86 protein-coding genes and 1 pseudogene (2 of these 87 running past the window's edge) are annotated in these 115,343 nt (G+C 62.9%); 28 read left to right on the top strand and 59 right to left on the bottom strand.

Annotation, left to right across the window (positions count from 1 at the left end; genetic code table 11):
- From D7S86_RS07820 to D7S86_RS07800, 6 genes and pseudogenes are all read right to left on the bottom strand, one after another.
- Positions 1–402: the 5' portion of a TIGR03032 family protein gene (locus D7S86_RS07820; RefSeq protein WP_240648037.1), read on the bottom strand. Its footprint begins 816 nt before the window's first position; only the first 402 of its 1,218 coding nucleotides appear in the window; its start codon is at positions 400–402; its stop codon lies off the left edge, out of view.
- 584 nt (positions 403–986) lie between these two features.
- Positions 987–13,697 carry a filamentous haemagglutinin family protein gene (locus tag D7S86_RS07815; RefSeq protein ID WP_240648036.1) on the bottom strand — a complete coding sequence of 4,237 codons (12,711 nt, stop codon included), beginning with the start codon at positions 13,695–13,697 and terminating at the stop codon, positions 987–989.
- Positions 13,698–14,128: 431 nt separating this feature from the next.
- The gene (locus D7S86_RS07810; protein ID WP_240648035.1) at positions 14,129–14,779 is read right to left on the bottom strand and encodes a FecR family protein; all 651 of its coding nucleotides are present in this window, start codon (positions 14,777–14,779) and stop codon (positions 14,129–14,131) included.
- Positions 14,780–14,953: 174 nt separating this feature from the next.
- Positions 14,954–15,115, bottom strand: a pseudogene (locus D7S86_RS30620) (FecR/PupR family sigma factor regulator); the annotation flags it as partial.
- 112 nt (positions 15,116–15,227) lie between these two features.
- Positions 15,228–15,743 (bottom strand): RNA polymerase sigma factor, encoded by a 516-nt coding sequence (locus D7S86_RS07805; RefSeq protein WP_240648034.1) that lies wholly within the window; start codon positions 15,741–15,743, stop codon positions 15,228–15,230.
- A gap of 24 nt (positions 15,744–15,767) precedes the next feature.
- Entirely contained in the window at positions 15,768–16,472 is a 705-nt protein-coding gene (locus tag D7S86_RS07800) for a TonB C-terminal domain-containing protein (RefSeq protein WP_121085172.1), read from the bottom strand.
- 482 nt (positions 16,473–16,954) lie between these two features.
- On the opposite strand from D7S86_RS07800, the gene D7S86_RS07795 reads away from it, so the two are divergent.
- The gene (locus D7S86_RS07795; protein ID WP_147432253.1) at positions 16,955–18,796 is read left to right on the top strand and encodes a phospholipase D-like domain-containing protein; all 1,842 of its coding nucleotides are present in this window, start codon (positions 16,955–16,957) and stop codon (positions 18,794–18,796) included.
- A 346-nt stretch (positions 18,797–19,142) separates the two neighbouring features.
- Here D7S86_RS07795 and D7S86_RS07790 read toward each other — a convergent pair whose 3' ends face one another.
- The 5 genes from D7S86_RS07790 to D7S86_RS07770 form a co-directional block, all read right to left on the bottom strand.
- On the bottom strand, positions 19,143–19,874 hold the full coding sequence (locus tag D7S86_RS07790) for an SDR family NAD(P)-dependent oxidoreductase (RefSeq protein WP_240648033.1): 732 nt from the start codon (positions 19,872–19,874) through the stop codon (positions 19,143–19,145).
- Positions 19,871–20,632 (bottom strand): SDR family NAD(P)-dependent oxidoreductase, encoded by a 762-nt coding sequence (locus D7S86_RS07785; protein WP_121085166.1) that lies wholly within the window; start codon positions 20,630–20,632, stop codon positions 19,871–19,873. Before D7S86_RS07785 ends, D7S86_RS07790 begins: the two co-directional genes overlap by 4 nt.
- A 103-nt stretch (positions 20,633–20,735) precedes the next feature.
- Positions 20,736–21,578: a polysaccharide deacetylase family protein gene (locus D7S86_RS07780; RefSeq protein ID WP_121085164.1), complete on the bottom strand. Its 843-nt coding sequence runs from the start codon at positions 21,576–21,578 to the stop codon at positions 20,736–20,738.
- Positions 21,579–21,650: 72 nt separating this feature from the next.
- Positions 21,651–22,952 carry an MFS transporter gene (locus tag D7S86_RS07775; RefSeq protein WP_121085162.1) on the bottom strand — a complete coding sequence of 434 codons (1,302 nt, stop codon included), beginning with the start codon at positions 22,950–22,952 and terminating at the stop codon, positions 21,651–21,653.
- Between the two features lie 14 nt (positions 22,953–22,966).
- Positions 22,967–24,436, bottom strand: coding sequence for an amidase (locus D7S86_RS07770; RefSeq protein WP_121085160.1), 1,470 nt, complete (start codon positions 24,434–24,436; stop codon positions 22,967–22,969).
- A gap of 183 nt (positions 24,437–24,619) precedes the next feature.
- Between D7S86_RS07770 and D7S86_RS07765 the strand changes: the two genes are divergently transcribed.
- Complete coding sequence (locus D7S86_RS07765) at positions 24,620–25,381, top strand: IclR family transcriptional regulator (protein ID WP_121085158.1); 762 nt, start codon at positions 24,620–24,622, stop codon at positions 25,379–25,381.
- Between the two features lie 67 nt (positions 25,382–25,448).
- On the opposite strand, the gene D7S86_RS07760 is transcribed toward D7S86_RS07765, so the two are convergent.
- Both D7S86_RS07760 and pdxR read right to left on the bottom strand, forming a co-directional pair.
- Positions 25,449–25,913: a GNAT family N-acetyltransferase gene (locus D7S86_RS07760; RefSeq protein ID WP_121085156.1), complete on the bottom strand. Its 465-nt coding sequence runs from the start codon at positions 25,911–25,913 to the stop codon at positions 25,449–25,451.
- A gap of 93 nt (positions 25,914–26,006) precedes the next feature.
- Positions 26,007–27,530: a MocR-like pyridoxine biosynthesis transcription factor PdxR gene (pdxR, locus tag D7S86_RS07755; RefSeq protein WP_420813211.1), complete on the bottom strand. Its 1,524-nt coding sequence runs from the start codon at positions 27,528–27,530 to the stop codon at positions 26,007–26,009.
- A 122-nt stretch (positions 27,531–27,652) separates the two neighbouring features.
- Here pdxR and gabT point away from each other — a divergent pair, with 122 nt between their 5' ends.
- The 6 genes from gabT to D7S86_RS07725 all read left to right on the top strand — a co-directional run bounded on the left by gabT (position 27,653) and on the right by D7S86_RS07725 (position 35,388).
- A complete protein-coding gene (gene gabT, locus D7S86_RS07750) occupies positions 27,653–28,939 on the top strand; it encodes a 4-aminobutyrate--2-oxoglutarate transaminase (protein WP_121085154.1) in 1,287 nt (428 codons plus the stop codon).
- A gap of 16 nt (positions 28,940–28,955) precedes the next feature.
- Positions 28,956–30,407: an NAD-dependent succinate-semialdehyde dehydrogenase gene (locus D7S86_RS07745; RefSeq protein WP_121085152.1), complete on the top strand. Its 1,452-nt coding sequence runs from the start codon at positions 28,956–28,958 to the stop codon at positions 30,405–30,407.
- Positions 30,408–30,854: 447 nt separating this feature from the next.
- A complete protein-coding gene (locus tag D7S86_RS07740; protein WP_121085150.1) occupies positions 30,855–31,631 on the top strand; it encodes a sterol desaturase family protein in 777 nt (258 codons plus the stop codon).
- Complete coding sequence (locus D7S86_RS07735; RefSeq protein ID WP_121085148.1) at positions 31,618–32,523, top strand: fatty acid desaturase family protein; 906 nt, start codon at positions 31,618–31,620, stop codon at positions 32,521–32,523. The genes D7S86_RS07740 and D7S86_RS07735 overlap by 14 nt, the downstream gene beginning before the upstream one ends.
- 34 nt (positions 32,524–32,557) lie before the next feature.
- Positions 32,558–34,489 (top strand): StlD/DarB family beta-ketosynthase, encoded by a 1,932-nt coding sequence (locus D7S86_RS07730; RefSeq protein ID WP_121085146.1) that lies wholly within the window; start codon positions 32,558–32,560, stop codon positions 34,487–34,489.
- 2 nt (positions 34,490–34,491) lie between these two features.
- Positions 34,492–35,388, top strand: coding sequence for a DUF6999 family protein (locus tag D7S86_RS07725; RefSeq protein ID WP_121085280.1), 897 nt, complete (start codon positions 34,492–34,494; stop codon positions 35,386–35,388).
- 157 nt (positions 35,389–35,545) lie between these two features.
- On the opposite strand, the gene D7S86_RS07720 is transcribed toward D7S86_RS07725, so the two are convergent.
- Both D7S86_RS07720 and D7S86_RS07715 read right to left on the bottom strand, forming a co-directional pair.
- Positions 35,546–36,133, bottom strand: a complete 588-nt coding sequence (locus D7S86_RS07720; protein WP_121085144.1) for a cyclase family protein — start codon at positions 36,131–36,133, stop codon at positions 35,546–35,548.
- A 92-nt stretch (positions 36,134–36,225) separates the two neighbouring features.
- Positions 36,226–37,041, bottom strand: coding sequence for an AraC family transcriptional regulator (locus D7S86_RS07715; protein WP_121085142.1), 816 nt, complete (start codon positions 37,039–37,041; stop codon positions 36,226–36,228).
- Positions 37,042–37,298: 257 nt separating this feature from the next.
- Between D7S86_RS07715 and D7S86_RS07710 the strand changes: the two genes are divergently transcribed.
- Entirely contained in the window at positions 37,299–38,657 is a 1,359-nt protein-coding gene (locus D7S86_RS07710) for a solute carrier family 23 protein (RefSeq protein ID WP_121085140.1), read from the top strand.
- A gap of 91 nt (positions 38,658–38,748) precedes the next feature.
- Here D7S86_RS07710 and D7S86_RS07705 read toward each other — a convergent pair whose 3' ends face one another.
- Positions 38,749–39,549, bottom strand: coding sequence for an AraC family transcriptional regulator (locus D7S86_RS07705; protein ID WP_121085138.1), 801 nt, complete (start codon positions 39,547–39,549; stop codon positions 38,749–38,751).
- Between the two features lie 158 nt (positions 39,550–39,707).
- Here D7S86_RS07705 and rutR point away from each other — a divergent pair, with 158 nt between their 5' ends.
- The gene (gene rutR / locus D7S86_RS07700; protein ID WP_121085136.1) at positions 39,708–40,403 is read left to right on the top strand and encodes an HTH-type transcriptional regulator RutR; all 696 of its coding nucleotides are present in this window, start codon (positions 39,708–39,710) and stop codon (positions 40,401–40,403) included.
- Positions 40,404–40,411: 8 nt separating this feature from the next.
- Here the strand turns inward: rutR and rutF are convergent, their stop codons facing one another.
- The 5 genes from rutF to rutA all read right to left on the bottom strand — a co-directional run bounded on the left by rutF (position 40,412) and on the right by rutA (position 44,076).
- The gene (gene rutF, locus D7S86_RS07695; RefSeq protein WP_121085279.1) at positions 40,412–40,912 is read right to left on the bottom strand and encodes an NADH-dependent FMN reductase RutF; all 501 of its coding nucleotides are present in this window, start codon (positions 40,910–40,912) and stop codon (positions 40,412–40,414) included.
- Between the two features lie 62 nt (positions 40,913–40,974).
- Positions 40,975–41,787 carry a pyrimidine utilization protein D gene (gene rutD, locus D7S86_RS07690; protein WP_121085134.1) on the bottom strand — a complete coding sequence of 271 codons (813 nt, stop codon included), beginning with the start codon at positions 41,785–41,787 and terminating at the stop codon, positions 40,975–40,977.
- Between the two features lie 3 nt (positions 41,788–41,790).
- Positions 41,791–42,180 (bottom strand): pyrimidine utilization protein C, encoded by a 390-nt coding sequence (gene rutC / locus D7S86_RS07685; protein WP_121085132.1) that lies wholly within the window; start codon positions 42,178–42,180, stop codon positions 41,791–41,793.
- 53 nt (positions 42,181–42,233) lie between these two features.
- Positions 42,234–42,962, bottom strand: a complete 729-nt coding sequence (gene rutB, locus D7S86_RS07680) for a pyrimidine utilization protein B (RefSeq protein ID WP_121085130.1) — start codon at positions 42,960–42,962, stop codon at positions 42,234–42,236.
- A 19-nt stretch (positions 42,963–42,981) separates the two neighbouring features.
- Positions 42,982–44,076, bottom strand: a complete 1,095-nt coding sequence (gene rutA / locus D7S86_RS07675; RefSeq protein WP_121085128.1) for a pyrimidine utilization protein A — start codon at positions 44,074–44,076, stop codon at positions 42,982–42,984.
- A 697-nt stretch (positions 44,077–44,773) separates the two neighbouring features.
- Between rutA and D7S86_RS07670 the strand changes: the two genes are divergently transcribed.
- Together D7S86_RS07670 and pstS are read left to right on the top strand one after the other, a co-directional pair.
- Positions 44,774–46,261, top strand: a complete 1,488-nt coding sequence (locus tag D7S86_RS07670) for an MFS transporter (protein ID WP_205962766.1) — start codon at positions 44,774–44,776, stop codon at positions 46,259–46,261.
- A 68-nt stretch (positions 46,262–46,329) separates the two neighbouring features.
- Positions 46,330–47,427 carry a phosphate ABC transporter substrate-binding protein PstS gene (gene pstS / locus D7S86_RS07665; RefSeq protein WP_121085126.1) on the top strand — a complete coding sequence of 366 codons (1,098 nt, stop codon included), beginning with the start codon at positions 46,330–46,332 and terminating at the stop codon, positions 47,425–47,427.
- A 92-nt stretch (positions 47,428–47,519) separates the two neighbouring features.
- Here pstS and D7S86_RS07660 read toward each other — a convergent pair whose 3' ends face one another.
- The 7 genes from D7S86_RS07660 to D7S86_RS07630 form a co-directional block, all read right to left on the bottom strand.
- Positions 47,520–48,245: a DUF3005 domain-containing protein gene (locus D7S86_RS07660; RefSeq protein ID WP_121085124.1), complete on the bottom strand. Its 726-nt coding sequence runs from the start codon at positions 48,243–48,245 to the stop codon at positions 47,520–47,522.
- Positions 48,246–48,489: 244 nt separating this feature from the next.
- Positions 48,490–51,246 (bottom strand): MGH1-like glycoside hydrolase domain-containing protein, encoded by a 2,757-nt coding sequence (locus D7S86_RS07655; protein WP_121085122.1) that lies wholly within the window; start codon positions 51,244–51,246, stop codon positions 48,490–48,492.
- Positions 51,247–51,610: 364 nt separating this feature from the next.
- A complete protein-coding gene (locus tag D7S86_RS07650; RefSeq protein ID WP_240648030.1) occupies positions 51,611–53,167 on the bottom strand; it encodes a DUF1254 domain-containing protein in 1,557 nt (518 codons plus the stop codon).
- Positions 53,164–54,444 (bottom strand): DUF1254 domain-containing protein, encoded by a 1,281-nt coding sequence (locus D7S86_RS07645; protein WP_240648029.1) that lies wholly within the window; start codon positions 54,442–54,444, stop codon positions 53,164–53,166. The genes D7S86_RS07650 and D7S86_RS07645 overlap by 4 nt, the downstream gene beginning before the upstream one ends.
- Before the next feature lie 501 nt (positions 54,445–54,945).
- On the bottom strand, positions 54,946–56,649 hold the full coding sequence (locus D7S86_RS07640; protein WP_121085119.1) for a ShlB/FhaC/HecB family hemolysin secretion/activation protein: 1,704 nt from the start codon (positions 56,647–56,649) through the stop codon (positions 54,946–54,948).
- Between the two features lie 111 nt (positions 56,650–56,760).
- Positions 56,761–66,333 carry a YDG domain-containing protein gene (locus D7S86_RS07635; protein WP_158601891.1) on the bottom strand — a complete coding sequence of 3,191 codons (9,573 nt, stop codon included), beginning with the start codon at positions 66,331–66,333 and terminating at the stop codon, positions 56,761–56,763.
- A 913-nt stretch (positions 66,334–67,246) separates the two neighbouring features.
- A complete protein-coding gene (locus D7S86_RS07630; RefSeq protein ID WP_121085117.1) occupies positions 67,247–67,684 on the bottom strand; it encodes a hypothetical protein in 438 nt (145 codons plus the stop codon).
- Positions 67,685–67,806: 122 nt separating this feature from the next.
- On the opposite strand from D7S86_RS07630, the gene D7S86_RS07625 reads away from it, so the two are divergent.
- The 6 genes from D7S86_RS07625 to D7S86_RS07600 all read left to right on the top strand — a co-directional run bounded on the left by D7S86_RS07625 (position 67,807) and on the right by D7S86_RS07600 (position 75,038).
- Positions 67,807–68,004: a hypothetical protein gene (locus D7S86_RS07625; RefSeq protein WP_121085115.1), complete on the top strand. Its 198-nt coding sequence runs from the start codon at positions 67,807–67,809 to the stop codon at positions 68,002–68,004.
- A gap of 253 nt (positions 68,005–68,257) precedes the next feature.
- Positions 68,258–69,415, top strand: a complete 1,158-nt coding sequence (locus tag D7S86_RS07620) for a cysteine desulfurase family protein (protein ID WP_121085113.1) — start codon at positions 68,258–68,260, stop codon at positions 69,413–69,415.
- Between the two features lie 30 nt (positions 69,416–69,445).
- Positions 69,446–70,291, top strand: a complete 846-nt coding sequence (locus tag D7S86_RS07615; RefSeq protein ID WP_121085111.1) for a sulfite exporter TauE/SafE family protein — start codon at positions 69,446–69,448, stop codon at positions 70,289–70,291.
- A 54-nt stretch (positions 70,292–70,345) separates the two neighbouring features.
- Positions 70,346–71,530 carry an efflux RND transporter periplasmic adaptor subunit gene (locus D7S86_RS07610; protein WP_121085109.1) on the top strand — a complete coding sequence of 395 codons (1,185 nt, stop codon included), beginning with the start codon at positions 70,346–70,348 and terminating at the stop codon, positions 71,528–71,530.
- A 5-nt stretch (positions 71,531–71,535) separates the two neighbouring features.
- Complete coding sequence (locus D7S86_RS07605; RefSeq protein ID WP_121085275.1) at positions 71,536–73,530, top strand: MacB family efflux pump subunit; 1,995 nt, start codon at positions 71,536–71,538, stop codon at positions 73,528–73,530.
- Positions 73,527–75,038 (top strand): efflux transporter outer membrane subunit, encoded by a 1,512-nt coding sequence (locus tag D7S86_RS07600; RefSeq protein ID WP_121085107.1) that lies wholly within the window; start codon positions 73,527–73,529, stop codon positions 75,036–75,038. Before D7S86_RS07605 ends, D7S86_RS07600 begins: the two co-directional genes overlap by 4 nt.
- A gap of 93 nt (positions 75,039–75,131) precedes the next feature.
- Here D7S86_RS07600 and D7S86_RS07595 read toward each other — a convergent pair whose 3' ends face one another.
- The 18 genes from D7S86_RS07595 to D7S86_RS07510 form a co-directional block, all read right to left on the bottom strand.
- A complete protein-coding gene (locus D7S86_RS07595; RefSeq protein ID WP_147432251.1) occupies positions 75,132–76,139 on the bottom strand; it encodes a hypothetical protein in 1,008 nt (335 codons plus the stop codon).
- Positions 76,140–76,209: 70 nt separating this feature from the next.
- The gene (locus D7S86_RS07590) at positions 76,210–78,048 is read right to left on the bottom strand and encodes an enoyl-CoA hydratase/isomerase family protein (protein WP_121085103.1); all 1,839 of its coding nucleotides are present in this window, start codon (positions 78,046–78,048) and stop codon (positions 76,210–76,212) included.
- Positions 78,035–78,391 carry a thioredoxin gene (gene trxA / locus D7S86_RS07585; protein ID WP_121085101.1) on the bottom strand — a complete coding sequence of 119 codons (357 nt, stop codon included), beginning with the start codon at positions 78,389–78,391 and terminating at the stop codon, positions 78,035–78,037. Before trxA ends, D7S86_RS07590 begins: the two co-directional genes overlap by 14 nt.
- Positions 78,392–78,412: 21 nt before the next feature.
- The gene (locus D7S86_RS07580) at positions 78,413–80,251 is read right to left on the bottom strand and encodes an ABC transporter ATP-binding protein/permease (protein ID WP_121085099.1); all 1,839 of its coding nucleotides are present in this window, start codon (positions 80,249–80,251) and stop codon (positions 78,413–78,415) included.
- A 1-nt stretch (position 80,252) separates the two neighbouring features.
- On the bottom strand, positions 80,253–80,702 hold the full coding sequence (locus D7S86_RS07575) for an ExbD/TolR family protein (RefSeq protein WP_121085097.1): 450 nt from the start codon (positions 80,700–80,702) through the stop codon (positions 80,253–80,255).
- Between the two features lie 18 nt (positions 80,703–80,720).
- Entirely contained in the window at positions 80,721–81,539 is an 819-nt protein-coding gene (locus D7S86_RS07570; protein WP_121085095.1) for a MotA/TolQ/ExbB proton channel family protein, read from the bottom strand.
- 85 nt (positions 81,540–81,624) lie between these two features.
- A complete protein-coding gene (locus D7S86_RS07565; protein WP_121085093.1) occupies positions 81,625–82,401 on the bottom strand; it encodes an energy transducer TonB in 777 nt (258 codons plus the stop codon).
- A gap of 12 nt (positions 82,402–82,413) precedes the next feature.
- Entirely contained in the window at positions 82,414–84,834 is a 2,421-nt protein-coding gene (locus tag D7S86_RS07560; RefSeq protein WP_121085091.1) for a TonB-dependent siderophore receptor, read from the bottom strand.
- A 252-nt stretch (positions 84,835–85,086) separates the two neighbouring features.
- Entirely contained in the window at positions 85,087–85,581 is a 495-nt protein-coding gene (locus tag D7S86_RS07555; RefSeq protein WP_121085089.1) for an Lrp/AsnC family transcriptional regulator, read from the bottom strand.
- 162 nt (positions 85,582–85,743) lie between these two features.
- Positions 85,744–86,712 (bottom strand): FecR family protein, encoded by a 969-nt coding sequence (locus D7S86_RS07550; protein WP_158601890.1) that lies wholly within the window; start codon positions 86,710–86,712, stop codon positions 85,744–85,746.
- On the bottom strand, positions 86,709–87,257 hold the full coding sequence (locus D7S86_RS07545; RefSeq protein WP_121085085.1) for a sigma-70 family RNA polymerase sigma factor: 549 nt from the start codon (positions 87,255–87,257) through the stop codon (positions 86,709–86,711). The genes D7S86_RS07550 and D7S86_RS07545 overlap by 4 nt, the downstream gene beginning before the upstream one ends.
- Before the next feature lie 599 nt (positions 87,258–87,856).
- A complete protein-coding gene (gene tldD / locus D7S86_RS07540) occupies positions 87,857–89,332 on the bottom strand; it encodes a metalloprotease TldD (RefSeq protein WP_121085083.1) in 1,476 nt (491 codons plus the stop codon).
- Between the two features lie 30 nt (positions 89,333–89,362).
- Positions 89,363–90,727 carry a TldD/PmbA family protein gene (locus D7S86_RS07535; RefSeq protein WP_158601889.1) on the bottom strand — a complete coding sequence of 455 codons (1,365 nt, stop codon included), beginning with the start codon at positions 90,725–90,727 and terminating at the stop codon, positions 89,363–89,365.
- A 315-nt stretch (positions 90,728–91,042) separates the two neighbouring features.
- Complete coding sequence (locus D7S86_RS07530; RefSeq protein WP_121085079.1) at positions 91,043–91,720, bottom strand: porin; 678 nt, start codon at positions 91,718–91,720, stop codon at positions 91,043–91,045.
- 125 nt (positions 91,721–91,845) lie between these two features.
- Positions 91,846–92,484 carry an NAD(P)H-dependent oxidoreductase gene (locus tag D7S86_RS07525; protein WP_121085077.1) on the bottom strand — a complete coding sequence of 213 codons (639 nt, stop codon included), beginning with the start codon at positions 92,482–92,484 and terminating at the stop codon, positions 91,846–91,848.
- Between the two features lie 129 nt (positions 92,485–92,613).
- Positions 92,614–93,132, bottom strand: coding sequence for a hypothetical protein (locus D7S86_RS07520; RefSeq protein WP_121085075.1), 519 nt, complete (start codon positions 93,130–93,132; stop codon positions 92,614–92,616).
- Positions 93,133–93,161: 29 nt separating this feature from the next.
- Positions 93,162–93,551 (bottom strand): hypothetical protein, encoded by a 390-nt coding sequence (locus D7S86_RS07515; RefSeq protein ID WP_147432250.1) that lies wholly within the window; start codon positions 93,549–93,551, stop codon positions 93,162–93,164.
- Positions 93,552–93,608: 57 nt separating this feature from the next.
- Positions 93,609–94,652 (bottom strand): LacI family DNA-binding transcriptional regulator, encoded by a 1,044-nt coding sequence (locus D7S86_RS07510; protein WP_121085071.1) that lies wholly within the window; start codon positions 94,650–94,652, stop codon positions 93,609–93,611.
- 440 nt (positions 94,653–95,092) lie between these two features.
- Here D7S86_RS07510 and D7S86_RS07505 point away from each other — a divergent pair, with 440 nt between their 5' ends.
- Positions 95,093–96,016 carry a LysR family transcriptional regulator gene (locus D7S86_RS07505; RefSeq protein WP_121085069.1) on the top strand — a complete coding sequence of 308 codons (924 nt, stop codon included), beginning with the start codon at positions 95,093–95,095 and terminating at the stop codon, positions 96,014–96,016.
- A 13-nt stretch (positions 96,017–96,029) separates the two neighbouring features.
- Here D7S86_RS07505 and D7S86_RS07500 read toward each other — a convergent pair whose 3' ends face one another.
- From D7S86_RS07500 to D7S86_RS07490, 3 genes are read right to left on the bottom strand one after another with little or no spacing between them, the layout of a single operon-like run.
- Positions 96,030–97,016 carry an ABC transporter permease gene (locus tag D7S86_RS07500; protein WP_121085067.1) on the bottom strand — a complete coding sequence of 329 codons (987 nt, stop codon included), beginning with the start codon at positions 97,014–97,016 and terminating at the stop codon, positions 96,030–96,032.
- 15 nt (positions 97,017–97,031) lie between these two features.
- Positions 97,032–98,048: an ABC transporter permease gene (locus tag D7S86_RS07495; protein WP_121085065.1), complete on the bottom strand. Its 1,017-nt coding sequence runs from the start codon at positions 98,046–98,048 to the stop codon at positions 97,032–97,034.
- On the bottom strand, positions 98,041–99,612 hold the full coding sequence (locus tag D7S86_RS07490) for a sugar ABC transporter ATP-binding protein (RefSeq protein WP_121085063.1): 1,572 nt from the start codon (positions 99,610–99,612) through the stop codon (positions 98,041–98,043). The genes D7S86_RS07495 and D7S86_RS07490 overlap by 8 nt, the downstream gene beginning before the upstream one ends.
- Before the next feature lie 451 nt (positions 99,613–100,063).
- Between D7S86_RS07490 and D7S86_RS07485 the strand changes: the two genes are divergently transcribed.
- The 8 genes from D7S86_RS07485 to D7S86_RS07450 all read left to right on the top strand — a co-directional run bounded on the left by D7S86_RS07485 (position 100,064) and on the right by D7S86_RS07450 (position 106,840).
- A complete protein-coding gene (locus D7S86_RS07485) occupies positions 100,064–101,023 on the top strand; it encodes a sugar ABC transporter substrate-binding protein (RefSeq protein WP_121085061.1) in 960 nt (319 codons plus the stop codon).
- 108 nt (positions 101,024–101,131) lie between these two features.
- The gene (locus D7S86_RS07480; RefSeq protein ID WP_121085059.1) at positions 101,132–102,253 is read left to right on the top strand and encodes a Gfo/Idh/MocA family protein; all 1,122 of its coding nucleotides are present in this window, start codon (positions 101,132–101,134) and stop codon (positions 102,251–102,253) included.
- 87 nt (positions 102,254–102,340) lie between these two features.
- Positions 102,341–103,219, top strand: a complete 879-nt coding sequence (locus D7S86_RS07475; RefSeq protein ID WP_121085274.1) for a sugar phosphate isomerase/epimerase family protein — start codon at positions 102,341–102,343, stop codon at positions 103,217–103,219.
- A gap of 19 nt (positions 103,220–103,238) precedes the next feature.
- Complete coding sequence (locus D7S86_RS07470) at positions 103,239–104,114, top strand: intradiol ring-cleavage dioxygenase (RefSeq protein ID WP_121085057.1); 876 nt, start codon at positions 103,239–103,241, stop codon at positions 104,112–104,114.
- Positions 104,111–104,461 (top strand): Dabb family protein, encoded by a 351-nt coding sequence (locus D7S86_RS07465; RefSeq protein ID WP_121085055.1) that lies wholly within the window; start codon positions 104,111–104,113, stop codon positions 104,459–104,461. Before D7S86_RS07470 ends, D7S86_RS07465 begins: the two co-directional genes overlap by 4 nt.
- Entirely contained in the window at positions 104,448–105,518 is a 1,071-nt protein-coding gene (locus tag D7S86_RS07460) for a maleylacetate reductase (protein ID WP_121085053.1), read from the top strand. Before D7S86_RS07465 ends, D7S86_RS07460 begins: the two co-directional genes overlap by 14 nt.
- A gap of 76 nt (positions 105,519–105,594) precedes the next feature.
- Positions 105,595–105,879, top strand: coding sequence for a YciI family protein (locus tag D7S86_RS07455; protein ID WP_121085050.1), 285 nt, complete (start codon positions 105,595–105,597; stop codon positions 105,877–105,879).
- A gap of 157 nt (positions 105,880–106,036) precedes the next feature.
- On the top strand, positions 106,037–106,840 hold the full coding sequence (locus D7S86_RS07450; RefSeq protein ID WP_121085048.1) for an SDR family NAD(P)-dependent oxidoreductase: 804 nt from the start codon (positions 106,037–106,039) through the stop codon (positions 106,838–106,840).
- Positions 106,841–106,871: 31 nt separating this feature from the next.
- Here the strand turns inward: D7S86_RS07450 and D7S86_RS07445 are convergent, their stop codons facing one another.
- The 4 genes from D7S86_RS07445 to D7S86_RS07430 form a co-directional block, all read right to left on the bottom strand.
- On the bottom strand, positions 106,872–107,648 hold the full coding sequence (locus D7S86_RS07445; protein WP_121085046.1) for an ABC transporter ATP-binding protein: 777 nt from the start codon (positions 107,646–107,648) through the stop codon (positions 106,872–106,874).
- Between the two features lie 39 nt (positions 107,649–107,687).
- Positions 107,688–108,419 (bottom strand): ABC transporter permease, encoded by a 732-nt coding sequence (locus tag D7S86_RS07440; protein ID WP_205962764.1) that lies wholly within the window; start codon positions 108,417–108,419, stop codon positions 107,688–107,690.
- A gap of 75 nt (positions 108,420–108,494) precedes the next feature.
- The gene (locus D7S86_RS07435) at positions 108,495–109,226 is read right to left on the bottom strand and encodes an isochorismatase family protein (protein WP_276313324.1); all 732 of its coding nucleotides are present in this window, start codon (positions 109,224–109,226) and stop codon (positions 108,495–108,497) included.
- Positions 109,223–110,251 carry an ABC transporter substrate-binding protein gene (locus D7S86_RS07430; RefSeq protein WP_121085042.1) on the bottom strand — a complete coding sequence of 343 codons (1,029 nt, stop codon included), beginning with the start codon at positions 110,249–110,251 and terminating at the stop codon, positions 109,223–109,225. The genes D7S86_RS07435 and D7S86_RS07430 overlap by 4 nt, the downstream gene beginning before the upstream one ends.
- 125 nt (positions 110,252–110,376) lie before the next feature.
- On the opposite strand from D7S86_RS07430, the gene D7S86_RS07425 reads away from it, so the two are divergent.
- Positions 110,377–111,294 (top strand): LysR family transcriptional regulator, encoded by a 918-nt coding sequence (locus D7S86_RS07425; protein ID WP_121085040.1) that lies wholly within the window; start codon positions 110,377–110,379, stop codon positions 111,292–111,294.
- A 57-nt stretch (positions 111,295–111,351) separates the two neighbouring features.
- Here D7S86_RS07425 and D7S86_RS07420 read toward each other — a convergent pair whose 3' ends face one another.
- The 6 genes from D7S86_RS07420 to D7S86_RS07395 all read right to left on the bottom strand — a co-directional run.
- Positions 111,352–111,759 carry a tautomerase family protein gene (locus tag D7S86_RS07420; RefSeq protein ID WP_121085038.1) on the bottom strand — a complete coding sequence of 136 codons (408 nt, stop codon included), beginning with the start codon at positions 111,757–111,759 and terminating at the stop codon, positions 111,352–111,354.
- A gap of 96 nt (positions 111,760–111,855) precedes the next feature.
- A complete protein-coding gene (locus D7S86_RS07415; RefSeq protein ID WP_121085036.1) occupies positions 111,856–112,266 on the bottom strand; it encodes a tautomerase family protein in 411 nt (136 codons plus the stop codon).
- A gap of 138 nt (positions 112,267–112,404) precedes the next feature.
- Positions 112,405–113,199 (bottom strand): SDR family NAD(P)-dependent oxidoreductase, encoded by a 795-nt coding sequence (locus tag D7S86_RS07410; RefSeq protein ID WP_121085035.1) that lies wholly within the window; start codon positions 113,197–113,199, stop codon positions 112,405–112,407.
- Positions 113,200–113,273: 74 nt separating this feature from the next.
- Positions 113,274–114,287: an NAD(P)H-quinone oxidoreductase gene (locus D7S86_RS07405; protein ID WP_240648027.1), complete on the bottom strand. Its 1,014-nt coding sequence runs from the start codon at positions 114,285–114,287 to the stop codon at positions 113,274–113,276.
- Positions 114,288–114,313: 26 nt separating this feature from the next.
- Positions 114,314–115,303: an ABC transporter permease gene (locus tag D7S86_RS07400; RefSeq protein WP_121085033.1), complete on the bottom strand. Its 990-nt coding sequence runs from the start codon at positions 115,301–115,303 to the stop codon at positions 114,314–114,316.
- An 11-nt stretch (positions 115,304–115,314) separates the two neighbouring features.
- Positions 115,315–115,343 carry the 3' portion of a sugar ABC transporter ATP-binding protein gene (locus D7S86_RS07395; RefSeq protein ID WP_121085271.1) on the bottom strand. The gene runs 1,462 nt beyond the window's last position, so the window shows 29 of its 1,491 coding nt (coding positions 1,463–1,491); its start codon lies off the right edge, out of view; its stop codon occupies positions 115,315–115,317.

Raw genomic sequence — 115,343 nt, 5'->3', positions numbered from 1 at the left:
ATCCGGCCGCAACGGATACTTTGGCGCAAGCGAAGACACATTGGCGAAGATCATCAATTCGCGAACGGTCGCTATCGCAAGCCGACTCTCGGTCACCGCCAACCCCATCGATCGAGGCAGCACGCAGGCCGAGAGCGTGGGAATCCCGTTTTCCACGCCGAGCAACGCAACACCGGACGGACGTCGACTGATCGCGAGCGTGCATTGGAGTGCTTCCAGTACGGACAAGAAACGCCCCGTGTCGCGCACATTGATCAGCGGCGCCAAGGCCTCGTCGATCTCGGACGCGAGCACGTTGCCGGTCACACCCGGCTGCAGTTTTCGTTCTACATCGCTGTCGCTAATGTGTTCCACTTCCCGGTACCTATCAGTCGCCGTTGCTTGCCTTAAACGCCAATTCAACTCGAACCACTTACGATCGGCATCGACAATATCTTGTCGAAAACAAATCTTTTGTACGCTCGTTGCTTACACACTTAGATAGACGAAGCCTGTGGATCGAATCCGCAGAAGATTTTTAATTTTTTTTAATCGACCAGATAGGTGCGCGCTTAGTGCAAATACGTGACACGAATATGTCCACACTCACTTGAAATTTATTTTATGAAAGTATGTACATAGCTTGGTGTTCGCCATATGACAGGCATGCGGTCCCTTTTCACCAAAAATTCCATGTTTAGGCGTTGTGCGTCTGCGCCGCAAAGCAGGCATCGTGCGCGGCGCAAGCGAACGTCGTGCGGCATGATGCGAGGCCTCGCTCAAAGGACATTCAGTCCAGTGCGCCGCCCAGGACACATCGAGCGCCGATGCGCGTCCGACCTCCGATGTTCAAAGCGAGATGAGCGATTCGCGAACGAAACACGCGCACAGACAGCCGCTCGGCCGAACGGTGCCGTATTCGATTGGGGCTAGCCGCAACACCGAACTCGCAGAACGCATACGTTCGCGAGTTCGGTGCATTCGACGCAAGGCGCCGAGACGCGTCTTCAGTGCTGGCGGATGCTCTGTTGCTCCGCGTCGCTCAGATGCGTGAGTTCGGCGAGACGCGCCAGTTGCTGGTCATTCAGACTTCCGTGGGCAAAGACCTGAAGTGAGCTGTCGGGGTTATATCCAACGGCGTCAGACTTGGGCTTCTTTTTCCTTGCGTCGGTTCCGTCGCCGCTGTCATCGCCGAAACCTTCGACCTGAACCGTGATGGACCAGTGACGCTGCGAAGCGACCCCGTTGGCATTGCTCCTCACCAGGTTCTGCGCCATTTGCGTCACCGCCGAGGTGGCCGCGCTGGCGGCCGTCAGTGCCCCCGTGTCGACAACCGCCGCGATAGGCACACCCGTGGACTTGCCCTGAACCTGGATGTTGGCCGCGTTCAAGACCTGCAGCGCGGCGACGTTCAGGTTGCCCGACACGCGAATGCCGGCCGCACCGGCGTCCACGGTACCTCGGGGCGCCAGGATGTTCGCATCGCCGGTCGGCGCCGACGGAATCGTCTGCAATGTCGCGATACCGGCTCCGGTGACTTCACCCTTTGCATCGAGCGTACAGAAATGGTTCGGATCGCAGACGTATTCGGGCGGCGGCACGTTGGCCACGCTCGTCGCCCCTTCCCCTGCATTGACGTTACCGTTGGAGCTCCAGATCGTGATGTTGCCGCCTTGCTCGGTAAACACGCGGCTCTGCGCAAGCAGCAGACTCTGATCGGTAAAGATGTCGATATCGCCCTGTTCGAGCGTCAAGATCCCCTGCGTGCCCGGTCCCGCTTCAACCTGCCCTCCGGAGACGATCGCTGGCGGCGCCGAAGAACTGCCGACCAGCGCCTCTCCACCCGGCCCCAGGATCGAAATACTGCCGCCTTGCTGGGTCTGGATCGTCGTGCTGCGGATGTCGAGATTCCCCGTGTCCACCAGTTGGCTTGCGCCGTTGGTACCGCCGCCCAGACTGTTCGCCGTATAGCTCAGCGACGCGGGGAACAAGGTATTGATCGCCTGATAGCCCGCAGCGTACTGGTGATAGTACGAGCTCGACGGATTGTTATAACCGTTTCCGACATCGGTCAGGATGCCGAAGAAGACTTGTTCGACAAACAGTTGCTGAACATACGACGGCAACGCTTGGAACTGGGTCCATGCCTGAGCGGAGCTCAAGGGCTTCGACGCGGGCGTCTGCGCGGTCAATCCTGTATCGACGCCCTGCCCCGCGTCGTACTGCTCCATGAACGCAATCAGCGCCGAGGTCGTACCCTGACTCTGCGCGGTGACGCTGGCCGGATCGATATACGTGGCGATGAAGCTCGCATCGTCGATGCCCGGCGCCACGCCGAACAGCACGTCGATACTCGCGCTCTGATGCGGCAGGTTCGGGTTGTTGAAGTTACCCACCGCCTCGATGCCCGTATTGCTCGCGAAGATCCCCGAGTAATAGACCTCGAGTTGGCTCGTGAGCGGCCCGATGTTGTGGCCGGCCTCGATATCGAATGTGCCCGGTCCGCCGAGCACCAGGCTCGCGACGTTCGATGCGTCGTACGGCAACGGCGTGTCTTCGATATCGTTCCCGGCAACGATGCGCGTCACGTCGTCGGCGCGCAGATTCTGCCCCTCGAATGCGAGGTTGATGATGTTGCCGCCCGCCTCGATAAACGCGGGTTTGTCGACCACCACGTCGAGCAGATTGGCGTAGAAGCCCGAATCGACGCCCGAGCCCGCCGGTTGAAGCGCACCGTCGACGATATTGCCGGTGAGACTGTAGATACGCACGGGGACCGTGTCGTCGGCGTGCAAGGCACTCGCCGCGTGAGCGCCCGCGGCCGTATCGCCCAGCGCATCGACGACGCCCACATTGGGATTGATCGACGACACGGTCGGATTGAGCGGCGAAGGCATGTCTGCCGGATCTTCGTCGGACAGACCGATCGCCCCCGATCCGCTCAGGTTGATCGACTGATCGGCGATCAGACTCAAGTTCCCCGTCGGAGACGGCGATAGGATCCCGGCGGAGGTCACGGCGATCCCGCCCGACAAGGCCGCGAGATTGACCGTCGCGGGCAGCACCGCCGAGTTGTCGCCGATTCCACCGCCGCCGATCAATGCGATCGCGCTCAACGTGCCAAGATCGACATCCCCCGTCGTGGCCGACACGTTGACCGCGGAGCTCGTCGAATATCCTTGTGCATCGGGCGAAACGTGATAGGTAGCGGCCAGCGCGCTATCGGAGACATACGACGGATCGACGACCGCGCCGATGTTGGCGCCCTGCCGCGCACTCACATCCAGCACGCCGTTCTGGACGGCCAGCAACGTGGAAACCGGCGCGCTCAAGGGGACGTTCGGATTGACATCCGATTCGCTCAAGGCCTGTGCGCTGACAGTCGTGTAGACAAGACCGTCCGAGCCGATCAGACCGCCGGCCGTGATCGTGCCCGTGCCGTTCGCGACGAAGTAATCGCCGCTCAGAATGTTGCCGCCCGCAGTCACCGTGAGGTTGCCCGCGCCCACGGTATTGACGGTGGGGGTACTCGTCGATGCATTGGTCAAATACCACGTCGTGGGCAGCGAAACCGCAAGATCCGTGATGTTGCCGCCGGCGCTGACCGAGACGTTGCCGCCCACGCTCATGACGCCCTGATCGAACGCACCGAAGTTGATCGACGTCTGCACGATCTGGGTGGCGCCGTTCACGCCGACCGGGCCGCTCACGTTGCCGGTTTCCATCCACTGCCACCAGAACTGGCTGTCGTTGGCGCCCGCCACGCCCGTCACGGCGCCCGTCGTGTCGACGACGTTTTCGATGCCCGTGATGTTGTTCTGCGCGGTGATCGAAATGTTGCCGGCCGCCTCGGGACTGACGGTGGGTGAGACGAAAATATCCGGCACACCGCTCGCCGCCGAGCCTGCGAGTATCGTTGCCGTACCGCCGGCCTCCGTGCCGGAAGCCGGCTCGCCCGCGGTGTAGATCACCGCGGGCGCGGTCGAATCGAGCATCGTGACGTCATTCGCAGCGTCAATACTGATCGACCCCGTACCCGTGCGTATCATCGTCGGGGCAAGCAGCGTGAGACTGTTCGGGCTGTTCGGGTTATTCGCATTGTCGTAGGCGAAGTGACCGTCGAGCGTCACGCTCCCTCCGCCGGCGTTCGGCGTCTGTGCCGACGACGAGAACAATTCACTTGCCTGCAGTGCCAACGGATTGGCACTCGACAGGTTCGCGCCCGCGACCAAATTGAACGTCGAACTGCTGCCGCCTGTCAGGGACGCCGATAGCAAAGGCAGACCGTTGCCCGCAACCGCCACAGGTGACGGTGTGTTATCCGTTTGCGGCGCGCTGACCACGATGGATGACCCCGGGGTCAAGACGGTCGAGTCAAGTGTCGCGGGCGGCGGCTGCACCCAGACCAGATTCGGCTTCACGCCGGTCGAGAGATAGAAATTGATTTCGCTGTCGAGATACCCGCTATAGGCGGCCAGATACTGAAGATAGGCCGTCGGATTGTCCGCACTCGCACCGGTCGGATACGCCACCGTCAACGTCGGTTGACCCGCCGCCGTCGGAAGCGACGTCCAGGTATGGAGGTTGGTCCCGCTAAAAGGGGTATCGAGGACTGCCACCACGCTGCCGTTTGACGGTGCAATCGCCTTTTCGACGCTATCTACGGGCTGCAGCAGATAGTCGAGATAGGCGCTGTATAGGCCGTAATACTGGCCGATTTCCGCCGCGCTACCGGCCGTCAGGTTGGCAGGCGCCGCAATCGGAGAGGGATACCCGTATTTCAAGTAATACCCGCCCACGTTGTATCCGGTGGTGCCGGGCGTTGTCAGCAGCGCATCCTGAGCCGCATAGGTGGAGTCATTCGGCACCGCAATCGAAGTTCCGGATCCGGTCGGATTGGCGATCTGGAAGAACCCGTCGGTCAGACTCGCATCGACCTCTACATTGTTCTCGGCGCGGAAGGTGATGACCGGCGCCTGCCCGTCGAAGCGATAAGCCAGATCGGTGGCGGAGGTCCCCGCACCCAGGTTCCAGTTCGTGACGATCGAGATATTGCCGTCGTTGATCGATGCGCTCGGGTTGTCCAGATCGATGGCCGGCACCACGTTGAAGTGCGCGATGCCGGTGTTGGCGAACTGTGCCGCCACGCCCACCTCGCCATTCTCCACGAAGCTCATCAGCGTGCCCGGCACACCGGCCGTCGCATCGCCGTCCACGTAGCCATAGAAGCTCTCGTGGTCCGTATTGGCGCTCGTCGGCGTGAAGTAGTCGTTCTCCAAGTCGCTGGCGAGATCGGCCTTGATCTGCGCCCACGTCGCACCCGGCGCATTGGACAGCGTCGCCGTCGTCCACGTCCCCGTCGCGGCGTCGTAGGTGCCGGGCGTGTACGTGATGGTGTTGCCGCTCTGGTCGGTAAAGGTCCCCGCCACCAGTTGCGGCGTGCCGTTGGGACCCGCCGCCTGATACCAGCCGGCCGGATCGACGATGCCATCGAAATGCTGCGCCCCCGTCGTGCTGTCCGTCGTGCTCCAGACCGCATACGCATCCAGATTCACCGCGCGTGCGCCGACAATGCCGCTGCCCGCACCGGTCAGCCCGATCACGACGTCGGCGTACTCGCCCGTCGTCGCACCATCGCTCAACAACGGCGCACGCAAGTTCACGACGCCGCCTTCGAGCCCGTCCGAGGCAAGCGTCAACACCCCGCCCCCGGACACGTCGATCTTCGCATCGGCCCCGAGCTTGATCTGCCCGGAGTTGGCCAGCGCCACATTCTCATAGCCGTACTGCGCGTTATACGAGCCGACCGTCGCCGTACCCGAGGTGCCGATGTTGACCGTGCCGCCGAGCTCCGTCGAGCTTGCATTCACGGCACCGTTGCTCAGATAGGCATCCGAGCCCTCGGCCAGCAGCGTGCCTTCGAGATCGACACCGCTCGTGCCGTACAGATTGATCGTGCCGCCCTCTTCGCCGCCGGCAGCCGTGGCCACGCCGTTCGCATTGATCGTGCCGTCGATGATCACATTGCCGTTGGCCGTATCGGCCGCGCTGCCCGCGCCTCCGTTGGCGGTCAGCGTCACGCTGCGCCCCGTGAGCGTATTGCCCGCCGACAGCATCAGATTGCCGGTGCCCGTCTGCACCGTGATCGCGTTGTTCACGCCGCCCGCGGCCAGCTCGCTCGCAAGACTGTCGAGATCGACCGCACCGCCCGTGTCGAGCGAGAACGAACCCCCGAGGAAGCCGCTCGCGGCCCGGCCGTTGATCGTGCCCGCGAGCGTGACCGTCCCGCTGGTCGCCGACAACGACAGGCTACCTGCCGCGCCACCGTCCGCGGCACCCGCGAAGTCCAGCGTCGCGCCCTGCTCGACGTTCACTGTGCCCGCATCGGCGGTGAGCGAGATCGCGCCGCCGGGCGCGTACTCCGTAATGTCGAAGAACGGCAACGCAATACCCGCCGAGCTGATCAGCGAGCCGTTGCCGATCGTCAGGTCTCCTGTCGTGGCCTCCAGACTGACGTTGCCCGCCGCGGCTTCGATGGTCGCGCCGTTGTCGTCGAGCGTGCCGCCCTTGAAGCTGATGGCGCCGCCCTGCGCACTCAAGGCAAGCGGCGTTCCCGTCGCGCTGTTGAGCGTCAGCGTGCCGGTGGTCTCGACGGTCTGGGCCGAGCCCGTATCGGCCAGATACACCGGTGCATTGAAGGTGACGGGCAGCGCGCCGAAGTCGAACGTGCCGCTCCCCTCGCCCACCACGCCACCCGTGGCGTTGAAGCTCGCCGAACCGAAGCCCGATAGCGTGCGATTTCCGGTGCCCAGATCGATCTCGCCCGCGTTGACCGTCAGCGTGCCCGTGCCCGCCACGCCCGTGGGCACCGGTGCGCCCATATCGTTGGTGAAGGCCACCACCGGTGCGTCGATCGTCACCGCGCCGCCGGTGCTCGCGAACTCACCCGCACTCAGTTCGACATCGTTCGCAAAGCTCAGCGTGAGGGTACCGTCGAAGGTCATCACGCCCGCGCTGCGCAGGATCAAATCCTTGGCCGCGGCGAGCTGCGCGAGTTGCGTGGCTCCGACGACGAAGCCCGGCAGGGCCGCTGCCGCCGCGCCCGTCTGGTTCGTGAAGGTGATGGCCGAACCATCCACCGCAATCGTGTTGGCCGACAGGTTCGCGGCCGGATCGAAGCTCAGGCTGCCCGACGAATCCAGCGTGAGCGTCTGACCGCCGTTGAGCGTCGCGCCCGCCGCCACGCTCAGCACCCCCGTGCCAGTCGTGTCGAGTCGTGTGACCACCGAGACGCCGCCGTTCGAGACTTCGAGCAGCGCGCCGTCGCCCGAAATCGCCGGGGTCGTCGTGGTCACGCCGTTTGCCGTCGTGGTGCTCGCGTTCTGGCCGATCGTGATCGGCTCGTCCTTGGCCGCCGGATAACTGCCTTGCGCCGTGATCACGCTGCCCGGATCCACACGCAGCCCGGTGGCCGCGTTCGGGTCGGTGCTCGAGCCGCTCGTCGTCACCAGAATGATCTCCGGCCCGGTGAGCGGATCGGCTGCGTCATTGGACACCACGACACTGTTGGCGATCGCATCGATCGTGATGCCGCTGCTCGTCTGCGTGCGCGTGCCGCCGATCAGGAGACTGCCGGCGTTCAGCGCATCGAGTTGGTCCGCGCTGATCTGCAGATAGCCGGGCAGCGCCGCTTCACCCGCACCGCCGTTGCCCACGATCTGTATGTCCTGCGAAGCGATATCGACCTCGGCCGGCGCGCCGCCCGCGGCGGCCGCCATGTTCAAGCTCGCGCCGAGTGTCAGCGTCTGCCCGGCGGCCAGCACGAGCTGACCGCCGTCCTGCGGCAGCGGCGGCGTCACCGTGCCCGCGCCTGCCGCGAACGCCGGGAAGAACGCGTTCGCGCTCGTCAAGGTGTACGCCGAATACTGCTGCCAGACCGCGCCCGACTGCACATCGAACAGCGTCGGCGTCGCACTGCGGCTGCCCGTCAATGCGTTGCCGAAATACCCCGCCACGACCACGGTGCCATCGGGCAGCGTTTCGCTCGAGCCGGGGACCACGGCGCCCGCCGCACTCGACACGGTGACGCGAAACGCGCCCGGCAGCGTGGCATAGTCCGCCGGCAGCAGCGTGTAGTAGCCCGCCGGCAGCCCCGGCACGCCCGACAGATAGACCGACTCGCCCACCGCCGTGTCGAGCGCGGACTTGCCCACGCCGATGCCGACGGTCGTCGTCGACGCCGCGCCGCTCGCGCTCGTCGAGGGTTGCGTCGTCTGGGCGAACACGGGGTCGTAGGCCGACACCGGGTTTTGCGCGCCCGGCAGGATCGCGTAGACGTCGGTTGCGCCGACGTTGGTCGGCACCGCCGTGCCGGTGGACGTGTTCGCATAACTCACGGTGTACTGCGACAGCACGTTGCGCGTGCCGCCCGTGCCCGGCACCCACTCTTCGGCTTGCAGATCGCCGCCGCCCGACAGGTCGATCGTGGCGCCCGAGTTCAGCGCGACGCTCGTCGCGTTCACGCCGATGTATTTCTGCGGCGGCGCGGTCACATCCGGCGCGGGGCTGGCGCCGGGCACCGGATTGAACTGCCACTCGACGCCGTCCAGGGTCGTGCCGTACGGCACGATCGCGCCGTCGAGCGACACCGAGCTCAAGCTTCCCGCGCCGAACGTCACGGTCTGCGTGTCGACCAGCGGAAGGCTGTTGAACTGCGTCAGCGTGGCCGCATTGGTCGCATCGCCCACACCGAAGATCAGGCTGCCCGCAGGCGCGCGCACCGTCCCGTCTTGCGTGATCGTGCTCGCATCGACGAGCAGCGTGCCGCCTGCCGAGAGCGGCACGCCCGAGGTCCCGGTGCTCTCGAAGGTGATGGTGGTCGCGCTCGGCCCCACCGCGTCGAGCACGAACGTGGAGCCCGTCGACGGATAGAGATCGGCAGCGGCAAATGTCAGATTGCCGCTCGAGAACAGCTCGCCATCCATCAAGGCATCGCTGCCGCCGACCAGTGAGGCATTGGTCGAGCTCAGACGGATGTCGCCCCGGCTCGTGAAGGTGGCTTGTCCGAAGTTATCGAGCTGGACTTGATTGACCAGATCGATGAACGACGCGTTGATGTTCAGTGTCGCGTCGCCCGCGGCCTCCACCGGCGTCATCTGCGACGTGCTCACGTACGGTCCGACGATCGCCACGTACGGCGCGCTGAGCGTCGCCGTCGTGCCCACCTCCGTCACCGGGTCGGCCGCGCCGACCTGCGTGCTCGGTTCGCTCGCGAGCAAGCTCGACAGGACAGAGCTGCCCCCCGTGCTCGGCGCGGGCGCCGCGGTCGTCAACAGCGACTGCACTTGTGTCGCATTGAGGGCGACCAGTTGCCCGGTCGTGATGTCGATCGCACCGGGCAGCGTCACGTTGACGTTGCCCGCCAACGCCACCGGGACCGAGCTCGGTTCAGTCGAGCTGCCCACGTCGCCGCCGATGACCAGGTTCGCGATACCCGAGCCCGTCAGACGGTCCACGGCGAACTGCAGCACACCGGTGGGCGCGCTGCTGATCGCCTCGCCCGGCGCAAGACCCACCGGTACGAGATCGCCGCTTTGCTGCAGCAGGATCACGCTTGCGGGCACCGAATACGCGGTGCCGCCACCGGCCACCTCCACGGCCTGCACATAGCTCTGCTCCGGCAGCAGCGTCAACGTCCCGCCCTGTCCTTGCGAAGCCCCCGGCTGCGCCTCGAGCGTCGCGTCGAAGTACAGGCCGTTGGTCGCGCCGATCGTGATCGAGCCGGCATTGCTCCAGACCGGCTGCGCCGCATAATGGCCGTTGGCCTGCAGTTCGTCGAAGCTCGCCACGGCGCCCGATACGTCGAGCACCGCGCCGGCTTGCGCGATCACATAGCCGCTGTCGTCCGAGATCGTGATCGAGCCGCCCGACAAGACCTTGCCCGTGTCGGGCACGATGGTCTGGATGCCTTCGCGAACCGGCGCGGCATCCGGGTCGGTGAGCGCGACGCCCGCCACATCGAGCACGGCATCGGCGCCGAGCCACACCGATTTGCTCGACGACGTGTAGCTCTCGAGGTATTCGCCGGGCAGCGCATAGGTGGAACTCGTCGAGTCGGCGCTCAGCGTGATCGAGCCGCCCGGCGCGATGATCGAGCCGAGCACCGTGACCTGCACCGGCGAACCCAGCCCGACGCTCGCCCCCGCGTCCGTGCGGATGGTCGCGCCCGCGCCCACGACCACACTGCCCGTCGCACCGCTCGGGGCCTCCTGCGTTTGATAGACCAGATAATTGCCCGCGGTCAGTACCAGGTCGGTCGGTTGACGGTACCAGGCGTCGAGCGTGCCGACCGTCGTGAGTCCGCCCGCGGTGATGTCCGCGTTCGTGGCCGCTTGCAGCAGCGCCGGCGTGATCGGAATCAGGTTCTTCTGCGTGACGATGACGTCCGCGCCCGCCGCGACCGTGGTGTCGTAGATCGCGTTGAGCACGTACTTGCCGAAGCCTTGTTGCGAGAAGAACGACGTCGGCAGCACAAGGTCCCACGACGGCGCCGCAGCGGCGCTACCGCCGATCTGGAAGCCCCAGTCTTGCAACGTCAACGTCCCGCCGCCCGCGAAGCCGTAGCTGTCGATCGTGCCGTCCATCTGGATCAGCGGCGCCGGCGGCGCGGCGGTGGCCGTCGTGCGCGAGCCCGATTGCGCGTTCTCGTAAAGCGTGGGCAGACCCGCATTGGTCACGAGCGAGAGGCTGCCGCCCAACCCCGCCACCGTGCCGTTGCTCATCAGCAACTGTCCGTTGCTTTGCACCTCGCCCCCGCTCGCCAGATTGATCAGGCTCCCCGCCTCGAGATCGATCTGCCCGGCGGTTTCCGTCTCCAGCGACACACTGCCGCCGTTGATGTATTCGCTGTCGCCCGCGGTGCTGCCCGGCACCGCTTGCGTATCGTTGTTCACCCATTGGCCGGCCACGCTGATCACCGCAGCCGAACCGACTTCGAGATCGTTTGCCCCCACCGAGCCGCCCGCCGTGATGGCGATCGTGCCGCCTTGTGCAAACAGACTTCCGAGCACCGTCACGGGCGCGCCCGGGCTGTCGAGCTTGATCGAGCCGCCCGGCTGCACGACAAGTTGCGTGCCGGGCGCCACCACGATGCCCGTACCGCCGGTTGCGGCCTCCGTCACGCTGACGTTGGAGAATCCCGCGCTATTAAGCGTGTTGACGGGCACCACCGTGGTGGCCAGCACATTGTTCGGGTCCGTCGAGGACAGTGCGCCCAGCGCCGCCGTATCGAGCGGCGTCGTCGCGCTGAAGCCCGTTGCGGGGTCACCGGCAAGATCGTTCAGTTGCGGCGCCGCGTTCTGCAGGATCACCAGCCCCGTCTCGCCCGTGTTGCTCGGACTCAGTCCGAGGGTGCCGTCGGCGTCTGTCGCGCCCATCGTGAACGTGCCGCCCGTGGGCTGTGTGTCGCCTTGGACCTGCTTCTCGCCGCCGAACGCCTGCGAGCTCACCGAACCGTCGAGCACGGCCGCCTCGGTGCTGTAGATGTTCAGCGTACCGGCGTTGCCCCCCACGATGAAGTCGCTCTCGTAGACCCCGCCGTTGAGCAGCGGGTTCGACCAATCGAGCGTCACGCCCCAGCGCGGGTGACTCTCGACGAATTCGCCCGCCACGCCCACATAGATGTCTTGCGCGCTCGCCTCACCGATCGGCACGATGGCGCCGTCGGCATCCACCAGCCGTGTCGTATCCACCATGCCGCCGAGGTAGTGGATATACCCGCCGTTCAGATCGAGCGAGGAGCCCGTGGCGGTCATCACCTGCGCGCCCGACAGCGTGATCGTGCCGCCGTTCGTGAGTAACTGGTCAATCGAGCGCGGCATCAAGGCCACCGCGCCTTCGAGATTCAGAATCGGGCTGCCGACCCATTCGAGTCCGTCTTCGGTAACACCCGTCAGCGTGCTGTCGACCACCACGCCCGTGAGACCGTTCAAGAAACTGTCGCGCAACAGCGGCGAGTCCGCGAGTTCGTTCTCGTTGATCGTGCCCACGTCGAGCAAGATCGCCGACATCGGCAACTCGACGTTCGCGAGGCCCGACACGTCGATGATCGCGCCGCTGTCGACATAGATGCGCCCGGCCACCAGTGTATCGCCCGGCGGCGCCACCACGTTTGCGCTTGTCGGCGTGAGTGCGGTGACCGATACCGTCGAGCCCGGAGCCTCGACGAGCGAGCCCGATTGAAACCAGACCGAGCCCGCGGTGAGATCGACACTGCCCGCGGTGAAGGTCGTGCCGGACGACGTGGCGGTCTCGCCATCCTCGTCGGGCAGCACCGCCGTGAGCGATTGCGGACCGAAGATCAGCGCCCCGGCGCGGCCCGCTTGCAGGCCCCCGCCCGTGGTCGATTCAATCTCAAGGCTCTGCCCCGGATACGCGACGTCGGCGGGCGTGTTGGCCAGGTACTCGTCGGTCGTCGAGATCGTGATATTGCCCGGCGTATTGATGCTGGTCAGGACGCTCACCACACCGTCCTGATTCACATTGCTGCCAAGCAGATTGATGTCGCCCCGCTCGGCCTGCACGATGCCGGTGTTGGTCAGCGTGCCGGCCGGCGTGATATCGATCGCCGATACGCCCGTGCCCACCTCGACCTTGCCCGTGAGTTCGGGAAACAGGAACTGCGGATTGGTCGACTCCGGAATGAGGCTCACCCCCACGCCGGCCGCGAGCACCACCTGGCCCGTGGCCGCGACCGTGATGCTCCCTTCGTTGGTCACGTTGGGCGCCGCGATCAGCACGAAGCCGCCGTTGCTCGCGCTGCCGTCGGCCACCGTGTTGATCAGCGCCCCCGGCTCGATCGTGATATTGCCCGGCGCCGTGTACTGACTCGCCGAGCTGACCGAGACGACATTGCCCAAGCCCAGGATCTCGGTGGGATTGCCCAGCGCCGACGCCGAGGTCGACGAGGTGCCCGCCTCGAGTTCGGCAAGCCCGCCGTTCAGAAACAACTGGTTGCTCGTGGCGATGTCCGTGCTCGTCTGCACGAGGTCGTCGTTCGAATTGAGCAGATCGAGCGAGGACGCGACCAGCGAGTGCACGTTGATCTGCGAGCCCGCGCCGAACAGAATCCCGTTGCGATTGATGACGAGCACCGTGCCTTGCGCGGTGACGTCGCCGAGGATCTGACTGGGCAGCCCGTTCGGATCCATGATCCGGTTCAGCACGATCCAGTTGTTCGTGCCGTTGCTCTGCGTGCCCGCGGATTGATTGAAGTTGAGCGTCGTCTGTTTGCCGACGTTCATCGTCTGCCACGTCAGAATCGCGTCCTGCCCCGTTTGTGTCACGTTGACGGTGACGGTGCCGTTCGCGTTGTTCGTCTGCGTCGGCGCGTCCGCGTTGATCCAGACCACCGAGTTGCTCGAGTTCGAGCTTGCCGCGGTGGGCGTGCCGTCGGAGTTGAACGTGATGCCCGGTGCGACCTGCAAGCCGCCGACCGCGAGGCCGTTCGGCACCGTCGATGCGGTGCCTGCCGCCGCAGCGGCCTGTTGTGCGGCGATTTGTTGCGCGATGCTCTGTGCAGCGTGCGCGAGATTCTGAATAGACGGCTGACTCGACGCCAGCGCTTGCGTGGGCGATACGCCGAGATTGGCGAGCCCGCTCGACGACGCCGCACCGCGCGCCGTGCTGATCTGCGCGCCGACATTCGCGAGATTGACCACACCCGCGGCGTGCGCAGCACTCGCGGCGCCGGCTGCGAGTATGACGGCAATGGCACGGCATAGCGGCCGAAGCGGCAGAGGAACCTGCCGAGCCGAACGATGGATCTTAGTGGACTTGTGTTCGCGACCGCTCATTCCGAATCCCCGAATAGATAATCTGCTCTTCGGTAAGACGGGTGAGGCCATGCAAATCCACTACACTTTTTGACGGTCTCCGAAATCGCGGACTGGCATGTACCGCGAAGAGCCCACGCCCAAAGGCCCCGCGACGAATCGGTATGCGTATCCGACACAATTTCGCGAGCGGCATCTGACCCTGGAGCACCTCCCGCATCGCGCGAGTGCTCGACCCAGAAACCCATCGCGGGCGCATTCGACTTGACACACTGGGCATCCAACGCATTCATGGCCGGATCGCCCCGCATCACGTGTCAGCCGAGCAGCAACACGCCGCCAGGTAATCGGCGCGCATCGAGATCGTAGGTGCGCTGAATTTGCTCGAGCACGACATCGAGCAAGCGAATATCGAAGCGTCCGCTCATTTCACGCGCGCCGACATCTTGTTTCACTAACACGACGCGGCCCGGACGGTAGCGATTGATCTCGGCGATCACCTCGCTCAACGGCGTGCGCCGGAACACGAGCACGCCACTACGCCACGCGGAAAGCGCAGCCACATCGACCGCTTTGGCCGTGCCGATTGCGTCGCTCGCATACTCCAGCATCTGCCCGGCACCGAGCACCCGCTTCCCCGTCGGGTGGTACACCGCCAACGTACCCGCCACACAGCTCACGCAGGTCTTGTCACCGGTATGGCGAACTTGGAAACGACCGGCCGACGCAATCGTCTTCGCGCCCTGCGAAAGCACGCTAAAGCCGGCCGTCTGCGCGTGTATGTCGATCGCCGCTTCTCCGCTGACGAGCTCGATGCCGACCGTCACACCGTTCACCGTCTGCCGGCTCACCGCCGTCATCGTATTCATCTCGACGTTGACGGCATCGGTCATCGCGATCTGACGTTGCTCACCGGCTACCGTGCGGAAATCAGCGGCGCGTTCGTGCGCCGACGGCCACAGCCCCATGGGCGGCCATACGAACGCCGCGCCCGCGGCGGCAACCGCCGACACCGCTCCGCCTAGCCAAGCGCGTCGAGCAAGCGAAACATCGGACTTCGGGCGTTGCGACGCTTCACGTTGCGCGGACTGATGCAAGCGCGACAACACCGGACTCAAATCGTCCCACGCGCGTTGCGCCTCGACAAACGCGTGCGCATGGCGCTCGCTTGTCGCGCGCCACCGCTTGAATGCCTCAGCATCGACCTGAGTCACGGTCGTGGTACGCAAGCGACGCAACCAGGCTCGCGCCTCGCGCTCGAGCCGTGCCGAATCCTCGCTAGCCTTATTGACTCCTGCCGTCATCGATTTATCCCAAACACAGACGCCGTCGCACCGCAGACAGCCGCGTGAATCGGCACGACACAACTCTTGATGGATAGACGAACCCGGATGACACAATCCACATACATTTTCATTATTTTTTCCGCAACGGCTCGGCGCTGCGGCTCAGCCGCGTGGCGCAGAAGTCGTGAGCCTTGCGGAGCTCCTGTTCGACCGTGCGCAACGATACGCCGAGCCGATCGGCCACCTCCTGCTGCGGCAAGCGCTCCCAACGTACCATCAACAAGATTCTCTGCCGTCGTTCGGGCATGGTCTGGATGATCTTGACGAGCGCGTCGAGATCCGACCTCGCTTCGGCCACTTGCGCAGGCCCTGGCGACGTCTCCGGATGTTCGAGTAGACCCTCGATTTCCTCGGCGCTGAGCACACGGCTGCGGCTGCGCTGATGATCGATTGCGATATTGACCGCGATTCGCATCAAGTACGCGCCCATGTCTCGCACGGGTCCCAAGTCCTCGCGACTCTCGAGGCGCAGCCAAGCATCCTGCAAGGCATCGCTTGCGAGTTCCGCGTTGCCGAGATGCCGCGTGAGCCGCCTCTTAAGATCGTCGTACCGCTGAACCAGAAACTCCCGCAGCGCGGGCGTCACATTATCAGACATGATCGCGCCGCCTCAAGGCTGCGCCGGACATTCGGGTCCGTGCGGCACGATGGCCATATAGATCGGCAGCGGCATCGCCGGCGGTGGAGGTTCTCCGATCGATACCTGCCCGAGTACCACTTGAATGGCCAAATCGCGGTCTCGATTCCCCGTGCTGTGCAGCAAGCGCAGCGCCTCGATATGACCCGTGGCGTCGATATCGAATCGGATCGCGGTGCTGTAGTCGCCCGGTTTGGCGAGTGCGGTCGAGCACAACGCATCACGAATCGCAGACTGAATCTGACCATCGTAACCGCGCGTGTCGACCGAGGCGTCCGACGCGTCGCCGGATACTGCGCTCGAGGCAGATACATTTGGCGCGGTCTTGAGCACAAACGCGCCTTCCTGCCCTGTCGTGATGGCGTCCGCGGCCAATCCAGTCCCCGTGAGCAGCAACTGGAGCGCCGCTTCGCGCCCGAAAACACCATGCACGCTCGTCGACACGCGGCCGGCGACGAGTGCCGAGTCGAAGATCACGGGGCGCCCGGAGGCTGCGCCGTATTGCTCAAGTGCCGTGTCAAGCGGTTGCGCGTCGATATCGAATCTTGTCATATCTTGTGGTGCATCTTGACGTCGATTCATCGACTGCGCCCGCGCCTCGAGCGCCAACAAGGCGTTCCAGGCCAGCAGCCACACGATCAGCACGACGACTCTGATCGGGGTCTTCTTGGCCGTCATGGATCAGCACCAAATCGCGGAATCAAAGAAAATGACCGCAATCGACTCGACGCGGTCGCGCACACTATATGAAGAGTTCGTGTCGTTTCGGTGACGCGAATCTCGGCATCGCTCGCCAGCGGCAGGCCGACTTCGCGCCGAGACCACGGAGAAGCCGACCCCGTCGGATTGAGGGGTAGCGTCAAGCGTATGCGTCATGCAAAGCACACGACCGAACATCGCACGCTAGGCGCGATGTTGAATCAAGTTCACCTTTAACTTCACCTTTAACTTCACCTTTAACGCGTGCCGACTTTCTCGCCATCATCGGCCCGGGTTTACGATGTGCGAACGACCTTGTTTCCGCCATAAATAGTTCAACGCGTCGTCCTATCATTTTTTAGCTTGCCTGCAGGCGCAACGTCGTTTCAGTCTCGCGACACACCCGACACATCGATGCGCACCGCGCATGCGGCGTGCATCTCCCGTGCAAGGAGACAAACATGACCACGAAGTGCATCGCATTTTCTAACAACGATGTCATCCTCATCGCCTGGACGTTCGTCGAGAAACTGCCGGGTTGCGTGGGCTTCGATATACGACGCATTGCAGCCGACAAAGCCAATACGTCCAGTCACGAGCTTCAAGGCGATTCGCTTCCTGCGATGGCCGGATTCACTTCCGACCCCGATGGCGCGCAAGGCGGTCAAACAACGGCTCAGAGTCCCATTCAAAAATTCTTTTGGAAAGACCTTTTTGTGAAGGGTCTGACGCCCGGGCAAACATTCGTGTATCAGATCGTTCCCATGGGCGGCACGTTCGCACCGGGTGCACGCCCTAATCTGACGCCGCTTCCTGGCGTGAACCCCATCTTCTCGCAGCCGATAGGCTTGAACGCGAACCATGGACCTGCCGAGGCGCCCGCTTCGCTCGCTTGTTACTTTAATCGCGGCATCCTCGCGACCCAGGCGTTGTCCAGAGAACTCCCGTCCGGTCGTAATGGCACGCCGGCATCCGGCACGCTGCTAAAGCGCATCGCCAACCCCAACGACTCCCTGCGCAAGGCGCTCGCGGGTGACCTGGTCAATGTCCTCCCCTCACTCTTGGTAGAAGCAAAGGCAAAAGGCGGTCGGTGCTATGGGGCGCTCTATGAGCTATCCGACCCGCAGCTCGAAGCGTCTCTCGTTGGCAACAAACAGTTGCACCTGATTCTGTCGAATACTTTTGACAGCAAGACGGGCGACATCGATACGGAGAACGCGCCTGCGCGCGAGGCGCTCCATCAATCCGGCGTGGACATCATCGACCGGATGTTTCCGGACGGCAATCATATCGGCCACAACAAGTTCATGTTGCTGACCGACGCGAACAACGGCCCGCTTGCGGTCCTCACAGGCTCGACAAACTGGACGCCCACCGGACTGTGTGCGCAAACGAATAACAGCATGATCGTCCGCTCATCTTCGGTCGCCAACCAGTACCTCGAATATTGGACGGCTCTGAAGAAAGATACCGTGGAGGCTCAAGGCGACCCGCACGCCCTGCAAAGCAAGGCGCTACGAACGGCGAACCAGCAGCCGCACTCCGTCGACGTACCCGGCGCGCGCAAAGGAACCGCCTGGTTTTCCCCGAACACGGCCCAAAAGAGCAAGGCCAAGTCCGTTACGCCAGTCGATATGGCAGACGTCTACGCGCGTATCGAGAAGGCAAACTCGGCTGTGCTGTTCCTTGCCTATGACCCCGGTCAGCCCAGCATCATCGACGCCGCAGCCAGCGCGCAGGTGGCGAATCCGAAGCTATTCATCCGTGGCGCGCTCACAAACGCCGTTCGCGCCGGAAACTTCGTCATCGACCTGCACGACAATCACACGACGCCGGATGACCCGGCCCAGGTCATTCCCGCGACCGGTGTCAACGACGCCTTCGGAACCTGGGAGAAAGAGTTGCTCAGTGCGGGCCATGCCGTCATTCACGACAAAATCGTCGTCATTGACCCGTTTGACCCGGAAAGCTGCACCGTCATCGTCGGGAGCCACAATCTGGGGAACAAGGCCTCATTCACCAATGACGAAAACTTGCTCATCATCGAAGGTAATGTGAGTCTCGCCTCGGCCTACGCGGTACACGTGCTCGATGTCTATGACCACTATCGGTGGCGTTATCTGTTGGCGCAGCACGGCACAAAGGACACATGGCAGGGCCTCCAAGACAATGACGCGTGGCAAGACAAGTACTTTCCCGCGGCGGGGAAACCGGGGAACCCGGAGCTCGCATTTTGGCTACAGGCGGCAAACACGCTGCCGGCGCATCTCCCGGCCTCTCGTCGTCCGAAGGCCAAGGCATAGCGACGCCCAAGCTGAAGCGTATCCGCCGACGTGAGCTGCGCCTTTGAATCGGTGCAGCGCGCTCCGTTCCGCCACGGCTTGCCTGGATCGATAAGACCGTTTCGATGCGCTCCTCGCAAGCCCGGTCAAGTCGTCGCGCACTCACGCATCGGGACCGTTGTCCGACCGAATATCTCGCGGTACTCCACGCACGCTGATCAATCGACGCAGTACGTCGATCACGCGGTGCGAGCGCATCGAGCCGGCGACGTCGAGCCTCCTCGGCACGCTGATGAAGGGAACGCGTCGTCGTCTTAGGGAGTCGTGCAGCCCTTGAAAAATATAGCCGCCGCTGTGGAAAGGCGCGCTACAGCGACCGGCAACTCAACCATCCACCGTCAACGGCGATCACCTGTCCATTGACGAAATCCGATTGGTCGCCGCAAAGAAACGAAATGACCGAAGCCACGTCCTTCGGCAAACCGACTCGCCGCAGGGGTGTGGCATCAAGCATGGCCTTGCGGTACGCGTCATCGCGTTCGAGCCTGGCTTCGGTCATCGGTGTGCGTATCAGGCCCGGAGCGACCGCATTCACCCGAATACCTCGCGGCGATATTTCAGACGCCAGTTGCCGCGTGAACTGAGAGATCCCCGCCTTGGCGACGGCATAGGCCGTGGAGCCGGGAAAACCCGTCTCGCCGTACACGGACGCGACATTGACGATGGCCGACGGATTCGCCATGAGCGGTATGCAATCCCGCGTCAACCTTAGCACCGCACGCAAATTGACATCGACAATGCGGTCGATCAGCGCGTCATCGCTGTCTTCCAGACGCTTTGAACCACCGATGCCGGCGTTGTTGACGAGGACATCGAGCTTCGGCGCAAGCGTCGTGAGCTTCGACACAATAGTGGCCGGCGCATCGCTCGCGGTGAGATCCAATTCCAACCACGTGACAGGCAGGTCTTGAAGATGACTGGCACTGACATCGACCGCCAACACGTGATACCCGTCGCGAACCAATCGCTCCACGGTTGCGAGGCCGATCCCTTGATTCCCGCCTGTCACCAACGCCAATCGACTCGTCATTTCGCTCATGCCAGACGCCCTCCATCCACAGGCAGACATACGCCGGTCGTGTACGACGCTTGATCGCTCGCGAGAAACAGCGCGGCATCCGTGACCTCACGCGCGGCACCGAACCTTCCGAGCGGGTATCGCTTCAGATATTCGGCCTTGCGCGCGGCGACGGCCTCCGGACTGCCGGCCGCGTCGAAAGTCGCTTGCAACATCGGTGTTTCGATCGAGCCCGGACATACGCTATTCACGCGTATGCCGTCGCTCGCGTGAGCGAGCGCGAGACTTCGCGTGAACATCGCGACCGCGCCTTTGGACGCCGAGTACGCCGGCAACGTCCCGCTTCCGGCCAAGCCCGCCGACGAACCGAACGTCACGATATTCCCCTTGTTTTTGCGGAGATGCGGCAACGCATACTTGACCATCAAGAATGTGCCGCGGACGTTGATGTTGAATATCCGGTCCCATTCCGCCACGCTGCATGCTTCGATCGGCGTTCCGGCGCCAATTGTGCCGGCCGCCGTCAGGAGGACGTCGAGACCGTCGATGTCCGACGCCTGCTGCCACGCCCGCGAAACGCTCGTTTCATCCGCGACGTCACAACACAGCTGGACCGTCGGCGCGGCAATCGAACCGGCCGTGTCCGCCAGACCTTTTGCGTCGACATCAAACAAATAGAGTTTCGCGGCCCCTTCCGTCGCGAGGCCTTGGGCGATGTCACGACCCAAGCCCGAGGCTGCACCTGATATGGCGACGACACGCCCTTGAAACCTTCCCATTGCGCTGACCCCAATGCGATGGCGTATCGCGCCATCTAACCCAAATACCGCGCTCACCGTCAGCGCGTCTTGCCTTGATGACATCGCATCGCGTTGCGATACGCTAGTCTTCCCAGCAGTCGTGAATCTCGCTCATCGTCGCAAACCAGACGCCTTGATACGACGAAATTTTTTCAAGCAGCCGCCGCAGCATCATGATGTACGGTGCTTTTCCGATCGACTGAGGATGGAAGGTAAAGAACACCGCCGCGTTTCGGACTTCTTCATACGCGTAGGTGAAATGGTCGAGCCACCGCTGAAGGACCACTTCCGGCGGCGACATTCCCGCGTTCATGCGTGGCACGTACTCGATGACAGGAAAATCGTCGAGATGCCATGACACGGGCATTTCAAGAATCTTCTTGCTAGGCTCGCTGAAGATGTTGCCGCCGTCTTCGCGTATCGTGACATTGCACGGACGGTAAGGCTCGAAGTCGCGGCCCATGAGCGAGGAATCCCACTCGAATCCATGGTCCTCCAAAATCGTCAACGTGTTTTCAGTCAAGTCCCACGAGGGTGAACGGTATCCTCGCGGACGCTTGCCGATGATGGACTGGTGCAGACCGAGCTGCTTCTCCATCAGCGCACGTTCAGCCTCCTCGCTCAGGCCACCGACTTTTTCGTGTACGCAGCCATGGGCACCGATTTCGTGCCCATTCTTTAAAACCTCCTCGAACTGACGCGGAAATGTCTGCATGGTGTGCGTGGGCGTGAACCACGTCGACTTGATGTCGAAGCGGTTCAGTTCCGCGAGCAGTCTCGGCGCCGCGACCACGGCGCCGTATTCCCCACGCGACAGATAGCCCGGCGAAGTCAGGCCGAAAGACGTCATCCACACGGACTGCGCATCGAAGTCGACGCCTATATTGACCGCGATTCGTTTTCCCTGGGGTAGCTTCAGCGACATGGTTCGGCTCCTTGTTTATAGCAATCATCCGCTCGATGACTCGCGCGCGCAGAGAACGCGTGCGACCCGCCGTCAACGGTTTACCAGGCGCGCCGGCACGAAGACAGCGAGGATGAGCAGTCCCAACGCGTAGAACCCGGCGAGAATGAGCATCGCGGCATCCGTGCTGCCCGTCGCATCTTTGACCCAACCGATCAGGTAGGGGCTCAGAAACCCCGCCGTGCTCGTCGTACAGTTGATGAACGCGACGGCGGCGGCGGCGCCCGCTCCTGCGAGGAACGCCGTCGGCAAGCTCCAGAACAGCGCGTTGCCGGCAAATGCGCCGATCGATGCGATCGAGAGCGCGGTCAGCGCCAGCGCCGTGTTCGAACTGAATACGACGCTTAGCCACATGCCGAGGCCGCCGATTGCCATTGCCGCGCCAAGATGCCATTTCCGTTGCCGCGTCCGGTCCGCACTGCGGCCGAGGAGCACCATCCCAACGATGGCCGCGGCCGACGGGATGGCCGACAGCAAACCGGTTTCGAGGATGCTCTTGACACCGGTCGCTTTAATGATGGAAGGCAACCAGAAACTGATGCCGTAGTTGCCGAGTGCAAGGCAATAGCAGACGGCGATCAGAATCAGCACACGCTTGTCCGTAAAGATTCGAGCGATCGGGACATGCTGCTTCTGCGCTTCATCTTCGTCGATCGCCTTCTGGAGAAGATGCTTTTCCTCGGCGTCCAGCCAGCTCGCGTCGGCAATTCGATTCGGCAACTTGAAGAACAAGACGAACGCGAGAACGATCGAGGGCACGGCCTCGACAAGAAACATCCACTGCCAGCCGGCGAACCCGTGTGCGCCGCTCAAGGATTGCATGATCCAGCCGGACAGCGGTCCGCCGATGAGACCGGATGCCGGAATCGCGGTAAAGAAAATGGCCGCCACGCGACCGCGCTTTGCACTCGGGTACCAATACGTCAAGTAGTGCACGACGCCCGGAAGAAACCCGGCCTCGGCGATGCCCAGCAGCAGCCGAAGGATATAAAACGTCGTCGGTGTCTTGACGAAAATCATGGCCCCCGCGAGAACGCCCCAGGTCAGCATGATGCGCGACAGCCAAACTCGCGCACCGACTTTGTGAAGCATGATGTTGCTCGGCACTTCGCATACCGCATAGCCGATGAAGAAAATTCCCGCACCAAGACCGTAAACCGTCTCGCTGAACTGCAAATCCGAAAGCATCTGGAGCTTCGCAAAGCCGACGTTCACGCGGTCGAGATAGGCTGCGACGTAGCAAATAAAAAGCAAGGGGATCAGACGCAAAGTGATCTTTGCGTAGGCCGCGTTTTCCATCGTGGCGTCCGCTCCACGAGCGGGCGCTGTCGTCATTCGGTTTTCCATCGTTACGCTCTCGTCTTGTCGTCTTGCCGGATGTTGAGAATCGGACGTCGTTTCGATGGTTGCCACGTGCCTGTAGCTTCCAGTTGCGACGCGAGTTGAATGAGTAAATCTTCGCGGCCATATCGGGCAATGATCTGAGTACCCACAGGCAATCCGTCCTGCGTCCAATAGGTCGGCACGCTTGCCGCCGGTTGCCCCGACGCATTCACGATCGCGAGATACGTCGAATACGCCGCGACCTTCTCGCGAAAGGACTGGAAAGTGCCGGTCATGGCGAGCGCGCCGAGCGTGGCAGGCAACTGATTCAGCGTCGGCGTGAGCACGATGTCCCACGTATCGAACGGCGCATCGAGCTTTCGACCGATCCAGTGGAAGCGCGCGACGGCGGCCGCGTATTGCGAAGCCGAGACGGTCTTGCCGAACGCGTAGCCGTCACGGATCGCCGGTTCGAGGTCATCGTTCGCCAGCGTTCGGCCCAATGCTTTGAGTCGCGCGTCCACCGACAGCACGATATTTGCGGACAGGACCCGGATATGGTCCGCGACGAACGCGTCGTATTCGAGATCCGCCGGCGCCGGCTGATATTCGACGTGATGCCCCAATTCCGAAAGGAGACGGGCGGTTCGATCGACGGCCGCCGCGCATTCCGGAGCGAGCGGAATCGCATTCAACGGCGCCTTCCAGACGCAAATACGAAGCGGCTTGTCAAAAGCACGCCCGACCGCCGCCATGAGCGGACGCTCGAGCGCCGGCGCGGTGTACGGCGCGCCCGGCTCGAAGCCGCTTACCGAATCCAGCGCTCGTGCCGTATCGCGAACCGTGCGCGTGATGACGCCGTCGACGGCCAAGCCGCCCCAACCTTCACCGCGGTACGGTCCCATCGGGACCCGGCCTCGAGACGGCTTCAAGCCGAATACGCCGCAGCACGATGCAGGAATACGAATCGAACCGGCGCCATCGCTTCCATGCGCGATGGGGACGATTCCGGTCGCGACACTCGCCGCGGCGCCGCCGCTCGATCCACCGGCGGAACGCGAGGCGTCATACGGATTTCGAGTCGGACCGCCGTTGCGCAGGGCTTCCGTGGTGGGCGCCATGCAGAGTTCGGGGACGGTCGTTCTCGCAAAAGGAATGAGCCCTGCAGCCTCGAAACGTGAAACCAGCGTGGCATTCGCCGCATAGCGCGTGCTGTCGAACAGCGAGGAGCCGAGCTTCGACTCAAAGCGTGACGAGGCAAGCCCGGAGTCTTTGAGCAAAAACGGGATCCCATGGAAAACGCCTTTCGACGCCCATGCCGCGGCGACTTCACGCGTCGCGTCGAACTCCGGATAGCAGATCGCATTGAGCTGAGGGTTCAGGCGCTCCGCCAATCCGATCGCGCACTCCAAGAGCTCCGCCGCCGTCACGTCACCGTTGCGAATCCGCTCGGAAAGCGCGATTCCATCGTGCTCCGTATAGTCTTCTTCGTGCATGTCGTACCTGATTCATCCGGCCGCGATGTTCCGGCTCGGCGGATGCGTTCGCGCTCCGCGGCAGGAAAAAGGCACTTGACCGGTGTATTAAATAGCAATACAGTTGCATTGATGGTGAGTATGGTGTCATTTTTCAAAATCCCCTGCAACTAGTAAAAATCCTCGCGGATAGCGGAGGCATGCTTGGCAACGAAGGACAATCTCTACGTACAGTCGCTTGCCCGCGGACTCGACTTGCTCGAGGCGTTCTCGATGAGAGGCGGCCCCCTGAGTCTCGGGGAACTCGCGGAGCTCACCGGCTTGGACCGAAGCGCGAGCCAGCGGCTCGCGCACACGCTCGTGACCAAGGGTTATCTCGAGAAGGCGGAGGGCGGACGCGGTCTGGTGCTGGGCAAGGAAATCCTTGCGCGGACCTTCGATTTCTTGCGCAATTCGACGCTGATCGAACGGGCGACGCCCATTCTCGAAGAGCTTCAGAAAGAGACGGGGGAGCGGGTCGACCTCAGCCTGTTCGACGACGTGAACATCGTCTACGCGCTGCGTCGCCAGTCGAAACGGCAGACCTATTACGCGACGCTCATCGGTCGACGGATTCCGACGTTCTGTTCGTCAGGCGGTCGCGCCATGCTCTCGAAACTTCCGAGCGCAACCGTCGATGACATCCTGGGCCGCTCACAGCTCACACCGTTGACCCCGAAAACTGAAACGCGCATCGACCGGATCAAGGAGAAAATCGAGGAGGCGCGGACTCGCAACTTCGCGATTGCCGAAGAAGAAAGCTTGATTGGCGAACTCGCCTTGGCGAGCGCCGTGACAGACCGGGACGGACAGCCTCTTGGGGCCATACACATCGCCGGCTCGTGTTCGGACTGGACCAAGTCAGCCTTTGCGAAGCGATTCGCGCCGCTCGCGATCGAAGCGGCACGCGCGATCGGCGGGCGCTAGCGTCGACCGTGCCCCTCTCGCGCGCCGCGCGGCAGATCCGCGTGACGCGCGGCTTACGCGCCCATCGTCACGACAGCGCTCGTCGATAGACCAGGAATCCCGATTTCGTCGCGACTTGGTCGTAGAGCCTCATCGCGTTTGCGTTGGTCTCGTGGGTCTGCCAATAGACACGCTCGGCGCCTGCTTTTTTTGCCTCGTCGTACACCGCTTCGATCAGCGCGCGCCCTATTCCCTTGCCGCGCTGCGACGCATCGGTGAAGAGGTCCTGTAAATAGCAGATCGTGCCGGCCATCGTCGTATGTCGGTGGTACAGGAAATGAACCAGGCCCACCAGTTGGTCGTGCTGTTCGGCCACCATCGCGTGCATCGGTTCATATCCGTCGAAGAACCGCCGCCAGGTCAGATCCGTCATCTCGCGCGAAAGGGCCGTCGCGCCGACGCGTTCGTAAAATGCGTTATACCCGTCCCATAGAGGCAGCCACGATTCGAAGTCCGTCGGCTTGACGTAGCGCACGATAAAAGCGTTATCCATTGCTCGATCCTTTGATGTAGCGAAAGTATAGGGATGCCGAGGTTCGTCTGATAAGTGCCAATTCGGGCGGCAAGAGGGAGCCAGTCGGATAAATCAGCGCACCCCGCCGCATACGCTGTCGATTGCGTTCGCGAGCGTTTGAAAACAAGGTCCGATTTCTTCGTCGGGAACGCACGCATAGCCGAGCAGAAGCCCGGAGCGAGCACTCGCGCGATTCGAGTAGTAGCTCGACAGGGGCCGCGCAACGATGCCGCGCTCCAACGCGCGCGCCGCGACTCGTGTGTCGTCGACGTCGTCGGGCAATTGCATCACCAGATGCAGTCCTGCATCGCCCCCCGCCACGGCGAACTGATTTCCGTACTCCGCATGCATCGCGTCAAGAAGCACTTTTCGCCTCGACGCATACAGTGCGCGCATCTTCCGGACATGCGAGGTGAAATGGCCCGCGGCGATGAATTCCGCTAACACGGCTTGTTGAATGAGTTGCCCCTCGCGATAAAGCTCGGCGCTCGCCACGGCGAAGTTGTCCGCCATCGATTCGGGCACGACGATGTATCCGACCCGGAGCCCTGGAAAAAGCGTTTTTCCAAAGCTACCGACGTAGATGACCTGGCCCGTTTCATCGAGCCCTTGCAGCGATGCCAAGGGACGGCTGCTATAGCGGAACTCGCTATCGTAGTCGTCCTCGATGATCCAGGTGCCGTGGCGCTGTGCGAACTCGAGGAGCGTTCGGCGCCTTGCGAGGCTCATCACACAGCCCAGAGGATATTGATGCGAAGGCGTCACCAGGACGAGCTTCGGGGGGTGCTTGAGGTCATCGGACGAAGGCGCCATCCCTTCCGCGTCGACAGCAATCGGACGAACGCGCAACCCCGAAATCTGGAGCACGCTTCGAATGCCCCAATAGCAGGGATCTTCGGTCCAGATGGTATCGCCCGGGTCCGACAACAGTCGAACGGCGAGGTCGATCGATTGATGAATCCCGGTCGTCAAAATGATCTGCTCGGGCGCGCATCGAACGGATCGCGAGGTCCGCAGATAGTCTGCGAGGGACTGACGCAGCGCCGGCAAGCCGCCCCCCGGCGCGTACGTCATCAAGTCCAAGCGGGGACGTCGCCAATGGGTGTTGTGCAAGCGCGTCCAGACGCGCACGGGGAACCGCGATACGTCGGGGACGCCCGGCATGAACGCGCCCCATTGACGCTTCGAGACGCCCGCGCCTTCGACGAGCGCGTGGCCCCGATTCGACAGTGGCAAGGTGCGGGTCTGCAAAGGCCGCGGCACGGCGCGTTCGTCTTTGGTCGCAGAGGCATCGCGCAAGACATGTGCAGTACCGCCCACCATTTCGTCGGGGCTCGTATCGACAACGAAGGTGCCTCGTCCGGTCGAGCACGTGACATACCCTTCCAACGTGAGCTGCTCGTAGACCTGAATCACCGTATTGCGCCCTAGGCCCAGCTCCCGCGCGAGCAACCGGGACGACGGCATGCGCGCCCCCGCAGCTAACGCATGCGTGAGGATGGCTTGTTGCAACAGGCCGTGAAGCTGCCGGTAGAGCGGTTGATCGGCATTGCGGTCGAGCCGCTGCGACAACCAGTCAGAGAGGATGGCCGACACTCGAATTGGCTCCCACAATCATTCTTAATTGGATCTACGGCGCAGAACCATTAAAAATTATAGTGCATCCTGCCAAGTCACCGGGAGGGCCGGTGCCACAATGAACGGAACGGTGCCACGTCATGAATAACGTTGCTTTGCTTGCTAGAAAGAATGCTGCCACGCCTCGCGGTGTCGGTGTCATGTGCGAGTTTTACGCGGCTCGCGCGCTCAACGCCGAACTCTGGGACGTCGAGGGGAACCGATACATTGATTTCGCCGCGGGCATCGCTGTCAACAACACGGGCCACCGCCATCCGAAGATCGTGGAGGCGATCAAAGCACAGTTGGACAACTTCACGCACACGGCCTATCAAATCGTTCCGTATGCCTCATACGTCGAGCTGGCCGAGAAGATCAACACGCGCGCGCCCGGTGATTTCGAAAAGAAGACGGCCTTCTTCACCACGGGCGCAGAAGCCGTGGAGAACGCAATCAAGGTTGCGCGCGCCGCGACGCGTCGTTCAGGCGTGATTGCGTTCACGGGGGGGTTCCACGGCCGCACGATGATGGGCATGGCATTGACGGGCAAAGTCGCGCCGTACAAGCTGGACTTCGGTCCCTTCCCCGCAGAGGTGTATCACGCGCCGTTTCCGAATCCGTTGCACGGTGTCAGCACAGCCGATTCGCTCAAGGCCCTGGATCTCCTGTTCAAGGCCGACATCGATCCGAAGCGCGTGGCGGCCATGATTTTCGAACCGGTGCAAGGCGAAGGCGGTTTCAATCCGGCTCCATTGGACTTTGTCCGAGCGCTGCGTCGCATCTGCGACGAACACGGCATCGTGTTGATCGCGGACGAAGTGCAGACGGGCTTTGGCCGCACCGGGAAGCTGTTCGCGAGCGAGCACTACGACGTTGCCCCCGACCTCATCACGATGGCAAAGAGCTTGGCGGGCGGCATGCCGCTGTCGGGTCTGGTCGGCCGCGCCGACATCATGGACGCCGCGGCGCCCGGCGGACTCGGCGGAACATACGCCGGCAACCCGCTTGCCGTGGCTTCGGCGCTTGCCGTGCTCGACATCATCGAATCGGAGCGGCTCTGCGACCGCGCGGTCAAACTCGGCAACACGCTCAAGGACACGCTTGCGGCTTTGCGCCCGGAGGTCCCGCAGATTGCCGATATTCGCGGCCCGGGCGCGATGGTCGCAGTCGAATTCTTCTCGGACGAAGGCACGCGGCAACCCGACGCGGCGTTCGCGAAGCACGTGCAGGCCGCCGCGCTCAAAAGCGGGCTTCTTTTGCTGATCTGCGGCGTGAACGCGAATGTGATCCGGTTCCTCTTTCCCCTCACGATCGAGGACCGTGTGTTCGACGAAGCGCTCGGCATCCTCACGGCGTCGCTGAAAGCGCCGGTTCCAGTCGCCGCCTGAGCCGGAGGTCAAGACAATGCGCATGAAACACGACACGCTGCTCCGCACGCAGTGCTTGATCGACGGCAAGTGGACGGATGCCGATCACGGCGAGACCTTCGACGTGGCCAATCCGGCGACCGGGACGGTGATCGCTCGCGTGCCCAAGATGGGCGCGGCGGAAACGCGCCGCGCCATTGACGCGGCGAACGCGGCATGGCCGAACTGGAAAAAGCAAACCGGCAAGCAGCGTGCTGCCGTATTGCGTCGCTGGTTCGAACTGATGCTCGAAAACATCGACGACTTGGCGCTCATCTTGACGACGGAGCAAGGCAAGCCGCTTGCGGAAGCCAAGGGAGAAATTCAATACGCGGCGTCCTTCATCGAATGGTTTGCCGAAGAAGGAAAACGCGCCAACGGCGAGGTGCTTCCGACCGTGGCGGGCGACCGGCGTCTCATCGTGACGAAAGAGCCCGTCGGCGTCTGCGCGGCCATCACGCCTTGGAACTTCCCGGCGGCGATGATCACGCGCAAAGCGGGTCCGGCCTTGGCCGCCGGATGCCCGATCGTCGTGAAGCCCGCCGAGGCGACACCGCTCACCGCACTGGCGCTCGCAGCCCTTGCGGAACGCGCGGGCGTCCCGGCCGGCGTCCTGTCGGTCATCACGGGAGACCCGATCGAGATCGGCGGCGAGCTCACGCGCCATCCGACCGTACGGAAGCTTTCCTTTACGGGGTCGACTCAAGTCGGTCGAACCCTGATGGCGCAATGCGCGCCGACGATCAAAAAGCTGTCGCTGGAGTTGGGTGGCAACGCACCGTTTATCGTGTTCGACGACGCCGATCTCGATGAAGCGGTCGCCGGCGCTTTGGCATCGAAATACCGCAACAGCGGTCAGACGTGCGTGTGCACGAATCGCTTCTACGTACACGATCGCGTGTACGACGCCTTTGTGTCGAAGTTGAGCACGGCGGCCGAAGGCCTGAAAGTCGGCTTGGGAACCGAGGAAGGCGTCGTGCAGGGACCGTTGATCAACGAGGCGGCGGTGATCAAGGTCGAGGCGCATATCCGGGACGCGCTGACAAAGGGCGCTCGCGTGGTGACCGGCGGCCATCGACATGCCTTGGGTCAGGGCTTTTTCGAGCCCACCGTCCTCGCGGACGTGAACGAAACGATGCGGGTGGCCCGTGAGGAGACGTTCGGACCGCTTGCACCGGTTTTTCGATTCGACTCCGACGAGGACGTCATTCGGCAAGCCAACGACACCGAATCCGGCTTGGCGGCGTATTTCTATAGCCGCGATATCGGTCGGATCTGGCGTGTCGCGGAGGCTCTCGAGTACGGCATGGTCGGCATTAACACGGGACTCATCTCGAACGAAGTCGCGCCTTTCGGCGGCGTCAAGCAGTCGGGTCTGGGGCGCGAAGGCTCCCACTTCGGCATCGACGACTATCTCGAGCTCAAATACCTGTGCGTCGCGGGCATCTGATCGACCGGCGTCGTATCGACCCGATCGAGCGCACGCCATTCACGATAGCGGCACGAGTCCAGTCCGCGAGCGCGTTTGACGGCGCCGACCTCGTCGAAACGTATTGCTGAACGGATTTCGCGGGACGCATCCGAATCCGTCCGGACTATTTTTCGGGTCGATTCAGCCGGTTGTTCGCCCAACGCGAGTTTGTCCGAGCGATTTTCCGCCGCGCATGGTACAAACTGCGTGCGCCGCTTGAGTACAATTCCGATTCCGATTCGGCGCCACGGGCTCAGCACGGGCTCGCACGCGCCATCGGAATGCACGCGATCGCGCTCAGGCGTTCTCGCGACGCCCGTACTGGTCACGAAGACGCAGTCAAATCCATTGGACCCTCCATGTCTTACCGCGAATTCGACGCATCGCGCGAAATAAGGTCATCCCCCGGGTTGGAACAGCACGTCCATGGCCCGAGTATTTGAAGCCCTGTCCGCTTGGCAGGTCATGCTCGCGGGCCTGCTGTTCTTCGGCGGCATCTACCTCGTCTTCGGCGCGGCGACCTGGCTGCTCACGCGGCACGTCCTGCCCGCGCTCGGCATCGGGCGTCCGCTGGACCCGCGCCCGCTGCCTGCGGGCCAGTTGCGGCGCGAATTCGCCCAGTCAGGCCTGTCCATCCTGTTGTTCGGCACCGGCATGATCTTCCCGTGGGGCTTGCTGCAACTCGGCTGGGCGCACCTCGACCCGGACGCCGGCTGGCGCAAGATCCTCGTCGAGATCCTGGTCCTCGTCGCGTGGAACGACGTGCATTTCTGGGTCAACCACCGCCTGCTGCACGCGAAGCCGCTGCGTCGCTTCCATCTGCCGCACCACCGCTCCGTGGTCACCACGTCGTTCTCGACCTACAGCTTTCATCCGATCGAAGCCCTGATGCTCGGCAACGTGATCCTGCTGCCCATGGTGCTCCATGATTTCAGCTTCTGGTCACTGGTCAGCGTGCCCCTGTTCAGCCTGTTCTTCAATTGCATCGGCCACGCCAATTACGACTTCTTCCCCAACGTGTCCTATGCGCACTGGTTCGCCGCGAGCCGCCGGCATCATCTGCATCATGCGTGCTACAACGGCAACTACGGTTTCCAGTTCACCTTCATGGATCGCTTGTTCGGCACTCGGCTCAAGGCGGACGCAGCGACGTCCCAATTGAATGCGTTCCGGCAGAGCGCGCGGCACGATGGACGGACGTAGCACACGCGGCCGCCTGCCCGCGTTGCGCAACCGGCGCGATTGGCAGAGCCTCGCCTACCTGACCGCCCTGCCCGCGCTCGCCGCATGGCAATGGGTCTATGGATTCCGCTGGCCGCTCTACGCGCTGATGCTGTTCCTGACGCTCGGCGTCGGCGTCATTCACCACAACCACACGCATCGGCGCATGTGGCGCGACCGCTGGGCCAATCGCGTCACCGACTTCTGGATCACGCTGCTGCAGGCGCATCCCACCTTCGCGTTCTACCCGGCACACGTGGCCAATCATCACCGCTACAAGCACGGCGCGCGCGATGCGGCGCGCACCTATCGATTCGGCGGCGATACGAATCATCTATGGGGCTATCTGATCCATCCGATCCAGGCCGTCTGGGTGCTGTACCCGCTGTTTTTCGCGTGGCTGCGCCGCCTTTACACGCATCGGCGCGGCGCGTGGCGCTATTGCATGGGCCAGTACGCCGCATGGCTCGGCCTGTGGGGCGGCCTGCTGGCCATCGATCCCGTCAAGGCGCTGGTGTTCGTGATCGCGCCGCAACTGCACGGTCTGCACTGGCTGCTCGCGACCAACTACCTGCAGCACGCGCACGCCGACGGCGGCCCCCGGGCGGTCGCCGGGCTCGATTACGCGCGTAATTTCGAAGGCCTGGTCAATCCGTTGCTGTTCAATATCGGCTTGCATACCGCGCACCATGAGCACGCGCGCGCCCACTGGTCCGAGTTGACCCGCCTGCATCGCGATCATTACCGCGCCCGCGTGAATCCGGCCCTGAACGAGCGCGGACTCGTGCCGTATATGTTTCGCGTGTTCGTCCTCGGCACGTTCGTGCCGCGCTTGCGCAGCCGGTCATGCATGGCGCCCGAGCACGTGCGCTAGCGCCTCTCCCCCACACTCCGCCAAACGACTCGTCATGCCCATTGCGTTTAACCGCGTCTACCTCGAGAGCGCCGGCTACTTCATGCCGGGCGAGCCCGTGTCCAATGACGCCATGGACGGCTATATCGCGCCGCTGAACCGCCTGTCCGGCCGCATCAAGAGCCGCATCCTCAGCGAGAACGGCATCAAGCAGCGCTACTACGCGATCGATCCCGAAGGCGCCACCGTCTTCACCCATGCGCAGATGGCGTCCAATGCGATCCGCGACTGCCTGCGGCGCGTCGACGCGGACCTGTCCGACGTGTCGCTGCTCACGAGCGGGTCGTCCGGCGGCGATGCGTTGATGCCCGGGTTCGCCAATATGATCCAGGGCGAACTGGCCGCGCATCCGATGGAGACGTTATCGGTGCATGGAATTTGCGCGGCGGGCGTGTCGGCGATCCAAGCGGCGGCGCAAGGGGTGGAAATGGGCGCGCATGCCCATGCGATCGCGGTCGCCGCGGAACTGCCGTCGCGATTGTTCAAGCGCTCGCGCTATGCCGCGCGCGGCTACAACGCGGACTTCGACGCGCATTTCCTTCGCTGGATGCTGTCGGACGGCGCGGGCGCGGTGCTGCTGGGCCAGACCGGACAGCCCTTCCCCGGCGCGTCGAGCGGCGTGCGCTTGCGCCTGAAGTGGGTGCATCAACGGTCGTTCTCGGGCGACTACCCGGTCTGCATGCAACTCGGTCTGTCGGCCGACCGCCGGAAAGGCCATCTCGACTATCCGTCATGGCATGACGCCGAGGCCGACGGCGCGCTGTCGCTGCGCCAAGATATCCGCCTGTTGCCCCATCTGTTCGATATCGGCATCCACGAATACGCGAAGCTGGTCCGCGATGGCTGGCTGAATCCCGATCAGGTCGATCACTTCCTCTGCCACTACTCGTCCGAGAAATTCATTCCCGTGGTCGAGGATCTCATGGACAAGGCCGGACTCGTGATCCCGCGCGAGCGCTGGTTCAGCAACCTTGCATGGCGCGGCAATACGGGCGCGGCGTCGATCCTCGTCATGTTGGCCGAGTTCCTCGAAACACGCGAAGTGAAACCCGGCGAACGGATCTTCTGCTACATCCCCGAATCGGGCCGTTTCATGACGGCCTATATGCTGTTCGAGGCCGAAGCCGCGCACGCCGAGAAAACCGGCGCGGCCCCCGTCCACGCGGCGCAGGCCGCCGCGCGCGAGGACACGCACCGCGCGGGCGCCGACGCGATCGCGCCGCCGCACGATCCGGACGCGGCGCCGCAAGGCCTGGGCCCGTTGCTGACCGAGCTCGCGACGATTTGGCACGACTACCGCTCGCACGTATGGCGCACGCCCGTCGTGCGCCGCTTGCGCGACCGGCGGTTCGAGACGGCCGACTATCTGAACTGGATGGAGAACTGGATCCCGCAGGTGCGCGAGGGCAGCAAGTGGATGCGCGAAGGCGCGGCCTCGCTGACCGAACAGTACCAGCCGTTGGCCGCGCTGATCGGCATGCATGCCGGCGAAGAGCAAAACGATTTCCTGATCCTGTTCGACGACTACCGCGCGGCGGGCGGCACGATCGAAAGCATCGATGCCCTTCGCCGCAACCCCGGCGGCGAGGCGTTGAACGCCTATCTGCATAGCCTGGCCGCCACGCGCGATCCGATCGGCCTGCTCGGCGCCATCTACATCATCGAAGGCACGGGCCAGCGCATCGTCCCGGCCTTGTTGCCGCTGCTCAAGGCCAGCCTCACGCTGCCGCCCAATGCGTTCCGCTTCCTCGAATACCATGGCCACAACGACGAGAACCATCTGGCCCGCTGGCTGACCGCGGTGGAACTCGCGCTCGCCTGCGACGAGGACGGCCATGCCGAAAAGCGCATCGTGGACACCGCGCGCCGTACGGCCGCGTTGTATCTGATGCAGTTTCATCATGTGATGGAGCACGACGCCGCATGAAGATGAAGAACGAACCGGACTTCCTGGCCGACGGATACGATCCTGCCGATCCGAACCCGTGGCTCGCGCTGTACCTGGACCGCAGCACGCCGTTGCCGGACAAGGTGAAGAAAGCGTGGCTGACGGATTCGAGCAGCGGCTCGCGGCAGTACCTGTTGCCGTTCCTTCGACCGCTTGCACGCACGTTCATCATCGTCATCCAGGTCGTCAAGACCTGTGTTCCGCGCCGCTGGTCGCATTCGAAGCTGCTGCACCGCATCCTGGCCTGGGGACTCAAGCGCTTCGTGTCGCCCGAAGCCAACTGGCTCATCCTGAGGCACTTTCATCTGGGTGCGCAGGCGTTGTCGTTTATCGCCGCGAATTCGCCGGTGCGCATCACGACCACGCCGCTCGAACCGCTCGAGATCGATGACTTGAAAGACGAGCTGTTCGTCAAACACGACCTCAACCTGTTCAACTTCGTGATTCGCCTGAACCAGGCGCTGCGCGATGCCGGCGTCGAGATGCACGCGCCCGAGCACGTCGACTTCTCGATGATCCGCGACCCGGACTTGCGGCTCGAAGACATGCCGCGCGGCAAGCTGAACTTCCTCGATCTGCAAAGCGCGATCGAATTGTTCACGCCGCTCTATCAGTTGATGCTGACCGACAACGATTTCTGGCGCGCGACGAATTCCTTGCAACTCGACGAGACCATCGGCATCTATGCGGCCAAGTTGTTAGGCGCGCCGCAGCACCTGATCCTCGTCAACAACGGCCATCCGCTGGTGCCCATGACGACGCTGCGAGCCGGCTACCGGCTCGTGCTGCACGGCCTGTCGACCGAGATGCTGCATAGCCTGTTGACGGAGATGAAAGCGGCGCAGGGTGAAGCGCCCCACTCCACGCCGATCGTCTGAGGGCCGCATCGTATCCCCCCGTTCAGCCGCGCTCCGCAATAAACCCACGATCATCGACGACATCGGACGCGTCATGCGTCGTGCTCGACAAAGGCCATCCGACCGGCCCCATCGAGCGGGAGCTTAGGCACGCCGCCGTATCGTCGTCCTGGCGGTACTAGAGGGTGCCGCCAAGGTCCGCGATGACCCGACACGACAGGCCGCTGAACCCGCGCAAGCCCGTCCAACCCGTGAAGACTCTGAAACTGCCCGCCTGTGCCGCGCGAGCCAGTCCGCCGATGTTGGCGAGATTCTCGATGATGTAAACCCCGCCCTCCTCCGCCCGACGATCCGCGACGCCATGCTCGTCGCCGCGCCGGACGCCCGCGGCGTCGATTCCGATAAAGCTCACGCCGCGTTGTATCAGATGGTCGATGAGCGCCCACGACAACTGCGGATGGTCCTTGAAATACTCGCGCGTGCCGTAAGGGTGCTTCTCGAGAAATCCCGTATGGAAGATCGCGAAATCGCCGGCTTCAACGGGCTGCCCGTCCAGTACGCTCAGATCGACGTCGGCGCTGCCGAAAGCGGTCGCGTCGTAGACCTTGCCGTTTCGCACACAAAACTCCGGCGGAATGGGCGTTTGAAGATAGGTATCGAGGTGCGTGCCGATATGGCCGGCCGACATGAAACTATGCTGGTCCATATTCGCTTTGCCGACCACCGGGTCGTGCATATCGATGGACAGGGTGAGATCGTGAAGCATCGGCTATCTCCGCTAAGGTCATGGAGACCCGAGCATAGGTCGACGTTTTTTGACGAACTATCGAAATACAGACAAGCGCAAACGGGAAAACGTCATCGCGCGTCTGAATAGAATTGCCCGGGCGCACAACCGAACAACGACCGGAACGCAAAGATAAATGCCGACGTGCTGCTGTAGCCGAGATCGATCGCCACCGCCGTGACGCTCGCGCCGTCCTTCAGCATATCGAGCGATCGCAAGAGTCTCAGACGTTGTTTCCAATGGTGAAAGGTCATGCCGGTTTGCTTGAGAAAACGCCGTGCGAGCGTGCGCTCCGACATATTCAATGTCGAGGCCCAGTCACCGACGCCCGATGCGTTGCCCGGATCCGCCTGCAACTGCTCGCAGAGATGACGCAGGTTCGTATCCTCAGGCAAGGGCAGGGTCAGCGGCGCATCGCGCAGCTCGCTGAGCAGGTCGAGCAAAACCCGGACTTTCAAGCCATCCTTGCCGTGTTCGTCGTAGTCTTCGCCGATCGTCGTGCACAGATGGTGAATCAACGCACGGACCAGATCCGTGACCACCACGACGCGACACTGTGTGATCGCCGCCGTGATCGCGGGCGCCGCGATATAGAGACTTTCGAGGTCGACGTCCTCCGGCGCCCAGACCGAATGCGGCGTTCCCGCCGGCAACCACATGCCGTACTGCGGCGGCACGACGAGACCCGAGTGACTGACCCGCACATGCATGATGCCGCGACGCGCGAACGCAAACTGGCACCAGTCGTGCGCATGCGGCTCGACCAGCGTGCCCGCCGGAATGCGATAAGCGCGGAAATAGACGGCGCGCGGCAACGCGGGAAGCGTCAACGTCTGCGCGAGACGCGGCGCGCGATCTGCATGTGCGTGAGCGTGAGCGTGAGCCATCGTAAAACATGCCCTCAACGAAGAAATGGCACCGCGGAACCCGGCGATGCACGTGGATTCTAGCCACGGGCGCGCGCGCCTTGCAACGACGCGGCGCGCTGCGCATCGGCCGCTTCGCAACCTGTCGCAAAGTCGACATCCTCGATCGTTGTCGCCGGATATTTGGATTCGTACATTCGCCTCGACACGCTGCAGCGCCCTTCATCGAGACGGACGCCGAGCAGTGATTTTCTTTGTCTTGATGACAGGAGTCCTTCATGTCGGGCCACTACTTTCCTCGCTGGACCCTATCGACGCATCGGCACCATGATCTTCCCGTGGCCCCCGACGAGCGATTGCCTTGGGGCCAAACCGTCGCGATGGGCCTTCAACACGTCGTCGCGATGTTCGGCGCAACCGTCATTGCGCCGCTCATCATGGGCTTCAACCCCAACGTGGCCATTCTCATGTCGGGCATCGGCACGCTGATTTTTTTTGTCGCCGTCGGCGGCCGCGTGCCGAGCTATCTGGGATCGAGCTTCGCCTTCATCGGCGCCATCGTCGCCGTGACCGGCTATGCAGGACATGGCGCGAATCCATCGTTGCCTGTCGCACTCGGCGGCGTGATCGTCTGCGGTCTCGTCTACGCGTTGATCGGTGCCGTCGTCATGCTGTCGGGAACGCGTTGGATCGAGCGCCTCATGCCGCCGGTCGTGACGGGCGCCGTCGTCTCCGTGCTCGGCCTGAACCTCGCGGGCGTCGCGGTGAAGGGCATCAGCCATGACACGTTCAACGGCGTGTTCGCACTCGTCACCGTCGTGTTGATCACCTGCTTCGCCGTACGCGCACGCGGTCTCGCGCAACGCCTGATGCTGCTGCTCGGCGTCATCGTCTCCTATGGTATTTACGTGATCGCGACGAACGGCTTCGGCCTTGGCCAACCCGTCGACTTCGCACCGGTCGCGGCGGCCGCATGGATCGGCTGGCCCCGCTTCGCCGCGCCCGTCTTCACGTCGCACGCCATCGGCATGATGGCGCCCATTGCCATCATTCTGTGCGCCGAAAACCTCGGTCATGTGAAGGCGGTGGCCGCCATCACGGATCGCAACCTCGATGCCTATGTGGGACGCGCGTTTCTCGGCGACGGCATTGCGACGATGATATCGGGGTGCGTCGGCGGCACCGGCGTCACGACGTACGCGGAAAACATCGGCGTCATGGCCGTGACGAAGATCTACTCGTCGCTGGTGTTCGTGGTGGCCGCGCTCGTCGCCATCCTGCTGGGCTTCTCGCCAAAATTCGGCGCCTTGATCTTGACGATTCCCTCCGCGATCATCGGCGGCGTATCCGTGGTGGTATTCGGTCTGATCGCCGTGGCCGGTGTGCGCATCTGGGTCAATCATCAAGTCGATCTGACGTCCAACCGCAATCTCATCGTCGGCGCGGTCATCTTCATTCTCGGTACCGGCGATTTCACGCTGACACTCTACGGCTTTTCGCTCGGCGGCATCGGCTGCGCAACGTTGGGCGGCATGCTGTTGCACGCGATCGCGCAAGCGCTCGGCACGCGTCGAGCAAGCGAGTTCGCCCACACATCGACCGCCCTCTCGCAAGACACGCCGCATGCAAGTCATTGACGCAAAGCACGGGCGACGCTCACGCACGAACCATCGCATCGTTCATGCATGCGCATCGCCCGCCGAATCGAGAGGCAAGACGTTCGGAAGGCTAAGGGGTCGTTGCTTGATTCGTCGCACGTGCGCGTTCCGTCGCCTGCGATGCATAGCGTAGCGGCGTCATCCCCGTTGCCGCGCGAAACGCCGCGACGAACGCAGACGCGCCCGCGTATCCCGACGCGCCGGCGGCCTGTTTGACCGAGCATCCCGCGAGCATCAAGGCGGTGGTCTGCAACACCAGCAATTGCATGCGCCACTCGCGGAAGCCCATATCGACTTCGGCCTTGAAAATCCGGTTTAACGTGCGCTCGCTCGCGCCGAGTTCGTCCCCCCATGCCTCGAGCGTCCGGTTGTCGTCGAGTCGGTTAGCGAGGCGAAACGCAATAGGCCGCGCCCGACGATCTTCGGGAATGCGCACGCCATCGACCATCGCACGTTCGGCCTTGGGTATCGCACCGCAATCGGCGGCGCCGCGAATCAGCGCGACAGTCCCGCGCACGGCCTCCGGATCGCCTTCATCCGACGGTGCAGCGGGAATCTGCGATGGTGGCATATGTGACCGCGAACACACGGTCGTAAGCTCGGCCCCGGCGAGCGTCGTCACTGTGTGAAGGCACCCTGCGGGAATATGCGCCGCGTAAGCCATCGGCACGACAAAACACCGGCCGCACATGAATACGGTGATGGCGCCCTGCTCGGGGATCAGCGTCTGCGCAAAAGTATGGGCATGCCAGCCGACGACGGTGCCGTCATCGAGCGTCTCTTTGAGCGCGATCGGCGAATCGGGATCATTCGGCACGACGTCGCGCGACGCCGATTCGATCAACTTGGGTTTGCTCCAGGTCGCAGTCATCGTTCCGCCTCGTGTCGTGGCAGCCGCCGAGTCCGCCTCATCATAGTCGATCCGTGCGCACACGCGCCGTCATCGCAACGCGCGACGGCCTAACCCCGCTTGCCGCCGCGGACCCCTATGCTATATTCGAGCCATTCTTTTCATAGCGTGTCTGCAACGTGGCAAAGGCGAACGACAAGTCGCGAGATGACGCAGACCTCGCATCGCCACGCAAACGCGGCGGCCCCAGCGAGGCGACCCAAGCACGCCGTCAACGTCAGGTCGACGAGAAACGCCGCGTCATTCTCGGCGCCGCGCTCGAACTATTTTCGACTTTCGGTTTTCACGGCACGAGTGTCGATCAGATCGCCGAACGCGCCGACGTCTCCAAGGGCAATCTGCTCTACTACTTTCGCAACAAAGACGAGCTGTACGCGTCGCTCTTGCGCGAATTGCTTGTCGTATGGCTTGCGCCGCTGCGCGCGTTCGATCCGGCTCAGGATCCGGCCGATGCGATTCGCGGCTATATCCACCAGAAGCTGATCGCCTCGCGCGACAACCCGGCGGAGTCGCGACTGTTTTGTCTTGAGATCATGCAAGGCGCGCCCATCTTCGGCGACGAACTCATCGCGAATCTCAAGCGGCTGGTCGACGACAAGCGCACGGTCATCGAGCAATGGATCGCGCAGGGCAAACTCGCGCCCGTCACGCCGCACCATCTGATTTTCTTCCTCTGGGCCACCACCCAGCACTATGCGGACTTTTCGTTTCAGGTCGAAGGCCTGACCGGCAAGACGCTGCGAAATCGCGCGTTCTTCGCCGAGGTCGAGCGCAGTCTCTGCGATATCGTGCTGGCGGGCATCCTGCCGCATTAAGCCCCAAGCTAAGCCGCAATCACCGACAGTTCATGGTAGCGACGGTCGAAATACACGAGACCGCCCGTGTGCGCGCATGTGTCGATCGCGAGCACCTCGCAGAACAACACATCATGGGTGCCGACCGGCGCGCGGCTCACGATACGGCAATCGAACGACACCGTCGCATCATCGAGCACGGGCGAGCCCGTCACCGCCGTGCGCCATCGCGCCGCTTCGAATCGTTCGGCCATCGGCGTCTTGCCGCCGAACATGCCCGATAGCGTCTTGTGCTGTCCATGCAGCACATTGACGCAAAGCGCGCCGTTGCGCGTCACGGCGTCATAGACGGATGCATTGCGATTCAGGCACACCAGCAATGTCGGCGGTTCGTCGGTGACGCTGCAGACGGCCGACGCCGTAAATCCCGCGCGCCCGGCGACGCCATCGGTCGTAATGATGTTGACCGCCGCGCCGAGCTTGGCCATCGCATCGCGAAAGTCTGTTTTCTGCACGGAGGCGGCGGCCATCGCCGTCGCGTCCTGCTGCGTGTCTACGTTCAGCGTTTGCATGAGGATGCGCTCCTTGAGCGTTAATCGGCGTGTACGGCACGCGCGTGAGCATGCGAGATGAAATCCGCCAGCGCGGCGTTGAACGGCTCGGGACATGTCACATTGCACGCGTGTCCGCCGTACGGCATCGTGTAGAGCCTCGCGTGCGGCAGCCCTGCTTCGAGGAGCGCCGATGCGCTCGACGGCACGAGGACATCATCGGCCGCCGCGACCAGCAGCGTGGGCGCAATGATCGAAGCGAGCCGCTCGTGCGCGTCGAACAGGGTCAGCGCGCGAATGCGCGCGAGCATATTGGGCGCGCCGGGGAACGTCTCGATCGCGTGGCGGACTTCCGCTTCGACACGCTCGCGATGCGTTTCCATCCACACGGGCGGATAGAGAAAGATGGGCTGCGCTTCGACGTAGGCCTCGACGCCCGCATGTTCGAGCAGGCGAAGACGCGCATCGAAACACCGGCGCGTCGACGCGCGCACGCTCGGCCACGCGTTGATCAGCGTCAGGCTTGTGACACGATCGGGCGTATCCATCGCCAGTTGCATGCCGACGAGACCGCCGAGCGCATGCCCGACGAAGTGACAGCTCGTGACCGCCGTTTCGTCGAGAATCTCACGGACATCGGCGGCCATCTGCGCAATGGTGTAATCGTGAGGCAGCACGGCCGGGCTGCGCCCCGTGCCGCGCTGATCGTAGACGATCACCGTCGCACCGCGTTGTTGCAATGCGCCCGTCTGCTCTCGCCAGTACGCCGCGGCGCCCCCGAGACCCGAAGAAAACAGCACAACGGGTGCGTCGGCCTGTCCTCTGTGCAGCACTTCGTAAAAGACGGTCGACATCGCTTACGCTCCGTCGCCGATATGCGCGATCGACGCGATCTCGACCAATGCGTCTTCCTTCACAAGACCGCACTGAATGCAATATCGCGCCGGCTTTTCACCGGGAAAGAACTCGGCATACACCGTATTGATGGCCGCGTAGTCCGACCAGTTGCGCAGCATGATCATATTGAACGTGACATCGGCCATCGTGCCGCCCGCTTCCGCGACGACGCGCGAGATCGTCTCGAGAACATGTCGTGTCTGCGCGGCGGCGTCGCCGACGTGCACCACGTTGTTCTGGTCATCGAACGGCAGCGTGCCGGATACGTACAGTGTGTTGTTTGCGAGTACGCCCGGTACGAACGGTGCGATGGGCTTGCCGGTACCTGCGGGAATGATCGACTGCTTCATGCTGAATCTCCTGGGTTCTCGATGAAAAGTGAATCTGCTCGGAGTGGGCTTGCTCAGACTTTGACGGCGTCGATAAATGTCTGCGTATCGGACGTCCAGCCGAAGAACGTTTCGACGTTGTATTCGGTCGCGTCCTGCATCGCGCGGCCGCCCAGATCATGCGTGGCGTCTCGCAGCATGACGGCGAAGTACTCGAGGTGAAACGCGTCGCGCAGCGTCGATTCGACGCAGACGTTCGTCGCGATGCCCGTAAAGACGAGGTTGCGGATGCCGCGCGCGCGCAAGGTGCTGTCCAGCGAACTGTTGAAAAAGCCGCTGTAACGCGTCTTGGGTACCACGAGATCGCCCGGCAAAGGCTTGAGTGCGTCGACGAGTTCATAGTCCCAGCCGCCCTTGGCGAGAAACCGCCCGCTCAGCTCGGGCCGCCGCCGCATCGTTTTCAAGGCATTCGACTTGTGCCAGTTCGGAGAGCCTTCGCCGCCCGCTTCCTGATACGCGGCATCCCAGCCGTTTTGCAGATAGACCACAGGCATGCCCGCCTGACGCGCGGCGTGCGCAATCGCGGCGATATTGGCGATGACCCCTTGCGCGCCGGAAATGTCGAAGCCCGCGGTATCGACATAGCCGCCAAGCGATGCGTAGGCGTTCTGCATATCGACGATGATCAACGCCGTCGCGGACGGGTCGAGCTCAAGCGGTTCGGGACGGCATGGCAGCACCACGGACGTGTGCGGTGTGTGCGTGCCGAAGGTACGGATCGGAGAAACGAGTGTCGAATTCATGTCGGCATTCTCAAAAGGTTCAAGCGGCAAGCGAGGTCACCGGTGACGCGACGCTGCTGCGGCTCGACATCAACGGCTGGATGCGCTCGCCGAACTGGGTGACGCCCTCGACGAAGTCGTCGAACGTCAACAACACGCCCTCCGTGCCGGGGACCGTCGCGACTTCATCGAGCATGCGAGCGACATTCGCGTACGAGCCGACGAGCGTGCCCATATTGATGTTGACCGCCGACGTCGGATCGGACATCTGGCGCACATTGGTATCGCTGCCCGAGCGTTTGTCCACGGCGGCCTGCTCGCCGAGCCATTGCACGGCTTCGTGGTCGACGCCGTCCTTGTACCGTTCCCATTTGGCGCGCGCGAGTTCGTCGGTTTCATCGGCGATCACCATCATCAGCACATAGGTCGACACCTGACGCCCCGTGACGCGCGTCGCGTCGATCAGCCGTTGCGCGGCGGGCGCGAATGCGGTCGGGGTATTCACGCCTTTGCCAAAGCAGAAATTGTGATCGGCGTACTGCGCGGAGAACGCCATGCCGGCATCGCTCGCGCCCGCGCAAATCACTTCGACGGGCTTGCCGGGACGCGGGCTCAGACGACAGTCGTCCATCGTGAAGTAATCGCCCTTGAGATTCGATCGACCTTCCGTCCACAGCTCGCGCATCACCTGGATGTATTCGGACAAATAGGCGTAGCGCGTGCCGAAGAACTGATCGCCCGGCCACATCCCCATTTGCGAGTACTCGGGCTTTTGCCAGCCCGTGACGAGATTCACGCCAAAGCGGCCGCCGGAAATCGAGTCGATCGTGGACGCCATGCGCGCCACGATGGCGGGCGGCATCACGAGCGACGCCGCGGTGGCATACAGCTTGATCTTCGAGGTGACCGCCGCGAGGCCCGCCATCAGCGTGAACGACTCGAGGTTGTGGTCCCAAAACTCCGTTTTCCCGCCAAATCCGCGCAGCTTGATCATGGACAGCGCGAAGTCGAGACCATAGTGCTCCGCGCGCTGCGTGATCTCGCGATTGAGCTCGAAGCTCGGCATGTATTGCGGAGCATTTTCAGAGATCAGCCAGCCGTTGTTGCCGATCGGAAGGAAGACGCCAACTTTCATTTCACGACTCCGGTAGTGAGTGGCGCTACCTATACAAGCTCTATGCCATGATATTTTTATTATTTAAAAACAACGATATAACAATTACCAGATGGTTGTGAGTGGACCATATGGTCCAGAATTAGCACTTGCATGGCGCATGCGGGCACGGAGAATGGGCAGCCTCGCACCATGGCCCGGCGTGCATCACGAAATCCGCGCAGACGGCCGGCCTTCATCGCCTCAAAACGTATCGATTGCAGATGCATTTGACGCGGTCTGCGCAAATGCACGACAAGTTGGCGTGAACTCGACATCCGAACGATTGCCGAGCGTGCGCAGCCGGTCGCGCCCCATTTGCTTCAAGCGCGCGATACATGTGTCGACTTCGCCGAACGCAGCGCCCGCGGGATCGGCTTCATGGATCTCGCCCCGTAATCGAGCGAAACGAAAAACAGCCTTTCAACGCGCTGCATCGCGCCCCTGTTCCCGCGACCGTCATCCGCACGACACTCGCGAGCGTCAGCATCCGTCCATGAAATCGCGACCGGGCCGCACCACGCCTGGCGAGAACCAGATCGATCCATGTCGTGCAGAAACACGGCCTAGACTGGGTCGGCACGACACGCGCATCGCGCCGCTGTTCCATGCGTGCTTTTCAGACTGAATGCACGCGAATCGCTCGAACAACGGCGATCACCTGACGAGGAGCTTTCGTATGCAGAACGCGGCTGCGACGGACAATGTACGGAAAGTGACGATCAAATCGGTCCAGGAATACATCGACGAGCGGCCGATATGGCCCGACGGTACGCAACTCCCCTCGATCCCGATGACCGGGATGCAATGGCGAATCTGGTCACTCGCCGCGGCCGGAAAATTCTTCGAAGGCTTTGTCGTCTTTATGACCGGGGTGGCGCTCCCGCTGATCTCCCGCGAATTCGGCATCAGCGCGACACAGAACGGCTTTATCAGTGCTGCGAGCCTCTGCGGAATCCTGGTCGGCGCGGTCGGACTCGGCGGCATGTCCGATCACTTCGGACGCAAGCGCATGTTCATCGCCGAGATGATCATCTTCTCGGCCTTTCTCGTACTCCTCGTCTTTTGCACCAATTTCGTGTCGCTCGTGGTCTGCCTGTTCGGTCTGGGCGTGGCGCTCGGCTGTGACTACCCGACGGCCCACATGATCATTTCCGAAAGCATCCCGAGCACGAGCCGCGGCAAGCTTGTGCTTGCGGCATTTGCGTTTCAGGCCGTGGGCGCGCTGGCGGGGACCGGCGTCGGCTTTCTGGTGCTATCGATGGTGCCGACGCTCGACGCGTGGCGATGGATGTACGGCACCGCGATCTTCCCGGCCATCCTCGTGACCATCGGACGCTTCTTCATCACCGAAAGCCCCAACTGGTTGCACGTGCGCGGCGCGTTCGATCATGCGGAGGTGGCCGCGCGCCGTCTCCTCGTGCGCTCGCCGCAATATCCGGCCCAGATCATCCTCGCGCGCGAATTCGTCGTGGTGGGCAAGGGCGAGCACGAAAAAGGCAGTTTCCTCGCGCTCTTTGAACGGAGAAACCTGCGCGCGACGATTTTCGCGTCGGTGCCGTGGTTTCTGCAGGATCTCGGTACCTACGGCATCGGGATCTTCACGCCGACGATTCTTGCCACCGCTTTCGGCGCCAAGCCCGATCACGTGCGCAGCGTTGCCGATGTCATTCTCAACGACATCCTGGCTGCTAAAGGTGCCGCCCTCATCACGACCCTGCTGATCATCGGCATCGTTTTTGCCGTTGCGCTCGCGGACAAGTTCGGACGGATCTGGCTTCAGGTGATCGGCTTTATCGGTTGCGCGGCCGGGCTGTTGATCGCGTCGCTCTCCGACGGCTTTGACGGCGCGACCAAGACCGCCATGATTTTCGCGGGATTCATGGTCTTTAACTTCATGACGAACCTCGGGCCGAACGCGCAAACGTACTTGCTCGCCGGCGAGGTCTTCCCCACCGCGATCCGCGGCACGGGCGCGGGCTTCGCCGCGGCAGTCGGCAAGATCGGCGCGGTCGCCACGGCGTTTTTGTTTCCGATCCTGCTCACGAGCATCGGCACGGGCCCGCTGCTTTACATTCTCGTGGGCACGTCGCTCCTGGGCGCCGTGGTGACTTGGGTGTTCCGCATCGAAACCAATGGCGTCAACCTCGACGAGATCGGGCGCTGACGGCACGAGATCCGCACGACATACGCGATTGAATGGATCGTTTTCCCAACACGGCGACGGAGACTCAAATGGCTTCCCCCCTTAAATGCCGGGTACGCCGGCTGTGGTCGCGCACGTGGGCCGGACGTACGCTCGGCACCGCCGCAATCGCAATGCTGGCCGCGCAAGCGGCCTTCGCTGAGCCCATGACGCTCGATGAGACCGGCTCGACCCTGATGTACCCGGTCTTCACGACCTGGATTGCGCAATACGCGAAGGCACACCCGGACGTTCATATCAACCTCGGCGCGACGGGGTCCGAGGACGGCATTCAGCAGGTCATCGCGGGCAAAGTGCACATCGGGGCTTCTGATGCCTATATGTCGGATGCGGATATCCGGAAGCATCCGCAGATCGTCAATATCCCGTTGGCCATTGCCGCGCAGACCGTCAACTACAATGTGCCGGGCTTGAACGCCATTCACCTGAAGCTCGATGGACCGACGCTTGCAGGCATCTATTCGGGAACGGTGCATGCTTGGGATGCGCCGCAAATCGCGGCGCTCAACCCGGGCGTATCGCTGCCCCATCAAACGATTGTGCCCATACGGCGCGTCGAAGGTTCGGGCGACACCTTCGTGTTCACGCAGTTCCTGACCTTCTCGACGCCGTCGTGGGAGAGCGATCACGGATACGGCACCACGATCTCATGGCCCAATGTCCCGTCGGGCATCACGGCCACCGGCAATCAGGGCATGGTCAAGGCGCTTCAGTCGACAAACTATTCGATTGCTTATGTCGGCGTAAGCTACAGCGACAGTATCGAGCAAGCGAAGCTCGGTACGGCATCGCTCAAGAACGGTGCGGGTGAATTTGTCTTGCCGACCAAGGAAGCGATCATGGCCGGTGCCGCGTCGCTTGGCGTGCGCACACCCGCCGACGAACGTCTGACGCTGGTGTTTGCGCCGGCGAGCGGCGCTTGGCCACTCGTCAATTACGAATACGCGGTGGTCTCCACCGAACAATCGGATCCGGCAGTCGCGGCTGCGATTCGCCGCTTCCTGCTCTGGGCGATCTTGCCGTCGGAAGACAACGAAGCCTGGCTGAACGCGGCGCACTTCATTCCCTTGCCGCCGCACACCTGGGAGTTGAGTCAGGCGCAGATTCAGCTCATCAAGTCGCGGTGAACGCGTTGGCGAGCGACATTCACGCTGCCGCCCGCATGGACGGCGATACGTGTGATTCCGTTCCAGGCGATCGAGCACGAAGGGCACGGCAGTCAATGATGTGCCGCTTCCTCGCTTCTTTCCCCCTTCCTTTCCTCAACGACGTCGGCGTCACGCTCACTGTCGGGCGTCGCTTCCGTCGAAGCTCCGGGATTGCCTAGGCTCGGCTGCGAGGTGTGCTCGAGTCGAATTCGATGCGATGTGCGAGGACCATTGAATTCATCCCTCACGGACGTGCCGAGATCGACGACGCGCCACCCCGGTTGCGTCGCGATATGAACACCCGGCCCTTCGAATCGGCTGTCGATGCCGCCCAGGCCGAATGGCGACGTCGGCACATGCTCATCGGGTGTCGCGTTGGAATGAATGAAGTGATCCTGACGCGGCTTGCGTTCGCGCTGCGCCTCGCGGCCTTTTCCGTCGGTGTCGACCGTTCCGTCGGTGGCTTCGGTGCCGGCGGTATCGTGCGAAATGATCCGCGAACGCGCAGCCATATACGGGTCCGGATGATCGATCGCTTTGTGGCTCACGTCGACGTTCGGCAGCGGCGTGGCGTTGCGCGCGACGCGCCGCGTTTCATCCTGCTTCGTGTCAGGGTGATGCCCTTCGGGCGAAGCATTGGCGAAGCTCTTCTCCATTTTTCCGGGGTCGGCGTGCGCAGTTTCGTGGGCGGGCTCTTTGGCAGGGCTCTGAGCGCTGATCGCGTTTTGCTGGCTCTGAGTCGGATTCGCCTTCCCTTGGTCGCGCTTGTCGCGGCTCTGCTCGTGGTCGTTGTCCATGCGTCACCTCGGTATGAATCGGGCATCGATGCGCGCGCGCTCCTCGCATTCATCCCTGACGAACGAACGGCGCCCTATGCCTATGCGGCGCAATGCCTGTTCCCGGACATATCGACGTTCTCTTGACGTATTTCCGACTCCACTTGGCACGGCTGGGTGGGAGTCCGCATCGCCGCGATCACGCGCTCTGCACGGCAGGCGATCGCGATCCGTTTGTCGCAGGCGCGGCGAGCGGGTGTTGCACTCAACCCGATACGCCTGCACGGTCCTTCACTTCGCTCTCAGCCTCCGCTTGAACAAACGCGGCCCCCTTGCCGAGTTCGAGAAACTGTTCGGCCGTTGTGGTGGCGAACAAATGCATCGCACGCGAAATGATTCCAGTCCAGCCCGTTTGATGACTTGCGCCGAGACCCGCGCCGTTATCGCCGTGGAAGTACTCGTAGAACAGGACGTAGTCCTTCCAGTGCGGATCGTCGTGGAAACGCCGGTTGCCTCCATGGACGGGGCGATACCCGTCGGCATTGCGCAAGAAGATGCTCGAAAGCCGCCGCACGAGTTCCTCGGCGATCTGATAGAGGGTCATCTGTCGTCCGGAACCCGTTGGACATTCGATCGTGAAGTCATTGCCGTAGTACATGAAATACTGAAGCAGCGCGCGAATGATGAGGCCGTTGACGGGCATCCAGATCGGACCTCGCCAGTTCGAATTGCCCCCGAACATCCCGGTATCGGATTCCGCCGGTAGATACGAAACCCGATATTCCTGATCTCCGACGCGATACACATACGGATGCTCGGCATGGTAGCGAGAGAGCGAGCGGATGCCGAACGGACTCAGAAATTCGTTCTCGTCGAGCATCTTCGCGAGCACCCGTCGCAGCTTGTCTTCACTCAGGATCGAGGCGAGATGCCGGCCTTTCACGCCCTCGGTCCGCGGATCGTGGATGAACTCGACGACCTCGGGACGCGTTTCGATAAATCTCGCAAACTCGCGTCGCGTCTCCGGATATTGCCGGATGAGATCGCCGTCGAACGAGGTGACCGCGCAAAGCGGCAACAGCCCGACCATCGAACGGACCTTGAGCCGCTCGGCGCGGCCATCGGGCAATCGCAGCACGTCGTAGAAGAACCCGTCTTCTTCATCCCACAGCCCGACGTTGTCGCCCGCGTTCATCACGGACGAAGCGATCCACAGAAAATGCGCGACGAACTTGACGCATATATCCACGTACGCCGGGCGTTCCCGCGCGAGCTGCGCGGCAATCTCAAGCATGTTTTGGCAGAACAGCGCCATCCATGCCGTGCCGTCGGCCTGTTCGAGCGATCCGCCTGTGGGCAGCGGCGCGCTGCGGTCGAACACGCCGATGTTGTCGAGCCCCAGAAAACCGCCCTCGAAGACGTTGTTGCCGTCGCTGTCCTTGCGATTGACCCACCATGTGAAGTTGAGCAGCAACTTCGGAAACGCACGCTCCAGCCATTCGAGATCGCCGTGACCGCTTTGCATCTGTTCGAGACGATAGGTGAAGATCGTGGCCCATGCATGGACCGGCGGGTTGACGTCGCCGAAATTCCACTCATACGCGGGGAGCTGCCCGTTCGGATGCAAATAGCGCTCTCTGAGCATCAGGTCGAGTTGTTGCTTGCCGAACGCTTCGTCCACGAGCGTGAGCGCGAGAACATGGAACGCGAGATCCCAGGCCGCGTACCACGGGTACTCCCACTTGTCGGGCATCGACACGACGTCCGCGTTATACATGTGCTGCCAGCGGTCATTGCGCGGAGCGCGTCGCTTGCGGCTGAGCGGATCGACACCGCCATCGGTCAGCCACTTTTCGACGTCGTAGTAATAGAACTGCTTCGACCACAGCATGCCGGCCAGCGCCTGACGCATCACACGCGTGGCATCGGCATCCAGCGACGATGGAATGACGGTTGCATAGAAGGCGTCCGCTTCCTGGCGTCGGCTGTCGAGCACCGCCGCAAACCCGGGACCGAATTGTTTGGCGTACATCCGCTCGACCGGCAGATTATTCGGTGCTTCGTCGCAAAGACGCAGGCGTACCGTGCATGACGCATGCGCGCCGACGGTCAGCCGATAAAGGGCCGCCGCTTTTGTCCCGCTCCGCTCGGGATTGACCGCCGCCTCCTGGCCGTCGACCACGTAGCGGTGGAAGCCGTCCTTGACGTACGGCGTTCGATTCGGCACGCCGACAAGACGTTCGGTATTCGTTTCATTCTCGGTGAACAACAGCGACGCGGCACCTTCGCAGTACAGGAAGCGCTCGCCCAGCTCGGCATGTGAAATGGCAACCACACTCCCCGACTCGCTCGCAACGATCTGCCGCAGCGTGGGACGCTCGACCGCGTCACCCCATGACCAGACATTGCGAAACCAGAGTGTCGGCAGCACGTGCAGCACGGCCGGATCGGCGCCGCGATTAGCGACGGTGATCTCGATCAGGATGTCTTCGGGCGTGGCCTTCGCGTACTCGACGAACACATCGAAATACCGGTCATCGTCGAATACGCCCGTATCCGTGAGTTCGTATTCGAAGTCGTGTCTGGAGCGTGCTCGATTGGTGGCGACGAGGTCCGCATAGGGAAACGGCGCCTGCGGATATTTGTACAAATATTTCATGTACGAATGAGTCGGCGTCGAGTCGAGATAGAAATAGCATTCTTTGACGTCCTCGCCGTGATTCCCTTCGCTGTTGGTCAATCCGAACAAGCGCTCCTTGAGAATCGGGTCCTGTCCATTCCAGAGGCTTAACGCAAAGCAAAGCTGCTGATGATCGTCGGAGAGTCCCGCAAGGCCGTCTTCTCCCCAGCGGTATGCCCGCGAGCGTGCCTGATCGTGAGTGAAGTAATTCCATGCGTCACCGGACTCGCTGTAATCTTCGCGAACGGTCCCCCACTGACGCTCCGAAAGGTACGGCCCCCACTTCCGCCACGGCTTATCAGGCCTGTGGGCTTCGTCAAGCCGATTGTGCTCGATCGTCACTGAACACCTCCGATTCTCGTAAGTGTGTTTCGCCGAGTGCGCGACCTACACCTGGCGCTCACGAGCGACACGGCCCGTGTGATCTCGTCTCGGCGTCACGCACGCTGCACAGAGTCCGCATATCCGTTTCGTCTTCATTCGATGCTCAATACTCCGAACATCGCTATGCGGCGCGTCTATCGATACGCCAACATCGTGTTGAATTGATGTCCGGCTGCGACGCAGCGCGCTATCGATCTCAAGACACACAACACCCGCTCGACGTTTTGGCCGACGGCGAAAGCACACCGCCTGGCTTGCGTGTTCGAGTCGTCGGATCAGGAAGACGTCTACGATGCTTAAGAAAACGGGACGCGCGGCGTATTCAACGATCGACGCGTTTCATGTCATCCGGTTTCCACGTCTGATCGAAGAACGCCTGTTTCGGGCTGTACAGTCTAAGGATGACGAAATAGCCCTTGCCGGGAACGGTCTGCACCCAATTGCTTTCCTGACCTGCCGGCGCGCTCGGGCCGAAATAAAGATCGAACGAGCCGTCCTGGTTCGCCGCCGGCTTGTCCATCGAATTGAGTGACGGCAACGGTTGCCCGTTCTCGAGCCCCGATGCGGTGATCGAATCGTAGACCGTGACTGACCAGAAGTTCGCTGCAGGAACATTGGGGGGCAAGTGCAACTGGTATGTTTTCGCTCCGTCCAGATAGTTGCCGTCGGCGTCTCGCCATGTCGACGGGTACTTCGCCCCCTTCTCGACGATATCGACGACCATGCCGGGGCTCGCTGCGTACGCCGACGTAAAGTAGGCATCCCGCTGAACCAGATTCGTGAACGTGCCGCTCGCTTTGAATTCCGGATTCTGTCCGGCGAAGACATTCACCCACTGTCGATCCGGGTAGTACCTCCCCCCCGGCTGGCTCGCGAGCGCATTGAATATCTCGTCCTTGCTCATCTTGAACGCCGTCTTCGCCGCCTTGTCGAGCAGCTCGCGCTGCCGCTGCGTCGGCTCGAACGGCTTGCCCTTCTGAATTCCGATGGCCGCCATCATGCCGCGCATGTCCATATCGGCAGGGTCGACGGTCTCTTGTTCGACAAAGCGCGCCAGCATGTCGAAATAGGTCCCGTCTTGCGGAAATAGCATGAAGGCGGGCGTCGACGAACCATCGGGAAATTCCATGGCCAGAGCGCTTTCACGTTTCCCATAGGGATAGATATGCGTGGCTGCGACAAGCTGATTCGGCGGCGCCAAGTTTTTCGGGTCCGTAAAGAAGGCTCGGAAGAACACCAGCACGTTGTTCGTGCGCGAACGATAGACGTAGTAGCCCTTGGGCGCAGGATGGCTGTAGTTCCAGGGCACGATCAGATAGTTGCCGCCCTTGCCCGCGTCGGGTCCGACGAAACCGAAATCACCCGTGTACGTCTTGCCGCCGATCACGGGTCCGGTCAGCGGACGCTGGAAGAAGTCGTCCAGAATGCCCTGTGTTTTCGGTGGAACCTCGACCACGATGGGACCATCCTTTGCAAGGTCCACATAACCCATCGCATAGAGACAATCGGAGTTCGGCGTGGTCACCTTGGTTTTGGCGTTCAACCGCTCCTTCCATACCGGCAGCACGTGATATCCGGCTCCGTACGTTTTCTCGGACCCTTCCTTCATCGCGAACAGATTGACCGCGGGCAGAGACCAGAGATAGACCTGTACGGCCCGCTCGAAATACAGCTCTTCACTCAAGGCCTTCGCCGTATCCGCGGTTGGGAAATCGCCTGCAAATGGCGCGTTCGCCAAGGCGTCGTGATTGGCATCGACGATGGGCGCCAGCGCGGTCTGCGCGGATGCGCCCGGCATCCATGCGCCGATGCTCGATAGCAGCACGGTAGCCGACACGCACAACGCGACGCGCAGACGACTCGATTCATTGGCTTTCATACGCTCGTTTCCTCGAAGTCCGGCATTTTGAAAGCCTTTGTATTCAGCGCGTCAGTCGCGCCGTAAAAGCGGAACGTCGGCATGGGCCGCTTGCCACTCGTCGGAATCCAGTTCGCATCGAGTCCCGCCGGCGCGCTTGGCCCGACGTACAGCGTGACGCTGCCGTCAGCGTTCTTCGTCATCTTGGCTAGATCGTAAGACGACAGCGTCGTGCGGTTTGATTCGGAATAGATGAATGAGAAGGTGGCATGGTCATAGACAGTCAAAGCCCAGAACTGCTTGACGGGCATGTCCCTGGGTACCTCGACCTTGTAGAGCTTGCCGGGGGCCATCGGGTTACCGTTCTTGTCCGACAGTGCAACGAGGTACTGGTTGGCAGGAGACTCGGCGTAGACCTTAGGCATATACGTGCACCAAAAATATTCGGCCGCGCGCTCGATCAAGTCGATGCGGTCCGCATAGGTGAACGTGAACATTCGGTTTGCATCGGTCTGCATCAACGAGACGTAATGCCGGTCGGGCCAGAAGACGCGTTTCGCAATGACATCGTCGAAATACGACTGCAGAAAAAACCACGCATCGATGGCTGCCTGGCGCATCGCCTTCCGCGCGGTGTCGTCCGGTGCGAACGGCTTCCCTTTTTCGATGCCGAGCGACGTCAGCATGCCCATCATGACCTTGTCCTGCTCCTTGACCGGCTCGACGCTCATGATGTCGTGCATGTCCTCGAAGTGGCGTTCGTCGTAGAACGGCAGCGTCGGATAGCGCTCGTTGATCGGGTCGATGAAGCGTTGTTTCGGCGGATCGGCGGCCTCCGACAAGTAGTACATCCGCAGGCGTTGCGCATACCGGTACGCATCCGCGGTGCTCTTGCCCGGTGCGGGGACCGAGCGAAACGCGAACGCGATTCGATAGTTCGGCGATGCGACGTGGATATACCCTTTCGGCACGTCGCCCTTGTATCCGGGAGGCGTGAACAGGAATTTGGCGCCCTTGCCCTTGTCGAGCCCTGACGGTCCGACATCCGCGATGGTGTATTGCCAGGCATCGACGACCTGCCCGTAGAGACTCCCGTCCGGACCGGCAGCAGGGACTTCGAGCACCGCCGGGCCCGTGCGCAGATCCGTGTATGACGCGATGTACGGTGTCGTGCTATTGGCCGTGATGGCTTCGAGCCTCGGCGTCGCGGGCGCCGAATACGCGATGATGTCGTTGTCTTTCGCTCCCAGAGTGTCGAATGCGGCGCGTCGGAAAGAATAGATTGCAATCGCAGGCATATTCCAGAGCACCGCTTCGAACGCCCGGTGATATTTGATCTGATAGTCAAAATCTTGCGTCGACGCCGTTGCGCCCGCGGGCGGCCGGCCTCCAAGCGGTTCCGATTCCCCTGGCGCTGGCGCGTGTGCTTGCGAACCCTCGGCCGCCGCAGCTTGAGAGACCCCGCCACCCGATGCGGCAACGCGTGTCGCCGCCGCCGCGAAAAGAAACTCACGTCGATCCACGTTGGCCTCCCTTGCAAGCATTCGCTCGCGTATCAACGACGACTCGGATGGGAATTCGTGCCGGTGCGATGTGCGAGGTCACGTCGATCAAGCGCCGCACGAACACGAGTGTAGGTGGACTCGATCGGTGTCTTGAGGCAAACAGGGGGACAATGACGGCGATCGGGTATCGCACGATTCGTTCATGCGCATGATTCCCAAGCCCGCCGCATCGACAACTCGGCCAGTGCAAATACGACCGGCTTCAGATCCTAAGCGGCCGGTTGCGCATCGTATCTAGAACGCCTTGCGAAGCTGCAGCCAACAATGTACGGACGTGTTGGCGTTCGTACTGAGTATCTCGGGTGTCCGCCCGAACGGAAATGCGACGCTGCTCGTGATCAGGAGCTTGTAGGGCCCGTTCCATTGCAGGCCGAAGCCCGCGCTGCTGAGTTGACCGGTGTTGGGCCCGGGAACGAACGGGTCCTTGAACACCTGGACCCAGCCGGTATCGACGAAGGCGGAAAACTGCCAGATACCCGGAATGCTCTGGAACGTCGCATCGTGACGATATTCGACCGTCGCCAGATAGCCGCGCGAACCCGATAGCACGCCGACGTCGTAGCCCCGCACGCTATCGGGGCCGCCCAGATAGAACTGCTCGGACGTGTCGATGTTCTTGCTCGACGTCTGCCCCGAGAAACCGACGTAGAGCGCGTCGTAATGCGTGAGTTGCTGAAGCCTCGACGTCGACAGCGCGAGCTTCGCATAATGGCCCGCGGTATCGGCGCCCAACTGATCGACGATTTCCGTTTGGAGATTGTTGGCGGCAAGCACGCCATACGTCATCGCAATACGCCCGTTCGTCACGCCGCTCGCATCGAGTTCGTCGCCGGCAAGCGTGGCCGTTACGCTGTCCGTGTGACGATCGCTCTGCAGACCGATCACATCGATATTGTCATTGAGCCTTCTGAAGTCGTACTCGATCTGACCGTAGAGATTGCCCGCCGTATTGCGGATCAAGGGCTGGGACAACACCGCGCCCGCGACGAAAGCCGAACCGTGCGCCTGCAGATCGGAAAGATCGTTGTGAAGGTGATAGTCGAGCCCCGACACATTGACGCCCAGCGTCGTGCCCTGTCCGTTGAGCAGGTACCGGTAGTCCATGCGCCCATAGGTCATGCCGGAGCCCGACGTCAGCGCGCTGAAATCCAGCAAGTCGCCTTGATTCAGCGGGCTGTTGATCGTCAGGTTGCCGCTGCCCCGCACACGGCCGCTATAGGGATCGCCGAAATTGTCGACGCCCGCGTCGCCCGTCACGCGCGGCTGCGGCGTCACGTCGACGAGCATATCGGACGTGCCGACCTGCTCGCCGGGCCGCATCGTCGAGGTGACCTCCGCACCCGGGATGTCTTGCATCAAAAGCAGCGTGCGCTCGAGCTGAAATTCCGTGACCGGCTGATCCGGCTGAAGCGCCGCGAGCGTGTTGTTCAACACGCGGTCCGACACGCCGCTCTTATTGTTCAGCGTCACCGCGCCGTACCGCGCCTCGGCCACGTTGATCCGCACGACGCCGTTCTCGATCGTCTGTGCCGGCACATAGGCCGTGGCGAGCGGAAAGCCGTGCTGGTGATAGACATCGCTGATGCGATCGGCAAGCGCATTGAGATCGCTCAACGTGAGGTCCTTGCCCTCGCTCGACGCCACGGTATCGTGCAATAGCTCGGCAGGCAGCTCGGTATTGCCGACGATCTCGATCGTGCGCACCAGGAAGGTTTTCGTGTTGTCGACCGGCGCGCTCTTCGGAGACTGAATCGTCAGATCGAGGTTCGAAGGCGGGGGCTGAAATGAAGGTTGCGGCGCCTGCTGAAGCAGTTGGCCGCTCCCGTTGTTCGGGGTCGTCACGCGCGCCTGCCCGTGCGCGGCAAACGCCGCTGCCGTGAGGGCAAGCGCGAGGCAGGTTCGTATTGGATGCTGGCGGTTCGAGCGAATCTCGATCATGGTCAAGGTTTGAATGTCTCGTGAGCCGCGCCGCTTCGCGCGCCGTGTCGTGTTGTGTTGTGTCGATTCGTTTCGTATCGATCCGCGTCGTCTCGTTAGCGCGCTCAGCCCTCAGTCCGCGGGCATGCGAACCCCGCCGTCCAGGACCGTGAGTCCCATCCCCGGATGGAAGTCCGCACGCACCACGTTGCGCTGATTCGGGACTTCCTCCTGCATCTGATTGCCCGTGAAATTGCCTCTCGCCGTATCGGATGCCGTGCCGTACGGCGTCTCGAGATCCTGCGGGCCGGCAAAGGCGTCGACGCTCGCAATCGTGCCCGGCGGCACCGGAGAAATCGGCGTGATGATGTCGGCGTACAAGCCGCTCGGCTGCGCCAACACGTAGTTGCCCGCATCGGCGCCGCTGATCGTCATCGCCGTGCTGACGGGCTTGTTGAATCCGACGTTCGGGTTATCGAAGTAACCGACGGCGCCGTTGCCGAGCGTGACGCTATCGCCGCCGAACACGCCCGACAACGTCGCGTCGAGGAGCGTGTCGTAGACCGTACCGTTATAGGTCCGGTTCGTCGTCTGCGTGTTCGCGACCGTGAGCAGCGCCGGCGTGACCGTGACCCAATCCACGCCGCCCGTCAGCGTGTAGTTGCCGGCGAGCGCCGCGCCGTTGCCGGTCAGCGTATAGCCCGAGAGCCCGCCCGTCGCGAATGCGATCTGGTTGCCCACATTCTTGCTCGACAAGACCCCATTGCCCGACAGCGTGAGCGTCTCGCCGTTCACGCCCTGCAGCACGCCGTTCGTCCCGAACACACCCGCCGACGCGTCCGTCGTCGCGTCATACGTGCGGCTGCCCGTGAGGCTCAGGACAAACGGCGTAATGTTGGCCGACGTCGCCGCCACCGTATTGAAGGTGTAGTTCGACGCATCCGCGCCGATGCCCGTGATGCCCGTGACGAGAATCGGAATGTTGTTACCGGCGTTGGGCGTCACGAAGTTCGCCGATTGCGCATTGAAGCTGACGCTGTCGCCGCTCAGAATGCCGTCGCTCGCGAGGCCGACCGTGGCCGTGCGCGAGCCGTCGTAGACCTTGCTGGAACCGGTCGCGACCACGTTGACGGCGAGCGGCGTGATCGTGACCCAGTCGACGCCGCCGACCAAGGTGTAGTTGCTCGCCAGCGTCGAGCCGTTGCCCGTCAGCGTCAACCCGCTGAGGGCGCCGAGCGAGAACGGCTTCTGCGTGCCGACGTTCTTGTCGAGCAGATTGACCGATCCGGACAGCGTGAGCGTCTGTCCGGTGAAGATCGTCCATTGCCCATCGTTGCCGAAGAGGCTCGCGCTTGCCGTGCTGGTGCCGTTATAGACACGCGTGCCGGTCAAGTTCAAGACATAGGGCAGGATGTCGGCGCTCGTGGTCGTCGTCGAGTTGAACGTGTAGTTCCCGAGATCGCTGCCCGTGCCCGTGATCCCCGCGACAGTGACCGGGATATCGTTGCCCGCATTGGCCGTGGCGAAGTTCGCGCTGCCGGCCGTAAAGGTCGCCGTATCGCCCGCCACGAGGCCGCTCACCGACAAGCCGCCGAGCGTGGCCGTGGTCGTCGCGTCATAGGTCTTGTTCTGCGCGGTGGCCGTGACGGTCAGCGCCTTGGGCGTGATGTCCGCGCTCGTCGTGACGACCGAACTTCCGAATACATAGTTGCTGATGTCGGTGCCGTTTCCGTACAGATTGACCGTGATCGGAATATCCGTGCCGACGTTCGGCGTGGCGAAATTGGCGGCGCTGTAACCGACGGAGGCATTGTCGTTGCCGACGAGACCGCTGACGGTGAAGCTGCTGAGCTGCGCGGTCGTCGTGCCGTCGTAGACCTTGTTCTCGCCGACCGCCGAGATCGTCAAGGCCTTGGGCGTGATGTCGACCCAGTCGCCGACGCCGGTACCGAGTGTGTAGTTGGACGCCAGCGCCCCGTTGTTGCCCGCGAGCGTGAAGCCCGCCACGCCGTTCGCCGCGAACGGCTGCGCGCTGTTCACGTTCTTGCTCGCAAGCGTGCCCGAGCCGGACAGCGTCAGCGTCTCGCCGTTGACGCCCATGAGTACCCCATTGTTGCCGAAGAGGCTGGCATTGGCGGCCGTCGTCCCGTCATAGACGCGCGTGCCCGTCAGCGTCAGCGCATAGGGATAGATGTCCGCCGAGGTCGTCGCGGTCGGGTTGAACGTGTAGTCGCCGGCGTCCGCGCCGCTCGCCGTGATGCCGCTCACCGTGACCTGAATGCCGTTGCCCGCGTTCGGCGTGGCGAAGTTCGCGTTGCCGGCCGCAAAGCTGAAGTTGACGGTGTCGCCGGACAGCACGCCGGATGGCGTGATGGTGGCCGTGGCGGCCGTCGTACCGTCGTAGGTCTTGTTCTGGGCCGTCGCGCTGACCGAGATGCTGAGCGGCGTGATCGTCACCCAGTCCGTGCCGCCCGTGAACGTGTAGTTGCTCGGCAGCGCGCCGCTATTGCCCGTGAGCGTGAAACCCGCGAGGCCGTTGGCCGCGAACGGCACCTGCGTGCCCACGTCCTTCGAGGACAGCGCGCCGGTTCCGGAGAGCGTCAACGTTTCGCCGTTCGCGCCCGTCAGTACGCCGTCGTTACCGAACAGACCGGCCGCGGCGCCCGTCGTGCCGTCGTAGACGCGCGTGCCGTTGAGGTTCAGCACGAAGGGCAGGATATTCGCCGTGGTGGTCGCCGTGGTATTGAACGTGTAATTGCCCGCATCCGCTCCGCTCGCCGTGATGTCGTTCACCGTGACCTGAATGCCGTTGCCCGCGTTCGGCGTCGCGAAGTTCGCGTTGCCCGGCGCGAAACCGAAGTTCACGACGTCGCCGCTCAGCACGCCCGTGGTGCCGACCGTTGCCGTAGCCGCGGTCGTGCCGTCATACGTCTTGTTCTGCGCCGTCGCGCCGATCGTGATCGCGAGCGGCGTGATCGTGCCCGTCAGGCCGCTCGGCCCCGTGAACGTGTAATTCCCCGCGTCGGCGCCTGAAATCGACATGCTTGCGGTCACCGGCTTGTCGGTGCCCACGTTCTTGTCGTTGAACGTGCCTGTCGTACCGTTGTCGAGCGTCACGGCGTCGCTGCCCAAGACGCCGGCGAGGGTCGCGCCGCTCAGCGTGGCCGCGGTCGTGGCGTCGTAGACCTTGGTGTCCACCGTCGTGCCGACGACGGTCAGCGGCGCCGGCGTGATCGTCACCCAGTCCGTGCCGCCGACGAGCGTGTAATTGCTGGCGAGCGCGCTGCCGTTGCCCGTGAGCGTGTAACCCGCGAGACCGTTTGCGGCAAACGGCTGCGCGCTGTTCACGTTCTTGCTCGCGAGCGTGCCGGTGCCCGATAGCGTCAGCGTCTGACCGTTCGCGCCCGTGAGCACGCCGCTGTTGCCGAACAGATTCGCGTTGGCGTTCGTCGTCGCGTCATAGACGCGTGCGCCCTGCAGGTTCAGCACGTACGGCGTGATATTGGCGCTCGTCGTCGCGGACGTGGTTTGCAGCACATAGTTGCCGGCATCGGCGCCGCTGATACCGATACCGAGCACGGAAATCGGAATCGCGTTGCCGACGTTGGCCGTCGCGAAGTTCGCGGACGTATCGCTAAACGTCACGTTGTCGCCCGACACGACGGTGGGGCTACTGAGCGCGACCGTCGCGGTCGTCGTGGTGTCGTAGACCTTGTTGCTGCCCGTGGCGACGACCACGAGGATCGGCAACGTCGTGATGCTGGCCGTGAGGCCCGCCGGTTGGATCAGCAGGTAGTTCCCCGCATCGGTGCCCGAGACCGTCATGCTCGTGGTCACCGGCTTGTCGGTACCGACATTCTTGTCGTTGAACTGGCCGACGGTGTCGTCGCCCAACACCACGTTATCCGAACCGAGCACACCGACCAGGGTGGCGCCCGTCAACGCCGCGTCGGAGTTGCCGTCGTACTGCTTGTCATGGGCGACCGTGCCGGACACCGTGAGCGTGACCGGCGTGATCGTCACCCAGTCCGTGCCGCCGGCGAGCGTGTAGTTGCTCGACAGGCCGGTCCCGTTGCCGAGCGCAAGCGTACCGAGGTTCGAAAACGGCACTTGATTGCCGACGTTCTTGCTGGTCAGCGTGCCGGTGCCGCTCAGCGTCAGCGTCTCGCCATTGACGCCGGCGATCGAACCGCCGGTCGCGAACAGGCTTGAATCGGCATTCGTCGTCGTGTCGTAGACACGCGTGCCCTGCAGGCTCAGCACACGCGGCGTGATGCTCGCCGTGGTATCGGCGCTCGAATTGAGCAGCGTGTAGTTGCCGGCGTCGGTGCCGCTGGCCGTAATCCCCAACACCGACACCGGCAGATTGTTGCCGACATTCGCTTGCGAGAAGTTGGCCGACGTATCGCCGAAGACCACGTTGTCGCCCGCCACCACGCCGGTGCTGCTCATATTGACTTGCGCGGTCGTCGTGCCGTCGTATTGTTTGTCGATGCCGGCGGCCACGACGGTGATGCCCAGCGAGGTGATGTTCGCCGTGATGCCGCTCGGCTGAACGAGCGTGTAGTCGCCCGCATCCGCGCCCGAAATGGTCATCTGCGTGGATACCGGCTTGTTGGTGCCCACGTTCTTGTTGTTGAACGTCCCCGTCGTGTCGTTGCCGAGCACGACGGTGTCGCTGCCGATCACGCCGCTCAACAGCGCGTTCTGCAGGGTCGCGGCCGCCGTGCCGTCGTAGACCTTGTCGAGCGCGGTCGTATTGAGCACGGTCAGCGTCGCGGGCGTGATCGTCACCCAATCCGTGCCGCCGACCAAGGTGTAATTGCTCGCGAGGCCGCTTCCGTTGCCGAGCGTCAGCGTGCCGAGGCTCGACAGCGGAATCTGGTTGCCGACATCCTTGGTGGGCAGCGTGCCGACGCCGCTCAGCGTCAGCGTCTGTCCGTTGACGCCGTCGATCACGCCGTCACTCGAGAACAGGACCGAGGTTGCATTCGTCGTGCCGTCGTAGACGCGCGTGCCGGTGAGGTCGATGACCTTCGCGGTGATCTCGCCGAGCGTGCCGCTCGCCGAGGTCGGCAGCGTGTAGTTCGACAGCTTGGTGCCCACCGCCGCCGAGTAGTCGGGCGGCTCGAGCGTGGCGCCGATCCCGATGTTCGTGCCGACGTTAGGCGAGAGATAGCCGCTCGATGCGGTCTGCGTGATCGTTGCGCTTTGGCCCGCGACAAAGCCCGTAATCGTGAAGTCGGACGCGCCGAGCGTCACCGACGTCGTGCCGTCGTACTGCTTGATGGGGTTTCCGGTGATCGTCACCGAGAGCGGCGCCGGCGTGATATTGGCGAACAGATTCGACGGCTGCGAGACGACATAGTTGCCCGCCTGCGGCCCGCTCAGGGTGAAGCCGCTCGCGAAGACCTGCAGATTGGTACCCGCATTCGGCGTGATGAACTGCCCCGTGGCGCTGCCCGACGAGAGCGTGACGCTGTCGCTGCCGAGCACGCCCGACAGCGTGGCATCGCTGCTGTTGATCGTCGCATTGGTCGTTGCGTCGTAGACCTTGTTGTTCGCCACCGCACCGCTGACGGTCAGTAGCGCGGGCGTGATGTTCGCGGTCAGCCCGGTGAGCGGTTGCAGCACGTAATTGCCGGCGGCGCTGCCCGAGATGCTGAAGCCGCTCGCCGTCACGGCAATGTTGTTGCCCACGTTGGACTGCGCGAACGTGCCCGTGGTGGACGTATTGAGCGTGACATTGCCCGCGTCGGACGGGATCACGCCCGACAGCGCCGCGGTGCTGACATTGAGCGTATCGGAGGTCGTCGTGTCGTAGACCTTGTCGGTGGCATACGCATTCAGGATGTAGAGCGGCGCCTGCGTGATCAGGCCGGGGCCGGACGCCATGGTGGGGAGCAGATAGTTCGTGAGCAGCGTGCCGCTCTCGGCCGTATAGTTGCCCGGCACGAGCGCCCCGCTGACGGTCCAGCTCCCCGCATTCGCCGACGCGTAGTTGAATTGCGCGGTGGGCGTGATGCTCGCCCCCTCGCCGCTCACGAAGCCGGTGATCTGGAAGTTGCTGCTGCCGACGCGCGCGATCGTATCGCCGTTATAGACCTTGGTCGGGTTGCCGATGATCGTGACCGTGAGCTGAGCCGGAAGGATCGTGCCCATGCCGTAGGCCGTCACGGGGAACGAGTAATTGTTCAGGTTCGTGCCGGGCCCCGCCGTCAGGTCGGACTCCGTGAGCGTCGCCGAAACAGGCTGCTGTCCGGCGTTCTTCGTCGCGTACTGTCCTGTGACGGTCTGCGACACCGTCGCGCTGTCGGTCCCGACGAAGCCGGACAGCGTGAAGTCGCTGGCCGGAATCGTGGCGACCGTGGTCCCGTCATACGTCTTTGACGGGTTGTTCGTGATCGATGCCGTGAGCTGGTCGACGATGGCTTTCTGGACGATCGTCCCCAACCCCGTCGCGGTGGCCGGTAGCGCGTAGTTCGACAACAGCGTGTTCGACCCGGCCTGGAAGTCGCTTGCCGGGAGCGTCGCGCTCACGCCTTGGAAACCGACATTGGGCGATGCATAGGCACCCGTCGTCGGGTAAGGATTCAGCGTGATCGACTCGCCCGGGATCGCGCCGACGACCTCGTAGTTGTCCGCGCCGAGCGTGGCCGTATCGGTGCCGTCGTAGACCTTGGTCGGGTTGTTGATGATGTTCACTTCGACCGGCGCAGGGGTGATGATGCCGCTCGGGCTGGTCACGCTCGATGGGAACGTGTAGTTCGACATCGATGTCCCGGCCGCCGGCACGAAATCGGAAGCGGTGACCGTCGCGGTCACGGCAATGCCGGTGCCCGCATTCGGCGTCGCATAGGTCGCGCCGGTTTGTCCGATGGTCGCGCTCTGCCCGCCCACGAAACCCGAGATCGTGTAGTTCGCTTGCGTCAGCGTGGCGTTGACGCTGCCGTCGTAGACCTTGGTCGGCGAACCGAGGAACGTGATCGTGAGCGGCGCCGGCGTGATATTCGCGGTGATGCCGGTGATCGCGGTCACCGAATAGTTGCCGGCCGCCGATCCGCCCAGCGTCATGCCGTTGACCGACACGGGCAGGTTGTTGCCCACGTTCGACTGGCTGAATGCGCCGGTCGCGCCGCTCGTCGTCAACGTGACATTGCCGGCGTCCGCGGGCACGAGCCCCGTGATCGTGGCATCGGCGAGGTTCAGCGTGGCCGACGTGGTCGCGTCATAGACCTTGTCGTTGGCCGTCACGCCCGTGATCGTCAAGCCCTTCGGTGTGATATCGGCCGCGAGATCGAGCGGGGCCGAGATCTGATAGTCGCTCGCCTTCGGACCCGTCAGCGTGAATCCCGTGGCCGCCACGAAGATCGCGTTCCCGACATTGGGCGATGCGAACGTGCCGGTCGCGCCGCTCGTGTCGAGCGTGACTTGTCCGGCGTCCGCGCTGATCAGGCCGAAGAGCGAGGCGTCGCTCACGTTGAGCGTATCGGCCCGCGTGCCGTCGTAGACCTTGTTGTTCGCGATAAGCCCGCTGATCAGCAACGGCGCGGGCGTGATCGTGCCGGTGCCGGACGCCGAGCTCGGCAGCGTGTAATTCGCGAGGTTCGTCCCCGTGTTGGCCACGAAATTGGTCGACGTGAAGGTCGCATTGACGGGGATGTTCGTGCCGGCATCGGCGCTCGCATAGGTCACGGAGCTCGCTTGATTGACGCTTGCGCCCTGTCCCGCGACGAATCCCGTGAAGCTGTAGTTGCTGGCGGTCAGCGGTGCCGACGTGGTGCCGTCGTAAACCTTCGTCGGATCGTTGACGATGTCGACCGTGAGCGGCGCGGGCGTGATCGTGCCGATATCCGCGGAGGCGGTCCCCTTGGCCTGATACCCATAGGCGGGAATGCCCGCCGCCGTCGTGACGACGACACCGGCGAAGGACGTCGGAGAATTGACGGTGATTCCCGTGCCGGCATCGGATGTCGCATAGGTCCCCGTCGCGCTCGCGATGACGTCGCCGTTGACGAGTCCGGTGGTCTGCAGATTGGCGCTCGTCAATGCCGCGGTCGTCGTGCCGTCATAGACCTTGCTCACGCTGCCGGTCAGTCCCGTGAGCGTGATGGTCGGCGCGAGGCTGTAGAGAAAGCCGTTACCCGAGGCCGCCGCGCTCGTCCCATAGGGCGCGTTGTACTGGACGAACGACGGTGTGAGTCCATCGGTCGTATCGAGCGTCGGATTGGTCGAGTAGATCAGCCACGGCGCCGACGTCCCCGTGCTGACCGCCGAACTGCCTGCGTCGTTCACGAAGTTCGCGTTCGTGGCCAGCACGACGCCCGCGCCGCCCACGATCGAAGCGCCCGCGGCGATCGTCAGATTGCCGGCGCCCGCCTGCATGGTCACCGCGCCCGCGCCGGTGACCGGCGCATTGATATTGATCGCATTGAGCGCTTCGAGCGTCAGGCTCGCGACGGAGTTGGTCCAACTGATCGCGGCGTTGACGTTGATGTCGCCGGCCCCGGCACTCTGCACGCCGAAACCGGTCGCGCCCGATGCGGTCGTCTGCTCGACGACGTTCGTGCCGCCGTTCAACGTGTCGGAGATCTCGCCGGCCGCGGTCGCGTCGATCGTGAGGTCGGTCGGGTCGACGAGCCATGTGCCCGCTTGGCCGCGCGGCGCGGCTGCCGTGATTGTCGTGTTGGGCGCAATACTGAACTGAGCCGCGGACGTTTCGATCGAACCGCCGTTTCCGCCGTTGGGCGCGCTCGCGTCGAGCGTGCCGCCCACATTCACCTGCCCGGCCGCCATGCCGCCGAGCAGCACGATCGAACCTTCGTGGTCGTCCACGGTCTGCGCGCGCACCATGCCCGTGTTGTTGACCACGCTCGCCAGCAGCGAATTCTTCGCGCCGGCGGTCATGATGACTTGACCGCCATCGGCAACCAGCAACTGCCGGTTTTCAGCGAGATTGTTCAGCGTGCTCGCATCGACCTGGACGTGGAGAAGTTGCGAACCGTCGAAGGTGAGCGTGGCGGCGCTGCCGCCCGCGAGCGCGATCGTGCCGAGCCGCGCCGTGATCACGCCTTGATTGGAGACCTTGTTGCCGAGCAGGACGGTATAGCCGCCGTCCGCCACCGCAATGGTTCCCTGGTTGACGACGCTTCCCTTGCCGTTGCCGCTGAACTGGCGCGTGTTTCCGCTCAAACCATCGGCGCCGACATCGAGCGTGGATGCCACGATGCCCCCGACGTTCACCTGCGCGGACGGACCGAACAGCACGCCGTTCGGATTGATCAGCCAGACTTGTCCGTTGGCGTTGAGATGGCCCAGGATCGTGCTGGGCGTCATGTCGTAGATGCGATTGACCGCGAGCGCGCTGCTGCCCGGCTGGACGAAATTGACCGTCTGCGCCGCGCCGACATTGAAGCTTTGCCAACTCAATTGGAGCGTCTGGCTGCTTTGATCGATCGTGGTCGTCGAGCCCGACTGGCTGATCGTGCCGATCCCCGAGGTGACTTTTCCGCCCGTGGGCCCGCCGCCGGCATAGGCCGGGGAATCGAGTAGAAGCGCGCCGGCGGCGACCAGCAGGGCCATCGCATGCGCGGCGTTCCTGCCGGACGCCCTAAAGCCTCGGCCCGGGCGTCGACGCGCGCACTCCGACGCAACGACCCATTGCTTGAGGGAAATGCTCCAGCGTAAGCGGTAGATGTGGTTCATGGCATGGCCCATTCTCGGCGGACAATCGAACTGCTCCGGTGCGACCGTGAAGCCGCACCAACGCCAGACACCCCGTTTCGCGCTGTCAGACACCCCTGTCCGGGTCGAATCGCTGTGTTCGAACCACGCAACGCATCGATTCAATTCGCAACGTTTGCTAACGTCGATAAAGATTGCAACGGCAACCGCATGCCGTATCGATCACTGACCGAATCGTCTACGCTCCGGCGTCATCTCATCGATCGCTAGGAGCGCCTTAAGCGCATTTCGGACTAAACCGAGTGCATTCGTCACGCGACAATCGTTACGACGTTAGCAATCGTTTCCAATCAATTAACAGAGCTAATCAAACATTTCCCTGTCAATTCTTTCGTAGGTTCCGTGCGGATGTGTGTCAAGAAATTGGCGGGTCGATTGACTTGCACACAATGCTTTTCGATGAACGCAACGAAGCCAAACGAGTCAGGTTTTCCGATTGCCATGCGACCGCGAGCGAGCCGCGGCCATGACGACACGCTGAATCGCGAAGCATGTACGCGCGGTGGAAATTCGAGGGGTGTCGAGGGATGCGTCAAGGTGCGCGCCTCGCGCGCGGGGTCGTTCGTTGGGGTGAACGGCGAGATCGATTCGATCAGGTCGTTCGAGGTACAGAGGTGCCGACGTGCTGAGGTGCTGAGGTGCTGAGGTGCTGAGGTGCTGAGGTGCTGAGGTGCGGGCGATCTTAGCCGGAGGGTGAGCAATTTCCTGTTATTTCATCGACGATGCGCGGCTTTCCGCGCTTGATGGCGGCCGCTGCATGGAAAACCCGTGGACGGTGAGCCGCGCCGCATCGGCGCATCCGCACGCAAACCCGCACGATGCACAGCGTGGATGCCTCGGTCTGGACCTGACCGGGACAGCCGAGCGGCGCGGATTATCGTACAGGCATGCTAAGCGCTTGCAGCTCGGTCGTCTGCGGCGTGAGCTGAATCTTGCCGTCGACGATGTCCATCCGCAACGGCGTCCCGGCGCCGTCGGGCAACTTGACGCCCCCGTCGACGACGTGCAGCGCCATTTCGTTGAAGCTCAATCGGACATCGTCATGGCTGGACTTCTTGACGGGCTCGCAATGATAATTGCCCGACTTCGGGTCGGCGCCCCACGCCCAAAGACACGTGATGTCATTTTCCTGAGCAAGCTTCTGCGCGCGCTCAAAGCCGATTTTCGGATCCGCATTGGCCGCATCGGTCGGATCGAAGGAAGAACACGCCGAACATGCGACGGCGGCGAAGAACATCGTCACGACCGGACGAAAATACGGGACACGCACATGCTTCTCCAGAAAATACCCGCCTGCGGGAAACCCTTGCATCTACTTGGGTTATCGGCAATCAGCGGGATGATCTTGAGTGTGCCAAGCGAAATGGAAAGCGCCGGCGCGCGCAGGGATTCGTCGAATCTGCACTCGCCGATCTGTTCGACCCCGAAAAGATCGTGCTGGGCGGACCGCTCAGCGTGCTGTTCTTGCGCGTCGAAGCGAAGGTCAAACGCGCGATCTCGGCCAACTTGCTACGCGGATATCAAGCGCCGCCGATCTACCTCACGCAATTCGGCGCGGATGGCGCATCGATCGGCGCGGCCGCCGTTGTCAGGGATCAGTTGTTCGCGCTGCCGCGCCTCGATCATCAGTAGCCGGACCGATGCACGCGTGCACACATGCGCGAGCGTGCCCGGTGGAATTCGATTCGCGTATCGGCGCGTCCATGCAGCCGGCGAAATCGCATGCGCTTCGAGCGATGCTTGCGAGCGCGCGTCCACGGTCGACGCCAAGCGCGCATGCTTGAGAAAAACATTGCTGTTTTGACCGCGCCGAGACGTTCAATTTAGAACGTTTTTTCCGGCCGACCACGTACGATCGAGCGAATATCCAAGTGCCGCTCGATGCATGCGTAACGAACACAGACTTCGCTATTTCGACTATTCGGCGACCACCCCTGTCGACGCCAGGGTGATCGAAGCCATGATGCAGTGCCTCGGCGTCGAAGGATGCTTCGGCAATCCGGCTTCGACCTCGCACGCATTCGGACTCGAAGCGCGTGCGTGGGTCGAGCAGGCGCGCGCGCGCGTCGCATCGCTCATCGGAGCCGCACCGGACTCGATTTTTTGGACCTCGGGCGCCACCGAATCGACGAATCTCGCGCTTAAAGGTTTTGCCGAAACCGCGCGCGGGCCATGCCGGTTCATCACCAGTCCGCTCGAACACAAGGCGACCTTGGACACATTGGCGACCCTCGCCACGCGCGGTCATACCGTCACCTGCATCCAACCTTCGCCGTCAGGCGCCATCACCGCAAGCGCGTTGAGCGACACGATCTCCGACGCGACATCGCTCGTCTCGCTGATGATGGTCAATAACGAATTGGGGACGCTCACCGATATTGCCGAGATCGCGGCGATCGTCCACTCGGCGGGTGCGATCTTGCATGTCGATGCCGCACAGGCCCTCGGAAAGGTCCCCATCGACGTCGATCGCCTCGGCATCGATTTGATGTCGATGTCTGCGCACAAGCTTTATGGGCCTAAAGGCATCGGCGCCTTGTATGTTCGACCTGAATGGATCGCGCGTATCGCCGGGCAGATCCACGGCGGCGGCCACGAACAAGGGCTGCGATCCGGCACGCTCGCGACGCATCAGATCGTCGGCATGGGGATGGCCTGCGAGATCGCCGCTTCGTCGATGGACGCGGATGCGCGTCACATCGAGACACTCAGTCAGTCCTTTCTCGACGGTTTGGCCGAGATCGACGGCATCACCGTCAACGCTCGAGCGGCCCGACGCATCCCGAACACGCTCAGCTTGACGGTCGACGATCCCGGCTTTCTCCCATTCATGCTGAGCGGCGATCTCGCCGTCTCGTCGACCTCGGCATGCAATTCGGCCTCCGGCCGCCCATCGCATGTGCTGACCGGTATCGGCTTGAGTCCCGAGGCGGCGTCTCGCACGGTGCGTATCAGCTTCGGCCGATATTCGACGCAGGCCGATATCGAATTCGCGTTGAGATGCATTCGAACCGCGGTGGATCAGTGTCGCGCCGCACGATGACGCGCACCCTGACGCTCCATGGAATAGCCCATGCTTGAATCCGTCCTGCTTGGCTTGATCGTCGGCGCCGTGCTCGGACTGACGGGCGCGGGCGGCGGGATCCTCGCGATCCCGGCCTTGGTCGCCGGCATGGGCTGGACGATTCAACAAGCGACGCCTGTCGCGCTCATCGCCGTCGCGAGCAGCGCGGCGATCGGTGCAGCGGAAGCCTTCAAGAAGCGGCTGGTTCGATATCGCGCGGCGCTCGTCATGGCGGCGGCCGGCATGCCGACGACGTGGGTCGGCAGTCATCTTGCGCAGCGTGTCCCCGCGCGTGTGCTGCTCGCGCTGTTTGCATCGGTGATGGTGCTGGTCGCCATCCGCCTTCTCCGGCAAGCGGCGCGATCCGGCACGGCTTCGTCGGCCTCGACACACTGCATCGGAAGGATTAATCCGGCGACCGGGCGTCTCGTATGGTCTCGTCCGACGGCGATCGCACTCACGATCATCGGCGCCATGACCGGCCTGATGACCGGTCTGCTCGGCGTCGGCGGCGGCTTCATGATCGTTCCGATGCTTCGACGGTTCACCGACATCTCGATGCACGCGATCGTCGCGACATCGCTCTGCGTCGTCGCCTTGGTCTCGAGTTGGGGCATCGTTTCCGCACTCGCGCACGGGATCAGGCCGTCCCTCGACGTCGCTTGGGTCTTCTCGATCGGCACGGCGGCCGGCATGGTCGCCGGACGCGCCGCCGCGCACCGCGTCACGCCGAACCTCATCCAATCCGGCTTTGCCGTCTTGTTAATCGTCGTATCGATCGGCATGGGAATCAAGGCGGCGGGCATGTCGTCCATCGAGGTTCCGTCGCGGCATCGCTCAAGCGTCAACGGATGACATGACCATGCGAACACACGACAGCGCAATTCGAAAAAGAAAGGCACACGCGGCGTGAACAAGAAAAAAATCAGACGTCTTTGCGCCGCCGGATCGCTTGCGGTCGTGATCGCGATCCCGGCATACATGCTCGCGAAGCGCGACGTTCCCGACATCCAATACGTAACCGTTCCGGTTGCTTATCAAGACATCGAGTCCACCGTGGAAGCCGTGGGCACGATCCGCGCCGCCGACCTCGTCAGCGTCGGCGCACAGGTCACCGGCCAGATCCAGTCGCTGCATGTCGCGCTCGGCGACCGCGTCAAAAAGGGCCAACTGATCGCGGAAATCGACTCGCAACCGCAGATCTATGCCTTGCGTACGGCCCAGGCGCAACTCCAGAGCGCCATCGCCGCGCTGCATGCGAGCGAAGCCTCGCTTGCGCAGGCTCGACTCACGATGGCGCGGCAACAGACATTGATCGTCCACGATGCCGGGTCTCACGCCGACTTCGAAGCCGCGGAAGCGGCCCTCAAGGTCGATCAGGCGAATGTCGAGATGTATCGGGCGCAAGTGACGTCCGCGCAAGTCAGCGTGGACACGGCGCGCGTCACGCTCGGCTACACACGGATCGTCGCGCCGAGCGACGGCGAAGTCGTCGCCGTGCTGGCGGTCGCGGGTCAGACCGTCAACGCGAATCAGACGACCCCGAATCTGATCAAGCTCGCGCGCCTCGATACCGTCGAGGTCAAGGCCCAGATCTCCGAGGCCGACGTCGTGCGGCTTCACCCCGGCTTGCCGGCCTACTTCACCATTCTCGGCGACCCGTCGCATCACTACATCACGCGCTTGAAAGCCATCGAGCCCGCGCCGGATTCGATTCTGACCGATACGACGACCCCGCAGACGAGCAATACGGCATCGACCAACGCGGCCGTCTACTACAACGGCTTGCTCGATATGCCCAACGCCGACGGACGATTGCGGATCTCGATGACCGCACAGGTATCGGTCGTGCTCGACCGCGCGCAACATGCCGCGGTCGTCCCGGTGACCGCGCTCGTCGAGCCGCCTCGTGCGGGGACGTCCAAGGTGCGCGTGCTCGCGTCCGATGGTCACGCCGTGACGCGTCGCGTGCAGACCGGAATCGCGAACGACACCGTCGTGCAGATTCTCGACGGTCTCGACGCGCACGATCGCGTCATCGTCGGCCAAGGTTCCAGCGCCAGTGCGCGCGATCCGTTCAGCACACCCGGCTAACATTGATGAACACGAGTCATCCATTGAATCCGGGCACCGCCTTGATCGAATTGGAGCGCGTGAGCCGAACCTATGGCTCCGGAGACACCGCGCTCACGGTATTGCACGACATCGATCTTCGTATCGAGCGGGGCGATATGGTCGCGATCGTCGGCGCGTCGGGATCCGGCAAATCGACGCTGATGAATATACTCGGCTGCCTCGATACGCCGTCCGCGGGCACCTATCGAATGGCGGGTATCGCCACCGACACGCTCGATCCCGACGGCCTTGCAAGACTTCGTCGCGAACATCTCGGCTTCGTGTTTCAGCGATATCAGTTGCTCAACGATCTAAGCGCGCTCGCGAATGTCGAAACGCCCGCCGTCTATGCCGGCATCGACCCGGCACGGCGCTATCGCCGCGCCATGCATCTGCTTGAGCGTCTCGGACTGGGCGACCGAGCCTCGCATCGCCCTACGGAATTATCGGGCGGTCAACAACAGCGCGTGAGCGTGGCGCGCGCGTTGATGAACGGCGGCCAGATCCTTCTCGCCGACGAGCCGACAGGCGCGCTCGACAGTCAGAGCGGCAAAGCGCTGATGACGCTGCTCCACGAACTCCACGCGCAAGGTCATACGATCATTATCGTGACGCATGACATGGAGGTTGCCCAGCATGCGCGCCGCATCATCGAACTGCGCGACGGGCGCGTCGTCAGCGATCGCGGCGGCGATTGGACATCCGCCGACGCCCCAACGGCGACGTCGCCGTCCTTGCCTTCGTTGCCGGCCACGGAATCGCAAGGCCTGCGCCATCCTTCCGCGGCCTTGGATCGATTACTCGAAGCCTTTCGACTCGCGATGCGCTCGGCCGCCACGCATCGTCTGCGGTCGTTCCTGACGATGCTCGGCATCATCGTCGGCATCGCGTCCGTCGCATGCATGGTCGCGCGCGGTGAAGGCAGCCGTCAAACGATCATGAATCATATCCGGCAGTTCGGCACCGATACGATCAGCCTCTTTCCGGGTCGAATGGCCGGCGACTTGCACGCGGGTGCGATCCATACGCTGAGTCTGGCCGATGTCCGCGCGCTGCAGGCGCAACCCTATGTCGACAGCGTCACGCCGGAAGTCACGAATAACGAAACCCTTCGCGTCGCCGACAAGGCCGTGACCGCGACGGTTCACGGTACAGGCGCCGACTATTTTCGCGTCCATGGGATTCCGATCATTGCCGGCCGTGCATTCGATGCGTCGCTCGTCGAGTCCGCCAGCCCCGTCACGGTCATCGATCAGAAGACCCAACAAACGCTGTTCGGCGCCGACTCGCCGATCGGCAAGGTCATTCTGGTCGGCAATCTCCCGTGTCATGTGATCGGCGTGTCCGGCACCAATGCCATGGCCTTCTCGCCCGGGTCGTTAGGACTCTATATGCCCTACTCGTCGGTCATGTCGCGCATGACCGGCGCATACAACCTGCAAAGCGTGACCATCCGGCTCGCGGACGGCGTGCCGTCGAACGCCGCGCTCGCCGGCATCTCGGCGCTGATCAAGCGACGTCACGGCACGGCCGACTTCACGACATTCAGCTCCGACACGTTCCTGAAAATCGCCACCGCGTCGAACGAGTCGTTCCGCATTTTTATTTCTTCGATCGCGCTCATTTCGCTGATCGTGGGCGGTATCGGCGTGATGAACATCATGCTGGTGTCCGTGACGGAGCGCACGCATGAAATCGGGATCCGGATGGCGGTCGGCGCGCGACGCTCCGACATCCGCAATCAGTTCCTTATCGAAGCGATCTGGTTATGCGCGATCGGCGGGCTGATCGGCGTCGTGCTCGCCATCGCGATCGTCCGTTTGTTTTCGAACCCTCATAGTCATTTTTATATGGTGCTGTCGATGAACTCGATCGGTGTCGCATTCGCGAGCGCCGTGTGGGTCGGCGTCGTCTTCGGATATTTTCCGGCGCGTCAGGCTGCGCGACTCAGCCCCGCCGAAGCGTTGATTCGCGAATGACCGCGCGCCTTCCCTCGACGCGCATCCGGTCCATGCGCGCCGCGCTTGAGACCGCTCGCCGCAAACCGGTCTCGCGTAGACGAGGCCTTGCACTCACGCTGCTTGCCTCGCTATGCGTCAGCGCATGCGGCACGCTCACCCACACCGCGTGGCAACCGCCCGTCGTCGACGTTCCCGAGCAGTGGCACACGGCGGACGCGGCAACGCCGGCGACGTTAGCGTCAACGTCAGAGCCTGCCGCGCCCCCTCGTCCGGAAACGACGGATGACGACGCGAACACCCGCACCGACGTCGATCCCTGGTGGCAGGCCTTCGGCGATGCCGATCTGAATCGGCTGATCGAGCGCGCCTTGGCGACGAGCCACGATCTGAAGACAGCCGTTCTCAACCTGCAGGCCGCCCAGTTCGCCGTCGATCTCCAGCACGCAAACCAGATGCCTGCATTATCGGCAAGCGCGGATCTCGCGAACGATCACTCGTTACACGGGAATCGTTACGTATCGCATGTCGATGCATTGACGGCATCGGCGAGCTATGTCGTCGATTTCTGGGGCGCCTTGGCCAGTTCGACCGAAGCGGCCAAATGGGAAGCGCGAGCCAGCGCGCAGGACGTACGGACGGCCAAGATGAGCGTCGCGGCGACAGTCGCCGACGATTATTGGCTCCTCGCGCTGCTCACGGAGCAGATCGAAACCAGTACCGCGTCAGTTCAATACGATGCGCAGACGCTTGCGTTGACGCAGGTGCGCTATCAATCCGGCGCCATTACGGCGATCGATCTGCTTTCCGCGCAACAAGCGCTCGCGATACAGCGCGCCGCGTTGAACGCCTTGATCCTGCAAAGCACGCAAACGCAGAATGCACTCGCCATCTTGATCGGCGAAGCGCCCGGCGAGGTCTTCGCCGTTCCTTCCGCGCGTCTGATGACGACGCTGCCCTCCGTCGCGCCCGGACTGCCCGCCGAGCTGCTGGGCCGCAGACCCGATGTTCGCGCCGCCGAATGGCGCACGCGTAGCGCGCTCGCCGACGTCGACGCCACGCGGGCGAGCTTTTATCCGAATCTGACGTTGACCGGATCGGCGGGCACCGCAAGCGATGCGCTCCGCAATATCCTGCAAAACCCTATCGGCACGCTGGCGGCGGACATCACGGCGCCCATTCTGAACGTGTGGACCATCAAGGCGCAGGTCGGCGCCGCGCAGACGACTTACGATGCCGCGGCGGTCGCCTTCGCCAAAACGTTCGAACAAGCGCTCTGCGACGTCGAGAACGCGCTCGCGGCGCGCGCCGACGATCAGGCTCAGGTCGATCAATGGACCCACGCGCTCGATGCGGCTCGACAAAGCGAGCAACGCGTGGCCTGGCAATATCGAACGGGTGCCGTTGCGTTGTCGAACTGGCTCGATGCCGAGCAAGCCACGCGCACCACCGATGCCGAACTCGCCGGCGCGCGATACGCGCTGCTCGCGAATCAAGTGGGCCTGTATGTCGCGCTGGGCGGAAGATAGCGGGATGCACGGGGCGGCGCGCGCTGGGGGGTTGGGTATGCGCCACCGCCCGTCTCTCCCGCACCGCCAGACAAAGGCGGGTGCGTTTGCGAACTATCTCTGCGGTGCCGATTGTGCGGGCTTTGCCGCATGCACACCGAGATGCGACATCGCCGCCAGACTCGTTTTGATCTGCTCGAACTGCGCAATGATGGCCCAGTCACGATACGGCTCCGGCGTGGCGAGCAGTGCACGATTGCCCATCGCTTGGATCAGGCAACGCGACTCGGGCGTCGCGCTGTAGGGATCGACCGCCGCCAAGGCGATGGCATCCGCGCTTTGCGGATCGTTTTTGAGGAGATCCTGCGCGTGTTGATTCACGGCCTGCTGGCCTTGTGCCCGCTGTTCAGGCGTGATCGTCGCAATCGGCACATCGATCGCCGACTGTTTGAGCATGTCGTACACGACATCGAAGAACTGCCCCAAATCAGCGGCCGACATCGCACCGACTGCCGTGCTATTGGCGAAGATCATCTGCGCGACGGGAACACATGTTTTAGGCGCCGCAGCATGTGCATCGGCGCTCAACGCGAACAGCGCCGTGCGCTCGTCGGGCGTGATGCGCAGCATGCCGTCGATGTAAATCGACGCGGTGGCAAATGGCGGCTTTCCGGCGTTGTCCTTGAGCATGCGAGAAATATCTCGATCTTCGCTAACGCGTCGAACCCAGTGTTTGAGGACCTCAGCCTTCGCCGGATCCTGGCCGAGATCGATGTTCTCCAGCGTCGACAACAGCGTCTTTTGCTCCGCGTCCATGCTCGAGGCTAGCGAAGACGGCGCAGCCGCCGCGTTCGTCGTCGTACCCTTCGTCGATGTCCCGCTCGCCGAGGCGGCGGACGCCACGCTCGTGTCTCCCGCCTGCGCATCGCCGGTCGCCGCCGCCGCACCGGGCAGATAGACGATCGTCGACATCGCGAGTGCCACGCCAACACCGCCTCTCATCCATCCACACACGGCACGCATCGTTGTCTTCATTGTTTTTCTTCCACTTTGCAGAGTTGAAGTGAGCGTTTTGCGTTGCGCCCCCCTCGACAGGCAGGCCTTGACACAAAGACGCTTCACGAAGCAGCCGCAACGCGCCGAGGCGTCTCGGCCGCTTCGATCACCACGCCTGCCGCGTACGCCGCTCAGCTCAAGCGGCGCGCGCGGCCGCGCGTACGAGCATCGACGCCGGTGTGAATTCGGCGCCGTATGCACGTTCAAGCGCACGCAAGGTCTCATGCAACTTGACGACGCCGAACTGATTCGCGCCCCAGCCGAACGGCAACGATTCCGGCGGAACGTCATAGCCATAGTGCAGCAGTGCGTCGATATCGTCGGGATGCTGCACGTCGCCGTTATCAAGCATGCGTGCGCCGGCATTCACCAGCGCGCAGCGCAATACATCGTGCATGGCGACGTCCGGCGCACGGGTCGATGTGTCTTGCGCGTCGCGTGCGTCGATCGAAGGGCCCGTCGGCTCACGCGTGATCGCTAACGTCGCCAGACCGGCCGCCACCATCGCGGCATCAAGCTCGTCCGGCGTCGCCGCCGTCGCACGAAGCACGGATACGGCGCGCCTCCAGTCGTCGATCAGCGAAGGACCGATCGCGATATCGGCGCCGTGCACGCAAAGCATGCCGAATGCGTCGGAAAAGGCCACGACACGTTCAAGGACGAAGGGATCGGCCTCATTTCCGCGCATGCACTGGAGCACCGAATCGGCTTGATGTCCGTATGCGAATGCGTCGACAACCCGAGCGTTACGCTTAAACGCCAGGCCCCCTCTCTTAGACGATAAAGACGCGCTTCGATGGACGCGATCCGGCGATGCGTCGGGCTGCACCTCGGCACGCTCGACGACGAGAATCGTGGCGTCGGCGGCACGCGAGACGACGGCGTCGATCGCGCGTTCGACGCCGTCCTGGCCGAATGCTCGCGAAATGACAACGAAGGGATCGCTGCGCGTGAATGCGCGCAGCGACTCGACATCCGCATAGCGCGACACCTGTATCGTTTGTTGCGCCCATGTCGATGCGGGCATCGCCGGCAACGCATCTCCGATCATGACGACGCTCTTGAGCACCGATCTCTGACTTGACCCGGAATGACGATCCGATGCCAAGCCGCGCGTCATGACGCTTGCGCGCACGCGGCTCGCGTTCCGGATCGCTCGATACCGAGCGGCGCTTTCGCAAGCGAGATAGCCGCGAAGCTCGGCGTCGAAGCCCGCTCGAGCGCCCTCTTTGAGCCCGGCTTCGACCGCGTCGCAGACCGCGACACCCTCGGTGCAGCGCCGCGCGCGAAACCCCGCACGCCGCGCCTCGATATCGGCGAGCCACGCGGGCGCGCGTTGCGAGATGGCCGCCGCACGCATCCGTCGCCGCCCCGCCCATCGTTTGGCGAGCTGTATGAGATCGTCGGAAACGCCGGGATCGTAAAGTTCGTCGACCAGATGCGTGTCGTACGCATGCGCGGCCACCAGATGGCGTGCGCTCAAGATCAGATCCAGCGCGCGCTCGACGCCCACGATCGCGGGCAATCGCTGCGTCGCGCCCCCGCCCGGCGGCAAGCCGATCGCGAACTCGGGCAAACCGAGCCGCGCCGAAGGCTCGGCCACGCGCCAGTCGCATGCGAGCGCGATTTCGAGGCCGGCGCCGAATACCTTGCCGCGCAACACGGCGATCACGGGTTTGCTCAGCGCATCGATTGCATCGCAAACGAGCCGTGTCGCATCGCTGTTGAACAGCGTCCCGAGTTCATCGAACGACGCGCCCGACGAAAAGTCGGCGCCGCCGCTCGTGAGGATCGCCACGCCCGCCGTCGCGTCGGCCGCGTACTGCGCGATCCCCCCCAACAGCGCATCGATCAATGCCTCGGTCATCGTGTTGGCGCGCGGCGCAACAAACGTCATCGTCGCCACGCCGCCATGACTCGCATACTCGACACGCAAGGCGGTCTCGGTCGCCGCCCCGGCTTCATCCGCGTTCATGCACCGCCTCCACGCCGTCGCCGAGATGCGGCTCGATCATCGCATTGAGCCTCAGCTTCGATGTCGCGCCGACATGACGCATGACCTCGTCGCCGCGCCGGAAGAGGATCAACGCCGGGATACCGCGTACGCCAAAGCGCTCGTGCGCATCCGGATGCGCTTCGACATCGAGCTTCAGCACGAGCACGCGTTCGCCGAAGTGCTCGGACACGGTTTCCAGCACGGGCGCCATGGCTTTGCACGGCGCACACCAGGGTGCCCAGAAGTCAATCAATACAGGGACAGGCGAAGCCGTCACGCGGGCTTCGAATTCGCCCAGATCGAGGTCTTGAATGGTGCTCATCGTTACGAGAGAGATCTAAGGTCAGGCAAGCGGAACGGGTATCCCCGTCCGCGCGGGATCATGTTCTGCGCGAGCGGGACGACCGACGCGCAACGTGCGATCGTGAAACGCATGCAGTCCGTCGTGATGGGAAATGCTCACGATGCAGCTTGTCGGCAATCTGCGCATCAAGCTCGTGTACATCGCGTTTTCGCCTTCGGCATCGATCCCGCTCGTCGCTTCGTCGAGGAAAACGAAATCAGGCTGACGCAGCATCGCGCGTGCAAACGCGACCCGCTGCGCTTCGCCGCCGGACAGAGAGTCGTCCCACGCACAGACTTCGTGAAGGCGCGCGGCAAGTCCCGGAATATGCGCATCCTCGAGCGCATCGCGGCATTGCGCGTCGTCGTATCGATCGGGGCTGTCGGGATAGCACAAGGCCGCTTTGAGCGATCCGGTCGGGATATAGCTGCGCTGCGGCAGGAACTCGATGCGTCCACCGGGCGCATCGGGACGCGGCGCGTGGACGATGCCGCTGCCGTGCGGCCAAAGTCCGGCGAGACCGCGAAACAGCATGCTTTTCCCGCTGCCCGATTCGCCGCGCACGATCCATCGTTCACCCGCACGAAAGCGCACCGGCCCCGTCTCGGACAGGACGATGCCCGAGGGCGTCGTCAAGCGAAGTCCGTCCGAGCGGACCTCGCCGCGCGCATCGTGTACGACCGTCACGCCATCGCTCAGGGACAACGCCGCGCGTGTCTCCTCATGCGCGGCCTGCGCATCGGCGCTACGCACGATTTCCTCGCTGAGCAGGCTCAGCCGATTCACGATCGCGCGCCACGACGCGAACGTCTGGTAAGCCTGCGAGAAATACGCAAGCGTACTCGTCACCGAACCGAAGGCGCCAGAAAGCTGCATCATCCCGCCCAGCGCGACGCGCCCCGCGAGATACGCGGGCAAGATCAGCAGAATCGGCACCAGCGACGCGACCTCGCCGAACGTCGTATTGACGATGCCGATGCGTCGCGTGATCCGGATGATCTCCCACATGATCGAGCGAATCGGCTCGAACATCGCCTTGGCGCGGCGATCCTCCTCGTGGGCGCCGCGCATGAACGCGATCTGCTCGGCATGCTCGCGAATCTTGACGAGGCTATAGCGGAAATCCGCTTCGCGATGCTGCGATTCATTGTTGATCGCGATCAAGCTCCTGCCGGTCAGATGCGTCAGGAGCAGCGAAATCGCCGAATAGAGAAATGCCGCGAGCACCATATACGCGGGTATCGTCAGCGCGACCTCCCCGAGCGTCATATGGAAATTGCCCGACAGCCGGTACAACACGATGCTGAACGACACCGCCGACACCGGCACGCTCAAGACGGCGAAGAACAGATGCATCGATTGCTCGATCAGCAGCCGCGTGTCTTCCGAGATCCGCTGATCGGGATTTTCGACAAGACCGTCTCGCTCGATCCGAAAAAACGCGCCCGTCGACGTCCAGGCTTCGACGATACGATGCGTCAGCCACGCGCGCCAGCGCACGGCAATGATCTGACCGAGATAAATACTGACCGTGATGCAGGCCGCGTGCACGGCAAGCGCAATCGTCAGTGCGCCGAGCAAACCCGCGAACGCATCGACGTGGCGCGCACCGATCGCATCGTAGAAGCGCCCGGTCCAGCCGTTCTGCCAGACCGAGATATAAATCACGCCATAATCGATGGCGAGCTTGAGCGCGACGCAGGCCCACGCAAACCCGCGCTCTTCCGAGATCCAATACGGCAGGATCAAGCTCCACCATGTCGCCTTGCGACGCGCGAGCATCCGTTCGGCGACAGGGGCCTGCCCGGCCGCGCGCGGCGGCTTTGAAAACCACATCATGTCAATGCGCCGTTTGCGTGGAGCCGGGAGCGGACGTACCCGATTCCGGCTCGGTCACGAAGTCGAGATTCGAAAGCCCCGCATGCTGAGCCGCCGACAGCACCCGCGCGACACGACCGTACTCGACATGCGCGTCCGCATAAATGCGCACATCGGGCAAGGGGCTTTGCGCGGCCGCGGCGGCCATGTCGGCGGCGAGCGTGGCGTCGTCGACCGACACCTTGTTCCATGCGACGGATCCGTCCGCGCGGATCGACAGATCGATATCGTGCTGATCGGTCTTGACCGGGTCGCTCGCCGCTTTGGGCAGATCCACCTTGAGCGCATGCGTCATCACGGGCAGCGTGATGATGAAGATGATCAGCAGCACGAGCATGACGTCGATCAGCGGCGTCATATTGATGTCCGTGACGAGATCGCCGTCGTGGCCGCTTTCGAGGTTCATCGACATGAGAAGACTCCGCTTCGCTTAGTGTGTCGTGGCCGCGAGCGGCGTACCGCCATCGCCGTTCGCGCGCCGCGCCACGGCGTCGGGTGCGGCGGCGAGCGCGTCGTCGGTCTTCGCGGCGCGCACGGTCGCCGCCGCCGGCGCATTCGCACTCGGGCGACGCGGCGCGCTCGGCGAATTGCCCACGATGAAATAGCCGTGCAATTCGTGCATGAATCGCATCATGCGGTGAATCACGGCCTTGTTGCCGCGCGACGCCGCGTTATAGCCCAGCACGGCGGGAATCGCGACGAACAAGCCGAACGCGGTCATCACGAGCGATTCGCCCACCGGCCCCGCGACGTGATCGAGACTCGCGGTCCCCGATTCCCCGATCGACACCAGTGCGTGATAGATCCCCCAGACGGTGCCGAACAGACCGACGAACGGCGCCGTGCTGCCGATCGACGCGAGTACGGCAAGGCCGCCCTGAAGACGCGCGACGTGATCGTCGAACACATCCTTCAGGCATCGCGACATCCATTCGTTCGCGTCGAGCGATCCGTAGAGCATCGCCTGATCGTCGAAGCGTTGTTCGCTGGCTTCGCGCGCGGCAAGCGCCAGATCGCGATAGGGATTGGCGATCGACGGCCCGAGATTCGCGATGCCGGCGTCGAAGTCGGCCGCGGACCAGAACGCGCGCCGCATGGTCGCCGTCATCGCGCGCAGACGGCTGACCGCCACGAGACGAATCAGGAGCACCGACCACGATGCGATCGACATCGCCGCCAGCGCGATGACGATCGCGCGCGTCACGAAGTCGCCCTGCTGCCATACATTGATAAAGCCGTAGTGATTCATCCGCTGCTCCGCTTGCTAAATGACTGATGCGATGGGCGTGCTCGCCATGCGTGTCCGGTCGGGGCGACACGCGGGCACATGGAATTCAGTTGCCGAGGCCGAACGCGACACGCTGTGCCGCGGTGACCGTGCGCGCGATGCCGTCTTCGACATACGGCGAGCAATGTCCGCGCGATACCGCGTCGACGGCAGCCTGGTCGAGGTCGGCATAGCCGCTCGAATGCAGCACCGATACCGCGCTGAATCGTCCGGCGCGATCGATCGTGATGGCGACCGACACCGTGCCTTCGCGTCCGATGCGACGCGCCGCCGACGGATAGACGGGCGCCGGAATCACACACCCGAGCTCGTGTAGTTGCGCGTCGCCGATCGGCTTGGGTAGCGCGAGCGCCGCGGCGTCGGGCGTACCTTGCGGCGCGGGCGCGGCCGATTGAGCGGGCGCGGCGGCGGCCGTCGTTTCGGGCGCCGGTGCAACAGGCGGCGTCGGCGTGGTGGTCTGCGGCGGCGGTGCCTCGACCGTCCGGGTCGCCGTGCTGCGTTCCGAGGCGAGCACGGGCTTTTCCACAGGTTTGACCGGCACCGGCACCGGCTTCGCTTCAGGCTTCGCTTCGGTATGCGGCGGCACCACGGGCGGTGTCGGCGTCGGCCGAGCCGGCTCGCTGACGAGCGAGACGCGCACCCCCGCATTCGGCGGCGCGCCCTTGCTGATCGCGAGGACCGGTTCGGGCCGGCGCGCGACGAGCCACCATCCGGCGCCGAGATGCGCGAGCGTCACCAGCGCGACGACGGCGACGCGACGCCACGACTGGACCTGAACGCCGGGCGCGGCACGCATATCGGACGGCATGATGACGGTGGCCATGGATCGCGCGCGTCAGAAGTCGTACGCGCCGGTCAACATGACGGTACGCGACGGCCCGAGCGGGATGAACGACGGATCCGTCGCGCCCGTGCCATAGAGGTAACGGTTGAACAGGTTCTTGACCGACAGATTCAGCGTGTATTGCTTGCGCTTGTAGAACACGCCGAGATCGGTCTCGACCTGGCTGCCGATTGCAACCGCCTTGTCGTCGCCCACGTAGTAGCGCCCTGTGTAGAAGAGCCCCACACCGACGCCGAGACCATGCAGCAGTTCCGTGTCGAAGTTATACGTCGTCCACAGGCTGGCCGTGTGATGCGGCAGCCAGAACTGCGTCACCATGTTCGCGTGATTCGAGTCGAGATACGTATAGCTGCCGACCATATTGACGTTGCGCAGCGGCGAGCCCGAGACGTCGATCTCGAAACCGCGATTCGTCATGCCGGGTACGGCGAGGTAGTAGTCGTAATGCTCGGGGTCGCTGATATAAGCGTTCGTATAGCTTTGGCGGAACGCGGACGTCGTGACCTGCAGTTTGTCGTCGAAGAAGTGGAACTTGAAGCCGGCCTCGATCTGCTTGCTCTGCTGCGGCGGCAACTGACCGTCCGGATAGGTCAGCAAGGTCGACGGATAGAAGCCGCGCATATAGTTCGCATACGCCGAGACCCAGTCGGTCAGATCGTAGAGCACGCCGACATTCGGCGTGTACGCGGTTTCGTGCGGCGACGGCGCATCGGTCGAGAACGTCGGCATCGCCCAATAGCTGCTTGCGCGAATCGACGCGAGGATATGCAGGCGTTCGTATTCGAATTGCTGCTGAATGAAGCCGCCGAACTCCTGATAGCCGATCGTATAGCCGTCGTACGGACCGTCGGTCTGGGCATTCGGTGCCGTGCCCCACCCGTCGCCGACGCCCACGACCATGATGCCCGTGCTTTCCGACTGATATTGCTCGGTGCGGCTGTCGACATAGTCGAAGCCCGCCATCGTGACGCTCTTGAGCTTGCCGAACGAATATTTTGCGGTCAGGTAGTTGTCGAATGCCCATCCGCTCGTGACCTGATGCGTGTCGTAACCGAGCAGCACCGCATCGTAGTTGGGTGCGCCGTCCAGCAGCGCGACGGGGCCCCAGGCCTGCTGCTCGTCGCGCGCATGCGTGTATTGCCCTTTCGACGTGAACGAGAGATGCGAATCGAAATCATGCTCGAACGTGTAGGTGAGATCGTCCTCTTGCAAGCCGAAATGGTCCGATGCGTTGCCGATCGGAGAATCCGGGATATCGCGGACCGGCGAGCCGTTCGCACCGTAGGTGAACGACGGAAACGGCATCGTCGCAACGGTACGCGTGTAATTCAGAATGAAATCGTTGTCGGCATCCTTCCAACGGATGCTCGGCGAAAAATAGAAATTCTTCTTGCCGTCGTAGCCCATATCGGTCGTCGAGGCGCCGTCGACCGACATGATCAATCGATACTGGAGCTTCTTGTCGTCGGTGAGCGCGCCGGTCGAGTCGATCGCGGCCATCAGCTCGCCGAACGAACCTACGCCGAGCTGGACTTCATGAAACGGGTCGGCGTCGGGCGTCTTCTTGACGATATTGACGACGCCGCCGGGCTCGGCCGTGCCCGCGAGAATCGCCGACGGGCCCTTGAGGATTTCGACGCTTGCGACACCGATCGTCGGCATCAGCGACGACGCGCCTTCCGATGTGATCTGCGGCAGGCCGTTGCTGAGCACGTTCGATCCCGCATAGCCGCGTATCGTGTACTGGTCGCCCGCGAAAGGCGTGGTCTGCACCTGAACGCCCGACGCATTGCGCACGACCTCCGAAATGGTCTGTGCGTTCTGCTGCTGGATCAGCTCGGAATTGAGGACCGTGATCGATTGCGGCGTTTCGCTGACCGGCGTGTCGGTGCGCGTCGCCGTCGTCGAATTGTCGCTGATATACCCGTTGCCCTGGCTATCGCGCTGCGCCTGCACGCTCACGAGCGGCAGCTCGGTCACGACGTCCGTACCCGGCTCGGCTGCACTGGCATTCGCTGCCGGGGCGCCGGCCGCGACGGCCCCCGCCTTCGCCCCGTTAGCGTTTCCCGATGACTTCCGGATCGCAACGGCGCCGCTCGCCGTCGTCACGCGTTCGAGACCGCTGCCCGCCAGTGCGCGATCGATCGCCTCGTCCGTCGTATACGTACCTTCGATCGGTACAGACTTGAGCTGCGCGACGGTTGCGGTATCGAACGAGATGTCTTGGCCGCCTTCCTGCGCAATCTTGAGCAAGGTGGATTCGAGCGTGCCCGCAGGAAGATGAAACGCGTGTCGGACCGTGCTGTCCTGCGCGTACGCGCCAAGCGAGACGAACATCTGGGCGACCGCCCAGGCCGCGGCGGTGCGGCGTAGCGCCGTTCGCGCCGATACGCCCTTTTTGATCTCGTTCATTCGATTCCCCGTTTTGTATAACTAAATAGATGTGCTTGGGTGCTTCACCCGTCGCGAGCAAAGCGTGTTCTTGCGTCGTCGCTCCAGGACGAAGGCATCGTCCGGAACGGCGTTCATTCCTGTTCAGTCCGGTTCAATCGCCGCGATCGATCTCGATCCGACGAAACACAGCTTAAGCAGTCGAAAATGGATTTCCTTTTCAAACTCGAGGGATATCCGGGCCTGTATTTGGAAAAACATTCCTGCGCATCGTCATTCGCCGCGCCCGGGTCCCACGTAATCGAGCGGCAGCGTCGTCGTCTGCTTGAGCACTTCCATCGAGAAGCTCGAGCTGACATCGAGAAGATTGATCATATGAATGAGTCGCTGGTACACATCGTCGTACAAGCCGATATCCGGCACGAGCACCTTGAGCAGATAGTCGATATGCCCGCTCATCCGATGGACCTCGACGATCTCGGGAATGTCGTGGACCGCGCGGCGGAATGCCGTCAGCCACTCCTTCGAATGCAACGGACTCTTGATGCTGACGAAAGCCGTGGTCTTGAGATTGAGCTTGTCCGGGTCGAGCAGCGCCACACGCCGCAACAGCGTGCCTTCGGCTTCGAGACGCTGAACGCGGCGCCAGCACGGCGTCGTCGACAGACTGACGCGCTCGGCGAGGTCGGCGATCGACAAACTGCCGTCGCGCTGAAGCTGATCGAGGATCTTCAGATCGATGGCGTCGTAGGAAATGCTCTGCGGCATGCGGGTTTCTCAGAGACCGTGGCCCGATCGGCTTGATCGTGCCTTCTCATGAGCGATGTCGCGCGAGACGAAAAAAGTGACACCGAAACGCGAAAATATTTTTTGCGGGAGTCGAATATGCACCGCGTCCGACGTCGCGATGCGACGCCGGAATCTCGCGTCTTAGGCGGAAATGACCGTCATATAACGGCTGAAGCGCTCGACATGGACGTCGAGCGTGTCCTGGATCTGCTGCAGGGTCTGTTCGGGGCGATCGAGATGGAATACGCCGCTCACGCGGTGTTGCGCCGCCTCGTCGGTGATCGTCAAGAGGCCCGGCAAATACGGTTCGAGCGCATCGACGACGTCGCCCAGCGGCGTATTCGATGCGACATAGAGGCCTTGCGTCCACGACGTGAACGACGGCCCGTGCGCCGCGTCGCGCCAGATCGTATTGCGGTCGAAGACCGCGCGCTCGCCGGCGCGCAGGCGAGCGCGATTGCCGCTCAGCGTGAGGATGTCGGCGTATGCGCGATCGACCTGCACGCGCGTCCCCTGCTTGACGAGCGTCACGCCGAACGCGCCCGACTGAGTCTGGAGATAGCCGTCGCGCGTGCGCACCGATACCGGCGTCACGCGGCTCGGCTGCGCGGGCGCATCCATATAGAGGGCCCCCTTGTCGAGCGCGTACGTATGCACATCGCCGGATACGATGTCCTGCACGGCGCTGCGCGCATTGAGCATCAGCGAACTTCCGCCGGATGCTTCGAACGTGCGGCGCTCGCCGATGGCCGTGCGCATCCAGACACCGGGCGCGGCGCCCGGCAACGCGTCGACGGCGCCTTGCCGCCAGAACCAGAGGCCGCCGCTCGCCACCGCGAGCGCCGACACGCCTGTCAGCACGAAACGACGGCGACTCGGCTCCTTGACGAGCAGCGCGCTGCGAAACGCCGCGTGATCGACGCCCGCGGGCGCGACGAGCGCGCTCAGCGAATCGGCGAGCTTATGCCAGGCCGCCTGATTGTCCGCGCTGGCCGCGAGCCAGCGATCGAGCGCATGACGCTCGTTTGCCGACATCGTGCCCGAGCGCAACTGTACGGCCCATTGCACGGCTTCCTGCGCGCTGCGCGCCGCTGAATCACGACCTGTCACCGCGGGCTCCCCGACGACACCGACGTGGCGTGCAGACACGCTTCGAGCGCGCGCGTCATGTGTTTGCGCACCATGCTCTGCGAGATATGCATCCGTTCGGCGATCGCCTCGTAGGTCATGCCGTCGATCTGGCTCAGCAGAAACGCCTCGCGCGCTTTAAGCGGAACGCCGGCGAGCGCGCGGTCGATCGCATGCAACGACTGCGCGAGTTCGAGACGCGACTCCTCGGAGAGTTCGTAGTGGGTTTCAGCCGCGGCAAGCGCGCTCAAATACGCCTGTTCGAGCGAACGGCGACGCCAGAGGTCGAATACGAGCCGTTGCGCGATCGTCGTCAGCAGCGCGCGCGGTTCGCGGATCTTGGCCGGATCGTGGCTTGCGAGTTCGATAAACGACGACGATGCGATGTCCTCGGCGTCGAACACATTGCCGAGCTTGCGCCAGATCACATTGAGTAGCCAACGATGACTGCGCGAAAATTCACCGGCGAGAAACGTCCGACGACTTTCGCCAAGCGGCTGGGCGGACGCGGACACAGGATGCGACATCGACGACTCGACGCGAATTTCAGCGGGTCTTGCACTCATAACGGGCCATTCAACAGACGTTATGTCTTCAGCCACGGTGCATGCAAGCCTGATCGCTGTGCATGCGCCTATGCTAAAGACGACGCCTCCCACGAAAGCAATGATCGTTCCATTGTCGACATTCGAGCATGGTGGAACGCGGTTTGGAGGGCTCAGCGCAATTTCATTCCAGCCTCGACCATCGATCGATGACTGGACGTTCGACGGATCACACGCCCATCCGCACGCTGAGCGCAAAGCATAAGCAGATGCTTACCGCGCCGCAATTCTGGTTTTAGCTTAGCTATGCGCGAATTGATATTTGGAATTTTATTTCCGACCGCATAGAGGATAATGCGCTTCGTGTTAATGGGCTTGCGGTGTTGGCGCGTAGATGAATGGGCCTGCCGCGCTGATGCGTCGTTACCGCTGATAGGTCGTAACCACGCCGTATCGCGATGTGGCGTGAGGGCCGCCGGCGCGCGGATCGTCGCAATCGATGCCACGCGCCGCGATACGCCTAGGAGGCGCGGCGCCGCTCAAGCGCTCGCGCCGCCCGCCCCTCTTGGTGTTTCTTGATGTCAATTGGCATGCGTGCCGCCGACGGTCACCCCGTCGACACGCAACGTCGGTTGTCCCACGCAGACCGGCACCGACTGTCCCGATTTGCCGCAGTTCGCGACGCCTGGATCGAGCGCGGCGTCATTGCCGATCATCGAGACCCTTCTGAGCGTCTCCAGACCGTTTCCGATCAGCGTCGCACCGACGACCGGTCGCGTGATACGGCCGTTTTCGATCAGATAGGCGAGCGACGCGTTGAACACGAACTGGCCGCTGACGGTATCGACCTGACCGTCGCTGAGGTCTTGCACGAACAAGCCCTGCTTGACCGACTCGACGATCTCTTGAGGGTCATGCTGACCGCTCTTCATATAGGTATTGGTCATGCGCGGCATCGGCAGACTCGAAAACGACTGCCGCCGGCCGTTCCCAGTCGGCGCGCATCCCATCAGGCGAGCCGACTTGAGATCGTGCATCGCGCCGCACAGCACGCCATCTTCGATCAGTGTCGTTTCGCGCGTCGGCGTCCCCTCGTCGTCGAGATTCAGCGAGCCCCGCTGCTCGTGCATCGATCCGTCATCGACAATCGTGATGCCGCGCGCCGTGACCTGCTCGCCGACGCGGCCTGAGAAGACCGAGGCGCGACGGTGAATAAAATCGGCCTCGAGGCCGTGTCCGACCGCTTCGTGCAGCAGAATCCCCGGCCATCCCGACGCGAGCACGACCGTCAACTCGCCCGATGGCGCGGCGCCCGCTTCGAGCTTCATGACGGCGGAACGGCCCAGTCGCTCAGCGAGCGCGCGCAATCGGTCGTCGTCGAATCGATCGGCTCCATAGCGGCCTCCGAAGCCGCCCGCGGCCGCCTCCGTGCGCCCGCCGCGCGCCGCGACGACGCGCACGTACAACATCGTCAGCGGACGCACGTCGAATGCGAGACGTTCGTCCGTATTCATGACGGCAATCCGCTCAAAGCTGATCTGGAGCGTCGCATAGACGCCCACGATGCAGGGATCGAATGCGCGAACGTAGTGTTCAAGCCGATGCAGCAGATCGACCTTGTGTCGCGCGGAAATATCCCGTGTCGGGTCGACGGGCGCATAGCACGCGTGCACCGACGTGTCGCGGTCGCCGCGCGCGGACCCGATACGCTTGGGCGCACAAGCCGACGCGCCCTCGTCGTTCATCGATACCACGACATCGGCCGCGCGCCCCAGTGCATCCGCGTCGATCTGTTCGGAATACGCGAACGCGGTCCGTTCGCCCGTGACCGCGCGAAGACCGAAGCCGTCGTCGAACGATTGCGATACGCGTTGGACGACCCCGTTCTCCAGTACCCAGTTTTCGCCCACTCGGCTCTGCAGATAGAGATCCGCGAAATCGCGCCGAGGCGTCATCACGCGCGCGAGCGTGCGCGCGAGATGGCCGGTATCGATGCCGTTCGCGTCGAGCAGATGCGCGCGCGCGGCGCTGTCGTGATCATGTGCTGCCAGAAACATCGTCGCTTCCTTCGAAAATATCGTGAGGCGTCATCGCCCCGCGAGCCGCATTTGACTAATCAGCAGCGACCCTGTCGTGATCGCGCCGGACGTATGGCGATCCGCGCCGATTTCACACTCGTCGCCCAGCATCGATCGGGCGTCGCTCGCGATCGTCACGCCGTCGACGGGAAACTGGATCTCTCCGTGCTCGACCCAAAAGCCCTCGGCCGCCTGCGAATATTCGCCTGTCAGACTGTTGAACCCGCCGCTGAACACGCTCGTCACGTAAAGGCCCGTGCCCAGCTTGCGCAACATGCCGGTCAGATCGTCGTATTCGGCCGTGCGCGCGCTCGTGATCGATACGTTGTTGGGGCCATCGGCATTCCCCGTCGGACGCATGCCGAGACGGCGCGCCGAGTAGGCCGACATCATGAAGCCGCGCAAGATGCCGCGCTCGATCAGCTCGCGTTGTCTCGACGCGACGCCATCCGAATCGAAAGGACGCGATGCGAGTCCGCGCGGGATCGACGCGTCCTCGAATGCGTTGAGGTGCGCACCGCACACGCGCTGGTCGAGCTTGCCTTCGAACATCGACGCCTTGTTCACGACAACACCGCCCTGCGCGGCGCCGAGATATTGGCCAAGGACCTGTGTCGCGACGCGCGCGTCATAGAGCACCGCGCATGTCCGCGTATCGAGAGACCGTGCGCCCAATTGGCCGACGGCGCGCGCGGCGGCGATCGAGCCGACTTCGCTCGCGGCCATCAGATCGTTCGTGAAGCGCGCCGAGTGCCCGTGTCCGCCGATGCGTTTCGTGGCGCCGTCGGACGCGATGGCCGCGCACGACAGCGATCGCATCGAAGCGCGATAGCCCTGCGCCAGACCCTCGGTACTCGCGATGCGGCTTTGCATCTGCACGGACGCGCACGATGCCCCCTCGCTTCCGACGATCTTCGACGATTGGGCAAACGCCTGGTCCTCCGCTTCCCGCGCGCGGGCTGCGAGATCTGAAATCGTCCAATCGGGCGGATCATAGAGTTCGAGATCGTCGGTCGATTCGCGCCCCACGAGGTACGCCGCCTCCGTCGGTCCGGCGAATCGATCCGCCTCCGTGAGTTGCACGGCGTCGCATGCCGCGCTTGCCAGCATGTCGATACCGCGTTGGGAAAAATTGGCCGACGCGGCTTGCGCGGTTCTGCCGTCACGATAGACGGTCAAGGTGATGCGTTGATTCGCATGCGCCGTTTGCGACACGGTTTCGCGCTGGCGAATCTGTACCGAGATGCCGCGCGCTTCGCTGATATGGACATGCGCGTGATCCGCGCCGCCGGCACGTGCGCGCGCGAGCGTGGATTCGGCAAGGTCCGCGAGTTCGTCCTGACTCCAGGTCAGGCCTTCGGAGAGAGCATGCATCGCAGCCGTGGGGAAAAGTTGAGCGGGCGAAACGCGACCGAACTTCATGTCCCGCACAAAAAAGCGGTCGCGTCCCGGCGGTCATTTTCCTTTAGGCACTTGGGAAAAAAGATCCAAAACGCACGTCGTGCGCTTCAAATATTGGAATCTTTTTCCTTAAAAAGCAGGCGCAATCGAGTCGTGTCGCGCCACATCGAGAAACGTGACAGCGCTTCGCGCAGTCTTTGTGCGTCGATAGCCGCAGCGCAGACCCGGGCGCGTTTTCGCTGCGGCTATCGACGGTTCGAGGCGAATCAGAAGCGACTCAGAATCGACTCAGAAGCGCTTCACGATGCCCGCGATCAAGCCGATCTGCGAAGCACCGTAGTCAGGACTGGTTCGAAAGTTGGCCGACCCGGAAGCCGGATCGTCGGCCACGTTGGCGCCATACGGATCGGTGTACCGATCGTTCAAGCCGACGTTCGAAGTCTTGCTGTTGAGCACCACCCCGAGCTCGGAATAGAGCGATACGGATTTCGAGAGCGAATACGTCGTCGCGAGCGTGAACAGATTGGCATTGCCGTTTCCGTGATTCGCGTTCGCATGGTAATAGCCCGCCATGATCGCCGCCGCGGCCGTCGCTACGACATACGGACCTTCAAAGCCGACGGACTTGAAAATGGCGGCGATGAAAAACGTTCCGGGCACGCTGACATGCACGCGTATCGCCATCGTTTCATAGGCATGCGCGACCAACACCAACTGATTGGGAGGAGTGTATATATTTTCGTGAACCGATGCTTCCTCACCGAAGTTGGCGGCGGAAAATCCTCTCCCGCCCTCCTTACGTCCCACCAGCAAGGGCGCGTACCAGCGTTTCACCCCTTTCTCGGTGAACGCATATTTTCTGAGCGGCGCAAAGAAATAGTGATGGATCTGCTCGCCATATTGAATCTTGAACGGTTGCGACGCATTCAGTAATTGCTCTGCTGCAAAACGACTCGAATTGCGCATCGATCGCCCTATATCTGGCAGGTTGTTGAAATCGTCGTCACCGAGGCGTCGCTCGCCATGCGAGCCATGCGAGCCATGCGCGCAGCGTCGTCATGGCGACGCTGCGCGCATGGCCGATCCGATCCTTACTTGATTTCGGTGACGAAATTTTCGCGGCTGCGCCGGACCTTTTTCAAATTGACGAGCCAATCGCCTTCGTCCGCACGATATCCCAAGGGCAAGATGACGACGCTGCGCAAGTGTTTCGATTTCAAATCGAGGATCTCGTCGACGGCAGCCGGATCGAAGCCTTCCATCGGGGTCGCGTCGACTTCCTCGAATGCCGCGGCAACCAAGGCGGTGCCCAAGGCGATATAGGCTTGACGCGCGGCGGCTTGGAAATTGCCTTCGGTACCGCGATCCGCAACGATGCCAAGCAGCATCTTCCGATAGTTTTCCCATCCCTCGTTCGTAAAGCCGCGCACGTCGTTGGTCAGGTCGAACATCATATTGACGCGCTCCGGCGTGATGTCGTCCCAAGCCGCGAACACCAGCAAGTGCGAGCACTCGGTCACTTGCGCCTGATTCCAGGCCACGGTCTGGATTTTGGCGCGGAGTTCGGCATTGGTAATCACGAGCAGCTCGAACGGCTGCAAGCCGCTCGACGTCGCCGTCAGCCGCACGGCTTCGACGATGCGCTCGACTTTGTCATCGGGCACGATCTTGGTCGGATCGTACTTCTTTGTCGCATAGCGCCAAGCCAGTTTGTCGTTGAGGGTGGTCATGATGTGGGTTCTCGTGTGGATCGTCTAAAAGCGAACGCGGTTCGCGTGGATTATTGGGGCGCCGCAGATCATAGCCAAAAAAATAGCCGGGGCAAGCGATACGCGCGCCGTCGCCGTGCGGTGGTACGGCTATTTCCGCTTGGAGCGGACACGCCGACGGATGCGCAGCGCAAGCGGAACGGCGAACAGGATGGCGATCGCCGCCGAATAGACGGCGTTGAAGGTTCTCCCGGCGAGCGAGGGATAGGCCAGTGTCGGCTCGCTTGCCGGCCCCGCATAGATCGCAATGACTTGGCCGTCGTAGATCAGCCTCCCGACCGAACGAATGCCGCGTCGAAGCGGGTCGTCGATATCCGCGTAGACCTGCGCGGTCACGACACCGCCGGCCGGGGTTCTGAGGGACAAAAGATAGGACGGCCCGCTACGCCCCATCACCACCTGGGGATCGTCGATCAGCGTATCGTGCTCGAACTCGCATGCGCCGGCGATTGTCTCGCGGCCGACCGCCGGATGGCATGACGGGTCCTGCCGGAATCGCCGCAATGCCTGCGCTTCCGATGGAATCCACGCAAGATTGTAGAGTGCGCATAGCGTTGCGATTGCAACGATTGCGCCCAGGAAGATATTCGTCCCTTTGTTGAGGGGCATGGAGCCTGGCGGAGCCATCGTTTGCTTGATCAGGACGTCAATCGGTCAGGGCTGGCCGCCCGGTCCGCGAATACCTTTTCCTTCAATTCGCGCAGGTAGTCAGCCAGCATTTCGCTATAGGCCGCGTCATCGCCGCGCGCCCGCCAGGAAGCCGTATTTTTTAGTAATAAAGCCAAGGGCTGCAAGTCGTACCACGCCATGGAAATTCGCACGGACCTGTCCGCGGTCGTCAGCGTCAAGGTGTCGACGGGCAGCAAGGTACGAAATCCGGGGAGATAACCGCCGCGGATTTCTTTGAGCTGGTCCCAGGAATAAAACCGGCCGTAACGCAGCCCTTCACGATAAATGCCGATGCGGCTGCGCGTAAGCGCGAGCACCGCCCATCGCTTACGCTTTATTTCGTAGAGAAATGGATCCACGCGAACGCCCCCTGGGAGTGGGCATCATGAAATCGCACTCGATGCGGCGCCGTCAAGTCAATCGCGAAAGCGGCTCGCAATGTGGGCCGGAATATTTTCCGGAGTCACCACCACGACCGACGACGACGATGCGACCGCGGATGCCGGCAGCAGCTTGTGGAAATGCATCACGTGATGGCACGCGGAGCGCATGTCTTGTCTGAGGTCATGGTTCAAGACAGCCTGAATCTTGCGTTCGTGCAGCAGCCGCACATTATCTCGATCCAGATCGTGCGCGATAAAGCAGACCGGCGTCTGCTGATGCCGCTCCAAAGCGCGGAGAATCGCGGTGTTGCCGCCCCCCATCGAGTAGACGGCGGCAATGGGCACGTTGCCGCCGAGCACGCTTTCGACGCGCGCCTCGGTGATCGCATCGATACCATGCCCGCCGCCCGCATCGACGACATTGATCTGAGGATGGCACGTGCGCAACGCGCGACGAAAGCTGATCTCGCGTTCTTCCTCGCCGCGGAACTGCTCGTCGCTGACGGTGATGAGGACGTTCGCGGGCCGCGGTCCGAGCCATTGCCCGAGCAGATAGGCGGCGGTCGCGCCGGCGACACGATTGTCCAGCCCCGCGTAGGCAATGCGGCGTGACAACGGAATATCGGTGACGAACGTCACGACCGGGATGCCATGGCGTTCGAGCTCGCCGATCGCTTCGGCAATTTCGGGCACGTCGCGCGCCTTCAGGACCACACCGTGGCTGCCTCGCTGACAAATCGATCGAAGCATGGCGACCACATCGTTCGGCTTCATCGTCTCCTGCAGCAGGAAACGCGGCCGGACGACCACGGGGTGCAGGAGCGCAAGCTCGGACTCCAGCGCGCTTCGCACTTCATCGGTGAAGCGGGTCGGGGCCTCGATCATCACGTCGACAATCAGCTTACGGCCCATGCTCGCCAGATTCAGTTGCTGCTTCTCGAGCTCATTGATGGCTTGCTCGACACGCTTGCGCGTGTGCTCACGCACGTTCGCGCGCGCGTTCAGCACGCGGTCGACGGTCGCCACGCCGAGTCCCGCCTGCAGCGCAATTTCCTTGATCAAGAAGCGGTGGGCCAATCCGGTATCGCTCCAATTGATAGATCGATGATGTAAAACGCGCGTTTTTTATGTCTGCCGCGAGATGCATCCTACATCCGATTCCATCCGTGGCGACAGCCGTGCAAGGCATCACAGAGCCCTATCGGATCGCTTTGATAGATTATTGATGGATTTTTATCGACACGAGATGGACCCCGGACACCATCATCTACGACATGTTCGCCCCGCGGGCGACACGGCATTCCGCGCTACGGCAATCGCCATGCATCCGTGGTCGAAGCAGGGGCATCCAATGCTTGGGCCACGCCCGCGTCGAACGCCGCATCGGCGATCGATGCAGACACATGGAATCGGAGCCATGCCGAGCCGAGACCGCGATCCGGATCGGCGCCTCGCGAGATATCCACGCCCTCTAGCGCGAGCGGATCTTCCCGATAGCCAGGATCTCCAGGAGACGTATGGACCGTTGGACCCAGATTCAATTGTTCGTGCTGACCGCCGACCTCGGCAGTCTGTCGAAAGCGGCGGAGCAGCTCGATATTTCCAACGCGGCGGCAAGCCGGACCTTGAGCGCCCTCGAGGAGCGTCTGGGCACACGGTTGATCGAACGCACGACACGCCGCATGTGGATGACCGATGCGGGCCGCGAATATCACGCGCGATGCGGCGCCATTCTGTCCGAACTTGCCGATGCCGATTCGATGGCCTCGCAAGAGGCAGTCAGCCCCAAGGGGGTCTTGCGCGTCACGAGCTCGGTCTCGTTCGCCATGATGCATATCGCGCCCGCGTTGCCGGATTTTCTCAAGTGCTACCCGCAGTTGTCGGTCCAGATCGTGACGGCCAATCAGTATCGGGATTTCATTCAGGCCGGCATCGATATCGCGATCCGCACGCGCGAGCACGAAGGCGATTCAGGCATCACGGTGCGCCGGCTCGCGGAAACGCGACGCGTGCTCGCCGCGTCTCCGGCCTATCTGGCCACGCGTGGCCGCCCCGAGACGCCCGCCGATCTCGAGAAGCACACGATGCTCGTCTACAACCTCGCCGCCGATCCGTATGAATTGCATCTGCGCCGCGGCGACGAGCGATGCAATGTGCCCATTTCGAGCCGGCTCGATTGCAACGACGGTCAGGTCATCGTGGCCGCGGGCCGCGCGGGACTCGGCATCGTGATTCAACCGCTCTACATCATTCACGACGAGATCGTGTCGGGCCGGCTGATCCCCGTGCTCGAGGATTGGCAACTGCCGCGGCTCACGATCAATCTCGCCTATCAAAGCCGGCGCCATCAGCCCGCGAAAATCCGCGTCTTCACGGATTTCCTCATCGAGCGCGTCAAAGCGATGCAACTCGAAAAACGCTGGATGACGTTCGGCACCTGAAACGCATCGGCGCCTACGCCCTCGCCTCGCGACGCTTGAATCGGCTCAGCGGCCGGGACAAAAGCGCACCGAGCACGGCGCCGAGGCGTCCGTCGAGCAGCACCACGCACAGCAGAAGCAGACCGTTGACGAGAAGAATCTGCGTCGAGGTGGCATTGAGCAATCCAAGCCCGTTGTTCAGGATCGTCAGGATGAACACGCCGACCGCGACGCCGAGCGGCGAGCCCTTGCCGCCTTCAAGCGCGACGCCGCCGACAATGGCGGCCGACGCCGCCTGAAGCAGCACATTGCCGCCGAGCGTGGCCGACGCGCTCGCGAGACTCAGCGAGATCAATCCGCCGCCTAACGACGTCAAACCGCCTGAAATGGCGAACGCAACGGTCAATGCGGGCCCGACACGCGCCCCGCTTTGAATCGCGGCCTTGCGATGACCGCCTGCCGCATAGATGTCGCGGCCCAGCGTCGTAAAGCGCAGAAATACCGCGACAAGCCCATAGGCACCGATCGTGACGAGACTGCGCGGCGAGAAAATGCCTAAAAGATTCTGGTCGAGCACATCGCTGACATCGAGATTGCCGTAGCTGAGCACGCGTCCTCCCGCGACCCAATACGCGACCCCCGTCAGCAGCATCATCGATCCGACCGTGGTGACCAACGACGATACGCCGAGCCACGGCAACAACACGGCGTTGGCGACGCCGACCGCGACACCGAATGCGCAGGCCCCAAGCAGTCCGACCCAGGCATGATCCTGACCGAACTTGACCGTGATGAGCCCCGCCACCGTCGCGGTCGCGGCCACGCTCAAATCGAACTCGCCCGCGATCATCGTGACGGAAAGCCCGAGCGCCACGATGCCCAGAAACGCAAAGGCCTGGAAAATGGCGTACAGATTGGCCTGCGTCAAGAAATGATCGACGCCCAAACCGAAACAGATCGGCATGCCGATCAGCAGCACCGTCCGAATCACGAGATTCAACATGCGTTGAGACGCATCCATCGGTCTGTCTCCAGATTACCGGCCGCGCGGCCGAAAGCGTGCGAGCAACGCACCGAACACGACGGCGCCGAGCACGACCGCCCCCTTCACAACGAGTTGGTACTCGTAACTGACGCCGCTGACCAACAGGATATTGCTGATCACGGCCAGGAAAATCGCACCGACGACCGCATCGGAAATCTGACCGCGTCCGCCTCGAATGGAGATACCGCCGACGAGAACCGCCGCGATCGCATTGAAGTCGAGATCGACGCCATACGTGAGGTTGCCCTGCGTCGACGACGAGGCGATCAAGGACCCGGCCAAAGCGGCGGCGGCGCCCGCGTACCCATAGCAGAGCAGCAACGCCCAATTCATGCGCAGCCCCGCGATGCGCGCCACTTCCGCACGCATGCCGATCAAGCGGATCTCGCGTCCCACACGCGTCTTCTGCAAGACGAAACTCGCGACGGCGACGAACGCGGCAAACACGATGATTTGCGTGGGTAGCCATCCGAACACCTTGCCCTGACCGAGCCAGCTCGCATCGCCGTTTCCGATGATCGTGAGCCCCCCGGTATAGATGACGCCGAGGCCAAGAATGATCGACGACGTCGCGATCGTCGTGATGATCGGATTCGCGCGTCCCCATGCGATCACGGCGCCCTGGATCGCGCCGGCAACGAGCCCGGCCAACACGACGAGCACGACGGTCACGATCAGTCCGAGATGAATCAAGGCGGCGAACATGACGGTCGATACGGCCGCCGTCGCGCCCATCGACAGCATGAACAGATTTCCGCTCAGCGTGATCAGCGTCATGCCGATCGCGCCGATGCCCACGGCCGCCAGCGCGTACATCAGCGCCTGCACATTGCCGAACTCGCTGAAATGCGGAACGAAGGCGCATGCGGCGGCGATCAACAGCACGGTCGCCACGCGAACCGAAGCGGCATGGATGCTCGTCGAACCGAGCAAGAAGGCTCGCGAGCGACGTGCGAGCGTGGGGGCGGAGCCGGCCGCTTGATGCGGCTCGACGGCGGTCTTATGCATGAGCGGAGTCCCTTGTCTGGGAGCGGAATGTCGAGTGAGCGTGCCCGGTCTCGACGCCGCCCGCGACGATATCGTGAAGAATCATGTCGCCGTCGAGTTCGTGCCGAGGTTTGCATCGGACGACGCGACCGCGAAAGATCGTAAGCACCGTGTCGGCAAACTCGAGAATCTCTTCGAGATCCGTCGAATAGAAAATAATCGCAATGCCTTGCGCGGCCATCTTCCGCAACGTCGCGTAGATTTCGCTTCGCGCGCCGATGTCGACGCCGCGCGTCGGCTCGTTGAGCAGCAGCACGCGCGGATCGAGTGCGACAGCCTTGGCCAGCGAAACCTTCTGCTGGTTGCCGCCGCTCAAGGTCGACACTTCGTTGGGCAGCCGCTTGGGGTCGATCGCGAACTGACCGGCCAAGGTTTTTGCGGCTTCGTGTTCGGCGGTGCGCTGCATGATGCCCGCGCGGCTGAAGCGCGCCATCACGGACGACGTGATATTCATTTCGATCGGTGCATCGAGGAAGACACCCTTGCCCGCGCGATCCTCCGCGACGTAGGCGATCCCCGCGCGCAAGGCGCTGCGTACACTGCCGATCGCGACGTCGGCGCCATCGAGACGCACGGCGTCGGAGATGTCGCCGCGCAGACCGGCGAGCGCCTCGACCACCGTTTCCGCGCCCGATCCGAGCTGTCCGACCACGGCGACAATCTCGCCCGGCGCGACGTCGATCGACAGGTTTTTCAAGCGGTCGCCGACATGGAGATCGGTGATCGATACACGCGGCGTCATGGGCGCGCGCGGCGGCGGCGGCGTCACATGCCGATGCACGAGATCGCGCCCGATCATCGCCTTCACGACATCCGCGGTCGACAGATCGGCCGTGCGCTCGGTCATCACATGCTGACCATTGCGGAATACGGTGACGCGATCCGTCAGCGCGAAGACCTCGTCGAGACGATGACTCACGAAAATCATGGCCGTGCCCTGGTCGCGCAGCCGACGCGCCACGTCGAACACGCGCACGATCTCGGCATCCGACAAGGTCGCGGTGGGTTCGTCGAGCAACAGCACCTTGGCGCGCCGCGATACGCCGCGCGCGATCTCGATCAGTTGGCACTCCGCGAGGCTCAACTGCGAGGCGCGCGCGTCGAGCTTGACGTGTTCGAGCCCGACCGAATCGAGATGCGCGCGCACCGCGTCGCGGTAGCGGCCGCGACGATAGAGCTCGCCCTGCCCGACCCCGCCGAGCAAGATATTGTCGAGCACCGACAAGGTCGGCACGATCGCCAGCTCCTGATGCACGATCGAGATCAACGTGGGATCGGTTCGCGCACCCGGCCGCAGCGTGACGCCGTCGACCGTCACGCTGCCTTCGTCGGGCGTCACGAGGCCGCCGAGTATTTTGATGAACGTACTTTTGCCCGCGCCGTTTTCTCCGCATAGCGCGTGAATTTCACCGGGCGCGAGTTCAAGACTGACCCCGCTCAGCGCCTTGACGCCGTCATAGTTCTTTTTCAGATCGCGAGCGCTCAGCAGGCTCGCACCGGCCAGGTCGTGCCCTTGGGCATGCATTGTCTTCCTCCAGGAACGGATCGATGTCGATCTCGGCCATCTTTGAGCCCGATGTCGCGCCGCGTCGTTCCCAAGCCTTGCGCGAATCGGCATCGTGCCGGCCATGCGAAGCGCGCGGCCTCGCCAGCCCTTTTTGTCGATCTGCGAAGAATAGAAGTCGGTTCCTGAAAAAAAAATGCCGCGCGGCGAAATGATATTTCCGCTGAGCGCAAATATCGCGTCGCGGCACGCAGGCATGGCCTTGGATCGACACACGCACACGCTCGACCGCACGCGATTCTTCGCGTCGCGCCGCACTTCGCGGCCGATTCGCGCGACATTTTTTCTTTAGCTGGAAATAACTTTTCGCGCGATCACATTTTTCTTTGCCCCGCGTCACCGTACTGTGAACCCCGATCACAACGACACCGGCGCACGCGTTCGAACGCAGCGCCTTACAGGAGACAACACGGTGACACTGAACAAAACCCTCATTTCATGCGCGCTCGGCGCGACGATCGGCCTCGGCGCCACGGCGGCCGCGGTCGCCAAGCCGCATGTGTCGCTGCTGATGCCGACGCAAAGCGTCCAGTACTGGGCCCTCTACGTCAAAGGCTTTCAAAAGGAAGCGCAGGCACAGGGCATCGACGTGGATGTGAAGGTCACCAACTACGACGCGACCGAGCAGGCGACGCAAGTCGAACAGGCCATTGCACAAAAGCCCGACGTGCTCGTGCTCGTGCCGGTCGATTCGAGCGCCATGGTGCCCTCGATCCGCAAGATCAATCAGGCCAAGATTCCGCTCGTGATTTCGAACTCGATGCCGGATGCGAAGTACGCGCGGTACTGGCAGGCGTTCACGGGTCCCAACGACGTGAGCTACGGCGAGCAAGCGGCCAAGGCCATGATCAACGGCTTCAAGGACAAGGGCTATGGCGCCAACGGCAAGGTCCTCGTGATCAACGGCCAGATGGGCACGCCGCCTCAGTTGCAGCGCTATCAGGGCTTTACCGCCGAACTGCAGAAGAGCGCGCCCGGCATCCAGGTCGCCGGCGCGCTGCCCGCCGACTGGGACACGGTCAAAGCCGAATCGGCGGCTTCCGCATTGTTCACCCAATACAAGGACGTCAAGGGCGTGTTCGCCGAGAACGACGCCGAGCTGCGCGGCGTCGTGACGGCCGCGGAGCGTCTGGGGCTCGACCCGTCGAAGCTCGTGCTCGTCGGACTGGGTTGCGATGCGCCCGTCGTCGACTTGATCGTCGCGGGCAAGGCCTACGCCACGATCGATCAATCGCCCGTCGAAGACGGCGCGATGGCGGCGCGCGCGGCCAAAACCCTCGCCACGGGCGGCACGCCGAAGGCCATCGACTATCTGCCGAACCCGATCGCGACGAAATCGAACGTCAACGTCTGCTATTCGCAGCAGAAGTAATCGTCGCGCGATCCCTCGCACGAGGCATCGCGCAGCGCACTGCATATCGCGACGCACGGCTTGCTTGCGCCAAGCAAGTCGCGTCGCATCGTTTTTCTGGAGACATGGATGAGACGTGAAGTCGGTGTGGCCGTCATCGGCACAGGATTTATGGGTAAGGCGCACGCACTCGCCTATCGCGCCGTGCCCTATGCGTTTCCCGACGCGGCGCAGCCGCGTCTGGTCGCCGTCGCGGACATCAACGAGGCCGCCGCGCGCGGGGCCCAGGCTCAATTCGGATTCGAACGCGCGACACGCGATTGGAGGACGCTGCTCGACGACCCCGCGATTCAAGCGATCTCGATCACGACGCCGTGCAGTCTCCATAAGGAGATGGCGCTCGCGGCGATCGCGGCGGGCAAGCACGTGCACTGCGAGAAGCCCATCGCGCCGTCCGCGGCCGATGCGCTCGCCATGATGGAAGCCGCGCAGGCCGCCGGCGTCGTGACCCAGACCGGCTACAACTACATCAAGAATCCGCTGCTCGAACTCGCGCGCTCGATGATCGCGGCCGGTGAACTCGGCGACATCACGAGCTTCCGCGGCGTGCACGCCGAGGACTATATGGCCGATCCGGAGATTCCGTACAACTGGCGTGTGGACCCCGAAAACGGCGCCGGCGCGCTGGCCGAAATCGGCAATCACATCATCGGCCTCTCGCGATTCCTGCTCGGCCCGATCGTCGAGGTCAACGCGCAACTCGAGACCGTCAATCGCACGCGTCCCGTTGCGCCGGGCGCGCAAGCGCGTCGCGACGTTCACGTCGACGACATCGCGCGGATGATCGTGAAATTCGGCCGCGGCTGTTCGGGTTCGATCGAAGCGAACTGGGCCGCGACGGGCCGCAAGATGCAGCTCGAATTCGAGGTATTCGGGACGCGGGGCGCGCTCGTGTTTTCGCAGGAACGCCTCAACGAACTGCACTACTACCGCGTCGGCGACGATGCGCGGACATCGGGATTCACGCGCATCGAAGCGGGTCCCGCGCATCCGCCCTATTCGAATTTCACGGTGGCGGGCGGACATCAGCTTGGCTTCAACGATCTCAAGACCATGGAAATGGCGGGCTTTCTGAACGCGATCGAAAGCGGCACGCCCGCCCACGCGAATTTCCACGAAGCCTGGGAAATCCAGCGTGTCGTCGACGCCGCGATCCGCTCGTCCATCGAGATGCGACGGGTCACGATTTGAGTGCTTGCGATACGCGCAAGCCCTTCAATGCGTGATCCATATGTGAAACGCGCCGCGTCGTCAGCGCGCGTCATCAAGGAGAATCAGATGTCTCACCCCCCTATCGAACTGCTCGCGGCCTATTTCACGCTGTCGGGCGACGTATATCCGTTCGGGCCGACGGAAATCAGTCCGTTCAGCTTCCAGCATCGCGTCGAAGCGGCCGCGCGCGCCGGATGGAAGGGTATCGGACTCGTGTACGCCGACGCGTACGCCACGGTCGACAAGATCGGCTTCAAGGAAATGCGCCGGATTCTCGAAGCCAACGGCATCGAGCACGTCGAGCTTGAAATCCTCGTCGATTGGTATCGGACAGGCGAGCGCCGCAGGGCGTCGGACACCGCGCGGCATCTATTGCTCGACGCCGCCGAGGCGCTGCATGCGCGCGCCGTCAAGATCGGACCGGGCATCGGCGAAGACACCGCGGACATCCCGCTGATGGTCGATGCATTCGGCGCCTTGTCCAGAGATGCCGCGGCGCGCGGAACGCAAGTCATGCTTGAAATCATGCCGTTCAGCAACGTGCGCACGATCGAGACGGGCCGCGCGATCGTCGAAGGCGCGAATCAATCGAATGCGGGCTTGTTGCTCGACATCTGGCACCTTGCGCGCGGCGGCGTCGACTTCGCCGAGATCGCGACGATCAAGCCGGGCTTTATCAAAGGCATCGAACTCGACGACGCCGATCGCTATCCGATCGAGCCGCTCTGGATGGACACGATCCACAAACGCCGGCTTCCGGGCGACGGCGTGCTCGATGTCGGACGCTTTATCGAAGCCGTTCAAGCCACCGGCTATCAGGGCCCGTGGGGCGTCGAGATTCTGTCCGAGGTCGAGCGCAAGCTTCCGTTGGAAGACATGGCGACGCGCGCCTATCAGGCGACGATGCGCCACTTCGACACCACGGCTCACCCGAAAGCCGCCTAACCCGGCGCACACCGATCCAATGCAGAACATCAACGAAGACACCATCACGCAAGCCGTCATCGCGTCCCTCGCGCGCTGCGACCGGCCGCGGCTCAGAACGATCATGACGAGTCTCGTTCAGCATCTGCATGCGTTCGCGAGAGACGTGGCGCTGACCGAAGACGAATGGGCGCAAGCCATCGCATTCCTGACGGAAGTCGGTCATATCACCGATGACAAGCGACAGGAGTTCATCCTGCTCTCCGACACGCTGGGCCTGTCGATGCTCGTCACGACGCAAAACAACGTCAAGCCGTCGAATTGCACGGAAGCGACGGTATTCGGGCCGTTTTTCGTCGAGGGATCGCCCGTCTATCAAAACGGTGACGACATTTCGAACGGCGCGCACGGTGCGCCGTGCTATGTGTCGGGGCAGATCCGAGGCGTCGGCGGCGAACCCATTCCGTTCGCGCACCTCGATGTATGGCAGTCCGACGAAGACGGCTTCTACGACGTGCAAACGCCCGACGCAAGCGGTGAGACGGTGATGCGCGCGCGAGGGCGACTGACGACCGATGAACACGGGCGTTTTCATTTCCGCTCGATTCTCGCCGAGGCGTATCCGATTCCTCACGACGGTCCCGTCGGCCGGATGCTCGCGGCAACGGGACGGCATCCGTGGCGCCCCGCTCACCTGCATTTCATGATCGCCGCGCCCGGCTTCGAAACACTGGTCACGCACGTGTTCAGAAACGGCGATCCTTATCTCGACTCCGATGTGGTATTCGGCGTACGGTCGACCTTGATCGCGGACTGGATCGAGCATGCGCCGGGAACGGCGCCGGACGGCACGCGGTTCGACGCGCCCTGGTATTCGCTCGATTTCGACTTCGTTCTCAACGCGGGGGCCGCATGATCCGTCATATCGTCATGTGGCGTGTCCAGGGCGACACGGCTTCGGAGCGAGAGGCCGCATCGGCGCGCGTCAAGGCGAGCTTCGAGACCTTGCGCGGCCGCATCCCCGGTATGCGGCATCTCGAAGTCGGACTCGACTTCAGTCAAGTGGACTACGCGTGCGACGTCGTCCTGATCGCGGAATTCGAGTCGCCGGAAGCGCTCGACGGCTACGCCCACCATCCCGAACACCTGCGCGTGCGCCGTGAGTTGGAGAACGTGAGAATCGCCCGTCATCAGGTCGACTATGTTCCGGAATCCGATCACACGCACGGCCAGCGCGCCGAATCGATCCATGACAAAGCTTGATTTCGTCTACGAAGCCCGCGCGTCGCGCGTCGTGTTCGGCGCAGGCCATCTCGCGCATCTCGAACGCGAAGTGCTGAACTTGCGATCGGAACGCGCATTGGTGCTCTGTAGCCCGGAACAGGTCGAGATGGGCAAGCGGATCGTCGAACGCCTCGGCGGCCGGGCAGCCGGCCTGTTCGATCAGGCGACGATGCACGTGCCGCTCGAACTCGCCGAACAGGCACGCGGGATCGCGCGCGAAGTCAATGCCGACTGCGCCGTCGCGGTCGGCGGCGGATCGACCATCGGCCTGGGCAAGGCCATCGCGCTGACGTCGGATCTGCCCATCCTCGCGATCCCGACGACGTACGCCGGCAGCGAGATGACGCCGGTCTACGGCATCACGCAAGCGGGCATCAAACGGACCGGCAAGGATTTCCGGGTCATGCCCAAGGCCGTGATCTACGACCCGGAGCTGACGCTGTCCCTGCCGCCCGCGATGTCGTTGACGAGCGGCATCAATGCGATCGCGCACGCGGCCGAAGGACTCTATGCCCAGGATGCCAATCCTGTCATGAGCCTGATGGCGCAAGAAGGCATCGCCGCGCTCGCGCGTTCGTTGCCGGCCATCGTGCGCTCGCCGGCCGATATCGAAGCGCGCGCCGATGCCTTGTATGGCGCGTGGCTGTGCGGCACCGTGCTGGGCAACGTCGGCATGGCGCTTCATCACAAGCTATGCCATACGCTGGGCGGCAGCTTCAATCTGCCGCACGCGCAAACGCACACGATCGTCTTGCCGCACGTGCTCGCCTATAACCGATATGCGGCGCCTCAAGCGATGGAGCGCATCGCGCGCGCGATCGGCGCGCACGATGCGGCGACCGGTTTGTACGCGCTTGCGCAATCCAACGGTGCGCCCGTGGCGCTCAAGCATATCGGCATGAAGCAGGAAGACGTCGAAAAAGCCGCGCAGATCGCGACGGCCAACCCCTACTGGAATCCGCGGCCGATCGATCGCGACGCGATTCGGGCGCTGTTGCAGGATGCGTTTGACGGCGTTGCGCCGCGCGACGCGTGATGCGTCATCTGTCATGCGTCATGTGTGACGCGCATCGAGACCGCATGCTTTAACAAAAAAAGGAGAGAGGAGCGCCATGCATTTCACCGTGTACTGCCTGGATTTTCCGAACAGCGTCGAACGCCGCTTGGCCCATTACGACGCGCACAAAGCCTATTTGCAAACGGCGCCGATCACGACGCTTATCTCTGGACCGCTGACGCAGGCGGACGGCGCGACGATGATCGGCAGCTTCTTTCTTTACGAAGCCGATCGCGTCGAAGACGTCGAAGCATTCGTGAAGAACGATCCGTTCAACCAGGCCGGCATCTGGCAATCGATCGATATTCGGCCGTTTATCAAGCGCGTCGACAACCGTTGACGCACGCGCGGCACACGTTTCGTCAAGCGCCCCGCGCCCGACACGTCCCCATGCGATGTGGCAAAGCGCAGCGCCGTTCGTGTTTTTCAGCCGATCCGCACCCGGCCGAATTCGGTACGGGTGCGCCGGCTTTATTGTTGATTAAGGACATCCATTCATGCAAACGGGACTCGAAGGAAAGATCGTACTGATCACGGGCGCGGCTCAAGGCATCGGCCGCGCGACCGCGCTGGCCTTCGCGCGCGAAGGTGCGCGCGTCTGCGCGGTCGACATCGATGCCGATGCGCTCGACTCGCTGCAGTCGGAGATTCACGCGCTCGGCGTGCCCGTCAACACGGCGCGTGCCGATTTGTCGAGCGGTGAAGGCGTCACGGCCGGCATCGACGCGGCGCTGCGTCCGCATCAAGGGCAACTCGACATTCTTGTGAATAACGTAGGCTCGGGTAAGGTCAGGACGTTCGACGATCTGTCCGATGCCGATTGGAACGCGACGCTCAACCTCAATTTCCTGAGCTATGTTCGCGCGTGTCGGCATCTGCTGCCGACGCTGCGTCAGCGCGAGAAGGCCGTCATCATCAACAACGCTTCGGATCTGGCGCGCCAGCCGGAGCCGGTACCGATCGACTATTCGGCGTCCAAGGCGGCGGTGCTCGCGCTCACGAAGGGTCTGGCGCGCGCGGAAGCCCCGAAGATCCGCGTCAATGCGGTCGCACCGGGTCCCGTTTGGACACCGTTCTGGACGAAGGAAGGCGGCTTCGCCGAGACCATGGGGAAATTCCACAAGATGGATCCTCGCGAGGCCGTCGAGCACGAACTGTCGCTGCGTCAATTACCGTTGAATCGGCTCGGTACACCGGAGGAAGTCGCGAACGTCATCGTGTTCCTCGCCTCGGATCTCGCGTCGTTCGTGACCTCGGCCGTCTGGGGTGTCGACGGCGGCAGTATTCGCAGTTTGATTTAGGCCGATCCGCGCGGGCGTTGCGCGATGTCGGTCACGCATTCGCGCCGAGGTGGAGATCGGCCCAGACCTCGGTGAAGTGGTCGTTGTAGACGGGATCCTTTCGTATCTCCACGGCGTTTCGCGTAACGCGCGGCAAATGGATCTCGTGAATCGACACCACCACCGACGGCCGCTGCGAAAGCACCAGCACGCGGTCGGCCATCGCGACGGCCTCGCCGATGTCATGCGTGACGAGAATCGCGCTTTTGCTCTGTTCGATGATGATCTGCCGGACATCGGACTGCAGCAACAAGCGCGTTTGAAAATCGAGCGCCGAAAAAGGCTCGTCCAGCAAGATCACCTCCGGATCGAACGCCAAGGTTCGCATGATGGCCGCACGTTGTCGCATGCCGCCCGACAGCGTGCGCGGCTTTGCATGCTCGAACCCCGACAAGCCGTATGCACGGATCAGCTTCATCGCGATCTCGCTCGATTGCGCGCGCGGCACGCCTCTGACATCGAGCCCCAATGTGACGTTTTCGAGCACCGTGCGCCACGGCAGCAGCAGGTCCTTTTGCAGCATATATCCGACATGCCCGGTGGCCTGGTCGACTTGCACGCCGCCGACGGACACGCTGCCGCGTGTCGGCTTCAGCAATCCAGCGATCACGTTGAACAAGGTCGATTTCCCGCAGCCCGACGGTCCGACGATCGCGAGCACTTCGCCCCGGCGCAACGCAAAGTCGATTTGTCGGATGGCGTCGACCCGCCCGGACGCGCTCTCGAAGGCGACGCCGATCCCGATGGCTTCAAGTGCGATGTTAGGCATCACTATCGGTACTCAAAAATCGAGGGAATGGAAAAAGCGCTACGACGCGCCGCGCATGCGGCGCTCAAGCAGGCCCACCACCGCATACATGAGGAGCGCGACCGCCATCAGCGCGGCGATTCCGACCCAGACTGCATTGAGGTCGTAGATCACGCCGGCGTAATAGATCATGTAGCCCAGACCGTCCTTCGACGAGATGTATTCGCCGACCACCGCGCCGATCAGCGCGAATCCCACGTTGAGACGCAGGATCGACGCGATCCACGGCAGCGTGCCCGGCACGATGACCATGCGCCATATCTGGACATGACGCGCGCCCAGCGATTTCATCAGCCGAATCTGATCCGGATCGATTTCACATGTGCCCGCGTATGCGGAAATCATCGCGACCACAAAGGTGATGATGGACGCCACGGCGATCTTGGACGCGAGCCCGACGCCGAACCAGACGATGATCAGAGGCGCCAACGAAATGATGGGGAGTCCGTTGATCGCCGCGAGATACGGTTTCAGCACGCGCGCCGCCGTCGGACTCAGCCATAGCAAGAGTCCCGCCAGGCTGCCGAGCCCCGTCCCGATGACGAAGCCCGACACCGTCTCCCACGCCGTGATGCCGATATCGTGAAACAAGGCCCCGCTTGCGATCAGCGCAAGCCCCTTGCTCCAAATCCCGCTCGGTTGTCCGTAGAGAAACACGGCGATCCAGCCACGACGGATCGCGACCTCCCATGCGCCGAGAAACACGCCGAGCAGCAGGATCTGATAGATCAAGATGCGAGCCTGACCGGCACTTCGATGTGAGGGCATAGTCAGAATGAGCGAAAGTGGTTCGGGATACGCATTGCGCTACGGTAACTCGGATGCAAGGCCGGGTGCAAAGGCCTGAGCCAAAGCGCCGGTATCCGATACCCAGCCAAAAAACGCCTCGATGTTGAACAGGGCGCCGACGTGCGCCTCCGGCGGACCGGCTTGATAGGTCGCATCGGACAGCACGACGGAAAAATATTCGAGGGCAAAGCCGTCACGCAGCGTCGATTCGACACAGACGTTCGTCGCGATGCCGCAAAACACCAGGTTATGAATGCCGCGCGAACGCAAGCAGCTATTGAGCGGCGTATTGTAGAAACCGCTGTATCGCGGCTTGGGCATCACGATGTCGCCGTCCTGCGGTTTGAGTTCCTCGATAAGCTCATAATCCCACCCGCCCTTGGCAAGCAAGGTGCCTTGCAAGGCGGGTTGTCGCCGCATCGTTTTCAGCGCGTTCGACTTGTACCGGTTGGGAGATTTCGGGCCGCCGGCCTCCGTGTATTGCGCATCCCATCCGTTCTGAAAAAAGATGATCTGCATGCCCGCGTGCCGTGCGATGCGCACGGCGCGCTCGACACCGACGATCGCCTTGCGCGCGCCGGTCAGATCGAAGCCCGCCTTGTCGAGATAGCCGCCGCGCGACGCATAGGCGTTCTGCATATCGATCACGATCAACGCCGTCTCCTTCGCATCGAGACGAATCGGCTCGGGGCGTGCCTGCAGTACCGGCCCCTGATCCGACGCCGGCACGATATCGACGTCGTGCATCATGCTTTGGCGCCTTGGGCGCGCGTCAGCGACTTCGCCGCGAAGCGCGGATCGACCATCTGCTCGTAGGGCAAGGTCTGCTTGACCGAGCCCCCCGCGAGTTCGAGCTGCATCGCATGATCCCAGTCGTCGCGAGAAATCACGGGATTCGCCGGAATCGCGAGATTGGCGCCGACGAAATGCGGGGTGGCCGCCGCGACGACGGCGGGCGGCACCTTCGGGAAATACACTTGCGCGACGCGCGTGAACACGCCCGGATCCGCGTGCATCATGCTTTGCGCATCGGCGATCGCATCGCAGAACGCCTGCACTTCATCCGGGTGATCCTGAATGAAGGCTTCGGTCGTAAAGGCCGTCGTGAATGCGAGCGGCCCGAACATATCGGCAAACGAAAGCACCGGAACCAGACCGAACTGAGTCGCCCCGATGCTCGCGTCCCATTCGAATACCGCGGCGACATCGGCTCGACCGTCCTTCACGGCCGCGGCTTGCGCGCCCGGGGGCAGCTCGAGGAATTTGACGCCGGCTTCCTTGGGATCGAATTTTCCGAATTGCTTCATCGCGAACTCGGGGACCTGAATCGTCGACGACGGATACATCAGCGTCGCGATCGTCTTGCCCTTGAGATCGTCGATGGATTTGATCGGCGAGCCCGGCTTCGCGATAAGCCACATCGATACACCGCCGACGATCTTTGCGATGTTCTTGAGCTTGCCGCCCGCTTGAACGGCGTTGACCGACATGCCCGGACTCGTCACCGCGATCTGTGCGCGCCCCGATAACAGCACCGGCACCGGCAGCGACACGCTGCCCGCGGACACGATCTCCGCATCCAGGCCGCGCTGATCGAAAAGCTTCTGGTCTTGCGCCACATACAGCGAGGCGTACATACCGAGGCGAATCGCCTCGGAAATCACAATGCTCGACCGCGTGGCGGCGAAAGCGCTGCTGCCAAGCACATTGCCCAGCCCGGTCATGCCGAGCCCCAACAACAACGACTGTTTGAGTACGTCACGTCTGCTCGTCATCGGATTCCTCTCCGCACCGTTCGGATCACCTGGATGTGCTGCTTTGGAAACGATGCTAGCCAGACAATTTTTTATTAGATATACATCGATCAGTGATAAATTTTTCGGCAAAACTGATAAATGAAATGAGCCCTCCGCCCGTCAACGTGTCGCTCAGACAGCTCAAGGTCATCATTTCGATCGCGCGGCTCGGAAGCTTCGGGCGCGCGGCAAAGGAGCTCGGCCTGTCTCAATCGGCGCTCAGCCAGGCGGTGCAGCAGTTCGAAAGTCTGGTCGGCGTGAAGCTGCTCGATCGGTCCACGCGGAACGTGCGATTGAGCAAAATTGGCGAGGAATGTCTGCCCGGCATACAGCGCGCGGTCGACAATCTCGAACGGGAATTGAGCCATCTGCAGGATCTGCGGCACCACAAGCGCGGACATGTGTCCGTCGCCTGCTTGCCGTCGATCGCATTACGTTTTATGCCGAGAATGCTGCGGGGTTTTCGCGAGCTCTATCCGAACACCGACGTCACGCTCAAGGAACTGTCGCTCGAACGTATCCGGCACGCGATCATGACCGGGCAGGCCGACATTGCGATCGCCAATATTTCCGCCGACGACCCGGATCTCAATGCGAGCCTGCTGACCGTCGATCGCTTCGCGCTCGTGATGCGGCGCGAACACCCGCTCGCGGCTTCGTCGACCGTCACGTGGCGAGAGGCCGCGAAGACCGCTCTGATTGCCATGAGCTCCGATACCGGCGTACGCGCCGAGATGAGTCATCGCCTGCCCGACTATCGCGTCGAGATCATGGCGCCGTACGAAGCCGAGCATCCCGCCACGATCCTCGCGCTCGTCGAGGCGGATCTGGGCGCCGCGCCGCTGCCGGGTCTCGCATGGCCGGCGCCCGATCATCCGCATCTCACGTACCGGCCGCTGATCGAACCCGTCGTCGAACGCAAGCTCTATCTGATCAAGCGACCCGAACGAGAATTGTCGCCGGCCGCGCACGCGTTGTTTACGCATATCCAGGCTTACCGGTATGACGGGATGGATCCGTAAGCGGGCGTTCACGCGTTCCTTCGATCGCGACCGATCGCCTGGATCCGCGCGTGGACGTCAAACGGCCGCGCTCGGTCCGCGATGTATTTTCCACTCGCGCGTGAGTCCGCCGAATCCGTAGCCTGTCGCATCACAGTCGATCACGTTGATGTTCGAATGCGGATGAAGATTGCCGATCAGCGACGCCAGCAGATCGAACGCCTTGCGGTGGTATTCCGCCTTTTGCTCACGCGTGTTCGTGTGCTGCGTGATCGTGAGTTCGAGCTGAAACGCGTTCTTCCCGTGCGCCGCAAGCGAGCGGTTGTCGATAAACCACTGCGCGTGTGGAATATATTCGATGAACACTGCCATTTTCGACGGCAATTTGGCAAGCACGTCGCACGTCAACCGGGTCAACTCGGTCGCAAGTTTTTCAGTCAATTCCGGTTGTTCACGGCCAGAGACCGTCAAGCGAATTCCAGGCATCGCAGACTCCTGTCAAGGTGAATCAGTGTCTCGCGCCGACCGATACGAAACGGTCCGTCGCGAGGTTCGGGCATCCATTCGATCCATCGTGCCGCCTCAGGCCGGCACCGCACCGTCGCCGTGATGAATCCGCCATTCGAGCGTGACGCCGCCGAATCCATATCCGACCGCATCGCACTCGACGACATGAATATTCGAATGCGGATGGACGTCGCCGATCAGCGTCGAGAGCAATTCGAACGCCTTGCGGTGATACTCGGCTTTCTCCTCGCGGATATTCGTGTGCTGCGTGATCGTCAAGACCAGTTGAAACGCGTTCTTGCCATGCGCGACGAGCGACCGATTGTCGATGAACCACTGCGCATGCGGCACATACTCGACGATGACGGCCATCTTGGCGGGCCGCTTGCTCAGCACCTCGCACGTCAATTGCGTCAGTTCGGTCGCCAGCCTTTCGGTCAGCTCGGGTCGCTCGCTTCCCGAGACCGTCAATCGAATTCCGGGCATCAGATCCTCCTCGATCAAGATCGCGCATGATGAGCGCGGGGTGTCGTGCGGTATCGCGGGATACGGCGGGATATCGCGCGTGATCGGCAGGCTCGGCGCCGTATCGTTGCCCCCGCGACATGGGCTCGCGTTACGCGATTACGTCGCCGATTTCCCGCCGTCGACAGAGATCAATGCGCCCGTGATGAAGCCCGACGCCGGCGAGGCGAGAAGCAGCGCGAGGCCCTTGAGATCGTCCGGCTCGCCGATGCGTCCAAGCGGCACATTGACGACCGTGCGCGCGCGAATGCCTTGATCGTTTTTCAGCCGGCCGCCGCTGATATTCGTCGTGATGGGTCCGGGCGCGATGCCGTTGACCAACACATTGAACGGCGCAAATTCAAGCGCCGCCTGTCGCACGAGGCCCGTGACCGCAGTCTTGCTCGCCACATACGAATACGACATGTCCGGAGAGGAACGGAGCCCCGCATACGATCCCGTCACGATGATGCGGCCGTGCTTCTGCCGCTTCATCGTCGCGCTGACCGCGCGCATGCTTTGGAACACGGTCCGCATATTCATGGCCATGACCCTGTCGAAGTGATCGACATCGGAATCCTCGAGCGCGCCGCCTGGGCGCACGAAACCCAAGCCGCCGCCGATGCCCGCGTTGATAAACACCGTATCGAGCGTGCCATGCGCCGCGACGATCGACGCGACGGCGGCATCCAGCGCAGCCGAGTCCGTGACATCCAGCGGCAAAGGCTCGACCTCGAAACCCTCCGAGCGCAGCCGTGCCGATTCCCGCGTCAGCGCGTCGTGATCGATGTCCGACATGATCACGCGCGCCCCTGCTTCGGCCAGAATCTCGCAATACCCCAATCCGATGCCGCTGGCACCGCCCGTGACCAGAACAACCTGGTCCTTGATGTCGAACAATTCCGCGAGTTTCATTGAGTGTTCCCTCAAGCCGATCGGCTTGTATTTAGATCCATTCGAACATGGCCTTGAAAGCCGGAGCCCACCGCTCAATGCACTTTGAGCGCGATTTTTCCGATATGAACACCGGACTCCATCAGCCGGTGCGCGGCCGGCGCCTCGTCGAGCGACAGCACTTCGTGAATGACCGGCAGCGCTTTGCCTGCCGTGAGCACCGGCCAGACCTGCTGTTCGAGCGCCGCCGCGATGTCAGCTTTTTGCTGCACGGTACGCGCGCGCAACGTGGACCCGGTCACCGTCAGGCGCTTGAGCATGATGGGCGTCATGTCGATATTCACGGTGCTCCCCTCGAGGAACGCGATCTGGACCAAGCGTCCTTCGAGCGCGAGCGCGCGGAGATTTCTCGCGACGTATTCGCCCCCGACCATATCGAGAATCAGGTTGACGCCCGCGCCGCCCGTGAGTTCTTGCACCACGGCCACGAAGTCTTCGTCGCGATGCCGAATCGCGCGCTCCGCACCGGCCGCCAGACAGGCTTGCGCTTTCGCATCGTTACCGACGGTAGTCAGCACACGCGCGCCGCGCGCATGCGCAAGCTGTATCGCGGTCAGCCCGATGCCGCTCGAACCGCCGTGCACGAGCAACGTCTCGCCTTGCGCCAAGCGCCCTCGTTCGAACACATTGGTCCAGACAGTGAAATAGGTTTCGGGCAACAGGGCTGCCTGCAACAAGCTCAGGCCGCCAGGCACCGGCAAGCAATGCGACGCATGCGTCACGCAATAGTCGGCATAGCCGCCGCCCGGTACGAGCGCGCAGACTTCGTCGCCGACCCGCCAGCGCGTGACGCCGCCGCCAACCGCTGCGATCCTTCCGGACACCTCGAGGCCCAGCCAAGGCGACGCGCCCGGCGGAGGCGGATAGGATCCGCTTCGCTGCAGCACGTCCGGCCGATTGACCCCGGCGTACGCGACTTCGATAAGCACTTCGCCTTCGCCGGGCGACGGGCGCGCCCGCTGCGCAATGCGCATGCAATCGGGAGCCCCACCCACGCCGTGATCGATATAACGCATCGTCTGCACACCCAGATTCAAATCCTTCTCCATGAACGTCATTGCGCGTGAAAGATGATTTACGCGGTCCGTTGTCCGAGTCGCTGCAACATGACCGCGAAAATGATGATCAAACCTTTGATGATTTGTTGCGGGTAGTTCGGCACGCTCAGCAGGTTCATGACGTTGCCGATCAAGCCGAGCACGAGCACGCCGACGACCATATTGAGCACCGTGCCTTTTCCGCCCGAAAGCAGCGCGCCGCCGATCACGCATGCGGCGATCGCGTCGAGTTCGAGTCCGACGCCGGTGACGGGAACGCCCGTCCCCGTGCGCGACGTATAGATCACGCCGGCCAGACTGCCGAGCGCGCCCGAAATGACATAGACGATGAACTTGTACCGCTTCTCGGAGATGCCGGCGAGACGCACGGCCGTCTCGTTGCTGCCGGTCGCGATGACCATGCGCCCGAACACGGTGTGATGCATGACGAAGTAAAAGATCGCCACCATTACGATCGCCAGCAGCACGGGCCAAGGCACGTGAATGCCTGTCACGCCGCCGCTGCCGAACGTGTTGAGGATGTCCGATGCGGCCGTGCCATCGGGCATCTCGACAGGCTGGCCGTTCGACATCATGTACGTGATGCCGCGGATCACCGTCATCATCGCGAGCGTCACGATAAACGGCGCGAGACCGAACGCGGTGACCAACAGGCCATTGACGACGCCGAATGCGGCCCCGAGCGCGATGGCGCACATCAACGCGCCGATCAACCCAATCGCGCCCTGGCTCGGCATGAACGCCAAGCTCATCGGAAGCAGCAGACCGGCCGCGGCGGCGATCGATCCGACCGCGAGATCGATTCCGCCCGTGTTCATGACGATCAACATGCCGATGCTCGCAAGCAACAGCGGTGCCAATTGCCGTAACAGATTGAAGAGATTGCCCTCGCTCAAGAAGGCATCCGACATCGCACTCGATGCCGCGAACAGAATGACGAGCATGATGACCGCGTTGTAACGGACCAAGCTCTTGATAAGCGGCGAATAGCGCTTTGCGAGCGGCATTGTGGACTCCATCATTTGACCCCCATCGACAAGGCGATCA

The organism is Pararobbsia silviterrae (assembly GCF_003628125.1).
GTDB lineage: Bacteria > Pseudomonadota > Gammaproteobacteria > Burkholderiales > Burkholderiaceae > Pararobbsia > Pararobbsia silviterrae.
Note: the sequence above shows the minus strand (reverse complement) of the source record. Positions and strands in the feature narration are given on the sequence as shown.

Coding starts and splice junctions, on each gene's coding strand:
- D7S86_RS07810 (WP_240648035.1), bottom strand. CDS start 14,779: ATGGGGCTGTGGCCGTCGGCGCACGAACGCGCCGCTGATTTCCGCACG.
- D7S86_RS07800 (WP_121085172.1), bottom strand. CDS start 16,472: ATGACGGCCAAGAAGACCCCGATCAGAGTCGTCGTGCTGATCGTGTGG.
- D7S86_RS07795 (WP_147432253.1), top strand. CDS start 16,955: ATGACCACGAAGTGCATCGCATTTTCTAACAACGATGTCATCCTCATC.
- D7S86_RS07790 (WP_240648033.1), bottom strand. CDS start 19,874: ATGAGCGAAATGACGAGTCGATTGGCGTTGGTGACAGGCGGGAATCAA.
- D7S86_RS07785 (WP_121085166.1), bottom strand. CDS start 20,632: ATGGGAAGGTTTCAAGGGCGTGTCGTCGCCATATCAGGTGCAGCCTCG.
- D7S86_RS07780 (WP_121085164.1), bottom strand. CDS start 21,578: ATGTCGCTGAAGCTACCCCAGGGAAAACGAATCGCGGTCAATATAGGC.
- D7S86_RS07775 (WP_121085162.1), bottom strand. CDS start 22,952: ATGACGACAGCGCCCGCTCGTGGAGCGGACGCCACGATGGAAAACGCG.
- D7S86_RS07770 (WP_121085160.1), bottom strand. CDS start 24,436: ATGCACGAAGAAGACTATACGGAGCACGATGGAATCGCGCTTTCCGAG.
- D7S86_RS07760 (WP_121085156.1), bottom strand. CDS start 25,913: ATGGATAACGCTTTTATCGTGCGCTACGTCAAGCCGACGGACTTCGAA.
- gabT (WP_121085154.1), top strand. CDS start 27,653: ATGAATAACGTTGCTTTGCTTGCTAGAAAGAATGCTGCCACGCCTCGC.
- D7S86_RS07745 (WP_121085152.1), top strand. CDS start 28,956: ATGCGCATGAAACACGACACGCTGCTCCGCACGCAGTGCTTGATCGAC.
- D7S86_RS07740 (WP_121085150.1), top strand. CDS start 30,855: ATGGCCCGAGTATTTGAAGCCCTGTCCGCTTGGCAGGTCATGCTCGCG.
- D7S86_RS07735 (WP_121085148.1), top strand. CDS start 31,618: ATGGACGGACGTAGCACACGCGGCCGCCTGCCCGCGTTGCGCAACCGG.
- D7S86_RS07730 (WP_121085146.1), top strand. CDS start 32,558: ATGCCCATTGCGTTTAACCGCGTCTACCTCGAGAGCGCCGGCTACTTC.
- D7S86_RS07725 (WP_121085280.1), top strand. CDS start 34,492: ATGAAGAACGAACCGGACTTCCTGGCCGACGGATACGATCCTGCCGAT.
- D7S86_RS07720 (WP_121085144.1), bottom strand. CDS start 36,133: ATGCTTCACGATCTCACCCTGTCCATCGATATGCACGACCCGGTGGTC.
- D7S86_RS07715 (WP_121085142.1), bottom strand. CDS start 37,041: ATGGCTCACGCTCACGCTCACGCACATGCAGATCGCGCGCCGCGTCTC.
- D7S86_RS07710 (WP_121085140.1), top strand. CDS start 37,299: ATGTCGGGCCACTACTTTCCTCGCTGGACCCTATCGACGCATCGGCAC.
- D7S86_RS07705 (WP_121085138.1), bottom strand. CDS start 39,549: ATGACTGCGACCTGGAGCAAACCCAAGTTGATCGAATCGGCGTCGCGC.
- rutF (WP_121085279.1), bottom strand. CDS start 40,912: ATGGCCGCCGCCTCCGTGCAGAAAACAGACTTTCGCGATGCGATGGCC.
- rutD (WP_121085134.1), bottom strand. CDS start 41,787: ATGTCGACCGTCTTTTACGAAGTGCTGCACAGAGGACAGGCCGACGCA.
- rutC (WP_121085132.1), bottom strand. CDS start 42,180: ATGAAGCAGTCGATCATTCCCGCAGGTACCGGCAAGCCCATCGCACCG.
- rutB (WP_121085130.1), bottom strand. CDS start 42,962: ATGAATTCGACACTCGTTTCTCCGATCCGTACCTTCGGCACGCACACA.
- rutA (WP_121085128.1), bottom strand. CDS start 44,076: ATGAAAGTTGGCGTCTTCCTTCCGATCGGCAACAACGGCTGGCTGATC.
- D7S86_RS07670 (WP_205962766.1), top strand. CDS start 44,774: ATGCAGAACGCGGCTGCGACGGACAATGTACGGAAAGTGACGATCAAA.
- pstS (WP_121085126.1), top strand. CDS start 46,330: ATGGCTTCCCCCCTTAAATGCCGGGTACGCCGGCTGTGGTCGCGCACG.
- D7S86_RS07660 (WP_121085124.1), bottom strand. CDS start 48,245: ATGGACAACGACCACGAGCAGAGCCGCGACAAGCGCGACCAAGGGAAG.
- D7S86_RS07650 (WP_240648030.1), bottom strand. CDS start 53,167: ATGAAAGCCAATGAATCGAGTCGTCTGCGCGTCGCGTTGTGCGTGTCG.
- D7S86_RS07645 (WP_240648029.1), bottom strand. CDS start 54,444: ATGCCTGCGATTGCAATCTATTCTTTCCGACGCGCCGCATTCGACACT.
- D7S86_RS07640 (WP_121085119.1), bottom strand. CDS start 56,649: ATGATCGAGATTCGCTCGAACCGCCAGCATCCAATACGAACCTGCCTC.
- D7S86_RS07635 (WP_158601891.1), bottom strand. CDS start 66,333: ATGAACCACATCTACCGCTTACGCTGGAGCATTTCCCTCAAGCAATGG.
- D7S86_RS07630 (WP_121085117.1), bottom strand. CDS start 67,684: ATGCAAGGGTTTCCCGCAGGCGGGTATTTTCTGGAGAAGCATGTGCGT.
- D7S86_RS07620 (WP_121085113.1), top strand. CDS start 68,258: ATGCGTAACGAACACAGACTTCGCTATTTCGACTATTCGGCGACCACC.
- D7S86_RS07615 (WP_121085111.1), top strand. CDS start 69,446: ATGCTTGAATCCGTCCTGCTTGGCTTGATCGTCGGCGCCGTGCTCGGA.
- D7S86_RS07605 (WP_121085275.1), top strand. CDS start 71,536: ATGAACACGAGTCATCCATTGAATCCGGGCACCGCCTTGATCGAATTG.
- D7S86_RS07600 (WP_121085107.1), top strand. CDS start 73,527: ATGACCGCGCGCCTTCCCTCGACGCGCATCCGGTCCATGCGCGCCGCG.
- D7S86_RS07590 (WP_121085103.1), bottom strand. CDS start 78,048: ATGAACGCGGATGAAGCCGGGGCGGCGACCGAGACCGCCTTGCGTGTC.
- trxA (WP_121085101.1), bottom strand. CDS start 78,391: ATGAGCACCATTCAAGACCTCGATCTGGGCGAATTCGAAGCCCGCGTG.
- D7S86_RS07580 (WP_121085099.1), bottom strand. CDS start 80,251: ATGATGTGGTTTTCAAAGCCGCCGCGCGCGGCCGGGCAGGCCCCTGTC.
- D7S86_RS07575 (WP_121085097.1), bottom strand. CDS start 80,702: ATGTCGATGAACCTCGAAAGCGGCCACGACGGCGATCTCGTCACGGAC.
- D7S86_RS07570 (WP_121085095.1), bottom strand. CDS start 81,539: ATGAATCACTACGGCTTTATCAATGTATGGCAGCAGGGCGACTTCGTG.
- D7S86_RS07565 (WP_121085093.1), bottom strand. CDS start 82,401: ATGGCCACCGTCATCATGCCGTCCGATATGCGTGCCGCGCCCGGCGTT.
- D7S86_RS07560 (WP_121085091.1), bottom strand. CDS start 84,834: ATGAACGAGATCAAAAAGGGCGTATCGGCGCGAACGGCGCTACGCCGC.
- D7S86_RS07555 (WP_121085089.1), bottom strand. CDS start 85,581: ATGCCGCAGAGCATTTCCTACGACGCCATCGATCTGAAGATCCTCGAT.
- D7S86_RS07545 (WP_121085085.1), bottom strand. CDS start 87,257: ATGTCGCATCCTGTGTCCGCGTCCGCCCAGCCGCTTGGCGAAAGTCGT.
- tldD (WP_121085083.1), bottom strand. CDS start 89,332: ATGTTTCTGGCAGCACATGATCACGACAGCGCCGCGCGCGCGCATCTG.
- D7S86_RS07535 (WP_158601889.1), bottom strand. CDS start 90,727: ATGCATGCTCTCTCCGAAGGCCTGACCTGGAGTCAGGACGAACTCGCG.
- D7S86_RS07530 (WP_121085079.1), bottom strand. CDS start 91,720: ATGCGCAATTCGAGTCGTTTTGCAGCAGAGCAATTACTGAATGCGTCG.
- D7S86_RS07525 (WP_121085077.1), bottom strand. CDS start 92,484: ATGACCACCCTCAACGACAAACTGGCTTGGCGCTATGCGACAAAGAAG.
- D7S86_RS07520 (WP_121085075.1), bottom strand. CDS start 93,132: ATGCCCCTCAACAAAGGGACGAATATCTTCCTGGGCGCAATCGTTGCA.
- D7S86_RS07505 (WP_121085069.1), top strand. CDS start 95,093: ATGGACCGTTGGACCCAGATTCAATTGTTCGTGCTGACCGCCGACCTC.
- D7S86_RS07500 (WP_121085067.1), bottom strand. CDS start 97,016: ATGGATGCGTCTCAACGCATGTTGAATCTCGTGATTCGGACGGTGCTG.
- D7S86_RS07495 (WP_121085065.1), bottom strand. CDS start 98,048: ATGCATAAGACCGCCGTCGAGCCGCATCAAGCGGCCGGCTCCGCCCCC.
- D7S86_RS07490 (WP_121085063.1), bottom strand. CDS start 99,612: ATGCATGCCCAAGGGCACGACCTGGCCGGTGCGAGCCTGCTGAGCGCT.
- D7S86_RS07480 (WP_121085059.1), top strand. CDS start 101,132: ATGAGACGTGAAGTCGGTGTGGCCGTCATCGGCACAGGATTTATGGGT.
- D7S86_RS07475 (WP_121085274.1), top strand. CDS start 102,341: ATGTCTCACCCCCCTATCGAACTGCTCGCGGCCTATTTCACGCTGTCG.
- D7S86_RS07470 (WP_121085057.1), top strand. CDS start 103,239: ATGCAGAACATCAACGAAGACACCATCACGCAAGCCGTCATCGCGTCC.
- D7S86_RS07465 (WP_121085055.1), top strand. CDS start 104,111: ATGATCCGTCATATCGTCATGTGGCGTGTCCAGGGCGACACGGCTTCG.
- D7S86_RS07460 (WP_121085053.1), top strand. CDS start 104,448: ATGACAAAGCTTGATTTCGTCTACGAAGCCCGCGCGTCGCGCGTCGTG.
- D7S86_RS07455 (WP_121085050.1), top strand. CDS start 105,595: ATGCATTTCACCGTGTACTGCCTGGATTTTCCGAACAGCGTCGAACGC.
- D7S86_RS07450 (WP_121085048.1), top strand. CDS start 106,037: ATGCAAACGGGACTCGAAGGAAAGATCGTACTGATCACGGGCGCGGCT.
- D7S86_RS07445 (WP_121085046.1), bottom strand. CDS start 107,648: ATGCCTAACATCGCACTTGAAGCCATCGGGATCGGCGTCGCCTTCGAG.
- D7S86_RS07435 (WP_276313324.1), bottom strand. CDS start 109,226: ATGATGCACGACGTCGATATCGTGCCGGCGTCGGATCAGGGGCCGGTA.
- D7S86_RS07430 (WP_121085042.1), bottom strand. CDS start 110,251: ATGACGAGCAGACGTGACGTACTCAAACAGTCGTTGTTGTTGGGGCTC.
- D7S86_RS07425 (WP_121085040.1), top strand. CDS start 110,377: ATGAGCCCTCCGCCCGTCAACGTGTCGCTCAGACAGCTCAAGGTCATC.
- D7S86_RS07420 (WP_121085038.1), bottom strand. CDS start 111,759: ATGCCTGGAATTCGCTTGACGGTCTCTGGCCGTGAACAACCGGAATTG.
- D7S86_RS07415 (WP_121085036.1), bottom strand. CDS start 112,266: ATGCCCGGAATTCGATTGACGGTCTCGGGAAGCGAGCGACCCGAGCTG.
- D7S86_RS07410 (WP_121085035.1), bottom strand. CDS start 113,199: ATGAAACTCGCGGAATTGTTCGACATCAAGGACCAGGTTGTTCTGGTC.
- D7S86_RS07405 (WP_240648027.1), bottom strand. CDS start 114,287: ATGGAGAAGGATTTGAATCTGGGTGTGCAGACGATGCGTTATATCGAT.
- D7S86_RS07400 (WP_121085033.1), bottom strand. CDS start 115,303: ATGCCGCTCGCAAAGCGCTATTCGCCGCTTATCAAGAGCTTGGTCCGT.